This is a genomic window from Pseudomonas sp. App30, from assembly GCF_047947025.1.
Lineage (GTDB): Bacteria > Pseudomonadota > Gammaproteobacteria > Pseudomonadales > Pseudomonadaceae > Aquipseudomonas.
The window spans coordinates 6369258-6482904 of record NZ_CP133165.1 but is presented as its reverse complement, the minus strand read 5'-3'; the positions used below and the strand labels follow the sequence as shown (position 1 = coordinate 6482904).

The window sequence follows — 113647 nt, the reverse complement described above, 5'->3', positions numbered from 1 at the left end:
GTCTTGACCACCTCATGGATCGAGGCGCCCACCACCGGCGAGGTGTCGTAGGGGAACACCACCTTCAGGCCCTTGGGCATGTAGGGTTGCAGCCGGGCGACGGTGTCGCGCACGTTTTTCACGGTGTCCAGCAGGTTCGCGCCGGTGGCCAGGCGCAGGGCCAGGGCCGCCGCCGGCTTGCCGTTGTAGGTGCCGGAGATGGAGAAGTTCTCCGCGCCCAGGCCAACCTCGGCGACATCTTTCACCCGCACCTGGGAGCCGTCCGGGTTGACCTTCAGCAGAATCTCGCGGAACTCCTCGGCAGTGGTCATGCGCGACTTGCCCAGGATGGTGGCGTTCAGTTGCACGCCCTTGCGGGTCGGCAGGCCGCCCAGGGAACCGGACGACACCTGGACGTTTTCCGACGACACCGCATCGATCACGTCCTGGGGCGTCAGCTGGTAGCTCACCAGCTTTTCCGGGTCGACCCAGATGCGCATGGCGTACTGCGCGCCCAGCATCAGGTAGTCGCCCACGCCCTTGGTGCGCAGCACCGGGTCTTTCATGTTCGACGCGATGTAGTTGCCGATGTCGAAGTCGTCCATCGAGCCATCTTCGGAGTACAGGCCCACGATCAACATGAAGTTGACCTGGTACTTGGCCACGCGCAGGCCCTGGCGCTGCACTTCTTCAGGCAGCAGCGGGGTCGCCAGTTGCAGCTTGTTCTGCACCTGCACCTGGGCGATGTCGGGGTTGGTGCCCTGGTCGAAGGTGACGGTGATGTTGGTGCTGCCGTCGCTGTTGCTCTCCGACGACATATAGCGCAGGCCGTCGAGGTTGTTCAGTTGCTGCTCGATGACCTGCACCACGGTGTCCTGCACGGTCTGCGCCGAGGCGCCCGGGTAGGTCACGGTGATGTTCACCGCCGGGGCGGCGATGTTGGGGTATTGGTTGATCGGCAGCTTGAGGATCGCAAGCGCGCCCGCCAGCATGATCACGATCGCGACCACCCAGGCGAAGATCGGCCGGTTGATGAAAAAGTTAGCCATTTACGCAGTTACCTTGAAAGAAAGGGGACGCCGCCATTACCGGGCGGCGCTGGCCAGGGGCGCTGCAACATCGACGTTTTGCGCCGCCACCGCCGCCACGCTCATGCCCGGGCGGGCGCGCTGCACGCCTTCGGTGATCACCCGGTCACCGGCCGCGAGGCCCGATTCCACCAGCCACTGGTTGCCGACCACGCGCAAGGTCTTGACCGAGCGCAATTCGGCCTTGTTGTCGGCGCCCACTACCAGCGCCGTGGCCTCGCCCTTGAGGTCGCGGGTCACGCCCTGTTGCGGCACCAGGATGGCGTCCTCGCGCACGCCTTCGGCCAAGGTGGCATGCACGAACATGCCCGGCAGCAGGATGCCCTTGGGGTTGGCGAACGCCGCACGCAAGGTGACCGCGCCGGTAGTGGGGTCCACCGTCACTTCAGAAAACTTCAGCGCGCCGGCTTCGCTATAGGCCGAGCCATCCTCAAGGCGCAGTTGCACCTTGACCTGGTCGGGCCCAGCCATGGCCAGCTGCCCGGAATCCAGTTCGCGGCGCAGCTTGAGCATGTCGGTGGACGCCTGGGTAACGTCAACATAGATGGGGTCCAGCTGGTTGATCGAGGCCAGGGCATCGGCCTGGCCGTTGCTGACCAGCGCACCCTCGGTGACGGCGGAACGGCTGATACGGCCGTCGATTGGCGCCAGCACCTTGGTGTACTCCAGGTTGATGCGCGCGGTTTTCAGGTCGGCCTGGGCCTGGCGGAAGTTGGCGTTGGCATCGTCGTACTGCTGGCGGCTGATGGCGCGGCTGTCCAGCAGGCGCTGGTAGCGCTGGGCCAGGTTGCGCGTGCTGTCCAGGTTGGCCTGGGCCTTGTCCACCGCGGCCTCGTATGTGGCCGGGTCGATCTGGTACAGCTGCTGGCCCTTCTTCACCGCCGCGCCTTCTTCGAACAGGCGCTTGACCACGATGCCGCTGACCTGCGGGCGTACTTCCGCCACGCGGTAGGCCGAGGTACGGCCCGGCAGGTCACTGCTCAGCAGCACCTGTTGGCTTTTCAAGGTCACCACGCCGACTTCCGGCGGGCGCGTGTCGGCAGGCGGCTGGGCCTCCTTGCAGGCGCACAGCAGCAGGGCCGACAGCGGCAAGGCGCACCAACGACTGCGGTTGGGACTGATCTTCATGTTCGTTCTCCAGGTGTAACGCACGCGTCCTCTGGTCGGCCGGAAGCCGCCGAAGGAAATTCAAGGGATGAAAAATTAACCACAATGCGATTCGATGTATCATAATGTGGTTATCAGCGACGGCGCAACCTCAGGTCACGCTGCAGGAGAAGACGCTGAATCTGTACACTCGGCCCCCATCCTTGGCGGCTGGCAGGCAGCCGCGGCACATTCCAGAGGGCTAGGCCAGGTGAAAGAGCAACACGACATCGACGAAACACGGGCAGGCGGCATTCAAGTGATTGCCCGCGCCAGCGCGATCATGCGCACCCTGGGCGAGCATCCCAAGGGCCTGAGCCTGGCGGCCATTGCCCAGCAGGTGGGCCTCGCGCGCTCTACCGTGCAACGCATCGTCGCAGCGCTGGAAAGCGAGGCGCTGGTGGAGCCGATCCGCCCGGGCACAGGGTTTCGCCTGGGGCCGGCGTTCGCACAGATGGTGCACATGACCCACGTGGACATCGTCACCATCGCCCGCAAGGCGCTGGAGGAGCTGAGCGAAGCGGTGCAGGAAAGCGTGATTCTGTCGTGCATGCGTCGCCAGCAAAGCTCAGTGATCGACCGCGTGGTGGCCGAGCACCCGCTGCGCGTGGTGTTCCCGGTGGGGCAGCCAATGCCCATGCACGCCACGGCGGACGGCAAGGTGTTCATGTCGACCCTGACCGACCGCGAGGTCAGCGAGTGCCTGGGCCCACTGCTGCCCCGGCTTACCCCGCACACCGTGGACCTGCCCGGGCTGCTGGCGCAATTGACCGAGATCCGCAGGACCGGCATTGCCTTCGACCATGAAGAGTCCATCACCGGCATCAGCGCCTGCTCCATCCTGGTGCCCACGTTCGCCGGGCCCCACGCGGTGGCCATCGTCGCCCCCACCGCGCGCTTCACCGAGCGCGCGGACCAGTTCATAGAATCGCTTCACACCTGCAAGGCCAGCATCACGGCGCTGGCCGGCAGCGGTTGAAGCCCATTGCCAGCAAGGGTTTAACCAATGGATCTCATCAACGCGATGCAGGCCTTCGTCAAAGTCACCGAAACCGGCAGCTTCACCGCTGCCGCGCACAGCCTGGGCATCTCCACCGCCCAGGCATCACGCTCGGTCACCGAGCTTGAGAACATCCTCAAGGCGCGGTTGATGCAGCGCACCACCCGCTCGCGCTCGCTGACCGAGGTGGGTACGCGCTACCTTGCGCGTTGCCGGGAAATCCTGGCGCTGATCGACGACGCCACCCTGGAAGCCGGCGAGGCCTGCCTGACCGCCAGCGGCTGCCTGCGCGTGCACGCGGTGACCGAGTTCGGCCTGGAATGCCTGATGCCGCTGGTGCCCGACTACACCCGCCTGCACCCCCAGGTCACGCTGGACCTGACCCTGGAACGGCGGCCGGTGAACCTGGTGGAGGAGCAGTTCGACATGGCCATTGCCTTGTCCGAGCATTTGCCCGATTCCGAGATGGTCGGCCAGCCGCTGGGGCGCTTCTGCGGGGTGATCTGCGCCGCGCCCCAGTACCTGCAACGGCACGGCACGCCGCGCAGCCTCGACGACCTGGCGCGCCACACCTGCCTGCGGCTGGCCCTGCCCTTGCGCGACGACACCTGGAGCCTGGTCGGGCCCAAGGGTGAGGAAAGCTTTACCCCGGGCGAGACATTTCGGGTCAACCTGTCCGATGCATTGCTGTCGGGCGCCGTGGCCGGCATGGGCCTGTGCCTGCTGCCCAGCTTCATCGCCGCCAACGCGTTGAAGGCCGGCACCCTGCAACGGGTGCTGCCGACGTACAAGGCGCCTGACCGCAACGTGTATGCGCTGTATTCGTCGCGGCGTTTCGTCGATGCCAAGATCAAGTCATGGATCGATTACCTACAGGCACGCATGCCCGGCCACCTGCACAACGACAACCGCGTCATGGACGACCCGCGCTACTGGGCCAGGGAACGGCTGCAAAGCGCGTGACCTTTACGGGCTGCGCTTCGCTTCCTGTGGGAGCTGGCTTGCCAGCGAGCTGTTGAGGCCCGAAAAGCTCGCTGGCAAGCCAGCTCCCACAAGGCCCAGCTGCTACGCTGCTGGTTTGACTGTGGAGGTGGCCATGGCGCGCCCTTGCAAACCCGGTGTGCTGGCGTGGTTGTGGGTGGCAAGCCTCGGCGTGCAGGCGGCGCCGCTGCCGTTGGATGTGATCGGGCTGTATGTCATCGGCGCCACACCGGTAGTGGCTGGCAGCGGCTACCAGGCTGGCGACACGTTGGCGTTGCCCGGCGGCGCCACGGTCAGCGTCGCGAAGGTGACGGCCGGTACCGGCATCGCCGAGGTCAGCGTCACCCAACCGTTGCTGCACGACTGCCTGGGACCCGGGCCCGTAACGGCCTCCTCCACCCACGGCAGCGGCGCGCAGTTCACCCTGGCCGTGCTGCGCCCCACCGCCTACGGCACTCACCTGTTGAGCCGCTGCTACCAGGGCCCGGCCATCACCGCTGAAGGCAAGGCGCTGAAGTTCCTCGCCGACGGATCGCTGGCCCCCGGTGCCCTCGCCCGTATTGCCGTGTGGCACGACCAGGGCGGCGGCAACAACGATGCCACCCAGCCCGATGCCACCCTGCGCCCCGTGCTCAGCGCCGAGCGCCGCCACGGCAACAGCCGCGCCGTGCTGTTCGATGCCCACGCCGGTGCCGGCGAATGGGACCCCGCCAACACCTACCTGACCCTGCCCGCCAGCGTGACCCTGGCCGCCAACCACTTCACCCTGGCGGTGATCGGCGCGGCCACCTCGGCGTTCGCGCCGGTAGGTTTCGTGGCCGTGGGCGATATCGCCGACCGCAACGCCGGCCTGGAATTCGCCCACTACAGCACCCAGCCCACCGCCTGCGACGGCGCCGGCGACAACGCCTACGCCGCCGTGGTGCCTACCGAGACCCCGGCAATCATCGTCTGCAGCGCCGACGCCCAGGGCAAGACCCTGGACATGCTCGGCACTTCCACAACCACCCCCGGCGGCAATGCCACGCCGCTGGCCGGCGGCAGCCTGGGCCTGAGCGGCGGCGATCGCTCGGGGCTGGTGAATATGTCGGCGGCGATCATCGTGCCCTGGCCGCTGGACGCGACCACGCGGGCGGCGTTGAACACTTCGCTGGCACAGACCTTCGGCCTGCCGGCGCCCAACGGTGGGGTGATCGTGGTGCTGGGTGACAGCCATTCCGATGGCAGCGGCGCGCCGTTCCAGCAAGGCTGGCCGCAGCAGATGATTCGCCAGCTGGGCCGCGACGATATCCAGCTGGTCAATGCCGCGCGCTATGGCGGGCGGCTGGCCGACGCCGTGGGCCTGTGGGAGCAATATGCCCTGCCCAACCTTGCCGCGAGCCGCTCGCCGAACAAGGTCGTCATCCTGCAAGGCGGCTACAACGACCAGCAATCGGGGCAAAGCGCCGACGACATCCTCGCCACCTACCGCCGCGGCGCCGCCCTGGCGCACAAGGCCGGGGCCAAGGTGGTGTGCGTGGCCGACGTGATCCGCAGCGCCGAGCCACGCGCCAACAGCACCTTGATGGTGGTCAACGCCGCCCTCCGCGCGCCGCTGGACAGCTGCGACGCGGTGATCGACTGGGCCAGCGAGCCGGCGTTCAACCGCCCCGCCGGCCCCTACCCGCCGCCGCTGTTCGCCAGTGACCGCATTCACCTGACGGCGCAGGGGCAAGCGCTGCAGGCACGGATGGCGGCGGCGGTAATCGCCGGGTTATTGAAATGACTCGTCGCGCCAACACAATTGCGTAGCCGCTGCCGCCAGGCTGCGCTGGCTCCCAGGTACGCTAAAAATCTCCAGCGTGGCTGAGGGCCAGCGCAGCCTGTCGGCAGCGGCTACGGGGTGGCATCAGAACGTCTTGTAGACGATATCCGGGGCTGGGGAGTTGGCCAGCAGGATGAATACCGTGGTCAGGGTTGCCACCACGGTGATCGCCACGGTGCGCGTGTAGCGCGACTGCGCCACCGGCGTACCACCGGCCTTGAGCAACAGCACCACGGCCCACAGCCGGCGCACCGCTTCGATGACCACTGCTGCGCCGACCCACACCAGTGCCCACACCAGCAAGGTGCCGGCCCAGCCCAGCGCCGCGTAATAGGCACCAATCTGCGCCCAGCTGGCCCAGAACCAGAACAGCGTGAAGGCAAACCAGGCAAAGGTCAGCCCACGCGCGGCAATCAGGTACAGCGGGTTGGCGCACAAGGCCTTGTACGGCTTCTTGCCCAGGCGCTGGGCCATCTGGATCTGGTACAGCTTGTTCACCGCCACACCGCCGCCCTGCAACAGGCCGAACATCACGAACTCCGAGGTCTGCCCGTGCCAGATACCCACCAGGAAAAACGTCACGAAGAACGCCAGCACGCCCAGGAACGGCTCGACGCTGCGCGCCGGGAAGCGCTCCATCAGGCTCATCAGCACGGTGTTGTAGACGTAGGTCTTCAACCAGTTGGACAGCGACATGTGCCAGCGGCCCCAGAAGTTGATGAAGTTCTCGGCAATGAAAGGCTTGTTGAAGTTCTCCGGCAGCCGCAGCCCGAAGAAATGGCCCACGCCGATGACCACGTCGGTGTAGCCGGAGAAGTTGCAGTACAGGAACAACGGGTAGCTCACGGCAATGATCACGCCCTGGGCCGCCGTGCCCCACAGCCCGGGGGTTTCCGGCAGCAACGCCAGCGCCTGCAACTGCAGGTCATGCAGCACATGGGACAGCACGAACACCTTGAAGAAGCCGATGAAAATGCGCTCTACCCCCTGCCCGGCGATGATCAGGTCCGGCCGCGACAGCGTGTCGGCCTGCGCCTTGTAGTCGGGGTAACGCTGGATAGGCCCGGAGATCAGCGCGGTGAAGTTCAGCGTGTAGTTGACGTAGCCCAGCGCCGTGATCGGCGGCAAGGTGCCGCCACGGGCGTCGATCACCAGGTGCAGCACGCGGAAGAACACGTAGGACAGGCCGACGGTGGCGTAGGGAAACGCCAGGAACATCCCCGAGGGGAAAAACCCGTACTTCTTCAGCCAGGCGAACACCAGCACGATCGCCAGCACCGAACCTGCGAACAGCAGCCGGTGGTCGGCCCCCGGCGTGCGCTGCACCAGGCGCATCAGGCCGAAGCCGAACGCCAGGAACAGCAGGAACGGCACGCAGGCCGTTGCGCTGGGCATCAGGGTGGCGAAGAACACCAGGTTGGTGGCCAGCAGCACCGCCTGGCGCCAGCCCGCCGCCAGGAACAGGTTGAACACCAGCGCGGCAATGGCGGCAAAGCCCAGGAACTCGAATGACGGTACGTTCATGGCGTGGTCCTCGGCTGCAAGGCGGCGGTGGCCGCCCCGGTGGCACAGCTGGCGAAGCGGTCATCGGGCAGGTTCACCAGCCGCTGCACCACGGCGTCGGCGATCACCGCATGGCCTGCCCCCGACGGGTGACCATCCACCGGGTAATACAGGTCGGCGGCGTTTTTCAGGTGGCTGAACTCGTCGCTGGTGTTGACGTAGACAATGCCGTGGCGCCGCGCAATGTCGCCGATGGCCCGGCTGAACGCCCAGGGGTCCACGCCCGGCGGCGTGCGCGTGCCACTGATCATCGCCACCTGCGCCCGTTGCGGCACGTACACCAGCACCAGCGGCACGTGGGCGGCACGAGCCTGGTCGGCCATGTCGGCGAGCAGTTTCTCGTAGGTGTCCAGGCGGCTCTGCCAGAACGGCGTGAACGGCGTGCGCAGGAAGTTGGCCTTCTCGCCGTAGTGCAGGTAGAGGTCGGTAAAGGCTTCGGCGTTCTTGAAGTAGAAGTACTGGGCAACGTACGCCGAGCGCGCCTGCTCCTTGATGGCCACGTAGAGGCGGTTCAGCAGCGGTGGCTCGGGGGCCGGCGCCGCTGGCGCGCTGCTGGCCTCGAAGTCGGCGGGGTCGCGCTCCAGGTCGAACGGCACGATGCTGGTGATCAGCAGGTCCGGCGCCAGTTTCACCGCCTCATCGAAGTCCAGCTTGGCGCGGCTCCAGTTGTAGCCGATGCTGGCCACGTCCTGCACGTCGATGGCGCGGTGGCAAGAGGTAGCCAGGCTGGCGCCGACGCGCACCGGGTAAGACTGCTCGTACGGCACCAGGTAACCCTGGGTCAACGACGAGCCGAAGGCGACGATGCGCAACGCACCCGCCGGCTTGCTGGCGCAGCTGCCCTGGGAGCGGAAGCCGCAGTCGTTGTAGTGGTTGGTCACCCAGGGCCCCTCGGGGGCCTTGGTGCTGGAGGTGCAGTCGGGCTTGAAGCGCGTACCCATGATGTCATCGGGAATCTGGCAACTGTCCAGCTGCTGCGCCGGGTAGAAATAACGCGCCAGGCCCTCGCCGGCGCCCAGCAGCACCGCCAGGGTGACGCCGACCAGCATGGGTATCAGCACCAGGTCGCGCCGCGGCAGCCTGGGCTTACGCTGCTCGTTGGGAGTGTCGTCCATCAGCCTGCTCCATTGTTCTTGTTGTTGGGGTTGGTCAGGCGCTTTCGTGCCGTACGCGCATCAGCGGTGCCGATTTCTCGACGTCAGTGCCCAGCTCCCACAGCGTGGTGCCGTTGGGCTCCTCGCCCACCTGGGCAAAGCCCAGCTTCTGGTAGTGCTTCTGCACCATCATGTTGCGCTCCGACGGGATGTACTCGCCCACCAGGCGGGTGATGCCGCGCTGCCGGGCCTGGGCCAGAATCTCGTACAGCACGCTGTCTTCCACCTGCCGGCCAAGCACCCGGCAGCTCATCAGCCAGGTGTCGATGGCCCAGGTGTCGGGGGCCGAGGGCCGGCAGATGATCACGCTGATCATGCCGTTGTCGCCGAAGCGGTCGATCAGCCGCACCTGCAGGGTCAGGGTGCCGGCCTCCTGTTCCGCGGCCAGCACGTCGGCCTCGGTGTAGCGGCGCGTGGTGAGGTTGTACTGGTTGGACTTGTTGATCAGCTGCGCCACCCGCGCGCGGCCCATGGCGTCGAAGGGCTTGAAGACGATTTCCATGTCCAGCGAGGCCAGGTAGGCGTTCACGTCGCCGGCCTGCTGCTGCAAGGTGATGCGCCGGGCATTTTCCTGGTACAGGGCGGCGCGCTTGCGGTCTTCCTCGGAGAACAGCACTGCCTCGAAATAGCCGGCGGCGGCCAGGGTACGGGCGTAGGACGCCGGGTCTTCCTCCAGCTCCGGCACCGCCACCTGGGGCAGGATCTGGCGGATCAGGCCGCGCTCCACCGGGTTGTCATCGAGGAACACCATGGCGTCCAGGCCCAGGGCCAAAGACTCGGCGATGGCCTTGATGTTGGTGGCCTTGTCCTGCCAGTTGGCCTGGAACGCAGCGAAATGGTCTTCGCGCAGCAGCATCTCCGGGTGTTCCTGGAACGGCTTGCGGGCGATTTCCTCGGTGTTTTTCGACGACACCGCCAGCACGATGCCGCGCTCGCGCAGCGCCAGGGCCATGCGTTGCACGGCCAGGTGTGCCTCGCCCGTGGCATCGCCCTGGGCGACCTTGATGCCCTCCACGCCATCGTCGCCGATGACCCCGCCCCACACCGTGTTATCCAGGTCAAGGATCAGGCAGCGGCGGCTGCGCCCGCGCCAGGCCGCCAGCAGCCGCGCCACATGGTCGGCGTACAGCGGCAGGCAGTCGCTGGCGAACGGCAGCTTGGCCAGGTTCCACTCGCCGGGCGAGTGCCAGGTGTCGAGGCCCACGGTGGCGGCCAGTTGCGCCACGTCCAGCAGCAGGTCTTCGCCCTTGGCCAGGCTGTCCACCAGGCGCCGGTTCAGCTCGTCCACCAGCCACAGCGGGGTGCCGGGCACCCGGCGCTCGAAGCTGCCGAACAGGGTTTCCGGCGGCGGCGCCAGGGTTTGCACGATGCAGGTGGCACCGCTGTGGCGGTGCACCGCGTCGCGCACGCCTTGCAGGTAGTTCATGGCCATCTCGACGTTGGCCAGCGCCGTGCCGGCGTCACCCGGCGTGGGCTGCCAGGGCAGCGCACGGTAGTCCACGGCAATCAGCACGGCCTGGGGCCGGAAGGCGTTGACCGTGGAGTGCGCCTCGTTGGCCTCCTGCAGCACCTGGTCGTATTCACCCTTCACCACCTGCAGCGCCAGGCCATGGCGGGCGGCGCTGGCCACCAGGGCGGCGGCGACAAAATCCTGGGTGCCGTTGCCCAGCACCGCCAGGCGCAGGGGCGTCAATGGCGCCAGGGAAACATCACTGGCCTGCAACTTGCCAATGGCGCTGGCGAGTTTCTGTAGTTGGTTGCCGTCCATGGCGCAATTGGCCAGCGCTTGAATACTTCGACCCAGTTCGGGGGCATCTGCTTTTAAACCGCGGCATTGCACGGAGAAGTCGTCGGGTGCATGTACCAACCAAGGAAGTGCGCTAATCAATCGAGACATGGTGTGATCCCCATCAATAAAAAGTGAGCGGACTACTTGCTCTTTTTGGCAATGACCGCGACCAGGTCGCCGACGTTCTTCAGCGAGCTTGTTTCCGAAGCAGCGAACTCTATGCCGAACTTCTTCTTGATCGACAGAAGCAGCCGCACATGGGCCATGCTGTCCCAGCCTTCCACGTCATCAGCCGTGGTTTCGGGGGTCAGCGCCAGGTCATCCTCGTCGAAGACGTCCTGGAAGACTTCGGTCAATTTGCTGTAGATAACACTTTCCTGTGCACTCATTTTGTTTGACTCTCTGTTTAATGGCGACGGTGGCTTTATTTAAATTTGACGCCGCCAATTCATCCTTCAGGGCGCGGCGATTAACTGGCGTCAAAACTCGAACTTTTCCTGCGCGCACGCACAATCGCGGTGCGACGTGAAGTTCACGCGCAACACGAGTGGCAAAGTTCGGATAACGGCTTTGACTGTAGTACAGGTGTTACACCTGTGTAACTACCATTTATCCAAGTGTTTTTTTTTGGGGGGGGGCAGGACGCGGCCTAGGGGCCGCTGCTACGGGTGCGGGATCGGGGGGAGGATGGAATTATTTTGCGTGCCAACGTATCTGATGCCATAGACACCTCTGGTACCGAGTAACCCGTATGAAATTACGCAAGACACGCGTCAAGCCCATCGGCTTGAAAGACATCACCATCGTCGACGACGTCAAGATGCGCAAGGCGATCACCGCCGCCGCGCTGGGCAACGCCATGGAGTGGTTCGACTTCGGCGTGTATGGCTTCGTCGCCTACGTGCTGGGCAAGGTCTTCTTCCCCGGCGCCAACCCCAGCGTGCAGATGATCGCGGCCCTGGCGACCTTCTCCGTGCCGTTCCTGATCCGCCCCCTGGGCGGGCTGTTCTTCGGCGCGCTGGGCGACAAGTACGGCCGGCAGAAAGTGCTGGCCGCCACCATCGTCATCATGTCCCTGAGCACCTTCGCCATTGGCCTGATCCCCTCCTATGCCTCCATCGGCATCTGGGCGCCGATCCTGCTGTTGCTGGCGAAAATGGCGCAGGGCTTCTCGGTGGGCGGCGAATACACCGGCGCCTCGATCTTCGTCGCCGAATACGCCCCGGACCGCAAGCGCGGCTTCCTCGGCAGCTGGCTGGACTTCGGCTCCATTGCCGGCTTCGTCTTCGGCGCCGGCGTGGTGGTGCTGATTTCCACGGTGATCGGCGAGGACAAGTTCCAGGAATGGGGCTGGCGCCTGCCGTTCTTCCTCGCCCTGCCCCTGGGCATGCTCGGCCTGTACCTGCGCAACGCGCTGGAAGAAACACCGGCGTTCCAGCAGCACGTGGAAAAGCTCGAACAGGGTGACCGCGAAGGCCTGGCCGGCGGCCCGAAAGTGTCGTTCAAGGAGGTCGCCACCCAACACTGGCGCAGCCTGGTGACCTGCGTAGGCATGGTGGTGGCGACCAACGTCACCTACTACATGCTGCTCACCTACATGCCCAGCTACCTGTCGCACAACCTGCACTACAGCGAAGACCGCGGCGTGCTGATCATCATCGCCATCATGGTGGGGATGCTGTTCGTGCAGCCGGTGTTCGGCCTGCTGAGCGACAAGGTCGGCCGCCGCCCGTTCATCATCACCGGTAGCGTGGGCCTGTTCGTGCTGGCCATTCCGGCGTTCATGCTGATCACCAGCGGCAGCCTGGGGCTGATCTTCGCCGGCCTGCTGATCATTGCCGTGCTGCTGAACTTCTTCATCGGCGTCATGGCCTCGACCCTGCCGGCGATGTTCCCCACCCACATCCGCTACAGCGCCCTGGCCAGCGCCTTCAACATCTCGGTGCTGATCGCCGGCCTGACCCCGACCCTGGCCGCCTGGCTGGTGGAAACCACCAGCAACCTGTACATGCCGGCGTATTACCTGATGGTGGTGGCAGTGATCGGCCTGCTCACCGGCCTGTCGATGAAGGAAACCGCCAACAAGCCGCTGCGCGGCGCAGCGCCGGCCGCGTCGGACCTTGCCGAGGCGAAGGAACTGCTGCAGGAGCACCACGACAACATCGAGCAGAAAATCGAGGACATCGACGCGCAGATCGCCGAACTGCAGGCCAAGCGCGAAAACCTGGTGCAACAGCACCCCCGCATCAATTGACCCTTGCGTAGCCGCTGCCGACAGGCTGCGCTGGCCCTCGCCTGCACTGGAGATTTCCAGCGTACTGGAGGGCCAGCGCAGGCTTCGCCAGCGGCTACAGGGTCCGGGCAGATGCAGTGATGGCGATTTACACCTATGCTCCTGCCAATAACAGCATCACCCCCGTACCCGTTTTGAGTCACTGCCATGAGTCATTTCAAGCGTTCGCTGCGCTGCTGCGCCGGCCTGCTCGTGCTGCTGTTGCCCGCGATTGCCGTGGCGGCCCGCACGGTGGACCTGTACCTGCCCGAAGCGCCGCCCCTGAGCATGAGCGGCAGCGCCGGCCAGCACGGCATCGTCGGCGAAGCCACGCTGAAGGCCGCCGCCCAGGCCGGCCTCGACCTGCACCTGCTGGTGCTGCCCTGGCCGCGTGCCCAGCACGACGTGCGCCAGGGCATCAATCAACTGATCATCCCCCTGTCACGCACCCCGGATCGGGAAAACGACTACACCTGGATCGCGCCGATCATGAGCATGGACCGGGCCTTTTTCAGCCTCGACCGCCGCGTCGAGACGTTTGCCCAGGCCCGCCAGGCCTACGCGCGCATCGCCGTGGGCCGCGGCAGCGCCCAGGAGCAGAAACTGCGCGACGAGGGCTTCAGCGACGAGCAGATCTACCCCCTGCAAATTGGCGAGAACCCCGCGCAACTGCTGCTGATGGGCCGCGTCGACGCCTGGTTCAACGGCGTGCCGGAAACCCGCTACATCTGGCGCGGCGTGTCGGACCGGCCCTTGCAGATGAGCCCGCCGCTGATGCAGTCGGACCTGTACCTGGCCTGTTCCAAACGCTGTGACGAAGCCATGGTGCGCAGCCTGCGCCAGGCCATGGACAACCTGCGCAGTGACGGCACCTTGCAGCGCATCGCCGACGCCTACCTGAAGGCCGGCCCCCAGGCGGCTGCCGGCACCGCCCCGTAGGCGTTACACTGGGGTTTTGCCAGCGAGGCATTCAACCCATGGACCTGCAGTTTCTGGGCACCTCATCCGGGGTCCCCACCAAGGCCCGCAATGTCAGCGCCACCGCCGTCATCGAGGCCTCCGGCAAGGCCTGGTACCTGGTGGACTGCGGCGAGGGCACCCAGCACCAGCTGTTGCGCACGCCGCTGTCGGTGCGCGACCTGCGCGCCATCTTCATCACCCACGTGCACGGCGACCACTGCTTCGGCCTGCCCGGGCTGCTGGCCAGCGCCGGCATGTCCGGGCGCAGCGAACCGCTGGAGCTGATCCTGCCCGATGCCCTGCAGGCCTGGGTGCTGCAGAGCCTGGCCGTGAGCGACACCCACCTACCCTACGAGCTGTGCCTGCACGCCCTGGAAACCCTGGGCACCTGGAGCTGCGCCAGCATGAAAGTGAGCACTGTTGAGCTGTCGCACCGGGTGCCCAGCTACGGCTACGTGTTCGACGAGCTGGACCCCGAGCCGCGCCTGGACACCGACCGCCTGCTGGCCGACGGCGTGCCGCGCGGGCCGCTGTGGGGCGAACTGGCCCGCGGCCAGGGCGTGACCCATGAAGGCCGGCTGATACTGGCGAGCGACTACCAGCGCGCTTCGCGCCCTGGCCACCGGGTAATCGTCTGCGGCGACAACGACCGCCCCGAGCTGCTGGCCAGCGTCGCCAAGGGCGCCGACGTGCTGGTGCACGAGGCCACCTTCACCGAGCCGGTGCTGGCAGGCGCCCGCACCAGCTATGGCCACAGCACCGCCGCGGCCGTGGCACGCTTCGCGCAGGCTGCAGGGGTGCCGAACCTGGTGCTGACGCACTTCAGTGCGCGGTACCAGAACAATCCGCAGCGCAGCCCGTGCATTGGCGATGTGCGGGAAGAGGCGGCCGCGCAGTATGACGGGCGTTTGGTATTGGCGGGGGATTTGTGTCGGTATCGTTTGGGGCGGGATGGGGGGTTGGTGGAGCTTGCGGAGTTATGACTGGGGGGGTGCCGGACGCGGCCTGGGGCCGCTGCTACACCTCCTGTAGCAGCGGCCGCAGGCCGCGTCACAGCCAACGCCGGCTTAGCCTGTGATATCGATGGAAATCCCAACGCCCGTCGCGAACGTGCAACACGCCAGCACGTAGCCCTGCTGACGCTCTTTATGGCTAAGCGCCAACTGGGCGCCGCTACGGTAATCGCCGTCCACCACCTTGATCCTGCATCGGCCGCAAATGCCCGCACGGCATTGGTGCTGGATACTGACGCCTTGCTCCTCAAGTGCGGTGAGGAGGTTCTTGGCCGCGTCAATCACTACCGTCCCAGTGCCGATTTTTACCGCCACGGCATTCGCGCCGCCCTGCGGTTGCGGCGCCTCAGCGGCCGAAAACGCTTCGACGAACAACGTGCAGTGGGGCAGCCGTTGACGAGCCTGCGCCGCGAAAAAATCGGCAAAGGCAAGGCCGCCACAAATCACCACACTGTCCCATGACGAGCCGCCAAATACCTCCCCGGCGGTGGGCCGGCTTGCAGCGAAGCAGGAGTGGCCGGACACCACGGCCTGGCGGGTTAGCCTGACGCTCAACTCAAACCACGCCGCGGTCAAACTCAGGGACAGCAACTCCGTCAGGAACGGCAAGCACTCCAGCGCCGGCGTCACGATGACCAGCCTCACCCTGGGCGCAGCGACGCCCGCCAGATGCTGCTTGGCGATATCCCGCACCAACGCAATGGGTACGGTTACACCGATACCCGCTGCCAGCATGAGTACCGTGCTGTGACCGGCAAGTTGCCGTGAGGTTATCTGGCCTGCAACGTCGACCAGGTTCACCAGCGCGCCGGGCTGCAAGCGCCTCACCAAATTGTCCGAAACCCCACCGTCGCCTTTACGCCGCACCGAAATCTCGAACGTATCCGGTGCAGTAGCGCCAGATATCGAATAACAACGGGTGCCACTGTTGCCTTGCACGTCGGGAAAATCAATCATTACGAAACGCCCCGGGTCAAAGGCTTGCTCCGGCTGCGGTTGCATGGCCTTGAAACCAAACGACCAGACATCCACTGACTCTTGCCTGACAAACTCGCACGATAAAAACGCGCCCATAAAGCGTCCAACCTCTCAACTTCATAAATACCAGGAACGGCGTGACGGGTTTACGCGAGGCCAATTCGGGATAACAGGGAATTCACCGAGTCGGTGTAGACTTCAACCTCGGCAAAATTGGAACTGTCGGCAACTATATCGGCACCCTCTTGCAGACCGGTCATGGCGAACACCCTGCCCCACGCCCCCATTTCATTATCGGCAAACATATGCACTGTTTTGCGGATAATGCGCTGCAAGTAATTACGCTCAGCCTTGGTCAGGTCGGAAACAATTTCGATGGCAGCAAAGGAGAACACGCTTGAATGGCTCCATTCATCTTCCGCATGAGTACGTGTCACTTCACGACACACAGCCTGGATAGCGTTATCTTCGGACATTCGCTTGAGGTAGTCGGTAATCATCGTCTCGCTGGCACACGCCATGCCGAAGCGGGTCAGGCGACGTTCCCATTCAGCGCAACAGGAGGAAAGAATCTCGTCCTTCCAACGCAACAGGTTGAAGTCAGTAAACTGCAGCACCGGTAGCTGGCGGTGGCAGTAGATGTAGTTGCAGGCGCTGACAGACATCTTGGTGTGCAGGGCTTCGTCCAGCAACGCCTCGGCGATGGCCGCCTGGAACGTCCTGCGGCTCTCTCCCGTGAGCGGCGAGACCTTGAGCAGGTCCTCGCACGCCGGGGTGACAATATCGCACTCGATATAAATGGTCTTCAGGTTATAAATGATCCAGGCATAAGAGAGACAGCTTGATTTCACCTGTGGATCGGCGCCGCGCCATGCGTCATGTTGGGAAAATGGCAACAGCGCTTCGCAGAAATCCGGCCGAGTTGAATCAAACAACAAGGCCGAGATATCCAAGGAAGGCTTATTGACTGCAGCCCGGGTGCTCCACAGTTCGGATAGCTTGGCCAGCATCTCCATGACTGGATTGGATTCCCGATACACGTCCGACATTGTGTTCCTCCTGAGCAACTCGCGTGATAAATCATCTTGATTCTTCTTGTCACCCGGCATCGGGATCCAAGGAAAATGATTATCATGCAAGTTGGTTCAAGCGAATACCCTATCGGGCAAAATCAGAAGTCTCCTACATTCAAACGAAGGCCGACCCGCAATAATCAATTAAATGGGAATAACTCGAACAGTGGTTCAGCAGACAGCATCTTCACCCCCGCAGGAGAAACCTCCAGCAGGCGCTTCTCGCCATGCTTTTTCACCACCGATATATCGAAGCCTTTTTCCAAGGGGAAACGTGCGGCAACGTCGGCCAATATCGCCCTGGCGTCCAGATGTTCGATGTCCACCACGCACCAGCGCTTTTTATCCTTGCACACCACTACCCTGTACATATCCATCTCAACCCCCTTCTACTGTCATTTGCGCAGGCCCACATAGCCTGCCACTCCAATCCTCCACCTGCGCCTGCTCCACCCGCCGCTGCACCAGCCGCTGCCATGACGGCACCAGCGGCAACGCCGCCAGCCCCAGCAGCTCATCGCGGTCCAGGGTGCGTTGGTACAGCACCGCCACCACCCGCGCCAGGCTCCAGTCGGGATGGGGTCGGGCCTCCAGGGCGAAGCGGTCACCGGCGCGCATTTGCCCGCCCTCCAGCACCCGGAAATACCAGCCGGTCATGCCGGTGCCCTGCATGCGCAAGGCCATGTCCGGCACGCCGAAACGGTCGTTGAGCTTCCAGCACGGCTGGCGGGTCTGGCTGACCTCCAGCAGCGTGGTGCCGCAGCGGATGACATCGCCCAGGCAGATGGTTTGCTCGGTCATGCCCACGGTGGCGAGGTTTTCACCGAAGGCGCCGGGGGCAGCCAGCAGCGGGTGCTCGCCTATCAGCTGCTGCCAGCGCGTGTAGTGTTCCCGGGGGTACAAGTGGATGGCCTTGTCCACGCCACCATGAATGCGCAGGTCACCTTGCTCATCGCCCGCAAGCCCAAGAGCCGTGGCCGCCAATGCCCCTTCAACGGCCTGCTTGGCGATGGCGCTGCGGGTGCCCCTGCGTGCAAAAGGCACGGCCTTGCCTACCAGCAAGGCCTCCAGTTGGCCCAGGCGCATCAGGCGCCGGCCTGGTCGAGCCAGGCGGCGAACAGGTGCTGGTTCACGCGCACCAGGTCGTCCGCCACCGTTGCCGCCTGTGCCCGCAACGTGCGCGGGTCGATACCGGCGCCGGCCAGTTCCGCGGCGTGCCCCACCAGCCAGGCTTCCAGCTGCCGTGGGTCGGCCTCGGGGTGGAACTGCAGCGCCAGCACGGCATTGCCGACGCTGAACGCCTGGTTTTCGCAGTGTTCGGAACGGGCCAGGTGGGTGGCGCCGGCCGGAATCTGGAATTGGTCGCCGTGCCAATGCAGCACCGGCCCGGCCCCTTGCAGGGGGGCCAACACCGACTGCTGGCCCGCTTCGGTCAGGGTCACCGGCGCGTAGCCGATTTCCTTGTAGCCCATGGCGCGGACCTCGGCGCCCAGCGCGCGGGCGATCAGTTGCGCGCCCAGGCAGATGCCCAGCAAGGGCTTGCCGCTGGCCAACCGCTGTTGCACCAGGCGCAGTGCGTCGGCCAGGTAAGGGTACGTGGCCTCGTCGAACGCGCCGAGCGGGCCGCCGAGCATCACCAGCAGGTCGGGCTCGCCGGCGTCCAGTTCGGCCAGCGCTGCCAACGGCGCCTCGATGACGCGAAGCTGATAGCCACGCTGTTCCAGCACGGCGCCGTACACGCCAATACCCTCAAACGGCACATGTCTTATTACCCAAGCGCTTTTCATATTTGTACCAATACAATATAGTGAATGTATGAATACATTATTGGCTTCAGGCACCACCGCTGTCGAGATCGCTGAATCGATTGAGCGGGCAATCCGTGCCCACGAAATTGTTACCGGGCAACTGCTTCCAGCCGTGCGCCAGCTCGCCAGCCAGCTGCAGGTCAGCCCCAACACGGTGGCGGCGGCCTACAAGCACCTGCGCGATGCCGGCTGGGTGGACACCGACGGGCGCCGCGGCACCCGCGTCGCCGAGCGCGTGGCGCCAGCCGTGGCGCGGCATGCCCTGCCCGCGCATTTGCGTGACGTTGCCAGCGGCAACGTCGACCCCAGGTTGCTGCCGCGGCTGCAAGGTGACTGGCTGAACCAGTTGCCTGCCGACACGGGTCATGACCTGCAGAGCGACCATCCCGCGTTGCTGACCATGGCCGCGCAATGGCTGCGCGACCAACAGCTGCCCACCGAGCATATCGGCGTGTTCCATGGCGCCATGGACGCCATGGAAAAAGCCCTGCGCGCGCACTGCCGGCCGGGCAACCGGGTGCTGGTGGAAGACCCCTGCTGGCCGCCGGTGCTGGCGTTGCTGGCGAGCCTGCGGCTCAAGGCCGTGCCGTTGGCCGGCGACGTACACGGCGCCTGCCCGCCCGGCGGGTTGGGCGATGTGGCCGCTGTCATCCTCACGCCACGGGCGCACAACCCCACGGGGCGCTCGTTTTCACCCGCCCGTTGGCGCGAATGGGCGGCCGCGTTGCAAGGCAGCCCCGAGACGCTGCTGATCCTAGACGACCACTGGGGGCCCTTGAGCCAGGGCGGGCCCGCGCAGCTTGCGCCCCTGCCCGCGCGCTGGCTGCACATCACCTCGGTGAGCAAATTCCTCGGCCCCGACCTGCGCCTGTCGGTGGTGGCCGCCAACGGGGCGTTGCTGGCCGACATGCAGCGTTTGCAGGCGGTGGCGTCGCGCTGGGTGAGCCACCTTTTGCAGCGGCTGGCCGCCGGGTTGTGGCAGCAGGTGGTGGCCGATGGGCAACTGGCGCGCGCCGCCGACAGCTACGCGCAGCGGCGCCTGGCATTGATTCGCGCGCTGAACGCCGAAGGCGTGCGCTGCGAGGGGCCGGGCGAAGGGTTGCATGTGTGGATTGCCGTGGCCGATGAGACCACGGCGGTGCAGGCGCTGGCGTCGTACGGGTGGGCAGTGCAGGCCGGCAAGCCGTTTCGCTTGGGCGATGGCGCGGCGATTCGGCTGAGCGTGGCGAACATGGGTATAGAGGATGTGCCGGGGTTGGCGAGGGATATGGCGGCGGGGTTGAGGGTGAGTTATAAGCCGGTGTATTGACATCTCGTATTCCCATAACACACCGCTACCTTTAGGGCGGACCAGTGGGGGTGTGTAAGATTTGCATTGTCACACACAAAAGACCAAAATAAAGACCTTAATTGAGGGCTTAAATTATGCAAAGCGTTCTCGCCGAAATGGCCGTCAGCGTCTCCGAGCTGAAGAAGAATCCAACAGCTGTCATGAACAGTGCTGAAGGTCAGCCGATTGCGGTACTCAACCACAATCGAGTGATGGGGTACATGGTGCCAGCTGAGGTTTTTGAAGCCATGATGGAACGTCTGGATGATCTGGACCTTGTCGAAATTGCCAAATCCCGTCAACACGAAAAGGGCATCCCGGTAGACCTGGATGACTTATAGGCTTGAGTTCGTCCCAGCAGCCTTCAAGGAATGGGAAAAGCTGGGCCATACACTGCGAGAACAGTTGAAGAAAAAGCTGCGTCAGCGGCTGGAGGCCCCAAGAGTCGCTGGCGATGCATTGGCCGGGATGCCGGATCACTACAAAATCAAGTTGAAGAGCGCAGGCTATCGCCTCGTTTACCGGGTTGAAGATGACCGAGTAGTGGTGACAATTGTGGCAATTGGCAAGCGATCACGCAGTGAGGTTTACGACGCTGCAAAGTTGCGGTAGAGGCTGTTTTAATACGTCTTCGGAAATGTCCTAGGAAATTTCACACAAGATCTGAGATAATCCCCTTACACACAGAAAATAATGACGAAATGTTTCTATAATCGTCGTTCGTGATTTTCGCTTGCACTGACTTTTTGACGAGGCTACTCTCCGTCCGCTGCTGCCAAATCAGCGGACGGGTTTCGCAGCCCGGAGAATATTCGTCAGGCGCCAAGCGCCGTCATTCCCGTTGCCGTTTGCGGCAATATCTTGTTATGGCGGCTGAGCGTGGGGCACCTTCGGGTGCGCCGGGTACCTGACGGTCCGGTCTGCGAACCTGCGAACAGCCGCCACCCATTCCGTTCGCAGCGGAACTTGGCGGTTCATTGAATCGTCAGGAGCATCACCATGGTCAAGCCGACCCCCGACCCACCCGAATCCCCCCTCAATGGCATCGACATGGACCTCAAGGACCTGCTCAGCCTGGCGCTGCTGCAAGGCCTGCCTGCCAACCTGCCACGCATCCCCCATTATTTGCACGCGCTCAAACGCACCCTTGACCGCGCCAATCAGTCGCTGGACCTGTTGGAGCAGCGCCTGCCGATCGTCGATGCCGTCGTGGCCGAGGAACCCTTTATCCAGGAAGCGTTGGACGCCGTGCGCGGCCAATTGCTGTTGAGCCACGTGCTGATCGATTCCACCCTGAACCACTGCGCAGGAGCGCCCACCCCATGACCGATTCACTCACCACTCACCACGCCTTTGGTCCTTGCGCAGGCGATTTGCCAATTTTGGCGGTGCGCGACCGCATGCCCGTAAACGAGGCACTGACCCAGGCGTGCGAATACCTGAAAGGCGTGAGCGCGGGCGCAGCGGAATTGGTGGAAAACGGCCCGCCGCACCTGCGCGCGTTGGCGCGCCATGTGGAGCACGCCAGCGAGATCGCCCGGGCGTTGGTGGAGGCGTCGGTGGCGGGGTTGGCAAGGGCGAGCGCGGAACCCGCGTAGCAGCGGCCTCAGGCCGCGTCCGAATGCGCCGCGTATTCTCAGGAACACCGCGGCGTGGCCGGACGCGGCCTTTGGCCGCTGCTACGGGAGGGGGGCCAGCAGGCGTTCCATCAGGCCGCGCAGTTGCTCGCGCTCTTCGCTGCTCAGGTGCTGGGTGAGCACCTGTTCGACGTTGGCGACCCGCGGTTTGAGTTCGCCCAGTTGCGCCCGGCCGGGCGCGGTCAGGTAGAGGGTGTTGCGGCGCTTGTCCTGGGGGTCGCCCACGCGTTCGAGCACGCCGTTGCGCACCATGCGCGCCACCAGTTCGGCGATGGTGGAGCGGTCCAGGTCGAGCTCGTCGCCCAGCTCGCGCTGGCTGATGCCGGGGCGTTGCTCCAGCACCAGTAGCACCGCGTACTGCACGCTGGTGACCTCGGTGGACACTTCGCGCTGCCAGATGGCGACGTGGCGTTGTTGCGCCCGGCGTATCAGGCTGCCGGTGTGCACGAGAATGCGAGGGTGAGCGTCAAGCGGCACAGTGGACTGCCTTCTATTGCGGAACAAGAATCGGCTGCAAGAATGCCTCCAGTTCACCGTGGCCGTCCAGTGGCAGCACGTGGGCGATGTACTGGTCAGGCCGCACCAGCACCAGCGCGCCGTGCACCGGGTCGATGCCGCGCAGGGCGAAGATGTCGGCCGCCGGGTCGACGACGAAGGCCTTCTCATAGTCGATCAGCCCGAAGCAACCCTTGCGCGGCAGCAGAAGGGCCGGCAGCTGTTCGACGGGCAGCGCCTGGCGGTACACGGCACGCACGTCCAGCACGCTGTCCAGGTCGGCACCGGCCGGGGTGAAGCGCCGCACCGGCGAGCCAGGGTCGTTGAGCAGGTACTCGCACAGCCCCGCCAGCGCCTGCCCCGAGGCATCGGCGAAGGCATACAGCCGCCAGCGCCCGTCCGCCTGCGCCGCGTGGCCCAGTTGCATGGGGCGAGCATCGGCCAGGCGGATCACCGGCGCAGAATGGAACCGCGCACCGATCGCCAAGCCACTGGCCAGGGCCTGCCAGGTGCCCCGCCCGGTCAGCGGCCCCGGCCGGTAGCGGGTGGCAACGCCGGCAGTGTAGCGGCCGGCCTGGACGAAATACGCCTGCAGCTCGCTGGGGTCGACGCCGCCAGCGGCCGGGTTCAGCGGGTCCTTGGGCGGCGCCCCCATCATCGCCGACCACTCCTTGTCGAAGTTGATCAACTCCTGGGCCACCGGCTGGCGCTCTTGGGAATAGCTGGCCAACAGCGATGTTGGGCTACGCCCCTGCAACACCGCCGCCAGTTTCCAACCCAGGTTGAAGGCGTCCTGCATGGACACGTTCATGCCCTGCCCGGCCTTGGCACTGTGGGTATGGCAGGCGTCGCCGGCGATGAACACCCGCGGTTCACGCACTTGCCCGGCGGCGTCCACGCTGTCGTCGAAACGGTCAGTAAGGCGCTGGCCCACCTCATACACCGACGACCACACCACGCTTTTCACCTCCAGCACATACGGCTGCAGGATGCGCTGCGCGGTAGCAATCAACGCCTCCACCGCCGTGGCGCGAATGGCCGCGCGGTTGGCCTCGGTAACCTCGCCCAGGTCCACGTACAGGCGCACCAGGTGCCCGCCTTCGCGCGGGATGAGGATCATGTTGCCCGCCGCCGACTGCACCGCGGCCTTCAGGCGCACGTCGGGAAAATCCGTCACCGCCAGCACGTCCATCACGCCCCAGGCGTGGTTGGCGGCATCGCCGCGCAGCTGTTGGCCGATGGCCGCGCGCACCTGGCTGCGGGCACCGTCACACCCCACCAGGTAGCGGGCGCGCACCTGCACCTCAGGCCCACCGTCGGTGCGCTGCAAGGTGGCTTGCACCGGGTGGCTGGGATGCTCATCGCGGGTGATGTGCGCCAGCGCCAGGTTGTAGTCCGGCGCCAGGCGCTGGGGGCTCTTGAGCATGCTGTCCAGCAGGTAATCCTGGATACGGGCCTGGTTGACGATGACGTGGGGGAATTCCGACAGCCCGTCCTCAGTATCCTGCACCCGGCCGGTGCGCTCGATGCGCTGGCGGTCAGCGGCGGCCGGGCGCCAGAACGCCGTTTCATTGACCCAGTAGGCCTCGCGCAACAGCGGCTCGGCCAGGCCGAACGCCTGGAACATTTCGACGCTGCGGCAGGCGATGCCGTCGGCCTGGCCCAGTTGCAGGCGGCCGGCACGGCGCTCGACCACGCGGGTGACGATGCCGGGGAACCGCGCCAGCTGCGCGGCCAGCACCAGCCCGGCAGGGCCGCTGCCGACGATCAGTACATCGACCGCTTCGGGCAGCGCGGTGGTAGCGCCGCAGGCGGCGGGATGGAGGTCGGGGTCACCGGGCTGGAAGCCGTTGAGGTGGAATTGCATGGGGCGTTGTCCTTGTTGTTATTGAAGGGATGCGACGCGCCATTACGATATGCTCAGTATACGAACTATTTCAAGTGTTGTGTTTTTATGCATGGGGAGGGACGCGGCCTAGGGGCCGCTGCTACGGGTTTTTGCAACAACATGACAAACAATAACGAATGTCATTTGTATCTACGTATTGTTATCATCTCGATACAATCTACGGCACGGACGCCGACCCTCCCAGACTCCCTGTCGAGACCCCGATCCATGCGTCGTACCCTGCTCCCCCTTTGCGTGCTGCACGTGCTCGCCCCTGCTGCGTGGGCGGAAGAAACCCGCGCTGAAAACGGCCAGCTGGAACTCCAGGCCACCGCCATCACCGGCATCGCCGACGCCGAAAGCGCCCAGGGCCCGGTCACCGGCTACCTGGCGACCCGCTCGGCCAGTGCCACGCGCACCGACACCGCTATCCATGACACCCCGCAGTCGATCAGCGTGGTGACCCGCGACGTGGTCGACGACATCGGCGCCACCCGCCTGCAGGACGCCCTCGACTACGCCGGCGGCGTGGGCCGCGCCAACAATTTCGGCGGGCAGGGGCTGACCACCTTCACCGTGCGCGGCTTCACCACGGGCGAGTTCTACCGCAACGGTTTCCCCGTCAACCGCGGCTACCCGAACATGCCCGACGCCAACACCATCGAGCGCCTGGAAGTGCTGCGCGGCCCGGCCACGACCCTGTACGGCCGCGGCGACCCCGGCGGCACGTTCAACGTGGTGTCCAAGCAGCCGCTGGCGGCGCCTGCCGTGACGCTGGGCAGCCAGCTCGACAGCCAGGGCATGCGCCGCGGCACCCTCGACGCCAGCGGCCCCTTGGACGAACAAGGCCGCCTGGCCTACCGCCTGAACGTGGTGGGCGAAGGCGGCGACACCTTCCGCGACCACGTGCAGACCGAGCGCTACGGCATTGCGCCGGTACTGAGCTGGCAGGTCAGCGACGACACCAAGGTGGTGTTCGAAGGCGATTTCATGCGCAACAACCACCCGCTGGACCGCGGCGTGACCCGTTACCCCGGGCAGCTCGGCACGGCTTCGCGCTCGACCTTCTTCGGCGAGAAGGACGCCGGCAAGCTGCACAACGACAACAACATGGCCCAGCTGCGCTTCGAGCATTTCCTCAATGACAACTGGAGCCTGGGCGGCGGCTTCCAGTGGCTAGACGGCACCCTGGCCGGCAACGCCGTGGAGGCCAACGGCATCGGCGCCGACGGCCGCACCCTGGGCCGCAACTTCAATTACCGCAAGCTGGAGTGGACCGACAAGGACAGCCAGCTGAACCTCACCGGCCATTTCGCCACCGGCGGTCTGGAGCACACGCTGCTGACCGGCGTCGAGGTCGAAACCTACGACTACAAATCGATCATCCAGCGCTCCAGCGGCGCGGTCGGCGCCTACCCGATCGACCTCTTCGATCCGGTGTACGGCCAGCCGCGCCCGGCCCTCACGCGCACCCCCACCCACGACAAGGAAAACCTCAAGACCTACGCCGCCTTCGTCCAGGACCAGGTGGCGCTGACCGAGCGCCTGAAAGTGCTGGCCGGCGCGCGCTTCGAGCGCTTCGAGCATGACTACGAAACCTACGTGGCCGGCGGCCGCAACTGGACCGCCGCCGACAACGCAGTCACCCCGCGCGTGGGGGTGATCTACGACCTGACCGACAGCCTGGCGGTGTATGCCGACGCCGCTCGCTCGTTCAAGCCCAACACCGGCGCCAGCCGCCCCACCAGCGGCAGCACCAGCAGTGCAGGCTTCGCCCCGGAGAAAGGCAAGTCGGTGGAACTGGGGGTGAAGTGGCAATCCCTCGACCGCCCGCTCAGCGTCGACGCCGCCGTCTACCAGATCGACAAACGCAATGTGCTGACCACCGACCCGGTGGACAGCAGCTATAGCGTTGCCGCTGGCCAGGTGCGCAGCCGTGGCCTGGACATCAACGTGGCCGGCAACCTCACCCCCGAGTGGCGGGTGACCGGCGGCTACGCCTACGTCGATGCCGAGGTGACCAAGGACAACACCCTGCGTGCGGGCACCCGCCTGGTCAACATCCCGCGCAACAGCCTGAGCCTGCTCAACGTCTACGAGTTCCAGGACGGCAGCCTCAAGGGCCTGGGCCTGGGCGCCGGCGGCCGCTACGTCGCCGAGCGTGCCGGACAGACCGCCAACACCGCGTTCGCCATGGCCGGCTACAGCGTGTTCGACCTGCTGGGCTACTACAAGGTCAACGAACACGTGCGGCTGAACCTGGACGTGAAGAACCTGTTCAACCGCTACTACGAGGAAGGCGCGTTCGGCAACGTGTACGCCTACCCCGGCGCGCCGCGGACGGTGCAGGTGGGGGTTGCGTACAGCCTGTAGCGCCCATCGGCCCGGGACGCAGCCTGCGGCAGCTGCTACGCACATCCCCGTAGCAGCGGCCAAAGGCCGCGTCCACAGCCGCGCGTACCCCTGGGCGCGCCGCATCAGCCCCGGACGCAGCCTGCGGCAGCTGCTACGCGGGCCTTTGTGGCGTCCGCAGGCGTCGCGCTCAGCCTGGCACGCTCAGGAACAACGCCGAGGTCCACACCCTTGACTGGTCGCGCTGGCGCGCGCAGATGAACAACGGATGTTCACGGCTGGGGTCCAGGCCCAGCTCGCCCAGGCCGATGCGGCCCTGCAGTTCGCGCGGCAGCGCTGCCTGGGTCATGCGCTCCAGCGACACCTGCAACTCGGCGCCCGGCAGGCGCTGGATGTGCTCGCCGGCGGCCAGCAGCGCATCACCGCTCAGGTCGATGTCCACCCCTGGCGCGTGCACGAACGGTTGGGGCTGGGACGGGTCGCCGACCTTTACGTAGTTGTCGATGCGGCTGCGCACCTGGATGCGCGCGCCCGCCAGTTGCGACAGCTCCAGCTCGATGCTGTCGGTGTCGCCGTTGGTGTCGGTGCGGAACGCCAGGCGCGTGGCGTCCTGGCGCCACACGGTTTGTTCAGGGTGGTCGAGGCCCTGGGTGGTGAAGCCCTTGATCACCGCGCCGGTGACCTGGATCTCGCCCGCCCAGTAGGCGCCACGGTAACGGTCCTTGATGCGCGCGCCGCCCAAGCGCAGGCGAATGCGCTGGCTGGACAGGCCCAGTTCCTGGTGCAGGTTGCGCGACCAGATCAGTTGCTCGCCGTCGAACAGGTCCACCTGCTCCCAGCCGCTGTCGCCCAGCAGGCGGTAGTCGAGGGTGGCGCTGGCCGGCGCGCGGCACACCTCGCCCATCAAATGCTCGCCCAGGCGCAGGCTGGCGAACGTGCGCTCGCCGGTGGTGGCGAAGGTGCGGCGGGCGCGCAAGGCCTTGCCGACGCTGGCGCGGTCGAAGCCGCTGGCCAGCACGCCGGTGAGCCCGCCGCGCGAGCCGAACACCGCCGTCGCGGGCACGCCACCGCCGCAGCGGCCCTGGTGTTCGTCGCTGTTGGCGGCGGCGCCGACGCGGTAGCCGCGCTGCAGCGCCTCGGCGTACACCCAGTGGAACTGGCCCCAGGCCGAGCCCACTTCAATCAGGCGTTCAAGCTCAGGGTGGTGCCAGTCCAGGTTGCAGCGGCGGCCGCCCACGTGGGGCATCATCAGGTGGCCCTCAGGGTCCTTGGCATAGGCGGCGTACAGCTCGTCCACCGGCCAGGCGCCGGGCTTGATGGTGCCGGCGGTGAACTCGTTCCACTCGAAGGAGCGTACCAGGCGGCCCTGGTTGTCGAACGGGAACTCGGGCTTGCGGTCGTGCAGGAACACCACGTTGCGGTCGCCACCGGCGCAGGAGTTGCCACACCATTCGGTGCCCGGGTAGCAGACGAAACGGCCCGGTTCGTTGAGTTCGCTGATCAGCGCCACGGCCTGGTCCCAGCGCTGCTCGGTAATGTTGAAGTCGTTGGCGGTGTAACCCAGCACGTCCAGGCCGGCAACGTCGCGGCCATAGCTGAGGTTGTACAGGGTGTCGTTGGTGCCCACGGTGTCATCGGAATGCACGTGCAGGTCGGCGTACAGCGGGCGCAGGCCGGCGCCGGCGGCATCCACCGTGACGAACGCCACGCTAGGCGCCACGCCGGAGTGGTTGATGCGCGCACGCAGCTGCCATTCGCCCAGCCCCTGCAACTGCAGCCCGGCCAGGCGCACCACCGCCCAACCCTGCTCGGCCAGCACAAATGGTTCCTCGCGGCTTGCGCCCTCAGGCCCTACCAGGCTCAGCACGCCGGCCAGCGGCAGCTGCCGGCAGGTGTTGCCCCAAGCGTCATCGGCGCGCACCAGCACGTCGAACGCCTCGCCGGCGCTGATCAGCCGCGGCGCGATCACCTGCAGGTGGCTGGCCGGCCCCGGCACGATGTCCAGCAGCAGGTCGCCCGGCACCTCGGCAAATTTCGAGCTGCCCAGCGGGTCGATGAACAGGCGCATCTGGAAGCCTTTTTCGACGAAGCTCTGCACCCGCGTGCCGGCGCCGCCCTGGCGACGGTCGCCCAGGCGAATGACGATGCGGTCGCCGGGGTTCAGGTAGCCGTCGACGATGTCGATGATCAGCGCCTTCTGGAACGGCCGCTCGTGGCCCTTCTGGTCGAAGCGCACCTTCAGGTGCTGCACCGTGGCCTGGCTCTGGCCCGGCACCAGCTCACCGGCCTGGTATTCGGCGCTGACGTAGTTGGCGCCCGCCGGGTTGCTGGTCTGGAACAGCGCCCAGTCGGAGTAGAACTTGAACGCCAGCTTCAACCAGGCGCCGTCGGCCAGGCCACTGCCGCCCACTTCGTACACCAGGGTGATCTCGTCCCATTGGCCGGCCACCAGAGTGTGGCGGTCGCAGCTGATGGCGCCCAGGAATGGCCGCGCCTTGTTGCGCTCATAAAGCCCCTGGGGGGCGATGTAATGACCGGCTTCGCGCGGATCGAAAGTAGTGCTCACGTGACACCTCTTGCAGTGATCAATTCGGGAAAAGCAGGCCGGTCAGTTGACGCGCCAGGCCTGGTAGTGACGTTCGATGCGGCGGAACACCAGGCTCTCCATCAGCCAGGCCAGCAGGCCGATCAGCACGATGCCCAGCAGCACCTGGCTGCTGTTGCCGATCTGCCCGCCCATGGACACCATCCAGCCGATGCCCTGGGAGGCGCCGATCATTTCCGCCGCCACCAGCGCCCGCCAGCCCTGGCTGAAGCCAATGCGCAGCGCCGCGGTGAGAAACGGCAGCGACGCCGGCAGGTACACATGGGCCAGCAGCTGCCAGCGGCTGGCGCCCAGGGTGCGCGCGGCGCGCACTTCGCCGCCGCGAATGCCTTGCACGCCTTCCTGCAGGGTCACGGCCATGGGGAACACGGCGGCGATGAAAATCACCAGCACGATGGAGAAGAACCCCAGGCCGAAAATGATCAGGATCAGCGGTGCCCAGGCGATGGGCGGAATGGCCATGAACAGGCTGTTGAGCGGCGCGACAAAGTCGCGAAAATGCCGCGACAGGCCTGCCGCGCTGCCCAGCAGCACCGCCACCAGCACCGCGGCGCAGAAGCCGGCCAGTTCTTCCAGCAGGCTGGCGCGCAGTTGCACCAGCAGCGAGCCGTCGGCCAGCCAGCGCGTGGCCTCGTGGGCCACCACCCACGGCTGCGGCAGCACGTAGCTGGGAAAACGGCTGGCAAGGGCAATCCACACCAGCGCCAGGAACGGCAGCGAGGCCCAGCCCCAATTTGGTTTCGGTAAGGTCATGAGCGGCTCAGTGCGAAGCTTTTTCCAGGTACGAGGTGTCCACCAGCTGCGCCGGGGTCATGTCGACATCCATGAAGCCCAGGGCCTTGGAGTCGTTCATCAGGCGCTGGATGAACGCCAGGTCGGTGGGTTTCAACTCCGCCGACCAGCCCAGGCGGGTGCGCGCCCGGGCGACGATCTGCTCGGGGCTGATGGTGGTGCCATCGGCGCCTTGCACCGGCTCCAGGCGGAAGGCGTCGGCGATGATGCGGTTGGCCTCGGCCGGGTGGTCGTTGAGGAACGCCACGGCCTTGCGGTGCGCGCGCAGCAGCTTGACCACGTCGTCGGGGCGTTCCTGCAGGGTTTTTGGCAAGGCGATGACCACGTACCAGGGGTACTGCGGCAGCGCCTGGTTGACGTCGAACAGCACCCGCGCGGTGCCGCGCAGCTCGGCCTGGCTGACGAAGGGTTCCCAGGCGAAGGCGGCGTCGACGATGCCGCGCTCAAGGGCGGCGTTCATGTTGCCCGGCGGCATGTCGATGATGTTCAGGTCGTGGTCCGGGTCCAGGCCGGCCTTGTCCTTGAGCACGTAGCCGCGCAGCAGCACGTCCATGCCGCTGCCCTTCTTCACCCCCGCCAACTTCTTGCCCGCAAGGTCCTGCAGGCTCGCGATCGGGCTTTTCTCACCTACCAGCACGGCCGCCTGGCCGTAGTTGACCTTGGCCAGGATGGTGCTTTTCAGGCCGCGCGAGTACCACTGGTACACCGGCGGCGTGCCCACGTAGGCCACGTCCAGCTCGCCGGCAGCCAGCGCCTGCTGGATCACCGGGCCGTCGCCCAGCGCCTTGAGGTCGACGTCCAGGCCTTCCTGTTTGTAGAAGCCTTCCTTGTCGGCGATCAGCGCCGGGGCGTTGGCCATGGCGAACACGTAGCCGATGCGCAGCGGTTTGTCGGCGGCGAAGGCGCTGGAGGCCAAGGTCAGGGCCGACAGTGAAGCGGCCAGCAGAAGGGTTCTGATCATGCGGTGGTCTCGGGCAAGGGACGGGCGGGAATGGCACTGGGGGACTGCGCCATGACCTGGGAGATGCGCTCCATCAGCTCATTGCGGTAGTCGAGGAAGGCCGGCAGGCGGCGGGTCACCCGGTTGCTGCGCGGGCGCGGCAGGTCGATGGCCAGCTCGCTGTGAATGCCGCCGGGGGCGATGTTCAGCACAATCACCCGGTCGGCGAGGAACACCGCCTCGTCAATGTCGTGGGTGATGAACAGCACGGTCTGGCCCAGCTCGGCCCACAGGCGCAGGGTTTCTTCGTTCATGGTGCTGCGGCTGATGGCGTCCAGCGCCGCGAACGGCTCGTCCATCAACAGCACACCTGGCTCCAGCGCCAGGGTGCGGGCCAGGGACACGCGCTGCTGCATGCCGCCGGACAGCTGGTGCGCCAGGCGCTGGGCGGCGTGCTCCAGGCCCACCAGGCGCAGGTAGCCCAGGGCCTTGTGGCGCTGCTCGGCTTCGCTGCCCTGCCCGGCCATGCGCAGGCCGAAGCGCACGTTCTCCAACGCCGTGAGCCAGGGGAACAACTGCGGCGCCTGGAACACGTAGCCCAGCTCGGCCAGCTCGGGCTTCACCGGCTTGCCGTTGATGTGGATTTGCCCGGCGGACGGCGCCTGGAAGCCGGCCAGCAGGTTGAGCAAGGTGGTCTTGCCGCACCCCGATGGCCCGAGGATGGCGACGAACTCACCCGGCCGCGCGCTCAGGCTGAAATCCTGGAACACCGTATGGCCGTTGGCGTAGCTGAAGCGGATGGCGTCCACGCTGAGCGCGGTGGCGCCAGGCGGCGAAACAAAGGGAGTCAGGGGCATGGCAAGCGCAGTCAGGTGGTTTACAATGGATTGCCTGACATAATACGTATTAATACAAGTTAGACCAAGATTGTATTTTCATAACCTTAGAAGCAACGGAAGCCCAGCCGTGTCTATCCTTCGTGACAGCACCACCTCGCTCTACGAGCAAATTGCCCAGCAACTGCTGGACGAAATCCAGCGCGGGGCCTTCGAGCCCAGCGGCAAGCTGCCCTCGGAAGCCGAACTGGGCCAGCGTTTTGGCGTGAGCCGGGTGACCGTGCGGCTGGCCGTGGGCAAGCTGTGCGACGACGGCGTGGTGGAGCGCAAACAGGGCAAGGGCACCTTTGCCGCCGCCAAGCAGGTGCGCCACGGCCTGGATGCCCTGCGCAGCTTTCACGAAGCCTTGTTGTTGCAGGGCCTGCAGCCCAGCATGCGGGTGATCGGCCAGCAACTGGTGCCCACCCCGGACGCCCTGCGCCAGCTGTTCGAAGGCGCCGCGCAGTGCCTGTGCGTGGAGCGCCTGCATTATGTCGACGGCGAACCCATCGCCCTGGGCCGCAGCTACCTGCCGGCGCAGCTGGCCAGCGTGGTATGGGAAGAGGTGGAGCAGCAGCCGATCTACTCGGTGCTGCACAGCGTGACTGGCAGCGCCGTGGCCCGCGCCGACATGGCCATCCGCGCCCAGCAGGCCGACAAGGCCCTGGCCAGTGCGCTGGGGGTGAAGCGCGGGGCAGCGTTGCTGGTGATGGAGCGCACCTCGTGGTTCGCCGATGACCGCTGTTGCGACCGGACCACCTTCCACATTCGGCCGGAGCGCTATTCGTTCGTGCTGAGCGGGGTGTTTGCCTCGAAGGCGTAGCCGCTGCGGCCAGGTGGGGTCATGGCCGGCGGGGCAAGCCCGCTAATGAGCCGAACAGCAAAACCGTTTAAACTGGCCCCTCAATTTCCAAGCCATCGCCGCGAAAGCCGGCGGGGCGAAGGCGCACACCGAACAGACCAAGACTGTTTACAACGCAGTGAGGGAAGCCAATGCCCGTGCCGTCGGCGAACCGACTGTTCAACGATGCGTTGCTCTACGGCGAGGAAATCAGCGCCCAGCAATACCGCCTCGGACGGGCCCGCCCATGAGCAACCTCGACACCGCCATCGCCCTGGCCTGCCGCGCCCACGCCGGGCAGGTCGACAAGGCCGGGGGCGCCTATATCCTTCACCCCCTGCGGCTGATGCTGCGCTTCGACGACCTCGACGCGCAAATGGTGGCGGTGCTGCATGACGTGGTGGAAGACAGCGACATCGACCTGGCCGACCTGCGCGCCCTGGGCTTTGCCGAGGCCGTGGTGAACGCCATCGAGTGCCTGACCAAGCAGGCCGGTGAGGACTACACGGCGTTCATCCAGCGCCTGGCGGTGAACCCGCTGGCGCGGCGGGTGAAAATCGAGGACATCAAGGACAACCTCAACCTTACGCGCCTGCCCGCGCTCAGCGACAAGGACCTGGCCCGCGCCCGCAAATACCACCAGGCCCTCGCCTACCTCAACACCCCGTAGCAGCGGCCGCAGGCCGCGTCATACGCGACGCGCTGTGCCTGACACACCGCGTGGAGCGGACGCAGCCTGCGGCAGCTGCTACGCGGGTTCGGTGTAGCCGCTGCCGAAGGCTGCGCTGGCCCTTTTCCACGCTGGAAATCTTCAGTGCACGCCGGGAGGCAATCGCGCCAGGCACCCGTAGCAGCGGCCGCAGGCCGCGTCATGAGCGCCGCGTCAAGCCTGGCACACCGCGTGGGGCGGACGCCGCCTGCGGCAGCTGCTACGCGGGTTCGGTGTAGCCGCTGCCGAAGGCTGCGCTGGCCCTTTTCCACGCCGGAAATCTTCAGTGCACGCCGGGAGGCAATCGCGCCAGGCACCCGTAGCAGCGGCCGCAGGCCGCGTCCGAACACACTCACGTCCGCGCCATAGCCGGACGCAGCCTGGCGGCAGCTGCTACGTCGTTAGGGTTCACACTGTGGGAGCTGCTGCTACGTGTTGCGCGTTGACAGCCAATATTGCTTCACCGCGCCTTGAGCGCCCTGCACCGGGTCGCTGTCGGGGAACGGCAAGCCGTCGATGCGCGCCTGCTGCGCCGCCGTGGGCGCCGCCCGGCAGATGTCGGCGTGCTGCCCCGGCGGGTAGGCGCCCACTACCAGGAAATCGTCGCTGGAACCCAGGTTGCAATGGCCGGTGCCGGCCGGCAACAGCAGCACGTCCCCGGCTCTGACCGGCACCACATGGCCATCCGGCCCACCCAGCATCAGCCGTGCGCTACCGCTGGCCACGCCCAGCACTTCGTGGCCTTCGGTGTGGTAGTGGTGATAGTCGAACACCCCGTAGCGCCATTGCGGCGGCCAGCCGTTGGCGGCGAATGTGCGCTCGAACAGCGCCGCCGGTTCGCTGCCCTGCACGGCGATGGCTTGGGGGTAGACCAGCACCGGCAGGCGCGGGTTGTTGGGCACCCAGCCGTTGCGCTGCAGGCGCAGGGCCTGCACCGCCTTAGGCGCAGCGACAGTGAGGCTGTTCCAGCCGCCAACCAGCGCCAGGGCGGCTAGTTGGCTGAAATGACGACGCAACATGGCTGTCTCCAGAGTCCATTTGAAACCGGTTTCAGCCTAGCACAGAGCGGCAGGCGAAAAAAAAGGGCGACCACTGGCCGCCCTCCTCTTCCCTCACTCGCTGGCCAGCGTGGCCAGCGCCGTGCGCTTGCGCACGAAGGGATAGGCAACCGCCAATATCACGAACCACAACGGCGCGAAGCACAGCGCCTGGCGGGTGTCGTCCTTGAGCGTCAGCAGGCACAGCACGCCGGCGAAGAACGCCAGGGTCACCCAGCACATCAGGCGGCCGCCGGGCATGCGGTAGCTGGACGCCGCGTGCAGCTGCGGGCGCTGCTTGCGGTAGGCCAGGTACGACACCAGGATGATGGTCCAGACGAACATGAACAGCAGCGCCGACAAGGTGGTGACCAGGGTGAACGCCTGCATCAGGTTGGGCACCAGGTAGATCACCACCACGCCCAGCAGCAGGCAGGCGCAGGAGAACAGCAGGCCGTTGGCCGGCACGCCGCTGCGGGCCAGGCGCTGGAACGATCGCGGGGCGTGGCCTTCGCCGGCGAGGCCGAAGAGCATGCGGCTGGTGGAGAAGATACCGCTGTTGGCCGACGACGCCGCCGAGGACAGCACCACCAGGTTGATGCAGGCAGCCGCAGCCGGGAAGCCGGCAATCAGGAACAGCTCCACGAACGGGCTCTTGTCGGCCACCACTTCGCGCCACGGGGTGACGGCCATGATGGTGATCAGCGCCAGCACGTAGAACAGGATGATGCGCACCGGAATCGAGTTGATTGCCCGTGGCAGCGTGCGGTGCGGGTCCTTGGTCTCGGCCGCTGCGGTGCCTACCAGCTCGATGCCGACGAAGGCAAAGATCGATATCTGGAAGCCGGCGAAGAAGCCCATCCAGCCGTGGGGCAGCAGGCCGCCATCATTCCACAGGTTGGCCAGGCTCGGGCCGTGCCCCGCCACCGCCGCCGGCGCGCTGGCTACCAGGTAGATACCGGTGGCCACCAGCAGTGCGATGGCCACCAGCTTGATCATGGCGAACCAGAACTCGATCTCGCCGAACAGCTTCACGGTGATCAGGTTCAGCGCCAGCAGCAGGCCGACGCAAGCCAGGGCCGGGGCCCACTGCGGCGCATCGGGGAACCAGAAGTGCGCGTAGCTGGACACCGCGATGACGTCGGCGATGCCGGTGACGATCCAGCAGAACCAGTAGGTCCAGCCGGTGAAGAAGCCGGCCCAGGGGCCCAGCAGGTCGGTGGCGAAGTCGATGAACGACTTGTATTCGAGGTTCGACAGCAGCAGCTCGCCCATGGCGCGCATCACGAAGAACAGCATGAAGCCGATGATCATGTACACGAACAGGATCGACGGGCCGGCCAGGCTGATGCTCTTGCCGGAGCCCATGAATAGGCCGGTGCCGATGGCGCCGCCAATGGCGATCAGCTGGATGTGGCGGTTGGACAGGTTGCGTTTGAGCGTGGGCTCGGGGGCGTGCGGCGAGGTCGCCGTTGGATCGGGCATGCGGGTTTCCAGTGTCAGCGTTGCACGTGCTGGGGCAACGCCAACCATGGCTGGCGTTCCCGTCTTTGGCGCGTACCTTGCCACGGAAAGCGCGACAGCTCCAGAACCAGTGCCCGCGACGGATCGTCATGGGCCGCCACAGGCGGCCCGCACAGCCGCTGCCTCAGTTGAAAATAGCCCAGATAATGCCGCCGAAAATCAGCGCGACCATCAGGCTGGAACCCATCTGGGCGCCGCCCATCTCGAGTTTGACGTGTTGGGAGAACTTCCGAATACGCAGGGCCATGGCTGTATCCTCGCGGAGTGGGAGATATCACATAGCCATTATCCTGCCTACTCTCTTCCGCCGGTGCAAGCTGCTGGGCTGCCACCCGTCTGGTTCGCGGCACTTGGGGCGGTTGCGGGCTTCTCAACGGTAGGTGCGGATGCCCCGTACCCGCTCAAGGAGACACCCACATGGCCACATCCACCAGTGACAAGCCCCACGACAAGGACGAAGACCTTGGGTTCGACCCCGACTCGCCAGACCTCGAAGACCCCGCCACCGACCCACCCCACCCGCCGCCCATCGACAACCCGGCAAAAGACCCGAAACCGTCGAAACAACCCTGATGCAAACGACGCAAGCACCCCCGTAGCAGCTGCCGCAGGCTGCGTCTGGGCCACCCCGTAGGCCCAGGACGCAGCCTGCGGCAGCTGCTACGGGGGTGTGGTCAGGTGGCAGTGGCGCGCCGCATACAAACACACCATCTCCATCGCCAACGCCGCCCCTGCCAGCGAAGTGATCTCGGCGCTGTCATAGGCCGGCGCCACTTCCACCAGGTCCATACCCACCAGGTTGATGCCGCGCAGGCCGCCGAGGATGTCCAGCGCCTGCACCGTGCTCAGGCCACCACACACCGGGGTGCCGGTGCCGGGGGCGAACGCGGGGTCCAGGCAGTCGATGTCGAAGGTCAAATAGACCGGATGGTCGCCTACCCGCTCGCGGATGGCCGCGACGATAGCGTCGACGCCCTGGCGGTGAACCTGGCGGGCGTCCAGCACCTGGAAGCCCAGGGTGTCGTCGTTGGTGGTGCGCAGGCCGATCTGCACCGAGCGCCCGGGGTCGACCAGGCCATGGCGGGCGGCGTGGTAGAACATGGTGCCGTGGTCGATGCGCTGGCCCTCCTCGTCCGGCCAGGTGTCGCTGTGGGCGTCGAAGTGGACCAGCGACAGCGGGCCGTGCACCTTGGCATGGGCGGCCAGCAGCGGGTAGGTGATGAAGTGGTCGCCGCCCAGGGTCAGCATCGCGCAGCCAGCGCCGAGGATATGCTCGGCGTGCTGCTGGATGCTGGCCGGCACCGACTCGGGACGGCCGTGGTCGAAGCTGCAGTCGCCGTAGTCGATCACTGCCAGGTGGTCGAAGGGGTCGAACTGCCAGGGCCAGTGGCGCGCCCAGGCTGACTGCACCGAGGCGTTGCGGATGCCCCGCGGGCCAAAGCGCGCGCCGGGGCGGTTGCTGGTGGCGGTGTCGAAGGGCACGCCGCTGACCACCAGGTCCACGCCGGTGAGGTCGCGGCTGTAGCGGCGGCGCATGAAGCTGGTGATACCGCCGTAGGTGCTTTCCGCCGCCGTGCCGTAGAGGCTGGGGCGGGTCAGGGCCTGGTCATTGTCGAAAGCTTGTTCCATGGGTGTGCTCCTTTTTTATTGTTCGCGGCTGCGGAACGCGGTCCACAGGCGGGTGCGCTGGCGCATGGCGGCAAGGCTCATGCTCTGGTCGGCGTACAGGCGCTGGCGCATGGGCGCGCCGGGGTAGATGTCGGGGTCGTTGCGCACCGCTTCGTCCACCAACGGCGTGGCCTGCTGGTTGGCGTTGGCGAAGAACAGGGTATTGGTCAGGTCAGCCACCGACTCGGGGCGCAGCATGAAGGCGATGAACGCGCGCGCCGCCTCGGGGTGGGGGGCGTCCTTGGGAATCGCCAGGTTGTCCTGCCAGATCAGCGTGCCTTCGCGCGGTATGTGGTACTGCACCTGGTACGGTTTGTTGGCCTTGTGCGCCTGGTCGGCGGCCGTGGCCGCGTCGCCGTTGTAGGTCAGCGCCAGGCAGGTGGCACCGTTGGCCAAGTCGTTGATCTGCCGGCCGTTCGCGACGTAGCTGACATAGGGTTGCAGGCGGTGCAGCAGCGCGGCCGCGGCGTCAAGGTCGGCCTTGTCGGTGCTGTAGGGGTCCTTGCCCAGGTAATGCAGGGCCAGGCCGATGACCTCCTGGGGCGAGTCGATCAACGAGATGCCGCAATCGGCGAGCTGGCTGGCGTACTCGGGCTTGAACAGCAGGTCGAGGCTGTCCAGCGGCGCGTCCGGCAGGCGCTTGCGCACCGCCTCGAGGTTCACGCCCAGGCCCAAGGTGCCCCAGGTGTAGGGCAACGCATAACGATTGCCGGGGTCCACGGCGGCAACCTTGCCCAGCAGGTCCGGGTCCAGATTGCCGTAGCCAGGCATGCCCTGCTGCCCCGTGGGCTGCAAGGCGCCGGCCTTGAGCAGCCGCGCCAGCACGCTGCTGGACGGCACCACCACGTCGTAGCCACTGGCGGCCATCAGCAGCTTGGTCTCCAGCACCTCGGGGGTGTCGAAGGTGTCGTAGCGCACCTGGTAGCCAGTTTCCCGCTCGAAGCGTTGCAGGGTCTGCGGGCTGACGTAGTCGGCCCAGCTGTAGAGGTTGACCACCTTGTCTTCGGCCTGCACCGGCAAGGCCAGCGCAAAGGACAGCATCAGTAACCATGGGCGCATGACGGATCTCTCGAGAAAGGACGTGCGCTGATGATGCGGCGCGGTTTAAATTGAAAAAATACCGAACCACGGAAGCTGACATTCAAGCGGAGCAATGTTTGATGCTGGGCCAACTGCATGACCTGGATCTGCACCACCTGCGCCTGTTCGTCAGCGTGGTCGAAGCGGGCGGCTTCAGCGCGGCCCAAGGCGCGCTGGGCCTGAGCCAGCCCACCATCAGCCAGCACATGGCGCGCCTGGAAACCCGCCTGGGCTACCGCCTGTGCAGCCGTGGCAAGGCCGGTTTCCGCCTGACCGCCAAGGGCGAACAGCTGCTGCTGGCGGCGCGCACGCTGTTTGCATCCATCGAACAGTTCCGCCAGCAATCCAACGGCGTTGCCGGGCGCCTGCTGGGCGAGGTGCGGCTGGGTTTCTCCGAGGCGCTCGACCCCACCGTCATCCAGCGCCTGGGCCTGGCGGTACAGCGCTTCCGCCAGCGCGACGAATCGGTGCGCATCGAACTGCTCAGCACCATGCCGGCGGACATGGAGCGCCTGCTGCTGGAGCAGCGCCTGGACCTGGCCATCGGTTACTTCTCCAGGGGCCAGACGGCGTTCGACTACCGGCCGCTGTTCACCGAGGTGCAACAGCTGTACTGCGGCCAGGGCCACCCGCTGTTCAGCGCCGAAGGCGATGCCGGCGAGCTGCTGCGCGACGCCGACCGTGTCGAACACCCCTACCGCTTCCTGCAGAACCGCGAAGCGCAGCTGATGGCCAACAGCACGGCGCGTTCGGAACAGGTGGAAGGCACCCTGGCGTTCATTCTTTCCGGGCGGCACATTGGCTACCTGCCCCGCCACTACGCCCAGCCGTGGGTGGACAGGGGCCTGTTGCGCGCCATCGAGCAGGCGCAGGCGCTGTTCGACGTGCCGTTTTACCTGGCCGGGCGCCGTGGCCAAGGGGTTAGTGAAGCGCAACGGGCGTTCGCGGAAGATGTGCTGGCTAGTTTTGCCCAGCACCCGTAGCTGCGGGGCATTCGGACGCCGCCTGCGGCAGCTGCTACAGTTTTTTGATTTGGGGGATGCCATGGGCAGGTTTGCGGCGACGTTGTTGGCCGGGATGCTGGTGCTGGGCGCTGCGCGGGGGGATGAGGGCCAGGTGCAGTACCTGCACATCCAGGCGTTGGCGGCGCCCACCCGCGACGCCTACCTCGCTGCCATGCGCGCCAACGCCTTGGCTAGCCGTGCAGCCCCGGCCAACATCATGTTCGACCTGGGCACCACCGACGCCACCCTGGTGGTGCTCGAAAGCTGGCGCGACCAGGCGGCCTACGCGACGCACCAGAACCCGCCCCCGGTGGCCGCGCTGCTGCCCGCCGCCCTCACCCGCGCCGAACGCCTGTACGCGCTGCAGCCAGTGCCTGACCTTCCGCCCCCCGCGCGCAAGGCCATTGCTGCCCCAGCTGCCAGCAAGAACATCGTGGTGCGCCTGAGCACCCGGCCGGCCCAGCGCCAGCGCTTCATCGACGCCGTGCGCCCGGTGGTCGAGCAATCGCGCCTGGCACCCGGCTGCCTGGTGTTCAACGTCTACCAGCAACGCGATGACGCCAACGCCTTCGTGATCCACGAACGCTGGGCCGATGCTGCCGCTCACCAGGCACACCTGGCCACGCCCTATACCGCGGCGTTCATCGCCGGCCTGAACCCGATGCTGACCGGCGCGCCGGAGGGCTGGGAAGTGCGCGATCGGATTGACGACTGAGGCGCTCCCTTATGTTTTAACCTAATTAAACGTGACCGTTTAATTAATACAAAACAATTCCAATTAGCACAGTTTTTTCACATTTGCCTTAACGAATGCTTAACGCATGCCGACTTATCCAACCACTCCTCCGCCCACACCGATTTTTTTACATCTTTTTCATCGCAATGCAACGGCGCGCCTTTTAACTTCCTGCCCATCCCAGCCACGCAAGCTGTCACATAACTTGCGATAAATAGCTGAACAAAAGTTTAACTTTCCCGCAGGAGTGTTCCCATGGCTCACAGCGTCAGCGCACAGGCTGCCACCACAGCGCCCACCGGACGGCGTCGTGCCGTGATCCACAAAGCGTTGATCGCGGCCGCCGCCGTGGCCGTGGCCGCCGCGTTGCTGGGCACGTTCAGCTACCTGCACCGCTCGCCCACCGACCTGGGCAGCGGCCACAACGCCGTCAGCCAGGGGTTGCTCAGCCACTGGCAGGCCGGTGACGTGATCATGATGGTGCGCCATGCCGAGCGCTGCGACCGCTCCAGCAATACCTGCCTGGGCCCCGCCGACGGCATCACCCAGCTGGGCAGTGAGACCTCCACCACAGTGGGCCAGGCCCTGAAAACCCTGGGCATGGGCCACGCCGACGTGCTCACCAGCCCCACCACCCGCACCGCCCAGACGGCCCAATACATGTTCGGCCAGGGCATTGCCGCCCCCGAATGGCTGGCCAACTGCGACACCTCGCTGCTGCAGAACGCCATCGCCCACAAGGTGCCGGAGCGCAACCTGGTGACCGTCACCCACAGCGGTTGCATCGGCCATGTCGAGAAACAGCTGGGCTACCCCCATGCGGCGGGCGCCGAATACAACAGTGCCCTGGTGCTGACCCTGGACGAGCACGGCAAGGCCGTGATCCTCGGTGTGATCAACGCGGACGCCTGGCCCAAGGCCTTGGCGCAACTGCAATTAACTGCCAAGCAGAATAATTTGTAATCCAAAGTTTCATCACCTTTGCAGGGGCACTGCTTACTCTATAGTTGCAGCCCCTTAATACTGCTGTAACAAGCTTGTGTCGCACAGACACGCCTTGCCCTTTCCCGGATCGTTGAAGATGGATATATCAATAACCCGCACCCCGGCGGAACTGTCCCGTGCCGCCACGGCGCGCCACGCACTGTTTATTGTGCTGGCCGCCTTCGTGCTGGCGTATGTCATGCCCCTGCCCTTCCACGGCCTGTGGATTCCCGACGAAACCCGCTACGCCCAGGTCAGCCAGGAAATGCTCATGACCGGCCACTGGGCCTCGCCGCACTTCATGGGCCTGCGCTATTTCGAAAAACCCGCGGGTGGCTACTGGCTGATCGCCGTGGGCCAGGCAATATTCGGCCAGAACCTGTTCGGCGTGCGCATCGCCTCGGCGCTGGCGCTGGGCCTGAGCGGCCTGCTGGCCTGGCTGATCGCCGGGCGCCTGTGGCAGTCGCCGGCCAAGCGCCTGGCCTGCGCGCTGATCTACATGAGCTTCGGCCTGGTGGCCGGCCAGGCCGGCTACGCCAACCTCGACCCGCTGTTCACCTTGTGGGTGAACCTCAGCCTGGTGACCCTGTGGTATGCGCTGGATGGCACCGGCGGGCGCCAGCGCCTGCTGGCCTGGGCCCTGCTGGGCGCGGCCTGCGCCATGGGCCTGATGACCAAGGGCTTTTTGGCCCTGCTGTTGCCGGTGCTGATCGCCCTGCCCTACATGGCCTGGCAACGTCGCCTGCCGGAGCTGATCCGCTTCGGCTGGCTGGCCGTGGCGGTGTGCACCGTGCTGACCCTGCCCTGGGCGCTGACCATCCACCAGCAGGAGCCCGACTTCTGGCGGTTCTTCTTCTGGCACGAGCACGTGCGCCGCTTTGCCGGTGACGACGCCCAGCACGCCCGGCCGTTCTGGTTCTACCTGCCGATCCTGGCGGCCGCCGCGCTGCCCTGGACCCTGTGGCTGCCCAAGGCGCTGGCCCAGGGCTGGCAGCAGCGGCGCACGGCGCCGGTGATGTTCCTGCTGCTGTGGTTCGCCCTGCCGCTGGTGTTCTTCAGCCTCAGCCGCGGCAAGCTGCCCACCTACATCATGCCGTGCCTGCTGCCCCTGGCCCTGCTGATCGGCCATGCCCTGGTGGACCAGGTGCAACAAGGCGCCGGGCGCTGGGCGCGGGCCAACGCCCTGTTCAACCTGGTGCTGGGCGGCAGCGCCCTGCTGGTGCTGGCCGGCCTGCAAATCAAACGGCCGCTGTACGTGGACGAACCCCTGCACCTGCTGCTGATCAGCCTGGCGCTGGGCGTGTTCGTGGTGGCCAACGCCATGGCCGCGGCCAAGCCGCTGCGCCATTACCTGGCCCCGGCGCTGGCCATGCTGGTGTTCGTGGCCGTGCTGCCGGCAGCGGTGCCCAATAGCATCACCGACGGCGAAATGCCCGACACCTTCGCCGCCCAGCACCTGGACGAGTTGCGCCAGGCCGACACCCTGGTCAGCAACGAACTGGGCGCCGCCGCCGGCATGGCCTGGCACACCGGCCGTCCCCACGTGGTCTTGTACGACGTGATCGGCGAGGCCCAGTACGGCCTGGGCTACCCCGACGCCGAAGGCCGCTCGCAGAACGTCGAGACCATCAACCCGTGGTTGGCCCAGCAGCGCCAGAGCGGCTCGGTGGCCATGCTGCTGCGGGTGCGCACCCAGAGCGAGAAGCGCGAGCTGGCGATTTTGCCCAAGGACGCCACCCGCTACGACCGCGGCGAGCTGACCCTGCTGCTCTACCCCAAACTGGCCGCGACGCCTTGAGCCATTGATTCCCCACGGGGGGCGTGCCCATGAACCACCTTGTTTCACGGCGCCGCCGCCCCTGGCGAAGGCTTGGCACCTGGCTGTTGGTGGCGGTGCTGGGCAGCGTCGCCTGCGCCCTGGGCGGCGCCGGCTGGGTGTTCTACTACCCGATGAAACCCTACACGCCCATCACCGGCCTGGACCCTGCGCACCTGTCCATCATCGCCCTGGGTGACCAGGGCAGCGGCAGCCTGCGCCAGTGGGCCGTGGGCCGCGCCATGGAAACCGTGGCCGAGCGCGACGGCCGCCTGGACCTGGTGGCCCTGCTGGGCGACAACTTCTACGGCGCCGTGCTCACCGGCGTCGATGACGTCAACTGGCAGACCAAGTTCGAAAAGGTCTACCACGGCCGCTGGCTCAGCCACGTGCCCTTCTATGCGGTGCTGGGCAACCATGACTACCTGGGTTCGCAACAGGTGGAACTGGACTACGCGCGCCTGCATTCGGGCTCCGGGCGCTGGCAGATGCCCGCCAGCACCTACACCCGTGACTTCGGCCAGGTGGACGGCCGCCCGCTGCTGCGGGTGGTGTTCCTCGACAGCGCCGGCAGCGCCGACGACCTGGAGGGCCAGGTGCAGGCCATGGAGCAGGCGTTCGAACAACCCGGCCCCGCGCCGGTGTGGCGCATGGTCACCGCCCACCACCCCCTGCGCGACGTGGTCAGCCAGCAGCAGGACCAGCAACTGGCCGCCGCGCTGCTGCCAACCCTGCTGCGCCAGCACGTGGACCTGTACCTGTCCGGCCACGACCACAGCCACCAACTGGTCCTGCGCCCCGGCGAGCCGGCCTGGGTGATCTCCGGCGGTGGCGGCCAGCGCCTGTCAGCGCCGCTGCACGTGGACACTGCCCATGACTTCGCCGCCTCCGAGGCCGGCTTCGTCAAGCTGGACCTCGACGCCCGCCACCTGGACCTGGTGTTCTACGACGAGCAGGCCACCGCCACCGCCCGCTTCGCCTGGCAACGCGACTGCCCGTGGCTGGCCGACGGCTGCCTGCGCCGCCAGGACACCGGCACGGCGCTGGCTAGAAATACACCGTTGCCTTGACCGTGTCGCTGTAGCTGTCGGGCACCGGCACCGTCTGCACCGGCACCCGGCCGTACACGGTCAGGCTCTGGGCGGCGCCACTGCCGGTGCCGGTAGCCATGCTGGTGCTGGCAGTGCCGTCGCCCCAGGGCGTGGCGCGGGCGCTGTCCAGGTACAGCTGGTAACTGACCTTTGCCCCGCTGCTGGCCCCCACCATCTGCCGCGCGCTGACGCTGCCCGCAGTGGTGCCGCCGTCCAGGGCCACCTCGTAGGCATCGCCGTTGGTGCATTGCACGCTGATGCTGGCCGTGGACGTGACCGCAGTGCTGAGCAAGGTGTTGCTGCCGAAGGCCAGGGGCGTGGTGGTGATGTTGCAGTTGTTGATCACCGTGGCATTGACCACGAACGGGAAGCGCACGGTCTGCGCGGTCATGCTCGCGCAGGTGGGGGTGATCAGCTCGTAGAACTGGTAGTCCAAACGCGTGTAGGTGCTGGAAAAAGTCTCGGTGTAGACGGTGCTGCTGTTGCTCACGGTGGGCACCGTGGTCTGCCCCGCCGGCACCTTGCCATAGATTGCCACCGTGCTCGACGCCGTGGTGGACGTCAGCAGTGACAGTGCGCTGCTCAGGGTGATGGACAAGGGCGTGGTGGCGCTGGTGCCGCTGACGTCGCCCCAGATGGTCGAGTACGCCGAGTCGGTGTACAGATTGTAGCTCAGCAGGTTGCTGCCGTTGGCCAGGCTGCGCGGCGCGGCACTGCTGGAGCCGTCGCCGGTGCCCAGGTTGGCGCACACCAGCACGTTGCGAAACAGCGCGGCGGCGTCCCAGGTGCAGGTCACGGTGATCGACCCGGACGCGGTAGTGGCGGTGTTGGCGATCGGGCTGATGCTGCCGAACGCCACCGCCGAACTGCTGGCGGTGCAGCTGCTGGCCTGGGCCTGGGCGCTCAGGCCCAGGCCGGCGAACAGCAGTATCAGGCTCAATAACAACGACTTCATGGGCTGCCCTCGGGAATAGGCAGGCAACGCAGCGGCCCCAGGGTGGGCAGCGTGTTGCCGGCCGGTGGTGTGAACGCGAAGGTCACCTGGCAGCGCACGCCGTCGCCTTCCACGCGCAGGTGGTTGAGCGCCACCAGGCCGTCGATGAAGGTCAGGCCGTCGTAGCCCAGCACCGTGCTGGCGCCGCTTTCCAGGTGGGTGACGCGCAGGCCCGGCGGCAGCAGCGCGCCCTTGTCGTCCTGCAGAATCAGCGACGCCGCCTGGTAGGGTTTCAGGCCGAAGTGCACCACCACCCCCGAGCGCGACTGCGGCACCACCGCCTGGTCGCTGCTGGCCACCTGCACGTTGGCCGGCAGGCCGAGGCTGTCGATGGCCACCTGGTTGCTGCGGTAGGCGTCAAGGTCGGGCACCAGGAAATGGCCGCTGCTGTCGGTGGTGCCGATCTCGCGGTTCTCGTGCATCACCGGCACGCCGGCGACGCCGTCGGTGGACACCAGGGCAAAGCCATCGCCGATGCGCCGCGCGGTCTCCACGGTGCCGTCCATCCATACCAGGGCGCCGGTGGTGTCCAGCGCCCACAGGGTGTCGCCGGCCACCTGCTGGGCGCTGGCGGTGATCTGGGCGTTGTTGCCCAGGTATTGCACCTGGGCCAGCTGGTAAGTGCTGCCGGCGCTGCCACCGCTGCCGCTGGTCTGCGCGCCCCAGCCCCAACCGCCGCCGTAGTCCGGGGCCTGGGCGGCGCTGACGGCGTAGCCGGCCTGGTTGTTCTGCAGGCTGACGCTGCTGCTGACCGAGGTGCGCTCGCCCAGGGCGTAGCTGAGGCTGACAAAGGCACCGCGCGAGGCCGGGTCCTGCACGTCCTGGTACAGGTTGAGGGTCACCGACAGGCGATGGGACAGACTCATGGAGTGGCCGACGCTGACGATGTGCGAGGCGCCACTGCCCGGCACCTTGTAGCCCAGGTAGCTGAGCGACAGGCTCTGGTTGCTGGCCACCGGGAACGACAGGGTCAGGCGGTCGCTGACGCTGGGCACCGGCGTGCCGTCGCGGGCCGCCAGGTCGCCGTAATTGCCGGCGGTGCGCAGGGTCTGGGCGTTGATGCTCAAGCGCGGGGTGATGTACTGGTAGCCCAGCCCCCACTGCACCCCGGCCATGCCGGCGCTGGCCGCCAGCGAGCCGTTGATCACGCCCAACTGGCCCAGCCGGTACAGCGCGCCGCCGCCGGCGTTGTACACCCCGGGGGTGACCTCGCCGTGGCCCTCGACGGTGAGGTTGTCGCTCAGGCCGTAGCGCACCGAGGCGCTGCTGGCGGTGCGCGGCAAATAGTCGAAGGAGTCGACGCTGTAGTTGTGGCGCAAATAGCCCAGCTCCAGCGAATAGCCGGACAGCCCCGCCGCCATCAGCCGGGTGTCCACGTACAGTGGCACCGAGGTGGTCACCGAGCGGCCCAGGGCGTCGCGGCTGACCACCGTGGCCTCGCCCGCGCCGGTGATGCCCGGCACCAGCTGATCGATGATGTATGGCCCACTGCTCACCGAGCCGCTGTACTGCTGGATGCCGTTGACGTACAGGCTGACCGCCGAAGGCACCACGGCCGAGCCGCTGTAGGCCGGCAGCGGGAAGGTCACCAGGTCCGGGCGCAGGGCGAAGTCGCTCTTGTACTGCGCGCCGCCCAGGCGCACCGAGCGGGTCCAGTCCAGCGAGCCGCTGATGGTGTCGCCCAGCTGCCAGGTGCTCAGGGTGTCGGGGTTGGAGTGGCTCCAGGCGGTGTCGTAGCGCACGTAATGCTGCTGGGTGCTGGTCTGGTAGGAATAGGCGGTGCCGGTGTTGCTGTACACGCCATGGGGGTCGAAATAGCGCTCCTCGCTCCACAGCGCCAGGCGGTTGCCGGTGTCATCGCGCGAGGCGTAGGCGTCGTAGTTCAGCACCAGGCCGCGGCCCACCGGGCTGGGCGTGACCCGGCCGTCGGCGCCGCGGTTGAGGTGGCGGGCCTTGCGCAGGCTGTCGCCCACGCGCAGGTCCACGCGCTGCTGGCTGGTGTCGTAGCGCCAGGTCACGCCGGGCAGGTCGTCGAGCCGCACCTGCTGGTTGGCGCTGACACCCAGGGCGCGCAGGTCCAGGCCCAGGTCGTCGAGGGACTGGCCGTCAGTGCTCAGGTGCCCGCCCTCTTCGCGAAAATGCGCCACGGTCTGGGTCGGCTGGCCATTGAGGTCGACCTCCAGGTACAGGTCGGCGGCCGCCACGCCGCGGCCGATCAGGCACAGCAACAGCGCGGTACCCAGGCGACGACAGCGGGCGCGGACATCATCTCGGCTCACTCAAGCGCGTCCGCCTCAGCCCTCGCCCGTCACCTTGAAGGTGCTGGGGTGGCCGTCCAGGTTGACCTTGATCAGCAGCGGGCCGTCCAGCCACGCGCCGCCGTCATGGGGCAACGGCCATTGCCGTGCGTGGCCGGCCAGGGCGTAGCCGAGCAGGCCCTTGCTCACCTGCAGGGTCTTGCCGGCGGCGTCCTGCAGGGTCAGCGCGCCGACCTGGGTGTGGCGCTGGCCGCGATTATCCAGGCGCAGCAGCCACTGGCCGTCCTGGCGCAGCACCTGCCAGGCCAGTTGCGGCGCGCCGCTGCTGGCCGGGGCGACGAACACCGGCACCGAATAGCGCATGCGGATGGCCACGCCCACGGGCTTGTCGGTGCCTGGCGGGGGAATTTCGTCAATCAGCAGGCGGTAGCTCTGCTCCACCCCGGGGTTGCCCGGCTGCACCCGCACCAGGCGGATCAACTGCTCGCCGCGCCCGGCCAGTTGGATGATCGGCGGGCTGGCCACCACCTCGGGGCTGGCGCTGAGCACGTCGCCGTTGGCGTCCTGGTCCCAGCGGAACACCCGCACCTGGCCGTACACCGGAGCATCGCCGGGGTTGTGCAGCGACAGCCCGGCGGCGTTCTGGCCGGGCACGAAGTCGATTTTTACCGGCGCCACCTGCAGCGTCGCCCCCTGGGCCTGGGTGATCAGGCACGCGGCCAACAGCGGGCCGCACAGCATCCTGTGCAAGCATTCCATGCTCAAGTACTCCGCCCGTCAGAAGTAGACCGTGGCCGTGACCGTCGAATTGTAGGTGTCGGGGGTGGGGGTGGTCTGGGTCGGCACCTGGCCGTACACAGTCAGGCTTTGGGCGCTGCCGGTGCCCGTGCCGGCCACCGTATCGGTGCCCTGGGTGTTGCCCCAGTTGGTGCTCAGGGCCGAGTCCTGCATCAGCTTGTACGACACCGTGCTGGTGGTGTTGCCGGTGGTGGTGCCGGCCATCAGCCGCGTGGTGGTGGTGGAACTGGTGACGCCGCCGGCGTTGAGGCCGATGTTGTACGGCGTGCTGTTGCTGCAGGTGACCGACAGCGTGGTGCTGCCAGTGACGGCCGTGCTGAGCAGGCCGCTGCTGCCGAAGGCCAGGGCATTGGCCGACACCGTGCAGCTGGCGGTGATGGTCAGCGACACCAGGAAGGTGGCGGTCGCCGTGCCGTTGGAATAAGTCGCCGCCTGCCCGGGCAGGACGGTCACGCTCAACAACAATCCGAGTGCAGCGGCCAATCCTTTCATGGTGCCTCCCGCGGGGGATCTGTGGGTCCTTCACGGCACGACTATGCGCCTGCGGGAGGCGTGGGAGTATTTCGACTTTGTAGCGGTGTGTAGAGGTAATGGCGCATGCCACCTGAACCGCGTCGGGGCCGGACGCGGCCTGGCGGCCGCTGCTACACGTCAACCCCGTAGCAGCTGCCGCAGGCGGCGTCCACAGACGATGCAGTGCGCCTTGCAGCGGCTACGCGTTCACGGCGTGGTCAATGACCGGAATCGATTGGCCGCCGCGCTACCACCGATGAGAGCATCAGCCAGTGCCTTGGCTGATTCGACCGAGTGCAACGTGGCCCACAGCAAACCACTGTGGTCGATACCGTAATCCCCTAATTCCTCTGCAGAGGCGGTGGCACACTTGAGCAGGTGGGATATCTGCACCAGTGCATCATTAATGGGGATGCCCGCCCGCACGGTGTAGAAAGGCAAGGCATGCGAGTCAAGATCGCCGAAGGCGGTGCAGGCGGTTGCGCGCAGTTGCGAAGGTGTGTCTGATTCAAATGTCATGGCAGCGTCCTGGGTGAAACATGGACCGCCGCATCGCTACCAAACGATGGGTGGCGGCTGTAAGCAGGTTGGTAGACCGGTCACCAGGCTTCCGGCGCACACGAATGTGCCCTGCGTACAGCCGCCATGTCGCGCGGTGCTGTACGCCTGATGAACGGGCTACCAAACCCGATCGCTGTCCTTCAGCGACGGCAGCAGGGTATGCGCGCCCATCAGGCACCACAAGACGCAGAGGACCTTACCCGAGCAAATCAGAAATGTCCTACGTTGGGGACTACAGAAGCTGTAGCGAAATGTGTCGTAGCAGCGGCCGCAGGCCGCGTCCTGGCTCCATGGTGGCCCTGGAAGCGCATGCCTTGGTTTATCCGGCGCGTTCGAGATCGAGCGCCGCCCGCGCGGCGCATCGCGAGCAAGCTCGGCTCCTACAGTTTGTCGCAGCGTGCCATGTCCTGATAGGTCGGTGTTGCCCGCCTTGTTTGTAAGGGGGAGAGCAGCAGTGCGCCACTGGATGAAAACCTGCCCAACCAGTCAAAACATTACAAATATTCATAACATAAAATATACGTCATACAACAAACGAATAATATCAATATACCAAAATAGAATTTCCGTTGCGTTTGTTATGAAAATACTATCAACCCAAGACGACACACACGCCGTCCCACACCATCGAATTCAGGAATGGAACCTGTACCCATACCACGGGCCAGTGCCAGCTTTAATGGACATCGCCCGCTATGCTGCCTTCGTATTTCCCCAAGCCCGCCCGCACCTTCCCGCTCTCGACCCTGACGGTGTCGGTGCTGCTGGCCGCCGCGCCCCTGGCCCGTGCCGCCAGCACTGACCCGCAACTGCAGACCGTCACGGTCACCGCCGCGCCGGAGGCTGCCCGCGCGCAGCAGCGCACGGTGGTGAACAGTTCGGCGCCCATCGACATCATCAGCAACGACGCCCTGGTAAAGACCGGCCGCGCGGAGCTGTCCGAGGCCATCGCCAAGCTGCTGCCCTCGTTCACCTTCGGCACCAACATCGCCGGCTTCAACTCCACCACCCGCCCGCTGAGCAACCGCGGCATGGGCCCGGAGTACACCCTGGTGCTGGTCAACGGCAAGCGCCGGCACCTGGGCGCGGCCATCCAGAACGGCTCCACCGACAACAGCGGCGCCAACGTCGTCGACATCGACATGATCCCCATCAGCGCCATCGACCACATCGAGGTGCTGAAGGACGCCGCTGCGGCGCGTTATGGCGCCGATGCGGTGGCCGGGGTGGTGAACATCATCCTCAAGGACCAGGACGCGGGCGGGCATATCGAAACCAGCTATGGCGAACTGTTCTCCGGCCAGGGCGCGACCAAGAAGATCGCCGCCGACGAGGGCTTCAAGCTGGGTGACGGCGGCTTCCTGCACCTGTCAGCCGACGCCCGCAAGCGCGACTACGCGCAATGGGACGGCAAGGCCGACAGCAGCGTCATTGCCTACAACGACCCGGCCAAGCAGGCAGCGTGGGACCGGGTGGCGATCAAGAACGGCGACCCTGAGCTCAAGGCCTTCAATGTCGGCTACAACGCCGAGCTGCCAGTGAACAACGCGACCCTGTACTCGTTCGGCACCTACGGCGAACGCAAGGCGGTGATCCAGAACTACTACCGCTTCCCCAACGGCACCGCCTCGGTGCCGGAGATTTTCCCCGACGGCTACTACCCGGTGAACAACCTGCGCGACATCGACTACCAGTTCGTGTTCGGCGGCAAGGGCGACGTCGGCGGCTGGAACTACGACCTGAGCACCAGCTACGGCCGCGACACCCTCAAGTACTCCAGCGAACTGAACCTCAACCCGTCGCTGGGCACCGACTCGCCCACCAGCTTCGGCAACCTGGCCACCTTCCGCTCGGACCAGTGGGTGAACAACCTCGACCTCAGCCGCCGCTTCGACAACCCGTTCAACCTGGGCGTGCCGGTGACCGTGTCCACCGGCATCGAGCACAAGTGGGAGCGCTTCAGCACCTTCGCAGGCTCAGCCGACTCCTACGAGACCGGCACCTACAACGCCGCCAGCGGCGCCCAGGCCTCGGTGATCATTCGCCCGCAGGATGAGGTGGACCTGATCCGCAACACCTACGCCAGCTACCTGGACCTGGGCTTCGACCTGACCAGCCGCTGGTACGCCGACATCGCCGCGCGGGTGGAGCATTACGACGACTACTCGGGCAACAAGCTGGGGCTGAAATTCAACAGCCGCTACACGCTCACCGACACCGTGGCCGTGCGCGGCACCATAGGCACCGGCGTGCGCGCGCCGTCGCTGACCCAAGAGGGCTACACCACCACCGACAGCCGGGTGAACACCGACGTCAACGGCAACGTGGTGCCCGCCACCACCCGCCTCACCCCGGCCGGCAGCAGCCTGGCCAAGGCGTTGGGCGGCAGCGACCTGAAACCCGAAAAATCGCAGAACGTGGGCCTGGGCATCACCTGGCAGCCGGCGCCGCGCACCAGCGTCACCGCCGACGCCTACGTGGTCGACATCCAGAACCGCATCGCCCTGACCAGCGCCATCTACGACCACGGCGACGGCGTGGTCAACAGCATCCTCGCCTCCCAGGGCGTCACCAGCGGCACCTGGGTGGACTACTACACCAACGCCTTCGACACCCGCACCCGCGGCCTCGACGTGGTGGCCGACCACACCACGCCGTTCGGCCAGTACGGCGACGTGCGCTGGAGCGCAGCGTTCAACTACAACAAGACAACCATCATGGACGCCAAGGACACCCCGGCCTCCCTGGCCGCGGCAGGCGTTACCCTGGTGGGCCGCAACCGCGAGGGCGACCTCACCGAGGCGCTGCCCAAGACCAAATGGATACTGGGCGCCAACTGGAAGGTGGGCAACTGGAACACCAACCTCAGCACCACCCGCTACGGCTCGGTGTCGACCCTGGCAGTGAATGAAAGCGGCGACCGCAGCTTCGGCGCCAAATGGATCACCGACCTGGACGTGAGCTACACCTTCTTCGACCACCTGACCCTGAGCCTGGGTGGCAGCAACATCTTCGACGTGCGCCCCGACAAGAACGCCGTGTACAGCAGCCTGGGCCTGGCGCCCTACGGCAACCCGCCGTTCTACCCCGGTGGCGGCTCCTGGTACACCAAGCTCGCCTACGACTTCTGACCCCACTGCGGCTGCACCGCCCCCCGGCGCTGCGGCCCTTTCCTGCTGACGAGGCACCGCCCATGAAGCTGCAACGAACCCTGGCCAGCGCGGCCATCCTCCTGGCCCTGGGCCTGGCCGGCTGCGGCCCGTCGCACCCCGACGCCCAGGCCGCCAGCACCCTGAAAATCGCCTTCTTCGGCGACAACACGCAACTGGTCAGCCTCGACCCCTTCCAGGTCTACTGGCTGGAACACCGGGTGGTGCTGCGCAACGTGGTGGAGTCGCTGACTGACCAGGACCCCAGCACCGGCGCCATCATCCCCTGGCTGGCCGACAGCTGGGACATCAGCCCTGACGCCCGCGAATACACCTTCCACCTGCGCAAGGGCGTGACCTTCAGCAACGGCGAGGCCTTCGACGCCCAGGCGGTGAAAACTGCCTTCGACAGCGACAAGGCCTTCGCCGCCGAGCTGCCCAGCGTGTTCGGCGCCACCTACCTGACCGGCTACGACCACGCCGACATCATCGACCCGCAGACCATCAAGCTGGTGCTGAGCACGCCCAACGCAGGTTTCCTGCAGGCCACCTCCACCACCAACCTGGCCATCCTGGCGCCCGAGTCGTACCGCAAGAGCGCCAAGGAGCGCTCGCTGGGCGCGATCATCGGCACCGGGCCGTTCGTGCTGCAGCACTACACCCCCGAGACCGGCCTGCGCCTGGAGCGCCGCAAGGGTTATGCCTGGGCCTCGGCCAACGTGCAGAACAAGGGCGAGTCGCACCTGGCGGCCATCGACGTCAGCTACATCCCCGAGGAAAGCGTGCGCAACGGCCAGTTCGTGCAGGGCAAGGTCGACATCCTGTGGCCGCGCAACCCGTTCTCCGACGTCGACCTGAAGCTGTTCGAGAGCAAGCAGGCCACCATCCAGAGCCGCTCGCTGCCGGGCCCGGCGTGGAACCTGTACCCCAACACCCGCGGCGGGCGCATCCTCGCCGACGCCGACGTGCGCCTGGCCGTGCAGAAGGCCATCGACCGCAAGAGCTACGCCAGCACCGTCTACAGCCCGCAGTTCCCGGTGGTGGACGGCGTGTACGACGTGACCACGCCCTACTTCCGCAGCCAGGGCGACAAGCTGGCCTACGACCCGCAAGGCGCCGCGCAACTGCTGGACAAAGCCGGCTGGACGCTGGGCGCCGACGGCTACCGCACCAAGGATGGCAAGCGCCTGAGCCTGGTTTACAACATCCCGGCCAAGGAAACCGCCGGCGACGTGCTGATCCAGGACCAGCTGCGCAAGGCCGGCATCGAGTTGAAACTGAAAGTGCAGACCACCGCCGAGTGGTTCAACACCAACGCCTCGGGCAACTACGACCTGACGTTCTCGTACATGACCCGCGCCGACCCGATCGTGCTGCAGACCATCCTCGACCCGCGCAGCGCCAACGCCTCCACCCTGGCCACCAACGTCTACCCGCCGGCGGTGCTGCCCCAGGCCCAGCGCCTGTTCGACCAGGGCCTGACCGCCACCGCCAGCGACCAGCGTGCCCAGGCCTACGGCCAGCTGCAGGACCTGCTGATTGACCAGGGCTCGGCCATTCCAGTGTTCGAACGGGTGTGGCAAGCCGCCACCGCGCCACGGGTGCACAACTTCCGCTGGAGCGCCGAAGGCTTCGCCTTCCTCAATGACATCGAGGTGACCCCATGAGCACGAACCGCTACCTCGCCGGGCGCATCGGCCAGGCGCTGCTGGTGCTGTGGGGCGCCTACACCATCACCTACTTCATCCTCTATTTGCTGCCCGGCGACCCGCTGTCGATCATGCTCAGCGCCTCGGGCATGGAAGTGGACTCGCTGTCGCCGGCACAACTGGCCAAGGCCCGTGCCTATTACGGCCTGGACCAGGGCCTGGTGGAGCGCTACCTGCACCTGCTGTGGGGCGTGCTGCACGGCGACCTGGGCCAGTCGCTGACCCTGAACCGACCGGTGACCGCAGTGTTGGCCGAGCGCCTGCCGCAGACCCTGGCGCTGGCCGGCAGCGCTATCGCCCTGTCGCTGCTGGGCGGCATCGGCCTGGCCTACCTGACCGCCTACGTGCGCTGGCAACCGCTGAAGACCGCCCTGGCGCGGCTGCCGGCGCTGGGCTTCTCGGTGCCGGTGTTCTGGATGGGCCTGCTGCTGATCCAGGTGTTCGCCTTCAGCCTGGGCTGGTTCCCTTCCACCGGCAGCGACGGCGTGCAAAGCCTGGTGCTGCCAGCCGTGACCCTGGCCATCCCCAGCGCCGCGGTGTACGCCCAGGTGCTGCAGCGCGGCTTCCTCGAGGTGTGGCGCGAGCCGTACATCCTCACCGCCTGGGCCAAGGGCCTGAGCCGTGGCCAGGTGCAGGCGCGCCACGGCCTGCGCAACGCCGCGCTGCCGCTGCTGACGCTGATCGGCCTGCAGGTGGGCAACACCGTCAGCGGTGCGGTGCTGGTGGAAACCATCTTCGCCCGCAACGGCGTCGGCCGGCTGGTGCAGGACGCCGTGCTGCGCCAGGACATCCCCGTGGTGCTGGCGGTGGTGACCGTGTCCGCCGCCGCCTTCGTGGTGGTGAACCTGCTGGTGGACCTGCTGTACCCGATTCTCGACCCGCGTATCAGCCATTCGCCCAAGGTGACCTGACCCATGACCACCCTCGAACGTGCCCTCGCCCCCGCCCTCACCGCTGCCGACCACTGGCAGCCGCGCGGCCGCCTGCGCCGCAGCCTCGACGTGGCGCTGCCGCTGCTGCGCCGCCCCGGCTTCGTGCTGGCCGCTCTGCTGGTGCTTTTCACCCTGCTGGCCGCCGCCGCGCCCTGGCTGTTCAGCAACCTCGACCCGTACGCCACGGCGCCGGCGGCCAAGCTGCTGCCGCCGGGCGCCGGCCATTGGCTGGGCACCGACGAACTGGGCCGCGACCTGTATACCCGGCTTCTTTACGGTTCGCGCCTGTCGGTACTGGCGGCGCTGCTGGCGGTGGGCCTGGCGCTGGTGTGCGGGCTGGGCCTGGGCATTGTCGCCGGCTTCATTGGCGGCCGCAGCGATGCAGTGATCATGCGCCTGATCGACGTGATGCTGGCGCTGCCCGGCCTGTTGCTGGCGCTGGCGATCGTCACCGCCATCGGCTTCGGCACCCTGCCGGTGGCCATCGCCGTGGGCGTGGGCATCATCCCCGGTTTCGCCCGCACCACCCGCGCCGAAGTGCTGCGGGTCAAGACCCTGCCCTACGTGGAAGCCGCGCGCCTGGGCGGCGCCAGCTGGACCCGCACCCTGCTGCGCCACGTGCTGCCCAACGCCTGGGGGCCGGTGGCGGTGCTCGCCACCCTGGACTTTGGCGCCGCCATCCTCGCCACCGCCGGCCTCAGTTTCCTCGGCTTCGGCGCCCAGCCACCTGCGGCGGAATGGGGCACGCTGATCGCCAACGGCCGCCAGTTCCTGATGACTGCACCCTGGGTGTCGCTGCTGCCAGGGCTGGTGGTGGTGCTGGTGGTGTTCAGCCTCAACCATATCGCCCGCACCTTCGAGGAAAGCCAACGATGAGCGCGCTGATCGATATACACAACCTGAGCGTCAGCTACCACAACGGCGGGCGGGTGAAAGAGGCCGTGCGCGGCGTGTCCTTCAGCCTGCAACCGGGCGAGACCCTGGCCATCGTCGGCGAGTCCGGGTCGGGCAAGACCACCCTGGCCAGCGCCCTGCTGGGCCTGCTGCCCGCCGGCGCCCGGGTGGTAGGGGGCAGCCTGCACGTGGGTGGCAACGACATCAGCCATGCCAGCGAGCGGGTCCGCCGCCAGCTGCGCGGGCGCTTTATCGGCCTGGTGCCGCAAGACCCGATGGTCAGCCTCAACCCCACCCTGAGCATCGGCAAGCAGATCGGCGAAAGCCTGATCCTGGCCCACGGCGGCCGCCGCTACCCGGCGCTGGACGCCGACGTGCTGGAGCTGCTGGGCCAGGTGGGCCTGGACAACCCTCAATTGCGCGCCCGCCAGTACCCCCATGAGCTGTCAGGCGGCATGCGCCAGCGCGTGCTGATTGCCATCGCCCTGGCCGGCAACCCCAGGGTGATCATCGCCGACGAACCCACCAGCGCCCTGGACGTGACCGTGCAGCGGCGCATCCTCGACCACCTGGAGCAGCTGGTGCAGGACCGCGGCATCTCGCTGATCATCATCACCCACGACCTGGGCGTGGCCGCCGACCGCGCCGACCGGGTGCTGGTGATGAAGGACGGCGCGCTGGTGGAGCAAGGCCCGGCGCGGCAGGTGCTGTCGGCGCCCAGCCAGCCCTACACCCGCGACCTGCTGGCCGCCGCCCCGGCGTTCGGCCAGGGCCAGCAGCCACTGCCGCTGCCGGCGCCCACCGCCGCGCCGCTGCTGAGCCTGCACGGCGTGGGCAAGCACTACCGGCCCGGTGGCCAGGGCCAGCCGTTCCAGGCATTGAAGGGCCTGAGCCTGGACCTGTACCCGGGGCAGACCCTGGCCATCGTCGGCGAATCGGGGTCGGGCAAAAGCACCAGCCTGCGCATCGCCCTGGGCCTGGAGCCGCCCAGCGAGGGCCGGGTGCGCTTCGCCGGCCAGGACGTGACCGACCTGACCTGGCAGCAGTTCCGGCCGCTGCGCCAGCGCATCCAGCTGGTGCAGCAGAACCCCTTCGCCTCGCTGAACCCGCGGTTCACGATCTACGAAAGCGTGGTGGAGCCGCTGCTGTCCTTCGGCGTGCGCGACAAGGCGGCGCTGCACCAGGCGGCGCGGCAACTGATGGAGCAGGTGCAATTGCCCGCAAGCTTCCTCGACCGCCTGCCGCGCGAGCTGTCCGGCGGCCAGCGCCAGCGCGTGGCGATTGCCCGGGCGCTGGCACTGAAACCCGACCTGTTGCTGCTGGACGAGCCGGTGTCGGCGCTGGACGTGTCGGTGCAGGCGCAGATCCTCGACCTGCTGCGCAGCCTGCAGGCGGAGTTGGGCGTGGCCTACGTGCTGGTGTCCCACGACCTGGCGGTGGTGCAGAGCCTGGCCCATGAGGTGGTGGTGCTGCGCCAGGGGCTGGTGGTGGAACAAGGGCCGGCGAGCAAGGTGCTGCACAGGCCGGCGCATGCCTATACCCGGGAGTTGCTGGAGGCGATTCCGGGACGCCCCCGTAGGAGCCGCACTTGCGCGCGATGAGGCCGACCCTGGAAAACCGCGTCGCCTGCATCGCGACCAAGGTCGGCTCCTACGGGGACGTCCCGCCTCAACGCCGCTTGCGGGTGCCCAACTCGATCCACGTCGGCGCATGGTCGCTGGCGTGCTCCTCATTGCGCACCCAGGCATCCACCCCCGCATTCTTCAGGTAAGGCGCCATCGCCGGGTTCAGCAGCAGGTGGTCAATGCGCAACCCGCAGTTGCGTGGCCAGTGTTGGCGGAAGTAATCCCAGAACGTATACACCCGCTCCTCCGGGTACAGGTGCCGCAGCGCATCGGTCCAGCCCTGGGCCAGCAGCCGCTCGAAACAGGCGCGGCTCTCGGGCTGCAGCAAGGCATCCTTGAGCCACGACTTGGGGTTGTAGATGTCGGAATCGGTGGGCACCACGTTGTAATCCCCGGCCAGCACCACCGGGTGCTCGCTGCCCTGCAACTGCGCGGCGTGGGCGATCAGGCGTTCGAACCACGCCAGCTTGTAGGCAAACTTCGGCCCCGGCTGCGGGTTGCCGTTGGGCAGGTACAAGCAACCCACCAGCACCCCGTGCACCGCCGCCTCCAGGTAGCGGCTCTGGCTGTCGCTGGCGTCCCCCGGCAAGCCACGGCGTGATTCCAGCGGCTCGGCATCGCGGGCGAGGATGGCCACGCCGTTCCACGACGGCTGGCCGTGGTGCAGACAGCCGTAGCCGATGGCTTCGAAATCGGCGGCGGGGAACTGTGCATCCGTGGCTTTCAGCTCCTGCAGGCAGGCAATATCCGGGCGTTCGCGTTCCAGCCAGTGCAGCAAGTTGGGCAGCCGCGCGCGCAGGCCGTTGATGTTGAAGGTGGCGATTTTCAGGGCTTTCATGGGGGGCTCCCAGGATAGGCAATGTGCCCGGACGCAGCCTCCGGCAGCTGCTACAGGTTTTTGTAGCAGCGGCCGCCAGGCCGCGTCACGGGCAACCCAGGCATTTCGAGCACCACGCAGGTCAAACGTTCCTTTGAACGGCATTTGCCATGCACTTGAATGTTAAAAAAACCAACCACGGCAACTGTCATTTCTGTCAGTTGTGGGGAAATTGCCACGGCGTGACCATGAACCAACTGAGCCCAACAAAGCTCGGCTTACAGCCAACCCATCGGATCATCAGGTGCCCCATGACAACTAAAACTACCGTAGCTTTTCCTATTTACGGCAACATCACCATTGACTATTCCCTTGCTGGTACATCCCGGCACCTCGACTTCACTTCCGCAAGATCTGCCGATTTCGATGTATTCAACTGGGTCAATGGCGAGACCTACCTGGGAGGGCCCGGAATTGATCCGGAATGGTCGATTTCATTCACGTTCCCCAAGGCCACAGGCCACTACGAAATAGCCCACGATGGATATACAGGCGGTAGTTTGCGTAACATCAAAACCGGCCTTGTACTCCCTTTCACCACTGGCACCATCGAGGTAACCCAGTACGTCGCAGATACAACTGTACGCGGGCGCCTGACCAACATTGGAAGCTCAAGCGATAGCACGTTCCTTATTTCCTCCGGCGTGTTCTCCTTCGCCGTTGCCAGCAAGTAATTCCCCCAGCAGAAAGCCGCTCCTCCAAAAGCCAGGCAGCGGCAATCTGCTGCCCCCCGTCCCCCCCGTTGAACTCTCCCCCACCCGCCCCCTCCCACCTTGTAGACACCCGCACGTTCCGGAGCCCCTGCCATGGCCGCTAGACCGCTCGAACACTACCAGCAAAAGCGCAATTTCGACGCCACCCCCGAGCCCAGCGGCAAGGCCACCCGGCGCAGCAAGGGCCATGCGCTGCAGTTCTGCATCCAGAAGCACGACGCCAGCCACCTGCACTACGACTTCCGCCTGGAACTGGACGGCACCCTGAAAAGCTGGGCGCTGCCCAAGGGCCCGTCGCTGGACCCGAAGGTGCGGCGCCTGGCGGTGCATGTGGAAGACCACCCGCTGGACTACGCCAGTTTCGAAGGGCATATCCCCGAAGGGCACTACGGCGCCGGCGACGTGATCGTGTGGGACCGTGGCGTATGGATTCCCGAGGGCGACCCGCAGCAAAGCTATGACAAGGGCAAGCTGCGCTTCCGTTTGCAGGGCGAGAAGCTGTCGGGCATCTGGAACCTGTTTCGCACCCACCTGGCCGGCAAGAAAGAACAGTGGCTGCTGATCAAGTCGGCGGACGCCGAGGCCCGCCCGGAAGCCGAATTCGACATCGTCCAGGCCGCCCCCGACAGCGTGCTCAGCGACCGCACGCTGATTCCCAAGGCGGCCAGGAAACCAGCCAAGCCGGCAAAAAAACCCAAGGCTGCGCTGAGCCATGCGCCCAAGGCCGCCCTGCCCGCCACCCTCACCCCGCAGCTGGCGACGCTGATCGAGTCACCGCCCAGCGGCGACTGGCTGTACGAAATCAAGTTCGACGGCTACCGGGTGATGGCGCGCATCGACGGCGCCAAGGTCACCCTGTTCACCCGCAACGGCAAGGACTGGACCGCGAAGATGCCCAGCCAGGCCAAGGCCCTGGCCGCCCTGGGCCTTGAGTCCGCCTGGCTGGACGGCGAGATGGTGGTGGCCAACGCCGACGGCGTGTCCGACTTCCAGGCCCTGCAGAACGCCTTCGACGACGGCAGCGACGAGGCCATCGTCTATTACCTGTTCGACCTGCCCTACCTCAACGGCCACGACCTGCGCCAGTGCCCGCTGCAGGAGCGCCGCGCCGCCCTGGCCGCCGTGCTGGAGCACAACGATGCGCCGCAACTGCGCTACTCCGAGGGTTTCGACCAACCGGTCGATTCCCTGCTGGCCAGCGCCTGCCAGATGGACATGGAAGGCCTGATCGGCAAGCGCCTGGGCAGCCTCTACAGCGGCAAGCGCAGCAGCGACTGGATCAAGCTCAAGTGCAAGCAGCGCCAGGAGTTCGTGATCGTCGGCTACACCGACCCCAAGGGCAGCCGCAGCGGTTTCGGCGCGCTGCTGCTGGGCCTGCATGACGCCGACAGCGGCGCGCTGCGCTACGCCGGCAAGGTCGGCACCGGCTTCAACGCCGCCACCCTGGCCAGCATCCTCCAGCGCCTGAAGCCGCTGGCCACCGGCAAGCCGCAGGTCAGCAACGCCCCCACCGGCGGCCAAGCCCGCGACGTGCACTGGCTCAAGCCGCAGCTGCTGGCCGAGGTCGCCTACGCGCAGATGACCCGCGACGGCGTGGTGCGCCACTCGGTGTTCCATGGCCTGCGCGACGACAAGCCGGCCAAGGCTATTGCCCAGGAGAAACCCGTGACAGCCGCCAAGGTTAAAACCCGCACCTCCTCCAGCCGCGATACCCTGCGCCTGACCCACCCCGACCGCGTCATCGACGCCAGCAGCGGCGCCACCAAGCGCGACCTCGCCGAGTACTACGCCCAGGTGGCGCCGTGGATCGAGCCGCACCTCAAGGACCGCCCCGTGGCCCTGGTACGCGCCCCGGAAGGCCTGGCTGGCGAGCTGTTCTTCCAGAAGAACGCCGGGCACCTGGACATCCCCGGCCTGGTCAGCGATGAGGCCGCCGGGCAGTCGGTGATCATCATCAACCGCGCCGACGCGCTGCTGGGTGCGGTGCAGATGAACACCCTGGAGCTGCACACCTGGAACACCACCCGCACGAACTACGACAAACCCGACCGTTTCATCCTCGACCTTGACCCGGACCCGGCGCTGCCGTGGAAAAGCATGCTCGAAGCCACCCAGCTGACCCTGACCCTGCTAGACGAACTGGGCCTGGCCGCCTTCCTCAAGACCAGTGGCGGCAAGGGCATGCACATTGTGGTGCCGCTGACCCGCCGTGCCAGCTGGGACGAGGTCAAGGACTTCAGCCACGCCATCGTCAAGCACCTGGCCGACCTGCTGCCCGACCGCCTCACCGCCGTGTCGGGGCCGAAGAACCGCGTGGGGCGGATCTTCATCGACTACCTGCGCAACACCCGTGGCGCCACCACCGCCTGCGCCTACTCGGTGCGCGCCCGCGAAGGCCTGCCGGTGTCGGTGCCGATCCATCGCGACGAGCTCACCGAGCTCAAGGGTGCCAACCAGTGGACCCTGTTCAACCTGGCCGAGCGCCTGGCCGACCTTGATGACCCCTGGGCCGACTACGCCAGCACCAAACAGTCGATCACCGCGGCCTTGCGCAAGCGCCTGGGCGTGCACTGATGGCCAGGGCTACGGTGCACATCGGCATCTCCGGCTGGCGCTACACCCCGTGGCGCGGCGACTTCTACGCCGAAGGCCTGAAGCAGAAGGACGAGCTGCACTTCGCCTCCCGCGCCGTCAGCAGCATCGAGATCAACGGCACCTTCTACGCCCTGCAACGGCCCGAACGCTTCGCCCAATGGGCCGCCGAGACGCCAGAGGGTTTCCTGTTCAGCGTCAAGGGCCCGCGCTACATCACCCACACCAGACGCCTGCACGACATCGACGAGGCCCTGGCCAATTTCTTCGCGTCCGGGCCGTTGTCGCTGGGCGACCGGCTGGGGCCGATGCTGTGGCAGTTCCCGCCCAACCTGCGTTTCGACGCCGGGCTGTTCGACGCCTTCATGGCGCAGCTGCCGCGCACCGGCAAACAGTTGCTCGACCAGGCCCGCCACTGCGCCGAACGCCTGCAACGCCCGGGGTACCTGGACGGTAACCCGCAACAACGCCTGCGCCACGCCATCGAGATTCGCCACGAGAGCTTCGTCGACCCCGCCTTCGTCGCCCTGCTGCGTAAACACGACGTGGCCTTGGTGGTGGCCGACGCGGCGCGTAAATGGCCGCGGGTGCAGGACGTGACCAGCGACTTCATTTACCTGCGCCTGCACGGTGACAAGAAGCTCTACGCCAGCGGTTATTCGGACGCGGCGCTGGAGCAGTGGCGCAAGCGCATCATGGCCTGGAAGCGCGGCGCGCAGCCTGGGGATGCCGAGCTGATCGACACGCGCGTTGCGCCGCCCAAGGCCAGCGTGCGGGAGGTGTTCTGCTACTTCGACAACGACATCAAGGTGCGCGCGCCCTACGACGCGCGGCGCTTGCTGGCGCTGCTGAAACTGGACAAGAACCTGCAAACCACCCCCGGCGAACTTCCCGCCGATTTTCACTGGCAACCGCGTCGCCTGCATCGCGACTAAAGTCGGCTCCTACCACGGACGGCGTAGGAGCCGACTTAAGTCGCGATGCAGGCGACCCGATGTAATGTCGGACGTAGCTATCAGGAGGCTTTTTTGCTGGCGCGTTTGGGCGCCGGTTTTTTTCCGGCCAGGCTGCGCTTGAGCAGGTCGGTCAGGTCGAGGATGTCCGCGCCTTTCTGCTCGCCCTGTTCGTCCACCGAGGTCACGGTGGCGATCTTGCCCTTGCTGGCCTTCTCTTCCACCAGGTCCATGATGGTCTGCTTGAAGTCGTCCTGGTACTCCTCGGGCGTCCAACTGCCACTCATGTCCTCCACTAGGCGCTTGGCCATCTGCAGTTCACGCTTGTCGATCTTCGCCTCGGTGACACTGCTGTCCAGCTCCAGCCCTTCCAGCCCACGCACCTGGCTCGGCCAGCGCAGGGTGATCATCACCAGCGCGTCCTCCAGCGGGCGGATCAGCGCCAGGTGCTGCTGGGTGTGCAGCACCACCCGCGCCAGGGCCACCTTGCCAGTGCTGTCCAGGGTCTGGCGCAGCAGCGCGTAGACCTTGCCGCCGCGCTTGTCCGGGGCCAGGTAGTACGGGGTCTCGAAGGCCTGCAGGGGGATTTCGCCGGCGGTCACGAACGAGAAGATATCGATGGTCTGGGTGGCTTCCGGGCGCGCCTTGCGGATCTCCTCCTCGCTGATCACCACGTAGCGGCCTTTCTCGTATTCCACGCCCTTGACGATGTTGTCCTTGTCGATGTCCTTGCCGGTGACCTTGTTGATGCGCTTGTAGCCCACCGGGTCCATGCTGCGCTTGTCCAGCCAGTCGAAATCGATGCGCTCGCTGGACACGGCCGTGGTCAGCGCCACGGGGATGTGCACCAGGCCGAAGCTGATGGCGCCTTTCCAGATGGCTCTAGCCATGGTTGACCTCCTGCAGGGCCCGCGGGTGGGCCTATAGAAAGACTGACTACACGGTGCACGGAAGGTTTAGTCGGGGGGGGGGGCCAGGACGCGGCCTGCGGCCGCTGCTACAGGCCGGTGCGGTTACCAATCGCCCCAAAATGGGGAAGCGCCGCCCTGATCAGGGGCGCAGCGGTCGTGGACAGCCACCCTGTCACCATGGGTAACATGATTGTATACAATACTTTCTTGACCGCTTGGGCATGATTTCCCTGACTGCTGTTCCCACCAAACCTCTATGTTTCCTTGCAAATCAACCCTCTGTGGCGCTACGAACAAGACCATCGAAAAAACAGTTCACACAACTGGCACAAAAATGGCTTACCGAAACCACCAACTTGTATACATAAATACAATAACGTGGAGCCCTACCGATGCAGCTGAACAGCCCTGCCGAGTCCTCCCTAGCCGAATTAGCCCCCGCACACCTGCGTGACCATGAGGTGCCGGCCCTCAGCCCGCGCCTGCACAACCGTGACCTGGCCCCCACCCGCCAGGAAGGCCGGCGCTGGGGTGGCTACAGCATCTTCTCGCTGTGGGCCAACGACGTGCACAACATCGCCAACTACTCCTTCGCCATGGGCCTGTACGCCATGGGCCTGGGCGGCTGGCAGATTCTGCTGTCGCTGCTGATCGGTGCGGCGCTGGTGTATGGCTTCATGAACCTGTCCGGCTACATGGGCCAGAAGACCGGGGTGCCGTTCCCGGTCATCAGCCGCATCAGCTTCGGCATTCATGGCGCGCAGCTGCCGGCGCTGGTGCGCGCGGTCATCGCCATCGCCTGGTTCGGCATTCAGACCTACCTGGCCTCGGTGGTGCTCAAGGTGCTGGCCACGGCCCTGGCACCGAGCCTGGCCGCCTACGACCACAACCTGCTGCTGGGCCTGTCGAGCCTGGGCTGGGGCTGCTTCATCAGCATCTGGCTGGTGCAGCTGGTGATCCTCGCCTACGGCATGGAAACCGTGCGCCGCTACGAAGCGTTCGCCGGGCCGGTGATCCTGCTGACCATGACCGCGCTGGCGGCGTGGATGTACAGCCGCGTGGGCGGCCACATCAGCTGGGCCATTCGCGAGCCGCTGCAAGGCGCCGCCATGTGGCGCGGCATCTTCGCCGGGGGCGCGTTGTGGCTGGCGATCTACGGCACGCTGATCCTCAATTTCTGCGACTTCGCCCGCTCGGCGCCGTCGCGGCGCTGCATCCGCGTGGGCAACTTCTGGGGCCTGCCAGTGAACATCCTCGCCTTCGCCGTGGTGACGGTGCTGCTCTGCGGCGCGCAGTTCTCCATCGACGGCCAGACCATCGAGAACCCCACGCAGATCATCCAGGCCATCCCCCACACCGCGTTTCTGGTGCTGGGCTGCCTGGCGCTACTGATCGTCACCGTGGCGGTGAACATCATGGCCAACTTCGTCGCCCCGGCCTTCGTGCTCAGCAACCTGGCGCCACGCCTGCTGACCTTCCGCCGCGCCGGCATGATCAGCGCCGCGGTGGCGGTGCTGATCCTGCCGTGGAACCTGTACAACAGCCCGGTGGTGATCCAGTACTTCCTGGCCGGCCTGGGTGCCCTGCTGGGCCCGCTGTACGGCATCATCAGCGCCGACTACTGGCTGCTGCGCCGCGGCAAGGTCAACGTGCCGCAGCTGTACACCGAGGCCAGCGACGGCGCCTACCATTACCGCCGCGGCATCAACCCACGCGCCGTGGCCGCGGTGCTGCCGGCCGCGATCATCGCCATCGTGCTGGCGCTGGTGCCGGCGTTCGCCACCGTGTCGGCGTTCTCCTGGCTGTTCGGCGCTGCCATTGCCGCGGCCGTCTACCTGCTGATCAGCGACCGTCACCAGACGTTCGCCGACGTCAGCGGCGAGTGCATCGCCGTCGACAACGCCAGCCACTGATTCCTGCCAATGAGGTCCTCCATGCGTATCCTTGTCGTCAACGTCAACACCACTGAATCCATCACCGCCACCATCGCCGAGCAGGCGCGCAGCGTGGCCGCACCGGGCACCGAAATCGTCGGCCTGACGCCGCGCTTCGGCGCCGAGTCGGTGGAAGGCAACTTCGAAAGCTACATGGCCGCCATCGGCGTGATGGACGCGGTGATGCGCTACGACCAACCGTTCGACGCGGTCATCCAGGCCGGCTACGGCGAGCACGGCCGCGAGGGCCTGCAGGAGCTGCTGAACGTGCCGGTGGTGGACATCACCGAAGCCGCCGCCAGCCTGGCCATGCTGCTGGGCCACGCCTACTCGGTAGTCACCACCCTGGACCGCACCGTGCCGCTGATCCAGGACCGCCTGCGCCTGGCCGGCCTGTACCAGCGCTGCGCCTCGGTGCGCGCCAGCGGCCTGGCGGTGCTGGAGCTGGAAGAAGACCCGGCCCGCGCGGTGGCCGCCATCGTCGCCCAGGCCGAACAGGCGGTGCGCGACGACAAGGCCGAGGTGATCTGCCTGGGCTGCGGCGGCATGGCCGGGCTGGATGAGTTGATTCGCGAAGCCACCGGCGTGCCGGTGGTGGACGGCGTGACCGCCGCCGTGACCCTGGCCGAATCCCTGGTGCGGCTGGGGCTGAGCACCTCCAAGGTGCGCACCTATGCCACGCCGCGCAGCAAGCGCATCGACGGCTGGCCGCTGGCGCGCAGCTGACAACGAATCCCATTGAAACACCGTGGGAGCTGGCTTGCCAGCGAGCTGTTGAGGCCCGAAAAGCTCGCTGGCAAGCCAGCTCCCACAAAAGCGGCCGCTGCTACGGGATGTGGGGTGCCTGTTGGGCCTTGCCCTTGGCCACCAGCCAGCGGTGGAAGCTGCGGCACTGGGGCTTATTGAAGGCATCGCTGCTCCAGCGCAGCTGATACGCCGCTGCCAAGGGCAGCGCATGGGCGTAGGGCATCAGCAATTGCCCGGATGCCAGCAGCCCGCTGACCATGGCATAAGGCGCCAGCACCACCCCCTGCCCCAGCAGCGCCGCGTCGATGGCCAGGCTGGTGGAGGAATAGGTGCGTGGTTGCCGCAACCGCTGCTCGACGGCCACGCCGGCGCTGGCGAACCAGCTCTCCCAGGACGGCGGCGAGTCGAACTTGGGCCGTGAGTCGACCCGGATCAACGGCAGCTGCACCAGCGCCGCCGGCGTCGCGCAGGAGCCGCACAGGCTGGCCGCGCACACCGGCACCACGCAGTCGTGGAACAGCACCGCGGCATGCTCGCCGGGCTGTGGGCTGTCGCCATAACCAATGCGAAAATCCACGCCGTCGGCCAGCAGGTCCTCGTTCAGGGTGCTGTCCAGGTACACGCTTACCCCTGGGTGCTGCTGCTCCCATTCCGGCATCAACGGCGCCAGCCACTTCGCCAGCAGCGACGGCAGCCCACTGATGGACAGGCTGTGCGGGTCGCGCGCGCGGTGGGCCTCGTCGACGCCCAGGCGCAGGGTCTCGAACGCCGCGCTGCAACGCGCATGAAAGCGCTGGCCGTTGGGGCTCAGTTGCAGGCGCTGCCCGACTTTTACCGTCAGGCTGATGCCCAGCGCCTGCTCCAGCAGCTTCATCTGCTGGCTGACCGCGCCGGTGGAAATCCCCAGGCGCCGCGCTGCCTGGGTGATGCCGCCGCAGTGGCCCACCGCTTCGAATATCTCCATGGCCCGCAAGGGTGGCAATGGCGTCATCGGCGCCTCCTTCAATAGTTTAGGTATTCTAAACAACAGCGCAGCTTTAGCCATCTTATCTTCACTGGTTCCGCCCCGAAGGCTATTCCCATCCCCCACGACGGGGGCCATTTGCCAGGTGGAGTGACTGATGAACCGCTATCCCGACTCAATCCAGCACGTGGTGCTGGGCGACACCGACCTCAGCCTCGACGCCTTCGTCGCCGTGGCCCGCCATGGCGCCACGGTGGCGTTCAGCGATGCCTACAAGGCGCGCGTCAACGCCTCGTGCCAGCTGGTGCACCGCTTCCTTGAAGAGAACCGCCTGGTCTACGGCGTGACCACCGGTTTCGGCGACAACGTGCGCCACGTCATCGCCCCCGAGGACGCCCGCGCCCTGCAGACCAACATCGTCCGCTCCCACGCCGTGGCCGTGGGCGAGCCGTTGAACCGCGAGCAGGTGCGCGCCGTGGCGCTGATGATGCTGGTCAGCCTGGGCAAGGGCTTTTCCGGCGTGCGCCTGGAACTGCTGGAGCTGATTGCCGGCGTGCTCAACCACGACGTGATGCCGTTCGCCCCCGGCGAAGGGTCAGTGGGCTACCTGGCCGTGGAAGGCCACATCGCTTTGGTGCTGCTGGGCGAAGGCCGCGCGCGGGTGGCCGATGGTGACTGGCTGGATGGCGGCGAGGCCCTGCGCCAGGTGGGCCTGCGCCCCACGCAGCTGCACACCAAGGAAGGCCTGGCGATGCTCAACGGCACCACCTCGGTCACCGCCCTGGGCCTGCTGGCGCTGTACAACGCCACCCAGGCTGCGCGCGTCGCCGACCTGGCCGCAGCGCTGTCGGTGGAAGCCCTGCGCGGCACCGTGCGCGCCTATGACCCGCGCTACCACTCGGTCAAGGCCCACCCGTTGCAGGCGCAGACTGCGCGCACCCTCTGCGCGCTGCTGGCCGACAGCCAACTGGCTGCCGACAACATCGACCACCGCCTGCAGGACTTCTACAGCCTGCGCGCCATCCCCCAGGTGCACGGCGCCGTGAAGCAGTTCATCGAGTTCGCCCGCCAGGCCCTGGAGGCCGAGCTGTGCTCCAGCGGTGACAACCCGGTGATCTACCCCACCGGCAACGGCGACGGCGTGGCCATTTCCGGCGCCAACTTCGACGGTTCCTACGTGGGCATGGCCACCGACACCCTGTGCGTGGCCATGACCAACCTGGCCAAATTCTCCGAGCGGCGCACCGACCGCATGGTCAACTCGCACTTCAGCGAAATGCCCGCCTTCCTGGTGCGCCAGCCGGGGCTCAACAGCGGCTACATGATCATCCAGTACACCGCCGCCGGCCTGCTGGGGGAAATGAAAGTGCTGTCGCACCCGGCGTCGGTGGACAGCGTGTCCACCTGCGGCAACCAGGAAGACCCGGTCAGCTTCGCCTACAACGCGGCGATGAAGGCCTACAAGGTGTCGCAGAAACTGGAGTCGGTGCTGGCCATCGAGGTGTTGGTCGGCTGCCAGGCCCTGGACTTCCACGCCGTGGACAAGGCCGCCAGCGCCACCCGCGCGGTGTACGACCTGGTGCGCAGCGTGGTGCCGGTGGCCGAGCAGGACCGGGCGTTCTACGCCGACATCGTCAGCGTGACCGAGCAGCTGCGCAGCGGCGCGCTGCTCAAATGCGCGCCCATCACCCCGTAGCAGCTGCCGCCAGGCGGCGTCACTGAAGCCGCGGCCAGGCCAATGTCAGGCCGCACGCTCCAGCGTCGCCAACAACTCCTGGAACTGCACCGCCAACTTGTGCCGCGGTGCCAGGTGAATCATCGGCACGCCGGCCTCGTGGGACTCGCGCATTTTCACCGTGCTGCTCAGGTACACCGGCAGCATCGGCAGGCCTTCCTGAATCAGCTCGTCCACCAGCGTCTGGTGCAGGCTGGTGCGGCTCTCGAACTGGTTCACCACCACGCCCTCCACCACCAGCGTCTCGTTGTGGTCGGCGCGCAGTTCAGCCACCTGGGCCACCACGTTGTACAGCGCCTGGCGCGAGAACAGGTCGCAGTCGAACGGAATCAACACCCGCTGCGCGGCGATCAGCGCGCTGAAGGTGTAGAAGTTCAGCGCCGGCGGCGTGTCGATGTAGATGCGCTCGTAGTCCTCGGACAAGTCCACCAGCAGCTTGCGCAGCTTGTTGATCTTGAACTTGGCCTCCAGCTTGGCCTGCAGGTCGGCCAGCTCGGGCGAAGCCGTGATCACGTCGAGGTTGTCATAGCGCGTCGGCGTGATCGCCACCTTGTACTTCTTGCCCGACCCGCCCGGGTACAGGGTGTGCTTGAAGAAATCGGCGATCCCCATGGGAATCGCCTCGCCCACGCACCCGGTCAGGTAATGCGTGGAGTTGGCCTGGGGGTCCAGGTCCACCAGCAGCGTCTTGTAGCCCTCGGCGGCACTGACCGCGGCGAGATTGCAGGCGATGCTCGACTTGCCAACGCCACCTTTTTGATTGAACACCACACGACGCATCAGTCCATTGTTCCGCTGAAAAAAGGGGCTTGGATCCTATCAACTAATTGTTACAGTTTTGCTATCGCGGGTGCGGCGAAGCGGTCTTTTTTTAACCGTGCCTGTCGTTGACACCTGGCGCGCGGCAAACTGAAGCCGAGAAGCTTTAACATCGCTACCGGCCCCACGCCCAGTTCCGTGCGCAAATGCCAGGTCAGCGGGATCTGATCTGCCCGCGAGGCCTTGTATGACAGCGGCGATTGGTCAGGTGATGCTCACGGTGTGGCTCATCCAATTAGCCCCCACTCAACCGCCTCTTCGCGGAATGTGGTCTTGTCACGCAGCGGCCACGGGCGCAGGTGGTAGCGTTCCACCGTTTGCAGCGGAAAAATATCGCCTTCATTGAAGTAGCGAATCACCTCTTTCGGCCTGACGTTGCGCAGCGACGGCCAAATGACTTTCCAGTGTCCGGCCTGTGGGCAGGCTTCGCCGGGGTAGCAGATTTGCTGCGGGAAGTTAGCCTGGGTGAAGTCGGGGGAACTGGGGAGTGGCTTGCCGGTGGCCGGGTCGAGCTTTTTGGCGTTGGCCAGGCGCAGGATCAGTTCTTCGCTAGGCTTGGGTGGCGGGATGTTGGCCTTGCGGTCCTTGACCCACTGAAGTTTGCCATCCCACTCGGGGAGTTCTGCGGGCGGCAGGGGGACAATTTCGTTGACATCAGGGACTGTGGGATGGGCATAGGGGGACTGTCAGATATTTTGTGTACGAGCCGGTAACGGCCTGCCGTCAGGCAGGCCGTGCTCTTACCAGGTCGGCCTGATAAACCGATCACCGTACAGAATCGCGAATTGATTCATCGCACTCTTCCAATCCTGAGCCGCATTGCCCCAGTTTGCCGTGATATTTCGCAATCCCAGCCAGATAAGCTTCGTCGCCGCCTCGTCCGTAGGGAAGTGGCTTCGTGTCTTGATAATCTTGCGCAGCTGGGAGTTTATGCTCTCGATGGCGTTGGTGGTGTAGATCACCTTCCGTATGGCTGGTGGGAACACGAAGAACGGGATGACCCGGTCCCACGCCCGCCGCCAGGCTGCAACCACGGTGGGGTGTTGCTTGCCCCAAGGGCCGGCTTCAAAGTCGTTCAGCGCCTGCTCAGCTACCTCGGCGTTCAGCGCCTGGTAGATGGGTTTGAGCGCCTTGGTCAACTCGCGTCGCTTGTCCCAGGCCACGTAATCCAGGCTGTTGCGGATCAAGTGGACGATGCAGGTCTGCAGCGTCGTCTGCGGATAAACCGCCGCCAGCGCTTCTGGCATGCCCTTGAGCCCGTCGGTGACGGCGATCAGCACATCTTCCACGCCCCGCGTCTTGAGGTCGTTGAAGACCTTCATCCAGAACTTGGCGCCCTCGGTCGTCTCGATCCAGATACCCAGGATATCGCGGGTTCCGTCAGGCAAAACACCCAGCGCAAGGTAGACCGCCTTGTTGCGAACCAGTCCTTCTTCGCGGATTTTGACCCGCAGCGCATCGAAGAAAATAACCGGGTACATAGGCTCCAGGGGCCGCTGTTGCCACGCACCGATCTCAGCCATCACCTCGTCGGTTACCGAGCTGATGAAGTCAGGCGAAACGTCCGTGCCGTATTGCTCGGAGAGAAACGCACGGATTTCCCTGACCGTCATGCCACGGGCATACATGGCGATGATCTTGTCGTCGAAACCGGTGTAACGGCGCTCGTGCTTGGGAATCAGAATGGGGGCGAAAGTGCCGTCCCGGTCGCGCGGGATTTCCAGTCGGATGGGCCCATCACCGGTCAAGACCGTCTTGCCGGTTTTGCCGTTACGGTGATTGGTTTCATCCTCTGGGCGCTGCGCGCCCGGCGGATAGCCCAAGTGATGGCCGAGTTCGGCACTCAAAGCTCGTTCAATCAGGGCCTTCTTGAACGCCGCAGAGGCATCCTCGATAGCTTCGGCCGTCATTGGCCCGTCAACGAACTGCTCCAGCAGCTCTTTCGGGATTTTTGGTAGCTCGCGGAGCGGGGTTTTCTTTTTGGTTGGCATGCATGCACCTCTTACTCATGTTATGCCCGAACACAAAATTTCTGACACTCCCGGCATAGGAGAAGCCACTGAGGCGCGCGCCTATTTCTTTGTAACGAGCGGCCCGTTCCACGTCTTTCTCAAGGCCTAGAAAATAAAGCTTATTTTCGGGAGGGGGACCTTTGAATCCCTTCTCCAAAAATGACGCTGCAACAGGACTCCCAGCAGCCACACCCAATTGAAATACTTCAACAGCCTTCTCGTAATGCCCATTTGTAGCAAAATTAATTGCCAAATCCACGGCTGCGTCACCGTTACCTTGTTCCGCAGCGCAGCGGCGCAGTTGCCGGGCAATCTCCGGCGCGATGTCTATGGGTGCGAGCAGGTCAGCTATATATTGTTGGGCTTGGGCACTGCCCTTATCCGCAGCCTTGCGATAATAGCGCTGCGCCATTTCAGGATCTTCCCTGAGCCCGAACGCACCATGCTTGACGAAGCGTGCTACAAAATAGTAACCCGTCGCAACATCTGCATCGATAAGCTCCTGACTGAACCGCTGGTACTCTTCACCTTTCAACTTGAATTGACGACGCATGGCGCCATTTTGCAAATTAATCTTGGCCTTATAATGACCGCTTTCTGCGGCAATCCGATAAAGGCGCTCGATCTCCACATTCTTTGCGGACTCTCGTTTTAGCTCATTATTTTTCTGCAACCAACGGGCATATTTAAAAACCAGATCAGCCTCATCGGATGGCGCGGGAATAGCTTCATGAGCACAATTAAATTTCAATCCAGCCTCTAACTCAGAAATCGGGCTCACAGAAACATCCTCTACATTATAGGCAATGGGGTTTTGATGACAGGCCGCCAGCCCCAAAGCCAAAAACAAAAGCAATCTACGCATTAGTCCAAATCCACAAGCGTTTCTTTCTCATAAAAGAACTCTACCAACGGCGCATAAGGCGTCTTTTTTTCACGCAATAAATCTTTATTTTTACGAATTATCTCTCCCCAACTCTTAAACGCTTCGCCCGCATCATCCTGCGCCCCCTCCATCCCCGTATGCATCCCCCACAACCTCCGCCGCAGCGCCTTAGTCACACTTACCCACTCATGGGCAATATTCAATTCACTATCAACTTGCATGCTCCGAGTATTCACATTCGCCGAACCATGCGTCGTGAAAGCATCATCAACAATCATCAACTTGGAATGGATATACACCGGCATCCACTCCGTGCCCTCCGGGGTGTCGGGCGCTACCAGCGAACACACGTGAACTTTCAGGCCAGGAATCTCCTCGATTTCCAACTTTTGGTCTTTTATTGCCTCGACCTGTTTGTTCAGCGAGGCCTGCCATTCCTTGAGTTCGCGTTGGCCAATCGAGTCGCGCAGGTCCGGCCTTGGCTTGGGTGGGGCGTTGTCCCGCGCTGCCTTGATGCGCCGCAGTTGGGTGACCTTGGGAATGGTGTCTGCGCGCCCCAGGCTTTCGAGCATCCGCTGCGTATTCAACGCACCCGGCCCTATGCCCTCTTCACTGGCGTTGGTGACAACGAAAAGGTGAACAACCCCGTGTTCATCCGGATTGCGCCCATCCCTCACCTGGTTGGCCGCTGCGGCCTTGATCACCTCTGCCAACGGCGGCCAGCGGAAGTACTGGTTTTCGATGTAGATAAACTGCGCGGCGTTGTTGGCGGCCTGCAGGTAGGCTTCCTGAATTTCCTTGCGGCTTTCCGTGTCGGGGCTCGCGGGGTCTCTCTGGGGCTGGGTCACCAGCATCTGGGCCATTTGCCGGGTAACGCCATGCCGATACTTGAGTGTGGGTTTTATCTGCGCCGCATTGCGGGCGACGAGCAGGTCTTCGCCGGTTTCCTTGAACCAGGCCGTGGCGAAGTTATGGTGCAGGTCGGCCAATACCGGGCCGCTGATTCGGCTGGAAATGTCTTGCCTAGGGGTATTTCCCCGCGCGCCACGATTCGGCGCGGGTTTGGTTGCCGGGGTACGGTTGAGCCCGGAGTGCTTTTCAGTGTCCCAGTACTCGTCGAGCATGTTGTGGCCCATGACGAACCCGACCGCGACTTCCGGTACCTCGAAATCAACGATAACGCTTTTTTGATGGTGGCTCGGCGCTGCCGCATGCGCGAGCCGAGTGCCTTTGCTGATATCAGCATCCAGGCTGTTGTTCTTGACATCCGCGAAGATTTCCCGCCGCTCGCGCAGACTGAAACCGCGGCTGACCAACACCGGAATACCCCGCGCAACTTCGTGCATCGCGCGGCCATCGGCGATTGCATAAGCATCGAACCAGGCCCGGTCTTCTGCATACTGTGCAGGCGTGGAACTTTGCATGGCGTGGCTGCCAACCCTGAACTTGCCCTTGCCGGGCAAGTTGGCCTCGCCCCCAACGCCTGCCAGGTTGAGCGGCATTTCCCAGGCCAGTACCCGTACCCGTACACCCTGCGCCGCTTTCGTCTTCAGCAATTCACCGATGCTGGGCGCCTGGCCATCCCTGATGAAATACATGGAGGGCTGGAAACCCCAGCAAATGATGTCAATGCTCTGGACAGCCTCGGCAATGGCCAAGTGAACAGCGCCAAACGCCTCCTCACCATTGACCAAGGGCTCGAACGTGGCCCTGGCAGGGTTGTATTCGGTGCTCTTGATGTACCAACCTGGCGTGCAGGTCGCGGTGCTCGTGTGTTCGAACGCGACCGGCACGATAACTTCCGGATGTTTCATGGTTCAGTTCCCTCTTCAAGGTGGGGGTCATCCATTAATCAACCGGTGCGCACTGGGATACAACTTGTTACCTACGCCACCTAAGCGCTTTAGCGCCAGACGCCGCCAGTACTTATATTGGAGAACCTGCCGACACAGACACTGTTTCTTCGTAACAAAAATCATCGAAACCGATGATCAGCGCAGCCTCTCTGCCACACGCCCGCAATACGGGCCAAGCCAGTATTTTCAAGGGAAACGGCGAACAAAACAGTAGACCAATGCGCAGACAGTTACTAGCCATGGCGGGGGATTTACGAGGTACCCTACAGCACGCGGTGACATTTCCTACAATGCCTGACTGGATAGCTTACTTAGTGCGGCTATCAAACATTCACACAAGTGCCACTTACCAATTGACATTCAGCAACAATATCAAATCCAAATTGCACTGTAATAAGCAAAATAAAACCAACACAGATGAAATCAAACAGACTTCTACGCGCAGCACGGCTCATGGCATGTGTTCCGCAAATGCGCTTAGTGTGGCCGCTGCCCCAGGCAGCGGCCACAGGTATCACAGCGCCAGCGACAGCCGCAGGCCATCGTAGATGGCAGCGTGGATGTCGCGGCTGGCCACGGCATCGCCTATGCGGAACAGCTGGAAGCGGCCATCAGCGTTGGCCACCAACGCCTGCTCGCGCACGTCGATGAACGCCTGCTGGTCCAGCTCGCCACGGTTGCGTGACTGCGCTTTCAGGGCGAAGTACAGGTCGTCCAGCGGCAGGGTGCCGTGCTCCACCACCACGTGGTCCACCACCCGTTCGTAGTGCTGGCGCGTGGCCTCGCACCACAACCGCGCCACGCGGCGGCCGCCTTCGGCGCGCACGGCCACCAGGCGCTGGCTGAAGGTCTGCTGCACGTTGTGCTCGACGAACACCTTCAGGTAGGCCGGCATGTTCAGGCCGCCCACGTCCGGGCCGAGCATGGCTTCGCCAGTGACGAACTGCACGTGCACGCCGGGCTGCTGCGCCAGTACTTCGGTGCAGCTCAGGGCCTGGTGCGCTCCGTTGCCGTCGAACACCAGCACCTCGCCCTGGGGCTTGAAGTCGCCGGTCAGCACGTCCCAGCTGCTGCGCACCAGCTCGTTGCCCTGCTCGAGGAACTCACAGTCGGGCACGCCGCCGGTAGCGATGACGACCACGTCCGGGGCCAGGGCCAGCACGTCGCTGGCCTCGGCGTAGCAGTTATAGCGAACGCTCACGCCCAGCCGCTCGCACTCGGCCAGGCGCCAGTCGACCACGCCGATCAGCTCGCGGCGGCGTAGCGGCATGGCGGCCACGCGCACCTGGCCGCCGGCCTGGTCGCCGGCTTCCAGCACGCTGACGCGGTGGCCGCGCTCGGCGCACACCCGCGCGGCTTCCAAGCCCGCGGGGCCGGCGCCAACCACTACCACGTGGCGGCCGGGCGTGGTGCTGGGGGGCGTGACCTGGGGAATGCGTGCCTCGCGGCCGGTGGCCGGGTTGTGGATGCAGTGGGCCTCACCGGAAATGTAGATGCGGTCGATGCAGTAGCTGGCGCCCACGCAGGGGCGGATGCGTTCTTCCTGGCCGGCGGCCACCTTGGCCAGCAGGTGTGGGTCGGCCATGTGCGGGCGAGTCAGGCCCACCAGGTCCACCAGGCCTTCGCGCAGGGCGTGGCGGGCAGTGGCGACGTCGCTGATGCGCGCCGCGTGCATCACTGGCACGGGCACGGCGCGGCGTACGGCGCCGGCCAGTTCCAGGTGCGGGCCGGCCGGGGTGCCCATGCCGGGGATGACCCGCGCCAGGGCCTCGCCGCTGTCGATGCGGCCCTTGATCACGCTGATGAAGTCCATGCCGTGGTCGGCCAGGGTACGGGCGATGGTCAGGCCCTCTTCCTGGCCCAGGCCGCCGGGCATGTCCTCCTCCACAGCCATGCGCACGCCGATGATGAACTGCGGCCCGACCGCCTTGCGCATGGCCGCCAGCACCTCCAGGGGAAAGCGCAGGCGCCCTTCCAGGCCGCCGCCGTAGCCGTCGTCGCGGCGGTTGTCGGGGCTCCAGAAGGCGTCGAACAGGTGGCCGTAGGCTTCGATCTCCACGCCATCCAGGCCGGCGGCCTTGCAGCGCTCGGCGGCGTCGGCGTACTGGCGCACGATGCGGGCGATGTCGAAGTCCTCCATCTGCTTGGCGAAGCTGCGGTGCGAGTGCTCGCGGCCACGCTGGGGCCACATCAGCGGCAGCCAGTCATCGGTGAAGTTGCTGGCGCGCCAGCCCAGGTGCGACAGCTGGCACATTACTGCGGTGCCGTGCTGGTGCACGCCGTCGGCCAGTTCCGCCAGCCATGGCACCACCTCGTCCTTGTACAGGTGCAGGTTGCCAAAGGCCGGTGGGCTGTCGGCGGCGACGATCGACGAGCCTCCGATCATGGTGAGGGCCACGCCGCCCTTGGCCTTTTCCTCATGGTAGAGGCGGTAGCGCTGGCGCGGCATGCCGTCTTCCGAATAGGCCGGCTCGTGGGAGGTGCTGACCACGCGGTTGCGCAGGTGCAGGTGCTTGAGGGCAAAGGGTTGCAACAGCGGATCGTTGGCGCTGGCCATGGGGCATCCTCATCGATGGCGGCGGGATCAGGGCTGGGTGCTGCTGGCGGTCTGCGCCGCCTGGTCGAACATGGCGTCGAAACGGGGTTTGTTGGCGGCGTAATAGTCGGCCACCACGCGGTCGGTGCCGCTGTCACGGGCCTTGAGCATCAGGCCCTGCAGTTCGGCCAGGGGCATCGTGTAATGGGCGAAGAAGTACGCCACCTGCGGGTGCTGCTGGCTGAAGCCCTTGCGCGCCACGGCGTGGATCTGCTCGGCGCCACCGAAGATGCCCTTGGGCTCGGCCAGGTAGCGCAGCTTCCATTTGGAGAACATCCAGTGCGGGTTCCAGGCGTTGATCACCGCCCACTGGCCGCGGCGCAGGCCACGGTCCATCTCGGTGAGCATGCCAGTCTCGGACGAGGCCACCAGCTTGTAGCCAGTCAGCTGGTAGGCGTCGATGGCCTTGAGCGACAGCTTGTACTGGCCGTTGCCGGCCTCGGAGGTGAGGATGCGGCCGTCGAGCTTGGCCCGCACCTCGGGCTTGTTCAGGTCCTCGACGCTGGCCACCTCGCTTGCCGGCACGGTGTCGGGCACCGCCCAGCCGATGCGGCCTTCGTACAGCACGCCGAGGTCTTCGAGGCGGTCCTTGTACTTGTCCCAGTAGTCCTTGTGGGTGTTGGGCAGCCACACCATGGGGATCAGGTCGATGTTGCCGTTGGCCAGGGCCTGGAACTGGATGCCGATGTCGGCCTGCACCATCTTCACCGGCTGCTTGAGGTGGTCTTCCAGGGCGGTCTGGGCCAGCTTGGCGGTGATTTCGGTGTCGGACCAGTTCACCCAGCCGATGCGTATGGGGGCGGGCGCGTCGGCGGCGTGGGCCATCAGGGTGGTGGCGGCCAGCAACAAGGCGGCGAGCCTGGCATAAGCTTTTGGGCTATACAGATGCATTGGCTTGTTCCTCAACGTTAGGTCACGGTTTCCTGGGCAGTCGAAGTCAGCGCTATGTTTTTTGTTGATCAAAGCAAATCCCGGGCCGCGCCTGCAATCGATTAAAACTGCCGGTTGCCATGAGAAAAGATTATGGAAAGACTGCGTCGACGCTTGCCGCCCCTCACCGCCCTGGTGGTCTTCGAGGCCGCCGCGCGGCTACAGAGTTTTACCCTGGCCGCGCAGGAGATGTGTATCACCCAGGCCGCCGTCAGCCGGCAGATTCGCCAGCTGGAGGAGCACCTGGCCAACCCGCTGTTCATCCGCAACCACCGCAACGTCACCCTGACCAACGCCGGCCAGCGCTTGTTCGAAGCGGTGGACGAGAGCCTTGAGCGCATCGCCCAGGCCAGCACCGAGATCCGCGGCGATGCCAGCGACGCCATCACCATCGCCGCCACCGTGTGCATGGCCACCTACTGGCTGATGCCGCGCCTGGACGCCTTCCAGCGTGAATTCCCGCAGGTGGCGCTGCGCCTGTTTGCCTTCGACCGCGAGATCGACCTGCGCGCGGAAAACGTCGACATGGCCATTACCTGCGGCAACGGCGGCCAGCGTCACGGCGTGCGCCTGAGCCATTTGATGGATGAGGAACTGGTGCCGCTGTGCAGCCCCGCCTACCTGCAGGGCCGCACCCTGCACGAGCCCCATGAATTGCTGGGCGAGCGCCTGCTGAACCTCGACCGCGAGCACTGGCGTGGCTTCAACTGGGCGGTGGCCGACTGGGCCGCCTGGTTCGACCAGATGCAGGTGCGCGGCCCGCTGCCGCCCGCGCGCCTGGCTTTCAACAACCACGCCCAGCAGATCCTCGCCACCCTGGAAGGCCGCGGCATCGCCCTGGGCAGCCCGCACATGCTCACCGACCTGCTGGCCGACGGCCGCCTGGTGCAGGCCCTGCCCCACCGCTACGCGACCCGGCGTGGCTATTACCTGGCGGTGAACGAGCACAGCACCCGGCCGCAGGCAGTGGCGCGGTTGCAGGCGTGGCTGGAAGGCGCCGCGTGATCCCGACGCTGCCTGGCGGCAGCGGCTACAGCAATCGCGCACACCGCCCCTGTAGCAGCGGCCGCAGGCCGCGTCCAAGGCACCGCACTGTTCCCGGCATACCGCAGCGCACTCGGACGCCGCCTGCGGCAGCTGCTACGGGGACGCGCGCAACCTGCTGATCGCGTCGTCTGCATCGCGGCCAAGGCCGGCTCCTACCACGCACGGGGTAGGAGCCGACTTTAGTCGCGATGCAGTCAACGCGGTTTCAAGACGGTTGCTCCTACGCGGCTACAGCAATCGCGCACACCGCTCCCGTAGCAGCGGCCGTAGGCCGCGTCCAAGGCACCGCACTGTTCCCGGCACACCGCGGCGCACCCGGACGCGGCCTGCGGCAGCTGCTACGGGGCGGTGTCGAACGTCTCGCTTATCACGTCCACCAGGAACGCCATCACCGCGCGCAGCAACGGCGAATGCCGCAGGTCTGCATGCAGCACCAGCCAGATCTCCCGGGCGAACCCTTCGCCCTCGAACGGCAGGCGTTGCAACAACGGGTCGGCATCGCCCATGAACCGTGGCAGCCCGGCCACGCCCACGCCGCTGCGGGCGGCAGCGTGCTGGGTGGTGAGGTCGGTGACTTCGCAGGCAACCGGCCGCCCCTGGGCCACGGCCATCATCCATTGCTGGTGAGGCATGTCGGCAAGCTCCGGCCCGTAGGTGATGAACTGCCATTGCGCAGGTGCATGCAGGTGTTCGTAGTTGACGCTGGCATACAGGCCGAACGGCATGCTGCCGACTTTGCGCGTGACACTGTCCGGCTCGGTGGGCCGGTACAGGCGCACGGCAATGTCGGCTTCGCGGCGGCCCAGGGACACGCTGTGGACCTGGCTGACGATGGACAGCTGCACCTGCGGATACTGCTGTTGGAAGCGGCGCAGGGTAGCGGCGAGGAAGTTGCTGGCCAACACCGGCGGCGCGCTGAGCACTACCCGGCCGGATGCCGGCGACTGTTCGGCGCGCACCACGCGCTGCACGGCAAACGCACTGGCCTCCATCTCGCTGGCCAGCGCAAACACCTGCAAGCCCACGGGTGTGAGCTGGCAGGCACGGGGCAGGCGGTCGACCAGCCGCACCTGCAACTCGGCCTCCAGCGCGCCAAGGCGCCGGCTGACCGTGGCATGGTCGACCTTCAACGCCCGCGCCGCACCGGCCAGGCTGCCGGCGTGGCCAATGGCAAGAAATACTCGCAGACTCTCCCAATCGAACATCGGTGCGTTTTCTCCAGGTAGCGGTGCGCATATATGGAATTTTCGCACAGATACCGTCGCGGTAGCGTGAGGCCTTCATTCGGGAGGTTCCACCTATGCTCAATTTCACTGCCAGGAAGGTTCAATTCGCCACCTGCTTGGGTTTTTTCATCGTGCTGATGGACGTCAGCGTGGTCAACGTGGCGCTGCAGGCCTTGCGTCAGGACTTGTCGGCCAGCGTCACTGACCTGCAGTGGGTAGTGAACGCCTACGCCATGGTGTTCGGCGCGTTGCTGTTGATGGCCGGCACCCTCGCCGACCGCTTTGGTGCCAAGCGGGTGTTCATGCTGGGCTACGCGCTGTTTGCGCTGGCGTCCATGGGCTGCGGCCTGGCACAGGGCCTGGGCGCATTGATCACCTGGCGCCTGGCCCAGGGGGTGGGCGCCGCGCTGTTGGTGCCCACTTCGTTGTCGTTGTTGCAACACGCCTTCCCGGAAGAAGCCGCGCGCAACCGTGCGGTGGGCTGGTGGGGTGCAGGCGGTGGCATCGCCCTGGCAGCCGGCCCGGTGATAGGCGGCATATTGATTGCCACATTGGGCTGGCGCAGCCTGTTTTTCATCAACGTGCCGATTGGCCTGCTTGGCCTGTGGCTGACCGCCCGCCACGCGCCCCGCTCCCCTGTACAGCCGCAACGCAGCCTGGACGTGCCCGGGCAGCTGGCAGGCGTGCTGACCCTGGCCAGTTTCACGTTTGCCCTGACCCAGGCCAGCGCCTTGGGCTGGGCCAGCCCGATGATCATCGTCGCCGCGCTGGCCTGCGTAATGAGTGGCGTGCTGTTCGTGTGGCTGGAGGCTCGGGCGGCGCGGCCAATGCTGCCCTTGGCGCTGCTGCGCGACCCACTGCTGGCCAGCGCCAACGCCATCGGCGTGCTGGTCAACCTGGTGTTCTACGGCATGGTCTTCGCGTTGAGCCTGTATTTCCAGACCATTGAACGCCTCACGCCCGAGCAGACGGGCCTGGCGTTCCTGCCGATGATGGCGATCCTCATGGCAGTGAACATCCTCGCGGGCCGGTTGCTGCAACGAACCAGCCGGCGGCGCCTGGCGACCGCAGGCCTGCTGATTTCGGCGCTCGGTTACCTGCTGATGCTGCCAGCCTTGGCCGCCCACGGCTTCGCCTGGCTGGTAGTGCCGATGCTGCTGGCAGGGGGCGGCATTGCCCTGACCATCCCCACCATCACCGGCGCAGCGCTGGCGGCTGCGGCCCGGCACCACGCAGGCGTAGCGTCCGGGTTGCTGAACGCAGCGCGGCAGGTGGGCGGCATCACCGGCGTGGCACTGTTCGGCTTCCTAGTGCGCGGTGCTGCGCCACAGGCGTTCATGCAAGGCATGCATGACGCGCTGGTGGTCTGCGTGGTAGCACTGCTCGCCGCAGCCGCACTGGCATCCACCGGCCTGCGCCCCACCCTCCAGCCATTGCCCCACACCACCCCGTAGCAGCGGCCGCCCGGCCGCGTCGGGCCCCGCTGCGGTGGTGACTGGAGGACGCAGCCTGGCGGCAGCTGCTACGGGCACTGTATCGTGGAAATAATCGCGATCTGTCACTTCTGGGCGGTGCGTGGGGTTGTTAACGTGCGTGCACGAATCGGCAAGGACTTAGCCCATGCAACTCCCCCTCTACCAGATCGACGCCTTTACCTCCCGCCTCTTCGCCGGCAACCCTGCCGCCGTGGTGCCCCTGGACGCCTGGCTGCCCGACGAGGTCATGCAAGCCATCGCCATTGAAAACGCCCTGGCGGAAACCGCATTTTTCGTGCGTAACGCGCGTGGCCATTATGAGATTCGCTGGTTCTCGCCGTTCACCGAAATCGACTTCTGCGGCCACGCCACCCTGGCCAGCGCCTTCGTGCTGTTCAACCAGCTTGGCGCCCCGGAAACCCTGACCTTCTGGGCCAAGGCCGTCGGCGATATTCCGGTGCGCCGCCTGCCGGATGGCAAGCTCGAACTGAGCTTCCCCGAACTTGCGCCCACGCCGCTTTCCGAGGTGCCTGCGGCCCTGGTCGAAGGGCTGTCGATTGCCCCCAGTGAATACTGGATCAGCCGCCAGGCATACTTTGCGGTGTACGACAACGCGGCGCAGGTGGAGGCCGTGGTCACGCGTTCCGACCTGCTGAAAACCCTGGCCCCACGCGATGTGGTGGTCACCGCGCCGGGCGTTGCCCACGACTTCCACTCGCGCTATTTCTGGCCGGCCAACGGCGGCGAGGAAGACTCGGTCACCGGTTCCATCCACGCGGGGCTGGCACCGTTCTGGGCCAAGCGCCTGGGCAAGTCGCACCTGCAAGCGCTGCAAGGCTTGCAACGCCAGGGCGAGCTGGACTGCCGCGTGGCGGACGGCCGCGTGTTCGTGGCCGGCCATGCCGTGCAATACCTGCAAGGAATGATCACCGTGAGGGCCGGCCAATGAACGTGCGCATCGAACTGGACACCAACCCCGGCGAAGCCGAGCGCAACGCCATCCTCCAGCCGCTGCGCGCATTCAACATCGCCAACGCCGGCAGCACGGTGCCGGAGACCTTCGCGCTGCTGGTGCGCGACGAGCAGACCGACGCGATCATCGGCGGCCTGTACGGCAAGCTGTTCTACCGTTGGATGTTCATCGAGCTGCTGGTGGTGCCCGAACAGACCCGTGGCCAGGGCACCGGCTCACGCCTGATGGAAATGGCCGAGGCGCACGCGCGGGCCAAGGACTGCGTGGGCATCTGGCTGGACACCTTCAGCTTCCAGGCCCCGGCGTTCTACCAGCGTCACGGCTACACCGAGTTCGGCCACATCGACGACTACCCGCCCACCCACACCCGCCACTTCTTCCAGAAACGCCTGCACCCGTAGCAGCTGCCGGTTTTGTGGGAGTGGGCTCTGCCCACGAAAAGGACGCAGCGGAACGTCTGGCTATACGCGTTGTTCTTCTTCGCGGGTAGAACCCGCTCCCACAGGCGTCATTCGAAATCCGACATCTCATAGAACGGCCGGATTTCGATTTCGCTCGGCCCGGGCATGGGGTTGGGGCAGCGTTTCACCCACGCCACCGCCTCGTCCATGTCCTTCACGTCCCAGATCCAGAACCCCGCGACCAGCTCGCGGGTGTGGGCAAACGGGCCATCGCTGACGGTGCGCTTGGTGCCATCGAACGCCACGCGCTTGCCCTGGGACGACGGCTTCAGGCCATCGGCAGCCTGCAGCAGCCCCGCCTTCACCAGTTCGTCGTTGAATTTGCCCATCGCCTCCATCAGCTCGGTGCTGGGCAGCGTGCCTGTTTCGCTCTCTTCAGTAGCCTTGACCAATACCATGACGCGCATTTTCGTCTCCTCCGGTCCTGGACCAACCAATGGGTTGCAGCACAGGTATCAGCCTAGTGCACAATGGCCGGACATGACGCCCCAAGGAGGTTGTGATGATCCGCCCTGCACTGCCCACGGATGCCCCCGCCATTGCCCATGTGCACGTACGCAGTTGGCAGGCGGCCTATGCGTCGTTGATGCCGGCCGCCTACCTTGCGTCGTTGGACCAGAGCCTGCCCCAGCGCGAGACGTATTGGGCAGGGGCCATCACCCAGGGGGACGCACAAGTCTTCGTTGCCGAAATCGACGGCGAGGTCGTTGGCTGGCTTTCAGCAGGCGGCAGCCGAGATGAGGATGCGGACAAGAGGGCCACTGGCGAAATCATGGCGATCTACCTGCTGGCAGAGCATTGGCGTGAAGGGCTGGGCCGTGGGCTGTGGGAGGCTGGCGTGCGCTGGCTGGCCGACCAGGGTTACCAGCAGTCCACCCTGTGGGTGCTGGCGGCCAATACGCGGGCCATCGAATTCTACCAACGCATGGGCTGGACGGCGCAGCCGGACAGCCTGCGCACCTTGCGCCGCGGCGGCGTCAGCCTGGAGGAGATTCGTTTCCACGCGCCGGCGTGAACCCGGCCCGCAGCCGCTGCCGCCCGGCTGCACTGGCTCGCGCCACCGCCAACACCCAGACCAGCACCGTGATGCTGCCGACACTCACCAGCATCCCATGCACCCCCGCCGCACTGATGACCTTGCCCATCACGAAGGGAAAGCCGAACACGCCGATGAAATACGCCAGGCTGAACAACAGCAGCGCCTGGGCCGTGAGCCGGGGTGGCGCCTGGTTGGCAGCCAGGCCGTTGATCACCGAGTAGTTCAGGCCATAGCCGACCCCCAGCAGCGCGGCGGTGAGCAGGTAGCTGAGGCTGCCGTGCACCCAGCTGGAGAAACCGAACACCGCCACCAGCATCAGCGTGGTCAGCACAGCGGAGGCCGCCAGCGGGTTGCGCTTCACCACCCAGCCGGCAATCAGCAAGCGGCAGCCGATCGCCGCGCCCATGAAGCCGATGAAGAACAGCGAATAATCCAGGCCCAGGCTGGCGGCGTAGCTGGTCTGGAAACTGCCCATGCCGCCAAAGATCGCCCCGCCCAGGCCCACCATCAGAATCGCCAGCGCGGCGCGCGAGCGCAGCACCTGGGCGGCGCTGGCCAGGCTGATCTGCACCGGCTCGCCCGAGCCCTGCGCGCCGCTGCCAAGCCGCCAGAAATACGCCCCACCCACCATCGCGCACGCGGCGGCCAGCAGGAACGCACTCTGCACCGGCAAGCCATACAGGCTGGCCAGCTTGCCGGCCAGGGGGCCGCTGCCGATGCCGGTGAGCATGCTGCCCGACAGCAACGCGAAGCAGTGGGTGCGCCGGGCCGGCTCGACCATGGCCGCGACCATGATCGGCCCCAGGGTGTAGAACAGCCCCCAACCAACCCCCAGCAGCAGCCCGCAACCCAGCAGCGCCAGGCCCAGCCCCGGCACCAGGGCAAAGCCCAGCGAGGCCAGCACCAGGCAGCCGGCGCCCAACGCCACCGAACGCCCGGCGCCCAAGCGCTGCATCACATGCCCGGACACCAGCACCGCCAGCAAGGTGCTGACCATGGCCACGGCAAACACCTGCCCGGCATCGCGCTCGCTGCCGCCGTGGCTGGCCACCAGCAACGACAGCAGGAACGTGCTGCCATAGGCGATGGACAGCAGGAAGCTGGCAAGGCAGAACAGGCCGAAGCGCGGGCCGGGGCGTTGGGCGGGTGCAGACATCAAGGGCATTCCGTGCGGAGTAGTCGCGCTGTTGTAACACGGCCTGGAGCACGGTTTGTCATGCAAATGACGGAGTCAGGGTCAGGATCGGCGCACCTGTCAAAGAGCCAGGGGCCGGTCCTGCACCACCCGCTTCATCACCAGCGTGGAGGTCAGCAGTTGAACGTTGGGCAAGGTCGACAGGCGCTCATCGCAAAGACGCTGGAACGCCGGCAGGTCCTGGGTGATGACGTGCAGCAGGTAGTCCGGTTCGCCGAACAGGCGCTGGGCCTCGACTACCTGGGGACTGTTTATCGCCTTCTGGGCGGTGTCGATCCTGTTCGTGATTACCCCGGGTGCGGACTGGGCCTACGCCATTTCCGCCGGCCTGCAAGGACGGCAGCGGCTACGCGGAATGCTGCGCACACCGCACCCGTAGCAGCGGCCGCAGGCCGCGTCCCAGGCACCGCGCGGGCCGGAAGCGGCCCGTGGCCGCTGCTACAGGCTGCGGCTTTTCACACTGGAGATCTTCAGCGCACGCAGGGGCCAGCGCAGCCGGGCGGCAGCGGCTACGCGGAATGATGCGCATACCGCACCTGTCACCGCGTGGGCCGGACGCGGCCCGTGGCCGCTGCTACAGGGCGCCGCCTGCATGGCGGCCGTACGGAGCGTAGTTAGCGCAAGCCCATGGAGATCATCAATTTCGCCAATGCGTCGTCGGTGCTGTCCTTGGTGGTGGTGGGCGATACGCCGGCGGACCTGGCGCGGGCCAGTTTCCATTCCGAGGTGGCCTTTTCCGCGTCGCTGACGTTGTCGAGGAACGACGCCGTCAGCGTCAGTATCTGGTTGTAATCCTCCACACGCTTCAAACCCAGGGCATCGGCCTGGGGCCCGGTGACCTGGCCGGTGGCCAGGGCCTGTTGTTGGCCCATCAAGCTGTAGGCCGAAGCCTGCTCTTGATCCGAGAACAAGCCCCCCTCGTTCTGCGCCACCGCCAGCAATGAACGGCGGTCCAGGCTACCGAACAGGCTGTTGCGGTCCTGGTCGGTATTGGAGAACGGGTTGCTGGTGGTGGCCATCGCCGCATATACGGCATCCATTCGCTGGCGAGCGTCCTGGCTGACCTGGTCGTCGGACAGCCCGGTAGAGCTGGAAGTGGCCTGGGGCAATACTGCGCCCAAGGCCAGGGCGTCGGTGTTGAAGCCTTCACGGCCAGTGAAGAAAGCACCGTATAGGCTGGCGGCCTGGCTTTGGGTAACCGCGTCGATGCTGAGGGTGACCGTGGCATCTTTCGGCTGCCGGCCAGGCTGCAGCACGGTGCTGATCACCGTGGTGGATTGTGCGGCCTTGCTGGCGGCAAGCTGGGTGATCGACTGCTGGGTATACAGATTGATGCGCATCCTGCGCCTCCATGTGCCTGTGAACGACGCTCTTGTGAGGTTGTTTTTACTGAGATCTGCAGACTTGAACCTTTCACCGCGAACCCAGGCCCGTTGCCACGAGCACCTTGGCCAGTGCGTCGGCGACGGTGTCCTGGGTGTGGGTGGGCGCTGCGGGCAGAACACGTGCGCGCGCGGCCTGCCAATTGGACGTGGCTTTTTCTTCGTCGCTGGCGTTGTCGAGGAAGCTGGCGGCCAGCACCTGGGAGACGTTGCTGTCGGTGACTGACTTGAACGTCGACTCCAGGCGAATCGGCCCCGAGTACAGTCCGGAAGCCAGCGATTGCTGTTGGTCCATCACCGACTTGGCCAGCATTTGCTCCTGGGACGAGAACAAGCCGCCCTGGTTGTTCGCCACGGCCGACAGCGAGCGGCGGTCCAGGCTGCCGAACAGGGTGTTGGTGTCCTGGCCTTCATAGCTGTCGATTGAATAGGGGTTGCCCGACGCTTCCATCGCCGCGTACACGGCGTCCATGCGCTTGCGCGCATCCACGCCTATCGCGTCACCGGACAGGCCCGTTGAGCTTGAAGTCGCCTGGGGCAGCGCGGTGCCCAGCCCCAGAGCATCGGCACTGAAACCTTCGCGCACCGGGAAATAGCGGTTGTAGAGATTGGCTGCCTGGCTACGCGTGATCGCGTCGATGCTCAGGTTGACGGTGGCCTGCTGGGCCGTCTGCCCGGCGCTGCGCGCGGTGCTCAGCACCGTGGTGGATTGCGCAGCGGCAGACGCTGCCAGGGTGGAAACCGACTGCTGGGTATATAGGTTGATGCGCATCCTGCGCCTCCGTGTACCAGTGAGTTACCTCCTTGTATCGACAACCTTACAAAAAACTGTAGCCGCGGCCGATAGGCGGCGTCCTGGGCACCTTGGTGGCCTGGGACGCAGCCTTCGGCAGCTGCTACGGGGGGTTACAGCAGGGTTTGCAGGACCACTTCCAGCGGGTGGCGCAGTTCGCGGTCGGCCATGCGCTTGACCTGGCTGCGGCACGAGTAGCCGGTGGCCAGGGCTTCGCCCTGCTTGTCCAGCTTGCCGGCCCAGGACTGCTCGAAGATGGTCCGCGAGGTGTCCTGGTTGCGCGCCTCGTGGCCGTAGGTGCCGGACATGCCGCAGCAGCCGGTGGCCTCGGTGGCCAGTTTCAGGCCCAGGCGCGCGAACACCTGCTCCCACTGGCGGGTGCTGGCCGGCACGTTGGTCTTCTCGGTGCAGTGGGCCATCAGGCGGTAATTGCCGGTGGCGCTGGCGGCCTGCTCGGGCAGCACGTCCATCAGCCATTCCTGGGGCAAGGCCACGGTCGGGCACTCGCCCAGGCCCGGCACCTTGAGGTATTCCTGGCGGTACACCAGGGTCATGGCCGGGTCCAGGCCCACCAGGCGCACGCCGCAGTCGGCCACGGCCTTGAGTTGGCGGGCGTTGCGGATGGCGGCCTTGGCGAACGCACCGAGGAAGCCCTGCACGTGCAGCGGCTTGCCGTTGGCGCTGTAGGGCGCCAGGAACACCCGGTAGCCCAGGCGGTGCGCCAGCTCGATGAACGCGGCCAGCAGCGGCGTCTCGAAGTAGCGGGTGAAGGCGTCCTGCACCAGCACCACGCTGCGCTCGCGCTGGGCCGGGGTCAGCTCGGCCAGGGCCGGCAACGTGGCCACGCGCACCTTGCAACGGGTCAGGGTGGCCTGCAGGTTGTAGCGGCTGATCAGCGGGCTGTCGACCATGCCGGCCTGGCCCTTGAGCAGCCGGCCGATCAGCGCCGAGCCCATCACCGCGTTATACAGCCCGGGTGCGTGGGCCAGGTACGGCAGGGTGAACTCCAGCGAGCCGATCAGGTAGTCACGCAGCGGGCGCTGGTAGCGGCCGTGGTACAGCTCGAGGAAGCGCGAGCGGAACTCGGGCACGTTGACCTTCACCGGGCACTGCCCCGCGCAGGACTTGCACGCCAGGCAGCCGGCCATGGCGTCGTACACCTCGTGGGAGAAATCGGCCTGGCCACGACGGCGCGCCAGATTGTTGCGCAGCCGCGTGGGCAGGCCCTTGAGCCACGACACCTGGTTGCGCGCCGCCGCCAGCACGTCGATGTCCGCCGCGCCCTGCAGGCGCAGCCATTCGCGAATCAGCGAGGCACGGCCCTTGGGCGAATGCTGGCGTTCGCGGGTGGCTTTCCACGACGGGCACATGGCGTCGTCGGGGTCGAAGTTGTAGCAGGCGCCGTTGCCGTTGCAGTGCATCGCCGTGCCGTAGTCCTGCCACACACGCTCGTCGATCTGGCGGTCGTAGTCGCCACGCAGCGGCGCTTCGTCGACCTTGATCAGGCCTTCGGCGCTGTCCGGCGGGGTGCAGATCTTGCCGGGGTTGAGCTGGTTGTGCGGGTCGAACGCGCCCTTGAGCTGTTGCAGCGACGGGTACAGTTCGCCGAAGTAGGCCGGCACGTATTCCGAGCGCAGGCCCTTGCCGTGCTCGCCCCACAGCAGGCCACCGTAGCTCTGGGTCAGCGCCGCCACCGCGTCGGAGATCGGCTTGACCAGCGCGGCCTGGGCTTGGTCCTTCATGTCGAGGATAGGCCGCACGTGCAGCACGCCGGCGTCGACGTGGCCGAACATGCCATAGGCCAGGCCATGGCTGTCCAGCAGCGCGCGGAAGTCGGCGATGTAGTCGGCCAGTTTTTCCGGCGGCACCGCGGTGTCTTCCACGAACGGCTGCGGCCGTGCCTCGCCGTCGACGTTGCCCAGCAGGCCCACCGAGCGCTTGCGCATGGTGTACACGCGGTTCACCGCCGCCGCGCCTTCGGCCAGGGTGTGGCCCAGGCGCTCGATGCTCTTGTCCGCCTGCAGGTGCTCGACGAAGGCCGCCACGCGGGCGTTGACCTCGGCCGGGTCGTCGCCGGCGAATTCCACCAGGTTGATGCCCAGGGTCGGGCGGGCCGGGTCGGCCGGGAAGTACTCGGCCACGGCGTGCCAGATGATGTCCTTCATGGCCAGCAACAGCACCTTGGAGTCCACCGTCTCGATGGAGATCGGCGTGTGCTCGAGCAGCGCATTGGCGTCACGCAGGGCGTCCATGAAGGTTGGGTAGCGCACGTTGACCACCACCTGGTAGGTGGGGATCGGCAGCACGTTGAGCTTGGCTTCCACCAGGTAGCCCAGCGAGCCCTCGGCGCCGCACAGCACGCTGCTGAGGTTGAAGCGCCCCTGCTCGTCGCGCAGGTGCGCCAGGTCGTAGCCGGTCAGGCAGCGGTTGAGCGGCGGGAAGGTGCGCTCGATCAGCTCGCCCTGGGTTTCCTGGATGGTGCGCGCGGCGCGGTACACCTCGCCGGCACGGCCGGGCACGGCGCAGGCCTGCTCCAGTTCATCGTCGCTCAGCGGGTAGGTGTGCAGGCGCTGGCCGCCCAGCAGCACGCTGTGCAGTTCCAGCACGTGGTCGCGGGTCTTGCCGTAGGTGCAGCTGCCCTGGCCGCTGGCGTCGGTGTTGATCATGCCGCCCACGGTGGCGCGGTTGGAGGTGGACAGCTCCGGGGCGAAGAACAGCCCGTGGGGCTTGAGCGCGGCGTTGAGCTGGTCCTTGACCACCCCCGCCTGCACGCGCACCCAGCGCTCCTCGACGTTGATCTCGAGGATGTTGTTCATGTGCCGCGACAGGTCGACGACGATGCCATCGGTCAGCGACTGGCCGTTGGTGCCGGTGCCGCCACCACGGGGGGTGAGCTTGACGCCCTGGAAGCGCGGCTGGGCCATCAGCGTGGCAACGCGCGCCACGTCCTCGGCATCGGCCGGGAACACCGCCGCCTGGGGCAGGCGCTGGTAGATGGAGTTGTCGGTGGCCAGCACCGTGCGGGTGGCGTAGTCGGTGCTCAGCTGGCCCTTGAAGCCGGCGCTGCGCAGGGCATCGAGGAACTCGGGGTACAGGGTGGCCGGTGCGGTGCCGGTCAGTTGGGCGATCATCGGGGATGGCCTCGTCTTTATGTCAGGATAATCATGGATACTACCCTGGGCGTGCTGGTTATCAGCGGCCAGGTAGTGGATGATGCCAATGATCCCGGAGCCCGGCGTTCGGCACAAACCGATATTCGCACCTGCATTGATGACTTTTACGAATGAATTACCGCAACCTCACCCCGTCCATGTCGGTGTTGCTGGCCTTCGAGGCGGCGGCGCGCCATGAAAGCTACACCCGCGCCGCCGAGGAACTGTCCCTGACCCAGAGCGCGGTGACCCGCCAGGTGCAGGCCCTGGAGCAGCAACTGGGGGTGACGCTGTTCCGCCGCGAGGGCCGTGCGGTAAGGCTCACCGAGGTGGGCCGGCTGTACCAGCGCGAGATCAGCGAAGCCCTGGGCCGGGTGCGCAGCGCCACCCTGCACGCCATGGCGCACCAGACCGGCAGCGGCAGCCTGCGCCTGGCCACCCTGCCCACCTTCGGCTCGAAATGGCTGCTGCCGCGCCTGCATGACTTTTACCGCCAGCACCCGGACATCATGGTGCACATCAACTCGCGCATCGAGACCGTGGACTTCGAGACCAGCGGTATCGACGCCGCCATCGTCGTCGCCACCGGCGACCAGCCCGGGCTGGTCTGCCACCGCCTGTACGCCGAGGAATTGATGGTGGTGCTGTCGCCAACCCTGGCGGCCACCCGCGCCGAGTGGACCCCGGCGGCCCTCGGCCAGCAGGTGCTGCTCAGCGTGGTCAACAACCCCAGCGCCTGGGGCGAGTGGTTCGCCCACCATGGCCTGGCGCACCAGGGCATGCGCCTGGGGGCCAGCTTCGAGCTGACCTCGCACCTGGTGCAGGCGGTGCGCGCCGACATCGGCATCGGCCTGGTGCCACGGGTGCTGATCACCGAGGAGCTGGCCAGCGGCGAGCTGCTCAGCCCTGCCCTGCCCTACGCCAGCGCGCGCAGCTATTACCTGGTGTACCCGCCGCGCAACCGCGCGCTGCCGGCGCTGGTGGCGTTTCGCGAGTGGTTGATCGGCAACGTGGGAGCTGGCTTGCCAGCGAGCTGTTGAGGCCCTAGAAGCTCGCTGGCAAGCCAGCTCCCACAGGCCGGTTAACCCCCACCGAGGTCAACCGCTCACCCAGGTAATCCACCAACACACTCACCTTGGGCAGGCTCTCACGGCTGCGCAACCACACCAGGTTCATCGGCTGGCCATCGGTGGCCAGGTCCGGCAACACCTCCACCAGCGCCCCGCTCGCCACGTGCGTCGCCACCAGCCAGGTCGGCAACTGGGCGATGCCCAGCCCCGCCAGCGCTGCCATTACCTCGCCTTCGCCATCGCCCACGGCAATGTGCGGGTGCATGATGCGCCGCTCCATCTCCCCCGGTTGGCGCCCCTTGAAGTACCACGGCCCCACCAGCCCATCGTTCTGGCCATAGCCCACGCAGTGGTGGTGGTCCAGGTCATCGGCCGATTGCGGCACGCCCTGGCGCGCCAGGTACGCGGGCGCGGCGCAGAAGATCATGCGCTGGGCGCCGATGTAGCGGTGCGCCAGCGCCGCCGGCCAGGCGTCGGCGCCACCGATGCGCACGACGATGTCGATGCCGTCCTGCACCGGGTCGACGAAGCGGTCGGAGAACGACACATGGGGCAGCAACCGCGGGTGCTGCTTGACGAAATCGAGGATCAGCGGCAGCACGTGAAGGCGCCCATAGGACGCCGGCAGGTCGATGCGCAGGTGGCCATGGGGCTCGCCCTGCTCGGCACCCAGCGCCAGCTCCACCTGCTCCAGGTCGCAGAGCACCGCCGTGCAGGTGCGGTAGAAGGTCTGCCCGGCCTCGGTCAGCGCCATGCGCCGGGTGGTGCGGTTGAACAGCCGTGCGCCCAGCCGCGCCTCGAGGCGGGCGATGCTCTTGCTCACCGCCGAAATGCTCAGGTGCAGGCGCTCGGCGGCCGCCGTGAAGCTGCCCAAGTCTGCCACGCTGACGAACACGTCGATGCCCTTGAGCCGTTCCGAGGAAAACATCGCCGCTCCATTGTTGAACTGGGTTCAAGACAGTTGGTAAAAAACGGCGCAAATAGGCCATCAATTCTCTAATAGGCTACGGCAAAACCTTTCTGGAGTTAAGTGTCATGCCGTCCTCAACCGTGGCCCAGGCCACGCCGTCCGCCCATTCAGCCCTGCAAATCCTGATCATGACCGTGGCGGCGTTCATCATCGTCACCACCGAGTTCCTCATCGTCGGCCTGTTGCCGGCGCTGGCCCGCGACCTCGACGTGTCCATCGCCGTGGCCGGCCAACTGGTGACGCTATTCGCCTTCACCGTGATGCTGTTCGGCCCGCTGCTCACCGCGCGCCTGGCGCAGGTGGAGCGCAAGCGCCTGTTCACCGCGATTTTGCTGGTGTTCGCCGCCTCCAATGTGCTGGCCGCGTTGGCCAGCAATATCTGGATCATGGCCCTGGCGCGCTTCATCCCCGCCTTGGCCTTGCCGGTGTTCTGGGGCACCGCCAGCGAAACCGCCGGGCAACTGGCGGGGCCGGGCAACGCCGGCAAGGCGGTGTCCAAAGTGTACATGGGCATCTCCGCGGCCCTGGTGTTTGGCGTGCCGCTGGGCACCGTGGCCGCCGACACCCTGGGCTGGCGCGGCACGTTCTGGGCGCTGGCGGCGGTGTCGCTGGTGATCGCCGCGCTGATGCACCTGGCCATGCCCACCCTGCCCACCTCACCCAAGCCCGCCGACGGCGAGAAACAGACTGCCATCCTGCGCCAGCCGCGCTTCCTGGCTCACGTGCTGCTGTCGGTGCTGGCCTTCACGGCCATGTTCACCGCCTACACCTACCTGGCCGACATCCTTGAACGCGTGGCCAGCGTACCCGCCAGCCAGGTCGGCTGGTGGCTGATGGGCTTCGGCGCCGTGGGCATGCTGGGCAACCATTGGGGCGGCCAGCTGGTGGACCGCAAGCCGCTGGGGGCCATGGTGCTGTTCCTGCTGGTCATGGGCGCCGGCATGCTCGCCGTGGTCCCGGCCGCCGGGCACCACGCCTGGCTGATCGTCGCGCTGGTCGCCTGGGGCATCGGCTACACCGCGCTGTTCCCGGTGTGCCAGGTGCGGGTGATGCAGGCTGGCGCCCGCGCCCAGGCACTGGCGGCTTCGCTGAACATTTCGGCGGCCAACGCAGGCATTGGCCTGGGGGCTATTTTGGGCGGGCTGGGGATTCGGCACCTGGGGTTGGAAGCCTTGGGCTTGATCGCCACGGCCATCGCCGCCGTGGCCCTGCTGGTGGCACTGCTGATGATGGGCCAGCGTCCCGCCGTCATGGCCCAACCCGAGGGCGCATGCCCGAGCCGCTGAACCCCGCTCGCTACTTGCCGGCCTTCGCCCGCTTGGCCTCCTCCAGCGCATAACGCCGGCAATGCTCCAGGTAGCCCATTTCATGGCTGGCCACCAGCTGCACCACGCTCTTCCACAGCCACGACGGCGCATCCAGGGTGCGCGAGCGGTTCAGTTGCAGGTCCTTGATCCAGCCGGCGCGGGTGGCCAGGTCCATCTGCCGGGCGTGGGCCAGGCCCACCACCCGCGCCAGGTAGGCCGCTACGCGCATGGCCTCGACCTGGGTGAGTTGGTCCAGCTCCAGTTTCATGTCCTGGGGCAGCAGTTCGCGGATGAAGAAGCCGTTGTCGAGCATGCGCGTGGCCAGCATGCGGTTGCCCAGGCCCGGTGACAGGTGGCGGGCGCCCTCCACCACGCGCTGGCCGTTGTCCCGTGGCATGGACGCGCGGGCGGCGCGCGGCGCGGCAGCGCCCACGGCCTGCTTGATGTCGATCAGGCAGTAGTCGGGGTCGTCGTCATCGCCCACGCTCAGCAACGCTGCGTAGCGCTGCAGGCCCAGGGAGCTGCAGCCCTTGACCCAATAGGCGGAGTCCAGCAGCTCGACGCGGTCATCTTTGGAGCGGCCTTTGAGCGAGGTCACCAGCGCGTGGATGTCGTCACTGGCGCAGAGTTTCTTCAACGCGGCGCGCTCGTCCTTGGCCAGTGGCCAGAAGTGCTTGCCTTGGGGGATGGTTGGGCGGGTGTCCTCGATGCGCTCCTGGGCCAGGTGCTTCCAGGTGCGCTGCACGGCGCTGCGCATGCCGGCCTTGACCTGGGCCGGGCGTGGCGGGTCTTCGTCGACGTTGGTTTCGAACGCCAGCTCGTAGCCGCGCATCATCTCCTCGAGCATTTTCGCGGTGGCCACGCCGGGCAGGTCGGAGCCGCGCGCGGCGGTGGCCAACGACAGCGCCAGGCGCACCAGGTCGTGGGCCGGGTTGCCGATCACGGTCTGGTCGAGGTCACGGATGTGGATGTCGATCTTGCCCTTGAGGTCGCCCGTGGGGCCCAGGTTGCCGGCGTGGCAGTCGCCGCAGATCCACACCGCCGGCCCGCTGGGCAGGCGCTTGCCCGGCTGGCTGTGCAGCCACTGGTAGAACTGCACCGTGCTGCCGCGCACGTAGGCGTGGGCAGAACGGGCCATTTTCAGGTTGCGAAGTTCGGTGAGGGGGGCGAGGCGCGCGGAGGGTCTGGGTGTTTTCATGGGGGCGTCTTTGGCAGGTGTGTGCAGTGGACTGGCGGCCGTCATAAATGTTTCAAAATATTTCCCAGATACCCCATAACAACGGCCGCCAGGCCGCGTCCCGCCCCACCACCCTCACATCTGGCAGAACCGCAGACGGTTGCCGAACGGGTCGTACACTTCCAGCACCTGCCCCCAGTCCTGCTGCACGATACCGGGCCGCGCATTGCCGTAGCGCCTGGCCAGCAGCTCATCGCGCAGCTGTTCTATGTTGTGCATCGGAATAAACACCGTCGCCCCCGGGCAGGCATCGCCGTGGTGTTCTGACAGGTGCAGTTGCAGCGCGCCGCGGCGAATGCCCAGGTACAGCGGCAGGCCAGGCTCGAAACGGTGCTCGAACTCGACGCTGAAGCCGAGGAAATCGAGGTAGAACTCGCGGGCCTTGGCTTCATCGAAGCTGCGCAGGATGGGGATGGGGCTATCGAACGTGGGTGCGGTCATGGTTCCCTCCTGGAACGGATGTGTGGGGGGGGGCATGCCCCCTGACGCGGCCGTTGTTGTGGGAGCTGGCTTGCCAGCGAGCTGTTGAGGCCCTAAAAACTCGCTGGCAAGTCAGCTCCCACAAAGACAGTTGCTGCTACGGGGATATTGCCAGGGCTTGGATCAGGGCGTCGAGGGTTTCGGGGGCGGCGGCGTGGTGGCTGGCGCAGCGTTGCTGGTCCCAGGGCATGGCGTCGTCGGTGCAGTAGTCGCCCACGCACTCGGCGTCCAGCGGGCCGTCCAGCAGGCCCAGCGGTACCCACACATACGGCTCGCCGCGCAGGGGGTTGGGCACGGTGGCGCCGCACTGGCCGCAGAAGTCGTTGCGGTAGCCGGTTGCCTTCTGCCAGGTGCTGATGGCGCTTGCGCCGGCGTGCCAATGGAAGTCGGCGGCCTTCACCACGGTAGCGAGGTTATGCCCCACGCCCGTCTGCCGGCGGCACAAGCTGCAGTGGCAGCGGTAGAAGGTTCGCGGCGCCGCTTCCAGGCTGAAGCGCACGGTGCCGCACAGGCATTGTCCTGACGTCATGACCATTCCCTTGAAATAAACCACCCTTGTAGCAGCGGCCGCCAGGCCGCGTCAAAACCCGCTGCCACCCCGCGCAACCGTTGCCTGCCGATACTGCCGCGGGGTAAACCCGGTCAGCGTCTTGAACTGGCGGCTGAACGCACTGTGGTCGGTGTAGCCGCACTGCATCGCCACCTCGGTGATCGGCAGTTCGCTGTGCAGCAGCCGATGGGCGTGCTCCAGGCGCACCTTGTGGATCATCTGCCGCGGCGTGAGGTGGAACACGCGCTTGCAGTAGCGCTCCAGCTGCGCCACCGAGATCCCGGCAATGCGGGTCAGCTCGGCCATGCTGATGGGGCCCTGGAAGTGCCCGCGAATGTACTCGTCCACTGCCGCCAGGCGCTGGTACGCCGGGTGGCTGGCGCTGGCGGTCTGCAGGTCCACGGAGATGCCGGCCAGGCCGATGATGGCGCCGTCGCGGTTGTAGATGGGCTGCTTGTGGGTCAGGCACCAGCCCGGCTCGCGGCTGCCGTACAGGTGCAGCTCCAGCTGGTCCTCCAGCACCAGCCCTTCCTCCAGCACGCGGCGGTCCTGCTCGGTGTAGCCGGGGCCCAATTGTGCGGGGAACACCTGGGCGCTGGTCTTGCCCAGCAGCGGCTGCAGGCGCTTGAAACCACAGCGCTGCAGCAGGGTGCGGTTGGCCAGGCGGTAGCGCGCCTGGGGGTCCTTGATGAAGACCACCGCGTTGGGAATCACGTCGAGCATGGGCAGCAGGGGCGCCATGCCGGCGAGCATTTCATCCAGTGTTTGCGGGCGTTCCAGGGCGTGCCCCTGGCCCAGCAGCGTCAGTGCATCCAGGGTCATGGACCAGGCTCCTCACGGCGGCACGCACCGCCATGGCAGCGCTGCGGCCGGCCAGCTTGCCGCACTGGGCGAGCGCTGTCCAGCGGCTGAAACCATTCTGCCAATTGTGCCGATTTCGTCATCGTCGCTGGCGAAAAGCATCAAGTAAAGCGGCGCCGCAAGGTTCACTGTAGAGCCCACGGGAAGCGCCCAGGCGGCGCCGCCCAACAATAACAACTGCAAGGCGACATCCACTCCTGCCGACCAATAACACACAAGAAGGCGACGCCATGTCCGGCACAGGCAAGTTCAAGAAACAACTCTCATTGATGGACCTGACCTTCATCGGGCTGGGTGCCATTTTCGGTTCCGGCTGGCTGTTCGCAGCCAGTCACGTCTCCACCATCGCCGGCCCCGCGGGTATTTTCTCGTGGATGCTGGGCGGCTTCGCGGTGCTGCTGCTGGGCATCGTCTACTGCGAGCTGGGCGCCGCCCTGCCCCGCGCCGGCGGCGTGGTGCGCTACCCGGTGTTCTCCCACGGCCCGCTGCTGGGCTACCTGATGGGCTTTATCACGCTGATCGCGTTTTCCAGCCTGGTGGCCATTGAGGTGGTCGCCGCCCGCCAGTACGCCGCGGCGTGGCTGCCGGCGCTGAGCCAACCGGGCACCGGCAATCCGACGTTGCTGGGCTGGCTGCTGCAGTTCGCCCTGCTGTGCCTGTTCTTCGCGCTGAACTACTACAGCGTCAAGACCTTCGCCAAGGCCAACAACTTCATCAGTCTGTTCAAATTCATCGTGCCGCTGCTGGTGATCGGCGTGCTGTTCACCTTCTTCAAACCGGCCAACTTCACCGTGCACGGCTTCGCCCCGTTCGGCCTGTCCGGCGTGGAAATGGCGGTGTCGGCCGGCGGCATCATCTTCGCCTACCTGGGCCTGACGCCGATCATCTCGGTGGCCAGCGAGGTGCGCAACCCGCAACGCACCATTCCCATCGCGCTGATCCTCTCGGTGCTGCTGTCCACCGGCATCTACGTGCTGTTGCAGGTGGCGTTCCTGGGCGGCATTCCCACCGAGATGCTCAGCCAGGGCTGGGCCGGCATCAGCAAGGCCTTCTCGCTGCCCTACCGTGACATCGCCCTGGCCCTGGGCGTGGGCTGGCTGGCGTACCTGGTGGTGGCCGACGCGGTGATCTCGCCCAGCGGCTGCGGCAACATCTACATGAACGCCACGCCGCGGGTGATCTACGGCTGGGCGCGCACCGGCACCTTCTTCAAGGTCTTCACTCGCATCGACGAGAAATCCGGCATCCCGCGCCCGGCGCTGTGGCTGACCTTCGGCCTGTCGCTGTTCTGGACCCTGCCGTTCCCCTCCTGGGAAGCGCTGATCAACGTGGTGTCCGCCGCCCTGGTGCTGAGCTACGCCATCGCGCCGATCTCGGTGGCCGCCCTGCGCCGCAACGCCCCCGACATGCCCCGGCCGTTCCGGGTGAGAGGCTTCGCGCTGCTGGGCCCGGTGTCGTTCATTGTCGCTGCGCTGATCGTCTACTGGTCGGGCTGGGGCACCGTGTCCTGGCTGCTGGGCCTGCAAATCGTGATGTTCGTGGTGTACCTGCTGTGCCAGCGCCTGGTGCCTACCGACCATTTGAGCATCGGCCAGCAAGTGCGTTCCTCGGCCTGGCTGATCGGCTTCTACGCCGTGACCATCCTGCTCTCCTGGCTGGGCAGCTTCGGCGGCCTGGGCGTGCTTGGCCACCCTTACGACACCCTGGCCGTGGCCGCCAGCGCGCTGGTCATCTACTACTGGGGCGCCGCCACCGGGGTGCCGGCCCACCTGGTGCGCCTGGACGCGGACGACGCCGAAAGCGAGGCGGTGGAGCACGCCGGCCGCGCGCAACCGGCGCACCTGCCCCACGCCACCACCCGTTAATTCAACCTGGACGCACCCATGAAACAGGTACACGTGATCGATTCCCACACCGGCGGCGAACCCACGCGGCTGGTGATGCAAGGCTTCCCGGCGCTGACCGCCAGCACCCTCGCCGGCCAGCGCGACGAACTGCGCGAGCTGCATGACCACTGGCGCCGCGCCTGCCTGCTGGAGCCACGCGGCAACGACGTGCTGGTGGGCGCCCTGTACTGCCCGCCGGTGTCGGCCGACGCCACCTGCGGGGTGATCTTCTTCAACAACAGCGGCTACCTGAACATGTGCGGCCACGGCACCATCGGCCTGGTGGCGTCCCTGCAGCACCTGGGGCTGATCGGCCCCGGCGAGCACCGCATCGACACGCCGGTGGGCCAGGTCAGCGCCACGCTGCACGCCGACGGCGCCGTCACCGTCGGCAACGTGCCGTCGTACCGCTACCGCCAGCGCGTGCCGGTGCAGGTGCCCGGCCATGGCCTGGTGCACGGCGACATCGCCTGGGGCGGCAACTGGTTCTTCCTGGTGGCCGAGCATGACCAGGTGCTGGAACTGGCCAACGTCGAGGCCCTCACCGCCTTCACCTGGGCGCTGCTCAAGGCCCTGGAAGCCCAGGGCATCCACGGCGAAGGCGGCGCGCTGGTCGACCACGTGGAGCTGTTCGCCGCCGACCCGCACGCCAACAGCCGCAACTTCGTGATGTGCCCCGGCAAGGCCTACGACCGCTCCCCATGCGGCACCGGCACCAGCGCCAAGCTGGCGTGCCTGGCCGCCGACGGCAAGCTGGCCGAGGGCGAGCGCTGGGTGCAGGCGAGCATTACCGGCAGCCAGTTCGAAGGCCGTTTCGAATGGGACGGCGAGCGCATTCGCCCGTTCATCACCGGCCGCGCCTACATGACCGCCGACAGCACCCTGCTGATCGACGAGCAAGACCCGTTTGCCTGGGGCATCTGAGCCCACTTTTTTCGCACTCAACTGACTACTGGAGAACGCACCATGACCGACAACATCTTCACCGGCTGCATGCCCGCCCTGATGACCCCGTGCACCGCCGATCGCACCCCGGACTTCGACGCCCTGGTGGCCAAGGGTCGCCAACTGATCGAAGCCGGCATGAGCGCCGTGGTCTACTGCGGCTCCATGGGTGACTGGCCACTGCTCACCGAGGCCCAGCGCCAGGAAGGCGTGGCGCGCCTGGTGGCCGCCGGCATCCCGACCATCGTCGGCACCGGCGCGGTCAACAGCCGCGAAGCGGTGGCCCACGCCGCCCATGCCGCCAAGGTCGGCGCCCAGGGCCTGATGGTAATTCCGCGGGTGCTGTCGCGTGGCGCCTCGCCGGCCGCACAGAAAGCGCACTTCAGCGCCATCCTGAAAGCCGCCCCGCAGCTGCCGGCGGTGATCTACAACAGCCCCTACTACGGCTTCGCCACCCGCGCCGAGCTGTTCTTCGACCTGCGCCGCGAGCACCCGAACCTGATCGGCTTCAAGGAATTCGGCGGCGCCGCCGACCTGCGCTACGCCGCGGAAAACATCACCTCCCAGGATGACGACGTGACCCTGATGGTGGGCGTCGACACCCAGGTGGTGCACGGCTTCGTCAACTGCAACGCCACCGGCGCCATCACCGGCATCGGCAACGCCCTGCCGCGCGAGGTGCTGCACCTGGTGGCGCTGAGCAAGCAGGCGGCCAAGGGCGACGCCCGCGCCCGCCGCCTGGCCCGCGAGCTGGAGGCGGCGCTGGCGGTGCTGTCGTCGTTCGATGAAGGCTGCGACCTGGTGCTGTACTACAAGCACCTGATGGTGCTCAACGGCGACCTGGAATACAGCCTGCACTTCAACGACACCGACGTGCTCAGCGACGCCCAGCGCCGCTACGCCGAACAGCAGTACGCGCTGTTCCGCCAGTGGTACGCCGCCTGGTCGGCCGAGCAGAACCAGGCCTGACACCCTTGCCGCGCCGGGCCCAGGGGCCCGGCCTCGTGACCTTTTAAGGATGCACCATGACACTGACAGGCAAGCTGCTGATCGGCCGCCACGCCGTCGCCGGCACCGGCGCCCCGGTTTACGCCATCAACCCCGCCACCGACCAGCCGCTGCAACCCGGCTACCCGGGCGGCAACCGCGAGCACGTGGCCCAGGCCTGCGCCCTGGCGTGGAACGCCTTTGACGCCTACCGCGAGACGACACCCGCCGCCCGCGCAGCCTTCCTGCAAGCCATCGCCGAGGAAATCGAAGCCCTGGGCGACACCTTGATTGACCGCGCGGTGGCCGAAACCGGCCTGCCGCGCGCACGTATGCTTGGCGAACGCGGGCGCACCTGCCAGCAGCTGCGCACCTTCGCCCGCGTGGTGCTGGCCGGCGAATGGCTGGACGCGCGCATCGACCCCGCCCTGCCCCAGCGCCAGCCCCTGCCGCGCGCCGACCTGCGCCAGCGGCACATCGCCCTGGGCCCGGTGGCGGTGTTCGGCGCCAGCAATTTCCCCCTGGCCTTCTCGGTGGCCGGTGGCGACACCGCCTCGGCCCTGGCCGCCGGCTGCCCGGTGGTGGTCAAGGCCCACGGCGCCCACCCCGGCACCAGCGAACTGGTGGGCCAGGCCGTGGCCCGCGCAGTGCAGCGCTGCCAGCTGCCGGAGGGGGTGTTCTCGCTGCTGTACGGTTCGGGCCGCGAAGTGGGCATCGCACTGGTAAGCGACCCGCGCATCAAGGCCGTCGGCTTCACCGGTTCGCGCAGCGGCGGCCTGGCCCTGTGCGCCGCCGCCCAGGCGCGGCCGGAGCCGATTCCGGTGTACGCGGAAATGAGTTCGATCAACCCGGTGCTGTTGTTCCCGGCCGCCCTGCAGGCCCGCGGGGAAGCGCTGGCGCAGGCGTTCGTCGGTTCGCTGACCCAGGGCGCCGGGCAGTTCTGCACCAACCCCGGGCTGGTCATCGGCCAGCGCGGCGCAGCGCTGGAACGCTTTGCCACGGCCGCCGTGGCGGCGCTCACGGACGCCCCGGCGCAGACCATGCTGACCCCCGGCATTTGCCAGGCCTACCAGCAGGGCGTCGCGGCGCTGGCCAGCCACCCGCTGGCGCATACTCTGGGCCAGGGCCTGTCTGCCACCGGGCCAAACCAGGGCCAGGCCCAACTGTTCATTGCCGACGCCAGCGACTTCCTCGCCGCCCCGGCGCTGCAAGCCGAAGTGTTCGGCGCCGCCTCGCTGATCGTCCAGTGCGACGATGACCAGCAAGTGCGCCAGGTGCTCGAACACCTGGAAGGCCAACTGACGGCCACCCTGCACCTGGACGACGCCGACCTGCCCCAGGCCCGCGCCTTACTGCCGGTGCTGGAGCGCAAGGCCGGGCGCCTGCTGGTCAACGGCTGGCCTACCGGCGTCGAAGTCTGCGACGCCATGGTGCACGGCGGGCCGTTCCCGGCCACCTCCGATGCCCGGGGCACCTCGGTGGGCACCGCGGCCATCCTGCGTTTCCTGCGCCCGGTGTGCTACCAGGACTTCCCCGACAGCCTGCTGCCCGTGGCCCTTGGCGCTGCCAACGACCTGCAGCTGCGGCGGCTGGTCGACGGCCAGCGGGAGGCTTGAGCCATGAGCCAGCCTTTCGCTGAGCCGACCACGGCGGACGTCGCCGTGGTGGGTGCCGGCATCATCGGCGTCACCTGCGCCCTGGCCCTGGCGCGCCAGGGCCGCCGGGTGCTGGTGATCGACCGCCAGGCCCCGGGCCATGGCGCTTCCTACGGCAACGCCGGGCACCTGGCCACCGAGCAGGTGTTCCCCATCGCCGACGTGTCGATTCTCAAGCGCCTGCCGGCCATGCTCATGGACCCCATGGGCCCGCTGCGCCTGGATTGGAAGTACCTGCCGCGGGCGCTGCCGTGGTTCACCCGGCTGCTGCTGAACCTGCGCCCGGCGCCGTTCCAGCGCACGGTGGCCGGCATCCGCGCGCTCAACGAAGGCAGCCTGGGCGCCTGGCAGCGCTTGTTGGCCAGCGTGCAGCGCCCCGGACTGCTGAAGGAGGACGGCTCGCTGCTGGTGTTCGAACGCGCCGCGTCCCGCCCCGCCCTGCATGCCCTGCAAGCGCGCCTGCGCCAGCAGCAGGTGCCGGTGGACTTCTGGGCCGCCGACGCCGTGCGCCAGGCCGCGCCGCAATTAAGCGAACGCCTGCAGGGCGGATTGTTCTTCCCCGCCACCGGGCACTTCATCGACCCCTACAAAGTGCTCACCGAACTGGTGGCAGCGGCCAAGAGCTGCGGCGTGCAGTTCCTGCAGCACGGCGTGCTCGACGGCCGCCTGCACGACGGCGGCGTGGTGCTGAACACTGAGCAGGGCACGATCGGCGCACGCCAGGTGCTGCTGGCCTGTGGTGCTCATTCGGCGCCGCTGGTCAAGCGGCTCACCGGCAAGCAGGTGCCGCTGGACACCGAGCGCGGCTACCACCTGATGCTGCCGGCGGAGCAACACCGCCTGCCGTTCGCCGTCACCTCGCTGGAACGCAAATTCATCATGACCCCCATGGAGGGCGGCCTGCGCCTGGCCGGCACGGTGGAATTCGCAGGTCTCGACGCACCGCCGTCGATGGCCCGCGCGCGGCAACTGCACCGCCTGAGCCAGGGCCTGTTCAGCCACGACCTGGACGCCCGCGGCGCTACCGAGTGGATGGGGTTCCGGCCGTCGTTGCCCGACTCCCTACCGGTCATCGACCGGGTGGCGGGCGGCAAGGTGCTGCTGGCGTTCGGGCACCAGCATCTGGGGTTGACCCAGGCAGCGTTGACGGCAGAGATGGTTGCGGCGCTGGCCAGCGGCGAGGCACCTGTTTCGAGCGCCTACCGCCTGGCTCGGTTCTGATCCGCGCCGTGGGGCTTTTGTGGGAGCTGGCTTGCCAGCGAGCTTTTAAGGCCTCAACAGCTCGCTGGCAAGCCAGCTCCCACAGGTCAGGCCCGTAGGCGCCTCGGCGCCAGGAATCCGGCGAACCCGCGCAGGCACGCCATTTATCGCATTTGCCTGCATTTTTTTTGAATCAACCACGCCCCGCCGTGTTCCCAACCACATGGCACGATGGAGGCGCCCATGAACCCACAGCTCTACGTCATCGAATACCTGCTACACGGCAAACCGGCCTCGTTCATCATCCGCCTGGAAAAAATGGACAACGCCCTGGCCTGGCACTGGGCCAGTTGCGACGCAGGGGTCGGCATCATCCCCAAGTTCGGCCGCCAGCAGACCCGCCAGGTCAGCCGGCCCATGGCCGAGCGCTACGGCATTACCGAGGTGAAATGGCGCCTGGCCGGCCAGCGCGGGGCACCCCGGCAGGGCAACGATGAAACCGCTTCATCGGAACCCGCCGAAAGCTGACTGTCGCGCTTTCACAGCAAGGAGTACATTTGTACTCCCACCATTACTCCTCATCCAGCGAACGCGGCTCCTGCATCGGGCAACCCTGATGCTGCCCGCGGAACCCGGCGGAATGTTCATAGGCCGGCTTGCGCACGCGCATCACCCCACCCAACGGCCGATGCGCCGCCAACCCGTGCCAGGGGCTGAACGCCATGCGCTCGTCAATGCGGCTGACGTTCTCCGCTGACCACGACACTTGCCGGGGCACATGGATGCGCGCCACGGTGACGTAGGGGCTAGCTTCCTCGGGCCAGGCTTTGGACGCATCCTCGATGGGCATTTTGTCCAGGTCGGTAGCCAACTGCACGCGCACCTCCCAGGTGCCGTCATGGCTGGCAAAAAACTGCGTCACTGACTCGCGCAGGCCGTCGGGTTTATCGTCCAGGTCCACTGGCTGGTCGGTCAGCGCCTGCAGTTCAGGCGACACCGGAGCCACGCTCAACTTCGCGTAGTAGGGGCCGTAGAGCAGCGGCACCACCGTGTTGTAGGTTTCGCCGAGCAGGTTGGTGCGCGGGTGGCCGCCCAGGCTTTTCAAGGTGCCGCTCTCGCCACCCAAGGCCTCCACGGTGCTTTCGATGCCTCGCAGCGCCGCTGACATGGCCTTTTTGAAACCGGGCATCTTGTCGGTGGTCTTGGCCAGCAGCTTCAAGGTACGCAGAAACGCCTTGGGGGTAGCCGCCGTGAACGCCTTGGCGTTCTGCATGACGAAGTCCTGGGTGGTGTCGCCCTCGCTGCCGGGCAGCCGCGCACCGTCCACCCCAATTACCTTGATGGCCATGCCGCGCGGCGTGGACACGTTGTCATCGAGAATGTCCCCCGGGTTGGTGGACAGGCGCATTACCAGCCGGTAAGTGCCAGGTTGGGCGAAGGCGCCCTGGGCCAATTCCACGGGCAGGCCCGGCAGCACTTCCAGGCTGCCCAGCAACAGCCCGTGGGCCTTGGCGTGCACGCTGCGCACCGGGTGGCCGTAATCCGCCTGGGTCTTCTCCAGGATGCTGTGCATGGCCTCGACCAGCTCGGCGCTGGTCTGCGCCTCATCCTCCGGTATCTGTTCGAAGGACGCTTGGAACAACAGGGGCGTGACACCCAGTGGAATGGCACTCATGGCGATACCTCATCAGGTCGACAACGCAGCGCAGGGGTTCTTGATGACCCTCGACGCCTTGCGGAAAAGTGTCCGCTCACAAGGAGTCAGTCAGGGGCCGAGGTACTTGCGTTCAAGTCTTTCACTGGCCAAGCGGACGGGTGGCACGGGCAACGAGAAAAATGGAACCGGAGCATTGCCCTTGTACCCCAACGCTTGTTCCCGCATTTTCCACCTGAGGGCTTTCCCATGAGCACGCAACTCCAAGGCAAGAAAATTTTGGTCATCACCAGCAACACCGGCATCGAGCGCGACGAGCTGGTCAAGCCACTGGAAGCACTGCGCGGCTTTGGCGCCGAACTGGTGCACGCCTCGATCAAGGGCGGCACCACGCAAACGTTCCAGCAGGACACCGAGAAGGACCGCACGGTGGAGTCGGACGCCAGGTTGGGGGATGTGAGAGGCGCGGACTTCCATGCTCTGGTGATTCCCGGCGGCACAGTGAACGCCGACACCCTGCGCCAGGATAAGGACGCCCAGCGTCTGATCAACGAATTCGTTGACGCCGGCAAGGTCGTGGCGGCCATCTGTCACGGCCCCTGGGCCCTGATTGACGCTGGGGTCATCGAAGGCAAGACCCTGACTTCCTACGCCAGCGTGCGCACCGACTTAGTCAATGCCAAGGCGGCGGGCTGGGTGGATGAAGAGGTGAAACAATGCGGCGCCAACGGCTGGACGCTGATTACCTCGCGCACGCCCAAGGACCTGCCAGCGTTCAACGACGCTATCGCCAAGGCGCTGCAATAGCAACTGTCCTCGCCAAGATTGCCACGGCAGTATCTATAGCCGCTGCCGAACGCTGTGCTGGCCTTTTTCCACGCTGGAGATCTTCAGCGCACTCAGGGGCCAGCGCAGCCTGGCGGCAGCGGCTACCAGGCCGCGTCACTGGCTCAACTGCGTCGTCAGGAAATCAATGAACGCCCGAGTCTTGGCAGGTAACGGATCGGTGTTGGGAAACACTACACTGACCGGTTGCTGCGGCAGGCTGTATTCGGATCGCCGCCTTGCTGGGGCTTATGCCACTGCTGCAGCTCACTTCATTGCCTGTTCAAAAGGAATGCCATGCCCACCACCAAGCTTGAGCGCGCCTGCCACAGCGTGCATCACATACACGAACTGATTCACACCGCTTTCAGCGCAGCCCATGGCCCCGCCCAGACGGCAATCGCCGAGCTGATGCCCGCCTTCGCCGACGACTTTCGCATGGTCACCACCCAGGGCGTCGAGGTGAACCGCCAGCAGGTCGAACGCATGTTCCAAGGCGCGGCCGGCGCCAGGCCGGGGTTGCAGATCGAGGTCAGCGACGTGCAGGCCGTGTGGCAGGCCGGCAACGGTGTGACCCTGCGCTACCGCGAGGTGCATCGGTTGCAGGGCGTGGAAACCGCGCGCTGGTCCGTGGTGGTGCTGAGCGTCGGCGAGGCTGGCGTGCAGTGGCATTTTTTACAGGAAACGGCGATCTGAAAACTTGCTGATCCCGACCAATGGCCGGCATTTCCCTTCCAGATAGGCGCATGCTCAGCGTTTAAGTCGACGGGGCATGATGCCGTGCCAGACAGACCCCTCAAGCTGCAGAACTGGGACCGCGCCTGGCGGTTGCTGGGCGACCACCTGCAGTGCCCGCTGTGCGGGCAATCGCAGCTGGCGAGCAAGGCGTACACGCCATTCACCCACGCCAAGGCCTGCGCGGCGCGCACCGAGCAGGACCAATACCCCTGGCTGGACCTGGATGCGATATTGCGTTCGGTGCTCAAGGACGCCTGATACCTGCACCGCCCTGCCCTCCCCCCAACGCGGTTCCACTGCAACACCGCGGCGCCTGTGGACGCGGCCTGGCGGCCGCTGCTACGGGGAAGGTGCGTACCCCCGTAGCAGCTGCCGAAGGCTGCGTCCGGCCCCAACGCGGTTCCACTGCAACACCGCGGTGCCCGTGGACGCGGCCTGGCGGCCGCTGCTACGGGGGAGGTGCGTACCCCCGTAGCAGCTGCCGAAGGCTGCGTCCGGCCCCGACGCGGTTCGGTCAAGGCGCGGCGGCGCCCAGCAGTTCGCGGGTGTAGGCCTGGCGCGGCTGGGTGAACAGCCGCTCGGTGCTGCTGTACTCCACCACCCTGCCCGCCTGCAGCACCATCACCTGGTGCGCCAACGCGCGCACCACCGCCAGGTCGTGGCTGATGAAAATGTAGGCCAGGCCATGGTCGGCCTGCAGCCGCCGCAACAAGGGCCGGCGCAGATGCTCACTAACCAGGGAAAAAGCGGTTCGCCGGGCGCGGCAAGCCGAGGTTTTCACGCAACGTGGTGCCCTCGTACTCGCGCCGGAAAATCCCCCTCCCCTGCAACTCCGGCACCACTTTGTCGACGAAATCATCGAGCCCGCCGGGTAACCACGGGAACATCACGTTGAAGCCGTCGCTGCCCTCGCGCTCCAGCCATTCCTGCATCTGGTCGGCGATGGTCTGCGCGGTGCCGACGAACGCCAGGCCCGCGTAACCACCCAGGCGCTGGGCCAGCTGGCGCACGGTGAGCTGCTCGCGGTCGGCCAGGGCCAGCACCCGTTCGCGGCTGCTCTGGCTGTCGTTGGTCTGCGGCACCGGCGGCAGGTAGCCGTCGGGGTCGAAGCGCGAGGCGTCCGTGCCCAGGGCGATGGACAGCGAGGCGATGGCGCTTTCGTAGTGCACCAGGCTGTCGAGCCGGGCGCGAATGGCTTTTGCCTGCTGCCGGCTGTCGCCCACCACCACGAAGGCCGCCGGGAGAATTTTCAAGTGGTCGCGTTCGCGGCCCAACGGCGCCAGCCGCGCCTTGACGTCGGCGTAGAAGGCGCGGCCGTCTTCCAGGTTGCTGGGCGCGGCAAAGATCACCTCGGCGGTTTCTGCCGCCAGCTGCCGGCCTGGCTCCGATGAGCCCGCTTGCACGATCACCGGCCAACCCTGCACGGGCCGGGCGATGTGCAGCGGCCCACGCACGTGCAAATGCTCGCCATGATGATTGAGGGTGTGCAGCTTGGCCGGGTCGAAAAACTCGCCGCTGTCGGCATCGCGAATGAAGGCATCGTCGGCCCAACTGTCCCACAGGCCGGTGACCACGTCGTAGAACTCGCGGGCACGGGCGTAGCGCTGGTCGTGATCGAGGTGCTGCTCCAGGCCGAAGTTTTTCGCCGCGTCGGGGTTGGAGGTGGTGACGATGTTCCAGCCGGCGCGGCCGTTGCTCAGGTGGTCCAGGGAGGCGAAGCGCCGGGCGATGTGAAACGGCTCGTCGAAGCTGGTGGACGCCGTGGCCACCAGCCCCAGGTGCTCGGTGGCCTGGCTCAGGGCCGCAAGCAGCGTGAACGGCTCGAACGAGGTGGCCGTGTGGCTGCGCTTGAGGGCGTCCAGCGGCATGTTCAGCAGCGCCAGGTGGTCGGCCATGAAGAAGGCGTCGAACTTGCCGCGCTCCAGGGTCTGGGCCAGGCGCTTGAGGTGCTGGAAGTTGAAGTTGGCGTCACGCCAGGCGCCTGGGTAGCGCCAGGCGCCGGTGTGGATGCTGACGGGGCGCATGAAGGCGCCCAGCTTGAGTTGTCGCGTGGTGCTCATGGGCGGGGGTTCCCTGTGCCGTGCAAAAGCCAGCAGCATTCCCCGGCGGCACGCTGGCCGTCCAATAATCGATGGTGCCCGGTTATGCCGGGGAAGCATAAGCGTTGCCAGCCGCGGCCTGGCTGCCTATAGTGGCCACCACGGCGTCATCCACGCCGCCATCCGCGGGAAGGGCTGCGCCCAGGACACGAATCGCCTGCCTGTCATTACGACTCCCAACCATGAAGCGGACCTTGGTTGCACAAGGAGATCGTATGCCCGCCCCAGTCCCGTCATCCCCTACCGATGGCCGTATCAACCTTGAGCAGCAGCGCAAGCGCGCCAAGGAACGCCTCAAGCAGCTCCGGCAGCACCCGCCCTTCGACCAGACCCTGGCCGACGCCCAATGGCAGATCGCCAAGGAGCTGGGTTTCAGCAGCTGGCCCAAGCTGGTGGCCCACGTCGACGCCATCGACTTCGCCGCCCGCCATCCCGATTTTGCCGCCAGCGACGAGCCGCGCACCACCCATTGGCGCTGCGGCAACGACATCGCCCACAGCCTGCAACTGGCCGGGTTCAAGGGGCGCTTTCGCATGCTCGCCGACCCGCTGTGCATGGGGCCGGTGCAGCAGTTGCCGGCGGCGGCCTACAAGCGCCAGCGCAGCCGCTTCGTCAGCCAGGCGTTCGGCCTGGCGCTGGGCGAAGTCAGCCGCCGCTTCGACGATGAATACCGCGACCTGGCCGAGCTGGGCAACGGCCAGCCGGGCGTGTTGTGGTGCGAGGCGGACGCCTATGACCAGCTGTTCCTGATTCGTGCGCTGGCCGGGCTGGCGCTGGTGCCTGATAGGCTTGAGCTGATCGAGGTCAGCCAGGTGCCCGGGGTCGAGCGCTTCATCGGCATTGGCCAACTGGCGCCGGACGTGCTGGCGTGGCTGTGGCCACAACGGCGGCCGGTGGACGCCGCCATGCTGCAGCTGGCGCGGCAGGCGTGGCAGGCCTATTGCGATGCTTCCCCGGTGCCGCTGGCGGCCCTGGCCAAGACAGACCACCCCGCCCTGCCCTTACTGGGCCGTGCGTTGCGGCGCCAGTTGCAGGAGTTGCCCGGCGTGCGCGACGGGCTGTCGCTGACCGAGCGCCTGGCGCTGCAGGTCACCGCCGAGGCAGGCTCGTTGCCGCTGGGCAAGGTATTCGGTGTGCTGATGCTGCGGCACGAGCCGCTACCGTACCTGGGGGACCTGATGTTCTACGCCATGATGCGGCCGTTGATCGAGGGCGCCAACCCGCTGTTGATCGGGCAGGAACCACAGTTGCCGTGGGCGCAGCGGCCGGTACGGTTGACGGCATTGGGCGAACAAGTGCTGGCTGGGCTGGCCTACTGGCCGGACCTGGCCAGCCATGAGCGTTGGGTGGGCGGCGTTTGCACAGCGCCTGGTGCGGCGCATTGGGCCATTGATGAGCAGGGTGTGCCTGTGTGGCAGGTTCGCCAGTAAGACGCCGCCTGCGGCAGCTGCTACGCGAATGCGCACACCGCTTAAATCGCGTTGCCTGCATCGCGGCCAAGGCCGGCTCCTACCACGAACGGGGTAGGAGCCGACTTTAGTCGCGATGCAGGCAACGCGGTTTCAGGACAGTTGCTGCTACGCGAAATTACCGTAGCCGCAGCCTCGCGGCAGCGGCTACATCAGTTATGCGGAGCGCCTGCGACAACCGCGTCAACCAACGCCTTGGCTGCCTCGACCAGATGCAGAGCAGACCAGATCAGCCCGGAATGCCCCAGGTCATTTTCCGCAAGCTCATAGGTCGTTTCGTACGCCCCCTTGAGCAACAGCGACGCCTGGTTCAGGGCATCCTCGATGCGAACGCCAGGGGCGATGGTGAACAACCGTTGCTCGTAAGGACCGCAAGCACCGAACGGCAGCTCTGCCGTGACGTGGTCTGGAGGGCGAGCGCCCACGGTTTGGGAATCAGGTACCGGTGTATCCATGACAGTCAATCTCCTTAGCTGGTTGAACCACCTCCTTACCGCTGTCAAACAGTAAGGGTGGCGGCAGTACGAGGGTTGACAGACCAGGAGCTAAAGAACCCGGCGCACCCGAAGGTGCCCCGCGTACAGCCGCCATGAAGGCGAATGACAGGCGTAACGATGCCTGATGATCCACCATGAGAGCTAGCACATATTCAGCTTTTTTCGGTCTGTCAAAACCGAGCCGTTGTTTGTGCAACGGCCGGCAGAGGGTAGGTTTGCCCAGGCACCATAACAAGCGTTTTCAGGCGATGGCCTGACATTTCGGAAACGTCCTACAAGCCGACCCAGCGGGTGCCCAAGGAATTACCGTAGCCGCTGCCGAAGGCTGCGCTGGCCCTGTACCACGCTGAAGATCTCCAGTGAACACAAGGGCCAGCGCAGCCTGGCGGCAGCGGCTACGCGAATCTTACGGGCTCAATAACCGCTGAGGATCTGCACGATGGCGCCCGTGGCGATGGCCACCAGCACGTAGTCGCCGTTCACGTACAGCCAGCGGTGGTCACGCGGCGGTTGGCGCAGGTGGCGCGCATGCCAGTCGGTGACCCAGTAGCGGTCGCCACGGTATTGCTGCGGCGCGAAGCCGCCGCGGTGCCATTCGCTGTGCGGCCGCGGCATGCCCGGTTGCGGACGGTAGGCCTGGCCGCCACCGCCCTGCCAGCCCGGACGATGCTGTTGTTGTGGACCACCGTGTTGTGGTGGCCGCTGCTGCTGGCCGCCGCCGTGTTGCGGGCCGCCACCGCCACCCTGTGGTGGGCGCCCCTGCTGCTGCCCACCGCCGTGGCCGCGATCAGGGCCGCCGTTGTCCGGGCCGGGCTGGGCGAAGCTCGCCAGCGGCGTCAGCAGCATCAGGCAGGCACAACCTGCCGCAATGATCTTTTTCATGTGTATCTCCATGGCTAGTCGAGCAGCGCTCGCTCTCACGCCTTTGAGTATCGGTTAAAAACACGCAGGCAACGTCTGCAAAGGGTAAATTTTCGGTCAGTTTCGCGGCAGCGCCGTGGCTGCCGCCGGGTCGTCGGCGGCGCGCCCGCGCAGGAACAGTTCGGGGTAGCGGTTCCACAGGTCCAGCAGCGCCTGCACCGAGCGCGAAGCCTGCTTGATCTGCAGCGCCGTCTCGTCGAACTGCTCGCGTTGGGGCGCACCCTCGGCGACGCTATCGACCACGCCCTTGAAGGTTTGGTTCGCTTCCAACAGCGTATCGCGCAGTTGCGGCACCACCTGCTGGTTCACCTGCTGCACCACCAGCGGCAGCTGCTGCAGGCTGCGGGTGAAGTTTTCCGACAGCTGCCGGGTGGGCAGGCGCCCGGCCATGGCCATGATCTGCTTGAGCTGGTCTTCCATCACCGACAGGCTGCCCGACACCGTCGGCACCTCCAGCGGCCGCGCCGCATAGTCGAACTTCACCGGCGCAGCGCCCGCCACGAAACCCAGCAGGATGTATTTCTGCCCGGTCAGCAAATTGCCGGTGCGCGCCTGCCCCCGCATGCCGTGCTCGATAAAGCGCCCCACCAGCATGGCCGTGGTGCTTTCGTCGTCGCGGCCCAGGTCCTTGTGCAGTTTTTCGTGCACCGCGCCCAGCCGGTTGGGGTAGATCACCGCGCCCACGTGGGTCACCGGCCGTTGCCGCGCCTCGTCGTAGTCCAGGCGTACCGAAGTGACCTGGCCAATGCTGACGCCGAAGAACTCCACCGGCGCGCCCACCGCCAGGCCGCGCACCGAGTCGTCGAAGTGCATCACCATGTAGCGGGCATAGCCCAGGGGCCGGGCCAGGGCGTCGTCGCGTTCGTCGAACAGGGTGAAGCGGCTGTTGGCCAGGGCCACGGGCGGGTTATCCGGGTACGGCGGGTTCTGGAACGCCACGGCGCCGTTGAGCACCGCGGCCAGGGACTCGATGTTCACTTCGCGGCCGCCCACGCCGACGTTGATGTCGACGCCGCTGGCGTTCCAGAACCGGCTGTTCTGGGTGACGAAGCGGTCGTTGGGCGCGCTGATGAACACCGTCACGTCGACGCCCTTGCCTTCGCTGCTCAAGCCACGGCCAATCACCCGGCCCACCTGCACGCGACGGTAGTACACCGGCGAGCCGACGTTCAGCGAGCCCAGGTCGTCGGCGTGCAGCACAAAGCGCGTGCCGGCCTCGCCGAAGCTGGTGGCGGGCGGGTGTTCCAGGCCACGAAAATGATCGGCCTGCTCACCGTCGCGGCCGGCGTCGGCGCCGATGAAGCTGCCGCTGAGCAGGGTCTTGAGGCCGGAAATCTCGTTGAAGCCGATGCGCGGGCGCACCACCCAGAAACGCGTGCCCTTGTCGGCGAAGGCCTTGGCCGAGGCCTGCAGTTCGATGCTGACGTCCACGCGGTCACGGTTCTTGTCGATATCGATGGCCACCACTTTGCCGATGGGCACGTGCTTGAACATCACCAGCGTGTGGTTGGCTTCCAGGCCCTCGGCGGTGCGAAAGCTGACGGTGATGCGCGGGCCCTGGCCGATGAAGTGCCCGGTCAGCA

Annotated in this window: 101 protein-coding genes and 5 pseudogenes (2 of these 106 only partly in view); 50 read left to right on the top strand and 56 right to left on the bottom strand. The window is 66.2% G+C overall.

Annotation, left to right across the window (positions count from 1 at the left end):
• Both RAM80_RS29920 and RAM80_RS29915 read right to left on the bottom strand, forming a co-directional pair.
• Positions 1-1028 carry the start of an efflux RND transporter permease subunit gene (locus RAM80_RS29920; RefSeq protein WP_416423980.1) on the bottom strand. Its footprint begins 2113 nt before the window's first position, so only the first 1028 of its 3141 coding nucleotides appear in the window; the start codon lies at positions 1026-1028; the stop codon falls past the left edge of the window.
• Between the two features lie 36 nt (positions 1029-1064).
• Positions 1065-2195, bottom strand: coding sequence for an efflux RND transporter periplasmic adaptor subunit (locus RAM80_RS29915; RefSeq protein ID WP_416423979.1), 1131 nt, complete (start codon positions 2193-2195; stop codon positions 1065-1067).
• Positions 2196-2424: 229 nt separating this feature from the next.
• Between RAM80_RS29915 and RAM80_RS29910 the strand changes: the two genes are divergently transcribed.
• The 3 genes from RAM80_RS29910 to RAM80_RS29900 all read left to right on the top strand — a co-directional run bounded on the left by RAM80_RS29910 (position 2425) and on the right by RAM80_RS29900 (position 5959).
• On the top strand, positions 2425-3192 hold the full coding sequence (locus RAM80_RS29910) for an IclR family transcriptional regulator (protein ID WP_416423978.1): 768 nt from the start codon (positions 2425-2427) through the stop codon (positions 3190-3192).
• A 27-nt stretch (positions 3193-3219) separates the two neighbouring features.
• Positions 3220-4176: a LysR family transcriptional regulator gene (locus RAM80_RS29905; RefSeq protein ID WP_416423977.1), complete on the top strand. Its 957-nt coding sequence runs from the start codon at positions 3220-3222 to the stop codon at positions 4174-4176.
• Positions 4177-4309: 133 nt separating this feature from the next.
• Entirely contained in the window at positions 4310-5959 is a 1650-nt protein-coding gene (locus tag RAM80_RS29900) for an SGNH/GDSL hydrolase family protein (RefSeq protein WP_416423976.1), read from the top strand.
• Between the two features lie 123 nt (positions 5960-6082).
• Here RAM80_RS29900 and RAM80_RS29895 read toward each other — a convergent pair whose 3' ends face one another.
• Genes RAM80_RS29895 through RAM80_RS29880 form a run of 4 tightly spaced genes read right to left on the bottom strand, consistent with a single transcriptional unit; the run spans position 6083 to position 10893 of the window.
• The gene (locus tag RAM80_RS29895; RefSeq protein ID WP_416423975.1) at positions 6083-7522 is read right to left on the bottom strand and encodes an MBOAT family O-acyltransferase; all 1440 of its coding nucleotides are present in this window, start codon (positions 7520-7522) and stop codon (positions 6083-6085) included.
• Complete coding sequence (locus tag RAM80_RS29890; protein WP_416423974.1) at positions 7519-8676, bottom strand: SGNH/GDSL hydrolase family protein; 1158 nt, start codon at positions 8674-8676, stop codon at positions 7519-7521. The genes RAM80_RS29895 and RAM80_RS29890 overlap by 4 nt, the downstream gene beginning before the upstream one ends.
• A 34-nt stretch (positions 8677-8710) precedes the next feature.
• Entirely contained in the window at positions 8711-10612 is a 1902-nt protein-coding gene (locus RAM80_RS29885) for an HAD-IIIC family phosphatase (RefSeq protein WP_416423973.1), read from the bottom strand.
• A 32-nt stretch (positions 10613-10644) separates the two neighbouring features.
• Entirely contained in the window at positions 10645-10893 is a 249-nt protein-coding gene (locus RAM80_RS29880; protein WP_416423972.1) for an acyl carrier protein, read from the bottom strand.
• A 362-nt stretch (positions 10894-11255) separates the two neighbouring features.
• On the opposite strand from RAM80_RS29880, the gene proP reads away from it, so the two are divergent.
• The 3 genes from proP (at position 11256) to RAM80_RS29865 (ending at position 14719) form a co-directional block, all read left to right on the top strand.
• Entirely contained in the window at positions 11256-12758 is a 1503-nt protein-coding gene (proP, locus tag RAM80_RS29875; protein WP_416423971.1) for a glycine betaine/L-proline transporter ProP, read from the top strand.
• A gap of 186 nt (positions 12759-12944) precedes the next feature.
• Entirely contained in the window at positions 12945-13715 is a 771-nt protein-coding gene (locus RAM80_RS29870; protein ID WP_416423970.1) for a substrate-binding periplasmic protein, read from the top strand.
• A gap of 38 nt (positions 13716-13753) precedes the next feature.
• Positions 13754-14719, top strand: a complete 966-nt coding sequence (locus RAM80_RS29865) for an MBL fold metallo-hydrolase (protein WP_416423969.1) — start codon at positions 13754-13756, stop codon at positions 14717-14719.
• 84 nt (positions 14720-14803) lie between these two features.
• Here the strand turns inward: RAM80_RS29865 and RAM80_RS29860 are convergent, their stop codons facing one another.
• The 5 genes from RAM80_RS29860 to RAM80_RS29840 all read right to left on the bottom strand — a co-directional run bounded on the left by RAM80_RS29860 (position 14804) and on the right by RAM80_RS29840 (position 18587).
• Positions 14804-15781, bottom strand: a complete 978-nt coding sequence (locus tag RAM80_RS29860) for a 2Fe-2S iron-sulfur cluster-binding protein (protein WP_416423968.1) — start codon at positions 15779-15781, stop codon at positions 14804-14806.
• A gap of 92 nt (positions 15782-15873) precedes the next feature.
• Complete coding sequence (locus tag RAM80_RS29855; protein ID WP_416423967.1) at positions 15874-16776, bottom strand: diiron oxygenase; 903 nt, start codon at positions 16774-16776, stop codon at positions 15874-15876.
• A gap of 164 nt (positions 16777-16940) precedes the next feature.
• Positions 16941-17177 carry a hypothetical protein gene (locus RAM80_RS29850; RefSeq protein WP_416423966.1) on the bottom strand — a complete coding sequence of 79 codons (237 nt, stop codon included), beginning with the start codon at positions 17175-17177 and terminating at the stop codon, positions 16941-16943.
• A 1-nt stretch (position 17178) separates the two neighbouring features.
• Positions 17179-17886, bottom strand: a complete 708-nt coding sequence (locus RAM80_RS29845; protein WP_416423965.1) for an MOSC domain-containing protein — start codon at positions 17884-17886, stop codon at positions 17179-17181.
• On the bottom strand, positions 17886-18587 hold the full coding sequence (locus tag RAM80_RS29840) for a glutamine amidotransferase (RefSeq protein ID WP_416423964.1): 702 nt from the start codon (positions 18585-18587) through the stop codon (positions 17886-17888). Before RAM80_RS29840 ends, RAM80_RS29845 begins: the two co-directional genes overlap by 1 nt.
• A gap of 28 nt (positions 18588-18615) precedes the next feature.
• Here RAM80_RS29840 and RAM80_RS29835 point away from each other — a divergent pair, with 28 nt between their 5' ends.
• The 5 genes from RAM80_RS29835 to RAM80_RS29815 all read left to right on the top strand — a co-directional run bounded on the left by RAM80_RS29835 (position 18616) and on the right by RAM80_RS29815 (position 21536).
• Positions 18616-19917 (top strand): aminotransferase class I/II-fold pyridoxal phosphate-dependent enzyme, encoded by a 1302-nt coding sequence (locus tag RAM80_RS29835; RefSeq protein WP_416423963.1) that lies wholly within the window; start codon positions 18616-18618, stop codon positions 19915-19917.
• Positions 19918-20033: 116 nt separating this feature from the next.
• Positions 20034-20279 carry a type II toxin-antitoxin system prevent-host-death family antitoxin gene (locus tag RAM80_RS29830; protein ID WP_416423962.1) on the top strand — a complete coding sequence of 82 codons (246 nt, stop codon included), beginning with the start codon at positions 20034-20036 and terminating at the stop codon, positions 20277-20279.
• Complete coding sequence (locus RAM80_RS29825) at positions 20269-20550, top strand: type II toxin-antitoxin system RelE family toxin (RefSeq protein ID WP_416423961.1); 282 nt, start codon at positions 20269-20271, stop codon at positions 20548-20550. The genes RAM80_RS29830 and RAM80_RS29825 overlap by 11 nt, the downstream gene beginning before the upstream one ends.
• A 387-nt stretch (positions 20551-20937) precedes the next feature.
• A complete protein-coding gene (locus RAM80_RS29820; protein WP_416423960.1) occupies positions 20938-21264 on the top strand; it encodes a hypothetical protein in 327 nt (108 codons plus the stop codon).
• Entirely contained in the window at positions 21261-21536 is a 276-nt protein-coding gene (locus tag RAM80_RS29815) for a hypothetical protein (RefSeq protein WP_416423959.1), read from the top strand. The genes RAM80_RS29820 and RAM80_RS29815 overlap by 4 nt, the downstream gene beginning before the upstream one ends.
• A gap of 81 nt (positions 21537-21617) precedes the next feature.
• Here RAM80_RS29815 and RAM80_RS29810 read toward each other — a convergent pair whose 3' ends face one another.
• Positions 21618-22052 carry a MarR family winged helix-turn-helix transcriptional regulator gene (locus RAM80_RS29810; protein WP_416423958.1) on the bottom strand — a complete coding sequence of 145 codons (435 nt, stop codon included), beginning with the start codon at positions 22050-22052 and terminating at the stop codon, positions 21618-21620.
• A 13-nt stretch (positions 22053-22065) separates the two neighbouring features.
• Complete coding sequence (locus RAM80_RS29805; protein ID WP_416423957.1) at positions 22066-23937, bottom strand: FAD-binding monooxygenase; 1872 nt, start codon at positions 23935-23937, stop codon at positions 22066-22068.
• 249 nt (positions 23938-24186) lie between these two features.
• Between RAM80_RS29805 and RAM80_RS29800 the strand changes: the two genes are divergently transcribed.
• Entirely contained in the window at positions 24187-26331 is a 2145-nt protein-coding gene (locus tag RAM80_RS29800) for a TonB-dependent siderophore receptor (RefSeq protein ID WP_416423956.1), read from the top strand.
• Between the two features lie 169 nt (positions 26332-26500).
• Here RAM80_RS29800 and RAM80_RS29795 read toward each other — a convergent pair whose 3' ends face one another.
• Genes RAM80_RS29795 through RAM80_RS29780 form a run of 4 tightly spaced genes read right to left on the bottom strand, consistent with a single transcriptional unit; the run spans position 26501 to position 31504 of the window.
• Positions 26501-28876 (bottom strand): hypothetical protein, encoded by a 2376-nt coding sequence (locus tag RAM80_RS29795; RefSeq protein ID WP_416423955.1) that lies wholly within the window; start codon positions 28874-28876, stop codon positions 26501-26503.
• 42 nt (positions 28877-28918) lie between these two features.
• Complete coding sequence (locus RAM80_RS29790) at positions 28919-29668, bottom strand: ABC transporter permease (RefSeq protein WP_416423954.1); 750 nt, start codon at positions 29666-29668, stop codon at positions 28919-28921.
• Positions 29669-29675: 7 nt separating this feature from the next.
• Complete coding sequence (locus RAM80_RS29785; RefSeq protein ID WP_416423953.1) at positions 29676-30668, bottom strand: ABC transporter substrate-binding protein; 993 nt, start codon at positions 30666-30668, stop codon at positions 29676-29678.
• A complete protein-coding gene (locus RAM80_RS29780) occupies positions 30665-31504 on the bottom strand; it encodes an ABC transporter ATP-binding protein (RefSeq protein WP_416423952.1) in 840 nt (279 codons plus the stop codon). The genes RAM80_RS29785 and RAM80_RS29780 overlap by 4 nt, the downstream gene beginning before the upstream one ends.
• A 109-nt stretch (positions 31505-31613) precedes the next feature.
• Here RAM80_RS29780 and RAM80_RS29775 point away from each other — a divergent pair, with 109 nt between their 5' ends.
• Entirely contained in the window at positions 31614-32345 is a 732-nt protein-coding gene (locus RAM80_RS29775) for a GntR family transcriptional regulator (RefSeq protein WP_416423951.1), read from the top strand.
• Positions 32346-32610: 265 nt separating this feature from the next.
• Positions 32611-33033 carry a GTP pyrophosphokinase gene (locus RAM80_RS29770; protein ID WP_416423950.1) on the top strand — a complete coding sequence of 141 codons (423 nt, stop codon included), beginning with the start codon at positions 32611-32613 and terminating at the stop codon, positions 33031-33033.
• Positions 33034-33500: 467 nt separating this feature from the next.
• On the opposite strand, the gene RAM80_RS29765 is transcribed toward RAM80_RS29770, so the two are convergent.
• From RAM80_RS29765 to RAM80_RS29755, 3 genes are all read right to left on the bottom strand, one after another.
• Positions 33501-34091: a cupin gene (locus tag RAM80_RS29765; protein ID WP_416423949.1), complete on the bottom strand. Its 591-nt coding sequence runs from the start codon at positions 34089-34091 to the stop codon at positions 33501-33503.
• Between the two features lie 93 nt (positions 34092-34184).
• A complete protein-coding gene (gene cycA, locus RAM80_RS29760) occupies positions 34185-35594 on the bottom strand; it encodes a D-serine/D-alanine/glycine transporter (protein WP_416423948.1) in 1410 nt (469 codons plus the stop codon).
• A 163-nt stretch (positions 35595-35757) separates the two neighbouring features.
• Positions 35758-35880 carry a hypothetical protein gene (locus RAM80_RS29755; RefSeq protein ID WP_416423947.1) on the bottom strand — a complete coding sequence of 41 codons (123 nt, stop codon included), beginning with the start codon at positions 35878-35880 and terminating at the stop codon, positions 35758-35760.
• Between the two features lie 170 nt (positions 35881-36050).
• Between RAM80_RS29755 and RAM80_RS29750 the strand changes: the two genes are divergently transcribed.
• Positions 36051-36206, top strand: a complete 156-nt coding sequence (locus RAM80_RS29750; RefSeq protein WP_416423946.1) for a hypothetical protein — start codon at positions 36051-36053, stop codon at positions 36204-36206.
• A gap of 87 nt (positions 36207-36293) precedes the next feature.
• On the opposite strand, the gene speB is transcribed toward RAM80_RS29750, so the two are convergent.
• The gene (gene speB, locus RAM80_RS29745; protein WP_416423945.1) at positions 36294-37262 is read right to left on the bottom strand and encodes an agmatinase; all 969 of its coding nucleotides are present in this window, start codon (positions 37260-37262) and stop codon (positions 36294-36296) included.
• A 15-nt stretch (positions 37263-37277) separates the two neighbouring features.
• Positions 37278-38360, bottom strand: a complete 1083-nt coding sequence (locus RAM80_RS29740) for an extracellular solute-binding protein (protein ID WP_416423944.1) — start codon at positions 38358-38360, stop codon at positions 37278-37280.
• Between the two features lie 101 nt (positions 38361-38461).
• Here RAM80_RS29740 and RAM80_RS29735 point away from each other — a divergent pair, with 101 nt between their 5' ends.
• The 5 genes from RAM80_RS29735 to RAM80_RS29715 all read left to right on the top strand — a co-directional run bounded on the left by RAM80_RS29735 (position 38462) and on the right by RAM80_RS29715 (position 43991).
• Positions 38462-39364 carry a LysR family transcriptional regulator gene (locus RAM80_RS29735; RefSeq protein WP_416423943.1) on the top strand — a complete coding sequence of 301 codons (903 nt, stop codon included), beginning with the start codon at positions 38462-38464 and terminating at the stop codon, positions 39362-39364.
• 61 nt (positions 39365-39425) lie between these two features.
• Positions 39426-40100, top strand: a complete 675-nt coding sequence (locus RAM80_RS29730; RefSeq protein ID WP_416423942.1) for a putative quinol monooxygenase — start codon at positions 39426-39428, stop codon at positions 40098-40100.
• Between the two features lie 276 nt (positions 40101-40376).
• A complete protein-coding gene (locus RAM80_RS29725) occupies positions 40377-41084 on the top strand; it encodes a histidine phosphatase family protein (protein WP_416423941.1) in 708 nt (235 codons plus the stop codon).
• Between the two features lie 118 nt (positions 41085-41202).
• Entirely contained in the window at positions 41203-42903 is a 1701-nt protein-coding gene (arnT, locus tag RAM80_RS29720; protein ID WP_416423940.1) for a lipid IV(A) 4-amino-4-deoxy-L-arabinosyltransferase, read from the top strand.
• A gap of 29 nt (positions 42904-42932) precedes the next feature.
• On the top strand, positions 42933-43991 hold the full coding sequence (locus tag RAM80_RS29715; RefSeq protein ID WP_416423939.1) for a metallophosphoesterase: 1059 nt from the start codon (positions 42933-42935) through the stop codon (positions 43989-43991).
• Here RAM80_RS29715 and RAM80_RS29710 read toward each other — a convergent pair.
• The 5 genes from RAM80_RS29710 to RAM80_RS29690 all read right to left on the bottom strand — a co-directional run bounded on the left by RAM80_RS29710 (position 43969) and on the right by RAM80_RS29690 (position 49094).
• On the bottom strand, positions 43969-44967 hold the full coding sequence (locus RAM80_RS29710) for a spore coat U domain-containing protein (protein WP_416423938.1): 999 nt from the start codon (positions 44965-44967) through the stop codon (positions 43969-43971). The genes RAM80_RS29715 and RAM80_RS29710 overlap by 23 nt on opposite strands.
• Positions 44964-47285, bottom strand: coding sequence for a fimbria/pilus outer membrane usher protein (locus RAM80_RS29705; protein WP_416423937.1), 2322 nt, complete (start codon positions 47283-47285; stop codon positions 44964-44966). Before RAM80_RS29705 ends, RAM80_RS29710 begins: the two co-directional genes overlap by 4 nt.
• A gap of 15 nt (positions 47286-47300) precedes the next feature.
• On the bottom strand, positions 47301-48023 hold the full coding sequence (locus RAM80_RS29700; protein WP_416423936.1) for a molecular chaperone: 723 nt from the start codon (positions 48021-48023) through the stop codon (positions 47301-47303).
• A gap of 18 nt (positions 48024-48041) precedes the next feature.
• Entirely contained in the window at positions 48042-48554 is a 513-nt protein-coding gene (locus RAM80_RS29695) for a spore coat U domain-containing protein (protein WP_416423935.1), read from the bottom strand.
• 228 nt (positions 48555-48782) lie between these two features.
• The gene (locus tag RAM80_RS29690; protein WP_416423934.1) at positions 48783-49094 is read right to left on the bottom strand and encodes a DUF3077 domain-containing protein; all 312 of its coding nucleotides are present in this window, start codon (positions 49092-49094) and stop codon (positions 48783-48785) included.
• Between the two features lie 737 nt (positions 49095-49831).
• Between RAM80_RS29690 and RAM80_RS29685 the strand changes: the two genes are divergently transcribed.
• The 5 genes from RAM80_RS29685 (at position 49832) to RAM80_RS29665 (ending at position 57421) form a co-directional block, all read left to right on the top strand.
• Positions 49832-52267: a TonB-dependent receptor plug domain-containing protein gene (locus tag RAM80_RS29685; protein ID WP_416423933.1), complete on the top strand. Its 2436-nt coding sequence runs from the start codon at positions 49832-49834 to the stop codon at positions 52265-52267.
• Positions 52268-52329: 62 nt separating this feature from the next.
• The gene (locus RAM80_RS29680; RefSeq protein ID WP_416423932.1) at positions 52330-53952 is read left to right on the top strand and encodes an ABC transporter substrate-binding protein; all 1623 of its coding nucleotides are present in this window, start codon (positions 52330-52332) and stop codon (positions 53950-53952) included.
• Positions 53949-54905 carry an ABC transporter permease gene (locus tag RAM80_RS29675; protein ID WP_416423931.1) on the top strand — a complete coding sequence of 319 codons (957 nt, stop codon included), beginning with the start codon at positions 53949-53951 and terminating at the stop codon, positions 54903-54905. Before RAM80_RS29680 ends, RAM80_RS29675 begins: the two co-directional genes overlap by 4 nt.
• A 3-nt stretch (positions 54906-54908) precedes the next feature.
• Positions 54909-55802 carry an ABC transporter permease gene (locus RAM80_RS29670; protein WP_416423930.1) on the top strand — a complete coding sequence of 298 codons (894 nt, stop codon included), beginning with the start codon at positions 54909-54911 and terminating at the stop codon, positions 55800-55802.
• Entirely contained in the window at positions 55799-57421 is a 1623-nt protein-coding gene (locus RAM80_RS29665; RefSeq protein ID WP_416423929.1) for a dipeptide ABC transporter ATP-binding protein, read from the top strand. The genes RAM80_RS29670 and RAM80_RS29665 overlap by 4 nt, the downstream gene beginning before the upstream one ends.
• Before the next feature lie 67 nt (positions 57422-57488).
• On the opposite strand, the gene RAM80_RS29660 is transcribed toward RAM80_RS29665, so the two are convergent.
• Entirely contained in the window at positions 57489-58283 is a 795-nt protein-coding gene (locus tag RAM80_RS29660; protein ID WP_416423928.1) for an exodeoxyribonuclease III, read from the bottom strand.
• Between the two features lie 290 nt (positions 58284-58573).
• Here RAM80_RS29660 and RAM80_RS29655 point away from each other — a divergent pair, with 290 nt between their 5' ends.
• The 3 genes from RAM80_RS29655 (at position 58574) to RAM80_RS29645 (ending at position 62562) form a co-directional block, all read left to right on the top strand.
• Positions 58574-58996, top strand: a complete 423-nt coding sequence (locus RAM80_RS29655; protein WP_416423927.1) for a hypothetical protein — start codon at positions 58574-58576, stop codon at positions 58994-58996.
• 132 nt (positions 58997-59128) lie between these two features.
• A complete protein-coding gene (gene ligD / locus RAM80_RS29650; protein WP_416423926.1) occupies positions 59129-61609 on the top strand; it encodes a DNA ligase D in 2481 nt (826 codons plus the stop codon).
• Entirely contained in the window at positions 61609-62562 is a 954-nt protein-coding gene (locus RAM80_RS29645) for a DUF72 domain-containing protein (protein WP_416423925.1), read from the top strand. The genes ligD and RAM80_RS29645 overlap by 1 nt, the downstream gene beginning before the upstream one ends.
• 80 nt (positions 62563-62642) lie before the next feature.
• Here RAM80_RS29645 and RAM80_RS29640 read toward each other — a convergent pair whose 3' ends face one another.
• Positions 62643-63470, bottom strand: a complete 828-nt coding sequence (locus RAM80_RS29640) for a Ku protein (RefSeq protein WP_416423924.1) — start codon at positions 63468-63470, stop codon at positions 62643-62645.
• A 413-nt stretch (positions 63471-63883) separates the two neighbouring features.
• Between RAM80_RS29640 and RAM80_RS29635 the strand changes: the two genes are divergently transcribed.
• Together RAM80_RS29635 and RAM80_RS29630 are read left to right on the top strand one after the other, a co-directional pair.
• The gene (locus tag RAM80_RS29635; protein WP_416423923.1) at positions 63884-65404 is read left to right on the top strand and encodes an NCS1 family nucleobase:cation symporter-1; all 1521 of its coding nucleotides are present in this window, start codon (positions 63884-63886) and stop codon (positions 65402-65404) included.
• 21 nt (positions 65405-65425) lie between these two features.
• Entirely contained in the window at positions 65426-66151 is a 726-nt protein-coding gene (locus tag RAM80_RS29630; RefSeq protein WP_416423922.1) for an aspartate/glutamate racemase family protein, read from the top strand.
• A 100-nt stretch (positions 66152-66251) separates the two neighbouring features.
• Here RAM80_RS29630 and RAM80_RS29625 read toward each other — a convergent pair whose 3' ends face one another.
• Entirely contained in the window at positions 66252-67163 is a 912-nt protein-coding gene (locus RAM80_RS29625) for a LysR substrate-binding domain-containing protein (protein ID WP_416423921.1), read from the bottom strand.
• A 130-nt stretch (positions 67164-67293) separates the two neighbouring features.
• Between RAM80_RS29625 and RAM80_RS29620 the strand changes: the two genes are divergently transcribed.
• Positions 67294-68832 (top strand): HAL/PAL/TAL family ammonia-lyase, encoded by a 1539-nt coding sequence (locus RAM80_RS29620; protein ID WP_416423920.1) that lies wholly within the window; start codon positions 67294-67296, stop codon positions 68830-68832.
• Between the two features lie 45 nt (positions 68833-68877).
• Here the strand turns inward: RAM80_RS29620 and RAM80_RS29615 are convergent, their stop codons facing one another.
• The 8 genes and pseudogenes from RAM80_RS29615 to RAM80_RS29580 all read right to left on the bottom strand — a co-directional run bounded on the left by RAM80_RS29615 (position 68878) and on the right by RAM80_RS29580 (position 77931).
• The gene (locus RAM80_RS29615; RefSeq protein WP_416423919.1) at positions 68878-69651 is read right to left on the bottom strand and encodes a ParA family protein; all 774 of its coding nucleotides are present in this window, start codon (positions 69649-69651) and stop codon (positions 68878-68880) included.
• A gap of 266 nt (positions 69652-69917) precedes the next feature.
• Positions 69918-70049, bottom strand: a complete 132-nt coding sequence (locus RAM80_RS29610; RefSeq protein WP_416423918.1) for a hypothetical protein — start codon at positions 70047-70049, stop codon at positions 69918-69920.
• Positions 70050-70235: 186 nt separating this feature from the next.
• Positions 70236-70325, bottom strand: a pseudogene (locus RAM80_RS29605) (DUF6396 domain-containing protein); the annotation flags it as partial.
• 105 nt (positions 70326-70430) lie between these two features.
• On the bottom strand, positions 70431-71681 hold the full coding sequence (locus RAM80_RS29600) for an IS256 family transposase (RefSeq protein ID WP_416423269.1): 1251 nt from the start codon (positions 71679-71681) through the stop codon (positions 70431-70433).
• The gene (locus tag RAM80_RS29595) at positions 71608-72567 is read right to left on the bottom strand and encodes a tetratricopeptide repeat protein (RefSeq protein ID WP_416423917.1); all 960 of its coding nucleotides are present in this window, start codon (positions 72565-72567) and stop codon (positions 71608-71610) included. The genes RAM80_RS29600 and RAM80_RS29595 overlap by 74 nt, the downstream gene beginning before the upstream one ends.
• Complete coding sequence (locus tag RAM80_RS29590) at positions 72567-74402, bottom strand: phospholipase D-like domain-containing protein (protein ID WP_416423916.1); 1836 nt, start codon at positions 74400-74402, stop codon at positions 72567-72569. The genes RAM80_RS29595 and RAM80_RS29590 overlap by 1 nt, the downstream gene beginning before the upstream one ends.
• A 556-nt stretch (positions 74403-74958) precedes the next feature.
• Positions 74959-77001 (bottom strand): FAD-dependent oxidoreductase, encoded by a 2043-nt coding sequence (locus tag RAM80_RS29585; protein WP_416423915.1) that lies wholly within the window; start codon positions 76999-77001, stop codon positions 74959-74961.
• A 27-nt stretch (positions 77002-77028) separates the two neighbouring features.
• Positions 77029-77931 (bottom strand): glycine betaine ABC transporter substrate-binding protein, encoded by a 903-nt coding sequence (locus tag RAM80_RS29580; protein WP_416423914.1) that lies wholly within the window; start codon positions 77929-77931, stop codon positions 77029-77031.
• A gap of 132 nt (positions 77932-78063) precedes the next feature.
• Here RAM80_RS29580 and RAM80_RS29575 point away from each other — a divergent pair, with 132 nt between their 5' ends.
• Positions 78064-78975, top strand: a complete 912-nt coding sequence (locus tag RAM80_RS29575) for a LysR substrate-binding domain-containing protein (protein WP_416423913.1) — start codon at positions 78064-78066, stop codon at positions 78973-78975.
• A gap of 380 nt (positions 78976-79355) precedes the next feature.
• Here RAM80_RS29575 and RAM80_RS29570 read toward each other — a convergent pair whose 3' ends face one another.
• Positions 79356-80222, bottom strand: a complete 867-nt coding sequence (locus RAM80_RS29570) for a LysR family transcriptional regulator (protein WP_416423912.1) — start codon at positions 80220-80222, stop codon at positions 79356-79358.
• A 95-nt stretch (positions 80223-80317) separates the two neighbouring features.
• On the opposite strand from RAM80_RS29570, the gene RAM80_RS29565 reads away from it, so the two are divergent.
• The 3 genes from RAM80_RS29565 (at position 80318) to RAM80_RS29555 (ending at position 83092) form a co-directional block, all read left to right on the top strand.
• A complete protein-coding gene (locus RAM80_RS29565) occupies positions 80318-81697 on the top strand; it encodes an MFS transporter (RefSeq protein WP_416423911.1) in 1380 nt (459 codons plus the stop codon).
• 166 nt (positions 81698-81863) lie between these two features.
• Complete coding sequence (locus tag RAM80_RS29560; RefSeq protein ID WP_416423910.1) at positions 81864-82667, top strand: PhzF family phenazine biosynthesis protein; 804 nt, start codon at positions 81864-81866, stop codon at positions 82665-82667.
• Positions 82664-83092 (top strand): GNAT family N-acetyltransferase, encoded by a 429-nt coding sequence (locus RAM80_RS29555; RefSeq protein ID WP_416423909.1) that lies wholly within the window; start codon positions 82664-82666, stop codon positions 83090-83092. Before RAM80_RS29560 ends, RAM80_RS29555 begins: the two co-directional genes overlap by 4 nt.
• Before the next feature lie 107 nt (positions 83093-83199).
• On the opposite strand, the gene RAM80_RS29550 is transcribed toward RAM80_RS29555, so the two are convergent.
• Positions 83200-83559 (bottom strand): YciI family protein, encoded by a 360-nt coding sequence (locus tag RAM80_RS29550; protein ID WP_416423908.1) that lies wholly within the window; start codon positions 83557-83559, stop codon positions 83200-83202.
• Between the two features lie 95 nt (positions 83560-83654).
• Between RAM80_RS29550 and RAM80_RS29545 the strand changes: the two genes are divergently transcribed.
• Entirely contained in the window at positions 83655-84167 is a 513-nt protein-coding gene (locus RAM80_RS29545; RefSeq protein WP_416423907.1) for a GNAT family N-acetyltransferase, read from the top strand.
• Here RAM80_RS29545 and RAM80_RS29540 read toward each other — a convergent pair.
• Positions 84130-85356 carry an MFS transporter gene (locus RAM80_RS29540; RefSeq protein ID WP_416423906.1) on the bottom strand — a complete coding sequence of 409 codons (1227 nt, stop codon included), beginning with the start codon at positions 85354-85356 and terminating at the stop codon, positions 84130-84132. The two genes, RAM80_RS29545 and RAM80_RS29540, sit on opposite strands and share 38 nt — an antisense overlap.
• Before the next feature lie 90 nt (positions 85357-85446).
• Positions 85447-85632 (bottom strand): annotated as a pseudogene (locus RAM80_RS29535) (Lrp/AsnC ligand binding domain-containing protein); the annotation flags it as partial.
• A 1-nt stretch (position 85633) separates the two neighbouring features.
• Here RAM80_RS29535 and RAM80_RS29530 point away from each other — a divergent pair.
• A pseudogene (locus RAM80_RS29530) lies at positions 85634-85726 on the top strand (LysE family translocator); the annotation flags it as partial.
• A gap of 274 nt (positions 85727-86000) precedes the next feature.
• Here the strand turns inward: RAM80_RS29530 and RAM80_RS29525 are convergent.
• The 3 genes from RAM80_RS29525 to RAM80_RS29515 form a co-directional block, all read right to left on the bottom strand.
• Positions 86001-86726 (bottom strand): hypothetical protein, encoded by a 726-nt coding sequence (locus tag RAM80_RS29525; RefSeq protein ID WP_416423905.1) that lies wholly within the window; start codon positions 86724-86726, stop codon positions 86001-86003.
• A gap of 73 nt (positions 86727-86799) precedes the next feature.
• Positions 86800-87540, bottom strand: a complete 741-nt coding sequence (locus RAM80_RS29520; protein WP_416423904.1) for a hypothetical protein — start codon at positions 87538-87540, stop codon at positions 86800-86802.
• A gap of 134 nt (positions 87541-87674) precedes the next feature.
• On the bottom strand, positions 87675-90692 hold the full coding sequence (locus tag RAM80_RS29515) for an FAD-binding and (Fe-S)-binding domain-containing protein (RefSeq protein WP_416423903.1): 3018 nt from the start codon (positions 90690-90692) through the stop codon (positions 87675-87677).
• Between the two features lie 33 nt (positions 90693-90725).
• Here RAM80_RS29515 and RAM80_RS29510 point away from each other — a divergent pair, with 33 nt between their 5' ends.
• Positions 90726-90848 (top strand): hypothetical protein, encoded by a 123-nt coding sequence (locus tag RAM80_RS29510; RefSeq protein WP_416423902.1) that lies wholly within the window; start codon positions 90726-90728, stop codon positions 90846-90848.
• On the top strand, positions 90845-91753 hold the full coding sequence (locus RAM80_RS29505; RefSeq protein WP_416423901.1) for a LysR substrate-binding domain-containing protein: 909 nt from the start codon (positions 90845-90847) through the stop codon (positions 91751-91753). Before RAM80_RS29510 ends, RAM80_RS29505 begins: the two co-directional genes overlap by 4 nt.
• A gap of 4 nt (positions 91754-91757) precedes the next feature.
• On the opposite strand, the gene RAM80_RS29500 is transcribed toward RAM80_RS29505, so the two are convergent.
• A complete protein-coding gene (locus tag RAM80_RS29500) occupies positions 91758-92711 on the bottom strand; it encodes a LysR family transcriptional regulator (RefSeq protein WP_416423900.1) in 954 nt (317 codons plus the stop codon).
• 107 nt (positions 92712-92818) lie between these two features.
• Here RAM80_RS29500 and RAM80_RS29495 point away from each other — a divergent pair, with 107 nt between their 5' ends.
• Positions 92819-94039: an MFS transporter gene (locus RAM80_RS29495; protein WP_416423899.1), complete on the top strand. Its 1221-nt coding sequence runs from the start codon at positions 92819-92821 to the stop codon at positions 94037-94039.
• Positions 94040-94049: 10 nt separating this feature from the next.
• Here RAM80_RS29495 and RAM80_RS29490 read toward each other — a convergent pair whose 3' ends face one another.
• The 4 genes and pseudogenes from RAM80_RS29490 to RAM80_RS29475 all read right to left on the bottom strand — a co-directional run bounded on the left by RAM80_RS29490 (position 94050) and on the right by RAM80_RS29475 (position 97149).
• Complete coding sequence (locus RAM80_RS29490; protein WP_416423898.1) at positions 94050-95258, bottom strand: DUF2252 domain-containing protein; 1209 nt, start codon at positions 95256-95258, stop codon at positions 94050-94052.
• A gap of 114 nt (positions 95259-95372) precedes the next feature.
• Positions 95373-95750 (bottom strand): annotated as a pseudogene (locus RAM80_RS29485) (glyoxalase superfamily protein); the annotation flags it as partial.
• Positions 95751-95874: 124 nt separating this feature from the next.
• On the bottom strand, positions 95875-96306 hold the full coding sequence (locus RAM80_RS29480) for a GFA family protein (RefSeq protein WP_416423897.1): 432 nt from the start codon (positions 96304-96306) through the stop codon (positions 95875-95877).
• Between the two features lie 51 nt (positions 96307-96357).
• Positions 96358-97149, bottom strand: a complete 792-nt coding sequence (locus RAM80_RS29475; protein WP_416423896.1) for a helix-turn-helix domain-containing protein — start codon at positions 97147-97149, stop codon at positions 96358-96360.
• 269 nt (positions 97150-97418) lie between these two features.
• On the opposite strand from RAM80_RS29475, the gene RAM80_RS29470 reads away from it, so the two are divergent.
• The 6 genes from RAM80_RS29470 (at position 97419) to RAM80_RS29445 (ending at position 104389) form a co-directional block, all read left to right on the top strand.
• Positions 97419-99053 (top strand): APC family permease, encoded by a 1635-nt coding sequence (locus RAM80_RS29470; RefSeq protein ID WP_416423895.1) that lies wholly within the window; start codon positions 97419-97421, stop codon positions 99051-99053.
• A gap of 18 nt (positions 99054-99071) precedes the next feature.
• On the top strand, positions 99072-99998 hold the full coding sequence (locus tag RAM80_RS29465) for a 4-hydroxyproline epimerase (RefSeq protein WP_416423894.1): 927 nt from the start codon (positions 99072-99074) through the stop codon (positions 99996-99998).
• Between the two features lie 42 nt (positions 99999-100040).
• On the top strand, positions 100041-100988 hold the full coding sequence (locus RAM80_RS29460) for a dihydrodipicolinate synthase family protein (protein ID WP_416423893.1): 948 nt from the start codon (positions 100041-100043) through the stop codon (positions 100986-100988).
• A gap of 56 nt (positions 100989-101044) precedes the next feature.
• Positions 101045-102622, top strand: coding sequence for an aldehyde dehydrogenase (NADP(+)) (locus tag RAM80_RS29455; protein WP_416423892.1), 1578 nt, complete (start codon positions 101045-101047; stop codon positions 102620-102622).
• Positions 102623-102625: 3 nt separating this feature from the next.
• Positions 102626-103882, top strand: a complete 1257-nt coding sequence (locus RAM80_RS29450; RefSeq protein ID WP_416423891.1) for an NAD(P)/FAD-dependent oxidoreductase — start codon at positions 102626-102628, stop codon at positions 103880-103882.
• Positions 103883-104104: 222 nt separating this feature from the next.
• A complete protein-coding gene (locus RAM80_RS29445; RefSeq protein ID WP_416423890.1) occupies positions 104105-104389 on the top strand; it encodes a DUF6555 family protein in 285 nt (94 codons plus the stop codon).
• Between the two features lie 43 nt (positions 104390-104432).
• On the opposite strand, the gene RAM80_RS29440 is transcribed toward RAM80_RS29445, so the two are convergent.
• On the bottom strand, positions 104433-105536 hold the full coding sequence (locus RAM80_RS29440) for a catalase family protein (RefSeq protein ID WP_416423889.1): 1104 nt from the start codon (positions 105534-105536) through the stop codon (positions 104433-104435).
• A 228-nt stretch (positions 105537-105764) separates the two neighbouring features.
• Here RAM80_RS29440 and RAM80_RS29435 point away from each other — a divergent pair, with 228 nt between their 5' ends.
• From RAM80_RS29435 to RAM80_RS29425, 3 genes are all read left to right on the top strand, one after another.
• The gene (locus RAM80_RS29435) at positions 105765-106322 is read left to right on the top strand and encodes a type 1 glutamine amidotransferase domain-containing protein (protein ID WP_416423888.1); all 558 of its coding nucleotides are present in this window, start codon (positions 105765-105767) and stop codon (positions 106320-106322) included.
• A 315-nt stretch (positions 106323-106637) separates the two neighbouring features.
• On the top strand, positions 106638-107036 hold the full coding sequence (locus RAM80_RS29430) for a DUF4440 domain-containing protein (protein ID WP_416423887.1): 399 nt from the start codon (positions 106638-106640) through the stop codon (positions 107034-107036).
• 84 nt (positions 107037-107120) lie between these two features.
• Positions 107121-107336: a hypothetical protein gene (locus tag RAM80_RS29425; protein WP_416423886.1), complete on the top strand. Its 216-nt coding sequence runs from the start codon at positions 107121-107123 to the stop codon at positions 107334-107336.
• A 256-nt stretch (positions 107337-107592) separates the two neighbouring features.
• Here RAM80_RS29425 and RAM80_RS29420 read toward each other — a convergent pair.
• A pseudogene (locus RAM80_RS29420) lies at positions 107593-107790 on the bottom strand (microcin ABC transporter ATP-binding protein); the annotation flags it as partial.
• 19 nt (positions 107791-107809) lie between these two features.
• A complete protein-coding gene (locus tag RAM80_RS29415) occupies positions 107810-109138 on the bottom strand; it encodes an LLM class flavin-dependent oxidoreductase (protein ID WP_416423885.1) in 1329 nt (442 codons plus the stop codon).
• 254 nt (positions 109139-109392) lie between these two features.
• On the opposite strand from RAM80_RS29415, the gene RAM80_RS29410 reads away from it, so the two are divergent.
• Entirely contained in the window at positions 109393-110607 is a 1215-nt protein-coding gene (locus RAM80_RS29410) for a DUF1835 domain-containing protein (protein WP_416423884.1), read from the top strand.
• A 191-nt stretch (positions 110608-110798) separates the two neighbouring features.
• Here the strand turns inward: RAM80_RS29410 and RAM80_RS29405 are convergent, their stop codons facing one another.
• From RAM80_RS29405 to RAM80_RS29395, 3 genes are all read right to left on the bottom strand, one after another.
• On the bottom strand, positions 110799-111101 hold the full coding sequence (locus RAM80_RS29405) for a DUF3077 domain-containing protein (RefSeq protein WP_416423883.1): 303 nt from the start codon (positions 111099-111101) through the stop codon (positions 110799-110801).
• Between the two features lie 456 nt (positions 111102-111557).
• On the bottom strand, positions 111558-112025 hold the full coding sequence (locus RAM80_RS29400) for an RcnB family protein (RefSeq protein WP_416423882.1): 468 nt from the start codon (positions 112023-112025) through the stop codon (positions 111558-111560).
• Between the two features lie 96 nt (positions 112026-112121).
• A protein-coding gene (locus RAM80_RS29395) for an intermembrane transport protein PqiB (RefSeq protein WP_416423881.1) crosses the window boundary here: on the bottom strand, positions 112122-113647 show its 3' portion. Its footprint extends 76 nt past the window's final position; 1526 of the gene's 1602 nt are visible here — the last part of the coding sequence; the start codon falls outside the window, past its right edge — the gene reads right to left on this strand; its stop codon occupies positions 112122-112124.

Coding starts and splice junctions, on each gene's coding strand:
- RAM80_RS29915 (WP_416423979.1), bottom strand. CDS start 2,195: ATGAAGATCAGTCCCAACCGCAGTCGTTGGTGCGCCTTGCCGCTGTCG.
- RAM80_RS29905 (WP_416423977.1), top strand. CDS start 3,220: ATGGATCTCATCAACGCGATGCAGGCCTTCGTCAAAGTCACCGAAACC.
- RAM80_RS29900 (WP_416423976.1), top strand. CDS start 4,310: ATGGCGCGCCCTTGCAAACCCGGTGTGCTGGCGTGGTTGTGGGTGGCA.
- RAM80_RS29895 (WP_416423975.1), bottom strand. CDS start 7,522: ATGAACGTACCGTCATTCGAGTTCCTGGGCTTTGCCGCCATTGCCGCG.
- RAM80_RS29890 (WP_416423974.1), bottom strand. CDS start 8,676: ATGGACGACACTCCCAACGAGCAGCGTAAGCCCAGGCTGCCGCGGCGC.
- RAM80_RS29885 (WP_416423973.1), bottom strand. CDS start 10,612: ATGTCTCGATTGATTAGCGCACTTCCTTGGTTGGTACATGCACCCGAC.
- RAM80_RS29880 (WP_416423972.1), bottom strand. CDS start 10,893: ATGAGTGCACAGGAAAGTGTTATCTACAGCAAATTGACCGAAGTCTTC.
- proP (WP_416423971.1), top strand. CDS start 11,256: ATGAAATTACGCAAGACACGCGTCAAGCCCATCGGCTTGAAAGACATC.
- RAM80_RS29870 (WP_416423970.1), top strand. CDS start 12,945: ATGAGTCATTTCAAGCGTTCGCTGCGCTGCTGCGCCGGCCTGCTCGTG.
- RAM80_RS29865 (WP_416423969.1), top strand. CDS start 13,754: ATGGACCTGCAGTTTCTGGGCACCTCATCCGGGGTCCCCACCAAGGCC.
- RAM80_RS29855 (WP_416423967.1), bottom strand. CDS start 16,776: ATGTCGGACGTGTATCGGGAATCCAATCCAGTCATGGAGATGCTGGCC.
- RAM80_RS29850 (WP_416423966.1), bottom strand. CDS start 17,177: ATGGATATGTACAGGGTAGTGGTGTGCAAGGATAAAAAGCGCTGGTGC.
- RAM80_RS29845 (WP_416423965.1), bottom strand. CDS start 17,886: ATGCGCCTGGGCCAACTGGAGGCCTTGCTGGTAGGCAAGGCCGTGCCT.
- RAM80_RS29840 (WP_416423964.1), bottom strand. CDS start 18,587: ATGAAAAGCGCTTGGGTAATAAGACATGTGCCGTTTGAGGGTATTGGC.
- RAM80_RS29835 (WP_416423963.1), top strand. CDS start 18,616: ATGAATACATTATTGGCTTCAGGCACCACCGCTGTCGAGATCGCTGAA.
- RAM80_RS29830 (WP_416423962.1), top strand. CDS start 20,034: ATGCAAAGCGTTCTCGCCGAAATGGCCGTCAGCGTCTCCGAGCTGAAG.
- RAM80_RS29825 (WP_416423961.1), top strand. CDS start 20,269: ATGACTTATAGGCTTGAGTTCGTCCCAGCAGCCTTCAAGGAATGGGAA.
- RAM80_RS29820 (WP_416423960.1), top strand. CDS start 20,938: ATGGTCAAGCCGACCCCCGACCCACCCGAATCCCCCCTCAATGGCATC.
- RAM80_RS29815 (WP_416423959.1), top strand. CDS start 21,261: ATGACCGATTCACTCACCACTCACCACGCCTTTGGTCCTTGCGCAGGC.
- RAM80_RS29805 (WP_416423957.1), bottom strand. CDS start 23,937: ATGCAATTCCACCTCAACGGCTTCCAGCCCGGTGACCCCGACCTCCAT.
- RAM80_RS29800 (WP_416423956.1), top strand. CDS start 24,187: ATGCGTCGTACCCTGCTCCCCCTTTGCGTGCTGCACGTGCTCGCCCCT.
- RAM80_RS29790 (WP_416423954.1), bottom strand. CDS start 29,668: ATGACCTTACCGAAACCAAATTGGGGCTGGGCCTCGCTGCCGTTCCTG.
- RAM80_RS29785 (WP_416423953.1), bottom strand. CDS start 30,668: ATGATCAGAACCCTTCTGCTGGCCGCTTCACTGTCGGCCCTGACCTTG.
- RAM80_RS29780 (WP_416423952.1), bottom strand. CDS start 31,504: ATGCCCCTGACTCCCTTTGTTTCGCCGCCTGGCGCCACCGCGCTCAGC.
- RAM80_RS29770 (WP_416423950.1), top strand. CDS start 32,611: ATGAGCAACCTCGACACCGCCATCGCCCTGGCCTGCCGCGCCCACGCC.
- RAM80_RS29765 (WP_416423949.1), bottom strand. CDS start 34,091: ATGTTGCGTCGTCATTTCAGCCAACTAGCCGCCCTGGCGCTGGTTGGC.
- cycA (WP_416423948.1), bottom strand. CDS start 35,594: ATGCCCGATCCAACGGCGACCTCGCCGCACGCCCCCGAGCCCACGCTC.
- RAM80_RS29755 (WP_416423947.1), bottom strand. CDS start 35,880: ATGGCCCTGCGTATTCGGAAGTTCTCCCAACACGTCAAACTCGAGATG.
- RAM80_RS29750 (WP_416423946.1), top strand. CDS start 36,051: ATGGCCACATCCACCAGTGACAAGCCCCACGACAAGGACGAAGACCTT.
- speB (WP_416423945.1), bottom strand. CDS start 37,262: ATGGAACAAGCTTTCGACAATGACCAGGCCCTGACCCGCCCCAGCCTC.
- RAM80_RS29740 (WP_416423944.1), bottom strand. CDS start 38,360: ATGCGCCCATGGTTACTGATGCTGTCCTTTGCGCTGGCCTTGCCGGTG.
- RAM80_RS29735 (WP_416423943.1), top strand. CDS start 38,462: ATGCTGGGCCAACTGCATGACCTGGATCTGCACCACCTGCGCCTGTTC.
- RAM80_RS29730 (WP_416423942.1), top strand. CDS start 39,426: ATGGGCAGGTTTGCGGCGACGTTGTTGGCCGGGATGCTGGTGCTGGGC.
- RAM80_RS29725 (WP_416423941.1), top strand. CDS start 40,377: ATGGCTCACAGCGTCAGCGCACAGGCTGCCACCACAGCGCCCACCGGA.
- arnT (WP_416423940.1), top strand. CDS start 41,203: ATGGATATATCAATAACCCGCACCCCGGCGGAACTGTCCCGTGCCGCC.
- RAM80_RS29715 (WP_416423939.1), top strand. CDS start 42,933: ATGAACCACCTTGTTTCACGGCGCCGCCGCCCCTGGCGAAGGCTTGGC.
- RAM80_RS29710 (WP_416423938.1), bottom strand. CDS start 44,967: ATGAAGTCGTTGTTATTGAGCCTGATACTGCTGTTCGCCGGCCTGGGC.
- RAM80_RS29700 (WP_416423936.1), bottom strand. CDS start 48,023: ATGGAATGCTTGCACAGGATGCTGTGCGGCCCGCTGTTGGCCGCGTGC.
- RAM80_RS29695 (WP_416423935.1), bottom strand. CDS start 48,554: ATGAAAGGATTGGCCGCTGCACTCGGATTGTTGTTGAGCGTGACCGTC.
- RAM80_RS29690 (WP_416423934.1), bottom strand. CDS start 49,094: ATGACATTTGAATCAGACACACCTTCGCAACTGCGCGCAACCGCCTGC.
- RAM80_RS29685 (WP_416423933.1), top strand. CDS start 49,832: ATGCTGCCTTCGTATTTCCCCAAGCCCGCCCGCACCTTCCCGCTCTCG.
- RAM80_RS29680 (WP_416423932.1), top strand. CDS start 52,330: ATGAAGCTGCAACGAACCCTGGCCAGCGCGGCCATCCTCCTGGCCCTG.
- RAM80_RS29675 (WP_416423931.1), top strand. CDS start 53,949: ATGAGCACGAACCGCTACCTCGCCGGGCGCATCGGCCAGGCGCTGCTG.
- RAM80_RS29670 (WP_416423930.1), top strand. CDS start 54,909: ATGACCACCCTCGAACGTGCCCTCGCCCCCGCCCTCACCGCTGCCGAC.
- RAM80_RS29665 (WP_416423929.1), top strand. CDS start 55,799: ATGAGCGCGCTGATCGATATACACAACCTGAGCGTCAGCTACCACAAC.
- RAM80_RS29660 (WP_416423928.1), bottom strand. CDS start 58,283: ATGAAAGCCCTGAAAATCGCCACCTTCAACATCAACGGCCTGCGCGCG.
- RAM80_RS29655 (WP_416423927.1), top strand. CDS start 58,574: ATGACAACTAAAACTACCGTAGCTTTTCCTATTTACGGCAACATCACC.
- ligD (WP_416423926.1), top strand. CDS start 59,129: ATGGCCGCTAGACCGCTCGAACACTACCAGCAAAAGCGCAATTTCGAC.
- RAM80_RS29645 (WP_416423925.1), top strand. CDS start 61,609: ATGGCCAGGGCTACGGTGCACATCGGCATCTCCGGCTGGCGCTACACC.
- RAM80_RS29640 (WP_416423924.1), bottom strand. CDS start 63,470: ATGGCTAGAGCCATCTGGAAAGGCGCCATCAGCTTCGGCCTGGTGCAC.
- RAM80_RS29635 (WP_416423923.1), top strand. CDS start 63,884: ATGCAGCTGAACAGCCCTGCCGAGTCCTCCCTAGCCGAATTAGCCCCC.
- RAM80_RS29630 (WP_416423922.1), top strand. CDS start 65,426: ATGCGTATCCTTGTCGTCAACGTCAACACCACTGAATCCATCACCGCC.
- RAM80_RS29625 (WP_416423921.1), bottom strand. CDS start 67,163: ATGACGCCATTGCCACCCTTGCGGGCCATGGAGATATTCGAAGCGGTG.
- RAM80_RS29620 (WP_416423920.1), top strand. CDS start 67,294: ATGAACCGCTATCCCGACTCAATCCAGCACGTGGTGCTGGGCGACACC.
- RAM80_RS29615 (WP_416423919.1), bottom strand. CDS start 69,651: ATGCGTCGTGTGGTGTTCAATCAAAAAGGTGGCGTTGGCAAGTCGAGC.
- RAM80_RS29600 (WP_416423269.1), bottom strand. CDS start 71,681: ATGCCAACCAAAAAGAAAACCCCGCTCCGCGAGCTACCAAAAATCCCG.
- RAM80_RS29595 (WP_416423917.1), bottom strand. CDS start 72,567: ATGCGTAGATTGCTTTTGTTTTTGGCTTTGGGGCTGGCGGCCTGTCAT.
- RAM80_RS29590 (WP_416423916.1), bottom strand. CDS start 74,402: ATGAAACATCCGGAAGTTATCGTGCCGGTCGCGTTCGAACACACGAGC.
- RAM80_RS29585 (WP_416423915.1), bottom strand. CDS start 77,001: ATGGCCAGCGCCAACGATCCGCTGTTGCAACCCTTTGCCCTCAAGCAC.
- RAM80_RS29580 (WP_416423914.1), bottom strand. CDS start 77,931: ATGCATCTGTATAGCCCAAAAGCTTATGCCAGGCTCGCCGCCTTGTTG.
- RAM80_RS29575 (WP_416423913.1), top strand. CDS start 78,064: ATGGAAAGACTGCGTCGACGCTTGCCGCCCCTCACCGCCCTGGTGGTC.
- RAM80_RS29570 (WP_416423912.1), bottom strand. CDS start 80,222: ATGTTCGATTGGGAGAGTCTGCGAGTATTTCTTGCCATTGGCCACGCC.
- RAM80_RS29565 (WP_416423911.1), top strand. CDS start 80,318: ATGCTCAATTTCACTGCCAGGAAGGTTCAATTCGCCACCTGCTTGGGT.
- RAM80_RS29560 (WP_416423910.1), top strand. CDS start 81,864: ATGCAACTCCCCCTCTACCAGATCGACGCCTTTACCTCCCGCCTCTTC.
- RAM80_RS29555 (WP_416423909.1), top strand. CDS start 82,664: ATGAACGTGCGCATCGAACTGGACACCAACCCCGGCGAAGCCGAGCGC.
- RAM80_RS29550 (WP_416423908.1), bottom strand. CDS start 83,559: ATGCGCGTCATGGTATTGGTCAAGGCTACTGAAGAGAGCGAAACAGGC.
- RAM80_RS29545 (WP_416423907.1), top strand. CDS start 83,655: ATGATCCGCCCTGCACTGCCCACGGATGCCCCCGCCATTGCCCATGTG.
- RAM80_RS29540 (WP_416423906.1), bottom strand. CDS start 85,356: ATGCCCTTGATGTCTGCACCCGCCCAACGCCCCGGCCCGCGCTTCGGC.
- RAM80_RS29525 (WP_416423905.1), bottom strand. CDS start 86,726: ATGCGCATCAATCTGTATACCCAGCAGTCGATCACCCAGCTTGCCGCC.
- RAM80_RS29520 (WP_416423904.1), bottom strand. CDS start 87,540: ATGCGCATCAACCTATATACCCAGCAGTCGGTTTCCACCCTGGCAGCG.
- RAM80_RS29515 (WP_416423903.1), bottom strand. CDS start 90,692: ATGATCGCCCAACTGACCGGCACCGCACCGGCCACCCTGTACCCCGAG.
- RAM80_RS29510 (WP_416423902.1), top strand. CDS start 90,726: ATGGATACTACCCTGGGCGTGCTGGTTATCAGCGGCCAGGTAGTGGAT.
- RAM80_RS29505 (WP_416423901.1), top strand. CDS start 90,845: ATGAATTACCGCAACCTCACCCCGTCCATGTCGGTGTTGCTGGCCTTC.
- RAM80_RS29500 (WP_416423900.1), bottom strand. CDS start 92,711: ATGTTTTCCTCGGAACGGCTCAAGGGCATCGACGTGTTCGTCAGCGTG.
- RAM80_RS29495 (WP_416423899.1), top strand. CDS start 92,819: ATGCCGTCCTCAACCGTGGCCCAGGCCACGCCGTCCGCCCATTCAGCC.
- RAM80_RS29490 (WP_416423898.1), bottom strand. CDS start 95,258: ATGAAAACACCCAGACCCTCCGCGCGCCTCGCCCCCCTCACCGAACTT.
- RAM80_RS29480 (WP_416423897.1), bottom strand. CDS start 96,306: ATGACGTCAGGACAATGCCTGTGCGGCACCGTGCGCTTCAGCCTGGAA.
- RAM80_RS29475 (WP_416423896.1), bottom strand. CDS start 97,149: ATGACCCTGGATGCACTGACGCTGCTGGGCCAGGGGCACGCCCTGGAA.
- RAM80_RS29470 (WP_416423895.1), top strand. CDS start 97,419: ATGTCCGGCACAGGCAAGTTCAAGAAACAACTCTCATTGATGGACCTG.
- RAM80_RS29465 (WP_416423894.1), top strand. CDS start 99,072: ATGAAACAGGTACACGTGATCGATTCCCACACCGGCGGCGAACCCACG.
- RAM80_RS29460 (WP_416423893.1), top strand. CDS start 100,041: ATGACCGACAACATCTTCACCGGCTGCATGCCCGCCCTGATGACCCCG.
- RAM80_RS29455 (WP_416423892.1), top strand. CDS start 101,045: ATGACACTGACAGGCAAGCTGCTGATCGGCCGCCACGCCGTCGCCGGC.
- RAM80_RS29450 (WP_416423891.1), top strand. CDS start 102,626: ATGAGCCAGCCTTTCGCTGAGCCGACCACGGCGGACGTCGCCGTGGTG.
- RAM80_RS29445 (WP_416423890.1), top strand. CDS start 104,105: ATGAACCCACAGCTCTACGTCATCGAATACCTGCTACACGGCAAACCG.
- RAM80_RS29440 (WP_416423889.1), bottom strand. CDS start 105,536: ATGAGTGCCATTCCACTGGGTGTCACGCCCCTGTTGTTCCAAGCGTCC.
- RAM80_RS29435 (WP_416423888.1), top strand. CDS start 105,765: ATGAGCACGCAACTCCAAGGCAAGAAAATTTTGGTCATCACCAGCAAC.
- RAM80_RS29430 (WP_416423887.1), top strand. CDS start 106,638: ATGCCCACCACCAAGCTTGAGCGCGCCTGCCACAGCGTGCATCACATA.
- RAM80_RS29415 (WP_416423885.1), bottom strand. CDS start 109,138: ATGAGCACCACGCGACAACTCAAGCTGGGCGCCTTCATGCGCCCCGTC.
- RAM80_RS29410 (WP_416423884.1), top strand. CDS start 109,393: ATGCCCGCCCCAGTCCCGTCATCCCCTACCGATGGCCGTATCAACCTT.
- RAM80_RS29405 (WP_416423883.1), bottom strand. CDS start 111,101: ATGGATACACCGGTACCTGATTCCCAAACCGTGGGCGCTCGCCCTCCA.
- RAM80_RS29400 (WP_416423882.1), bottom strand. CDS start 112,025: ATGAAAAAGATCATTGCGGCAGGTTGTGCCTGCCTGATGCTGCTGACG.